Genomic DNA, 110842 nt, shown 5'->3' on the forward strand with positions numbered 1-110842 from the left:
AGCTTCATTTTGCGTGCTCTAAATTAGCGAAAAATTTGCCGCCATCCGCCATGGTGAAACCCGATGCGGCGCTGTTCGAGCGTCGCCAGGGAGCAATGGCCAGGGCATGCAGACGGAGACGGGCGCGAAAGGGCGGTTGAACTGGCTGCTGCGCATGGCCCCCGAGGTGGAACGGGCCGAGGAACGGGATTTCGGCGCCGAACGCATCCGGCATCTGCGCCATGCGATCATCGTCGGCCTGATCGTCTACAACATCTACAATCTCACCAGCCTGCACCTGATGGCAGACATCCAGCCCTTCACGGTCGCCATGCGCCTCTTCGTGCTGGTGCCGGGCTCGCTGGCGATCTTCTACCTCGTGCCGCGCGTGCCGCCGGCACTGCGCGAACTGCTCCTGCTCGGCGGCATGTTCGTCGCAAGCCTTCTGCCGCTCTATCTGCTCTATATCTCCCAATCGGCCTATGCGACCTATACGCTTGGCGAACTGCCGCTCGTGCTGCTCTTCGGCAACATGTTGCTGGTGCTGCGTTTTCGCTTGGCCCTGATCTTCACCGCCGTCACCTGCCTGACGGCGCTTTTCGTCATTCACGCCAAGCCGGGGCTGGACGAGAACCTGATCTTTCCGCTGACCGTGCAGGTGGTGACCGGCCTCTTCTTCACGCTATACGGCAACTGGCATGTCGAGAGACAGCGCTGTCTCACCTATCTCGCCCGCTACGATGCGCAGAACCGTGCCGACATTGCAGAGCGCCGCGGCGACCAGTTGCGCGATCTGACGCTCACCGACATGCTGACCGGGATTGCCAACCGCCGGCATCTCGACGAAACGCTGCATGCCTGGCTCGAGAGCCGCAGCGACGTGCTCTTGCTGATGGTCGATGTCGATCACTTCAAGGCCTTCAACGACTGTTTCGGTCATGTCGCTGGCGACGACTGCCTGCGCCGTATCGCGTCTACACTCTCGACCTTCGCCTCCCGCCATGAGGGGTTTGCCGCGCGTTACGGCGGCGAGGAATTCACCCTGCTGTTTGCCGTGGACAGCGATACCGGTGGCGCCTTTCTGGCCGACCGGCTGGTGCGCGCCGTGCGCGAGCTTTCGATCCCGCATCCGGCCCGCGCCGACGGGCTTTCGCATGTCACAGTCTCGGTCGGCTATGCCGGGACCGGCGAGGGCGGCGTTCGGGGAGCGCGCGATCTGGTGACCCGGGCGGATCTGGCGCTTTACGAGGCGAAGAGTGCTGGGCGCAACAGGTCGAAGGCGGGATGAGGGGGCTCGGTGAGGCAGATGCAACGGAACTGCGCCCCTCTCCTGGAAAATCTGAAGTTTAGGCGGCTTGCGCTCGCCTAAGCCTTCGATTTTCCGTCCTCCCCCGCAAGGGGGGAGGTGGGGCTGTTACCAAAATAGGAAAATAATCCTTGACGCCGTGACGGTCATTCGCTAGGGTTTTGACATGATCGGAAAGCTGTGGCCGCGGGGCCAAGGTGATCCGGAGAGGTTTGGAAAGGGTCCGCTGGCGGGCCCTTCTTTCATTTCGGAGGCGGCCATGCTGGGCGAGGACCGACGCGGGGATCTCGAGGCGCTGCCTGACGTGATCGAGGTGAAGGCGGCAGGCGCTGGCGATCTCGAGCGATTGCTCCAGGAATTCACCATCGAAATGCGTGCCCAGTTCGACCTGTTTCGACGCTTAAGGGCAGGCGCCGAGAGCCTGATCGACGGGGCCGACGAGGCACTGGCGAAACAGGCGCGCGCCGACATCAAGGCGGCGACCGATGCGATTGCGCTGATCGTGCGCACGCTGGAAAAGATCGATGCACTGTTGCGCCAGCTGGAGCGCGACCGGCTGGATGCGGAGGAACGTCTGCTCGAGGCGCGCGATCCGGAGGTCTTGCGCGGCGAGGTGGAGGCGCTGATTGCGGCCAGGGTCGAGGCAGCGGTGGCGGCACGGCTGGAGAGCGCGGTGGCGGCGCGGATGGCGGAGGTTTCGGAATCGGCCGAGGGCAGGGGGCCGCCGTGAGTGGGATTGACCGAAGCTTTCGAGGCCTAATGATGAACAAGGCTTGCCAACGGAACTGATCCCCTCACTTGCGAAATCTGAAGTTTAGGCGGCTTGCGCTCGCCTAAGCCTTCGATTTCGCTTTCTCCCCCACAGAGGGGGGAGAGGGAGCTCGGGGCTGGCGGCGGCGACCCCTCTCCCATCTGTGGGAGAGGTTACAAAATCGAGGGCTTGGCCCGGTCAGGGCTAAACCTCAGATTTTGTTGGTGAGGGGATCGGTTCTGTTGGCACCGGATCAAACGGATGCTTCGAGACCCGCCAAACGCGGGCACCTCAGCATGAGGGCCGCCGAGAAGGCTCAAGCTGTTTTACATGATCGCCCAAGGAGACTGCCGATGACGCCGAAATCCCCGAGGCGGCGGACGAGGGACCGGGCGGAGAAGAATGTGCGGGCTGTATCCGGGGTGATCGGGCAGGTCGCGGTGGAAGCCGAGGCACTGGCCGGGATTGGCAAGAGGACCACGGCCGCTCTTGAGACGCTTTCCACGACGGTGACGCCCGAGACCTGGGCGGCGGCGGGGCTTGGTGCTCCGGAGGCTTTGGCAAGGCAGCGGATGCTGGACATGCGGGTGGCGGCAGGGGCGGTGAGGGATGGCGCAGGCCGCGCGGCTCGCCCTGAGGAACCGCTCGACCTTGGGCGCCTGACGCCCTCCGATCTTGCCTTTCTCGCCCGCGACTGGCCGCTTCTGGCGCGGGCCGAACAATTGCCGCCGGAGGGAGATTGGCGCAGCTGGCTGATCCTCGGCGGACGGGGATCCGGCAAGACGCGGGCAGGCGCCGAATGGGTGCAGGCCGAGGTGATCGCCGCGGGCAAGCGAACGGATTTGCGCATTGCACTGGTGGCGGAAACGCTGGGCGACGCCCGAGAGGTGATGATCGACGGGGCTTCGGGGCTGGCAAAGATCGTAAGGCGTATGCGGCCGGAGGTGGAGATTTCCAGGCGACGGCTGGTCTGGCCGAACGGGGCGATTGCGCAGATCTTTTCCTCCGAAGACCCCGAAAGCCTGCGCGGGCCGCAGTTTCATCTCGCCTGGTGCGACGAGCTGGCCAAATGGAAACATGCCGACGAGACCTTCGACATGCTGCAGTTTGCGCTGAGGTTGGGGCATCAACCGCGCCAGGTGGTGACGACGACGCCAAGGCCGGTGCCGCTGTTGAAGCGGCTGATGGCGGATGAGGGAACGGCGCTGACCCGGATGGCGACGGCTGCCAATGCGAGGCATCTGGCGCCGGGGTTCCTGAGCGCGCTCAGCGCCCGCTATGGCGGTACAAGGCTCGGGCGCCAGGAGCTCGATGGCGAGCTGATCGAGGACCGGCCGGATGCGCTCTGGAAGCGGGCGCGGCTCGACGAAATCGTGGTGAAGCTGGCGGAACCCTTGCGTCGCATTGTGGTGGCGGTCGATCCGCCGGCCGGCGGGGTCTCTGCCTGCTGCGGCATCGTGGTGGCGGGTCTGAAGGAAAACGGCCAGGCGGTGGTGCTCTCGGATTGCTCGGTGGAGGGGCAGGGCCCGGCCGGCTGGGCGCGGGCGGTGGTGTCGGCTTATCGGCGCTTCGAGGCCGACCGGGTGGTGGCCGAGGTCAACCAAGGCGGCGACATGGTGCGCGCCGTGCTGGAGGGCATCGAGGCGCGGCTGCCGGTGACGACGGTCCGGGCCACGCGCGGCAAGTTCCTGCGCGCCGAGCCGGTGGCGGCGCTCTATGAGCAGGGGCGGGTTTTGCATGCGGGACGGTTTGTCGAACTCGAGGATCAGATGTGTGATTTCGGGCCGGAGGGATTGTCGAATGGGCGCTCGCCGGACCGGCTGGATGCGCTGGTCTGGGCGCTGACGGCGCTGATGCTCGAGGGTGGCGGCGAGCCTCGGATACGGGGGGTTTGAGGTCCCTCATGCTGAGGTGTTGTTACAATGCAGGGACCGCGAAAATTGCTTCGAGTTGTGCCGACTGAACTGATCCCCTCACTTGCGAAATCTGAAGTTTAGGCGGCTTACGCTCGCCTAAGCCTTCGATTTCGCTTTCTCCCCCACAGCTGGGGGAGAGGGAGCTCAGGGCTGGCGGCTGCGACACCTCTCCCCTTTGTGGGAGAGGTTACAAAATCGAGGGCTTAGCCCGATCAGGGCTAAACCTCAGATTTTGTTGGTGAGGGGATCGGTTCAACTGCCACCCTCACCCACCTGCATTTTGCAGCTCCGAAAGGATATGCCGGCAGACATCATCGAGATGCAGCCGGACCTCATCATTCCAGAAGCGCAGGATGCGGAAACCTTCGGCGCGGAAGAGGGCGTCGCGACGGACGTCGTGGGCGCTGTCGCCGTGCTGCCCGCCGTCTACTTCGACGATGAGTTTCGCTTCGAAGCATACGAAATCGAGGATGTAGCCGCGGAGCGGCACCTGGCGGCGGAACTTTGCGCCGCCGAGCTGGCGGTCGCGGAGTGCCCGCCAGAGTATGGCTTCGGGTGTGGTAGGGTCGGCGCGCATCTGTCGTGCGCGGGCTCGGGCGAGGGGTTTCGGTTCGTAGCGCATGAACTGACCCTTTGGATGGGGGCAGTATGCGCTTTTGGGTTGTGGGGGGCAAGGGTGTGGTGCCGACTGAACGGGTCCCCTCACCAACAAAATCTGAGGTTTAGCCCTTACCGGGCTAAGCCCTCGATTTTGTAACCTCTCCCACAGAGGGGAGAGGGGACGGTGCCGCTGGCCTCGCGCTCCCTCTCCCCCCCACTGTGGGGGAGAAAGCGAAATCGAAGGCTTAGCCCGATCGAGGGCTAAACTTCAGATTTCGCAAGTGAGGGGATTGGTTTCGTTGGCACCAGAAACGAAAAACCGGCACCCTTTCGAGCGCCGGTTTCACATTGCAATGCGGTGGATCGGTTTACTTCGCAGCCGTTGCGGGGCCGGCCGGCTGGCGGACCTGGCGCCATTCGTTTTCGAGGCGCTGCAGGACATGGGCCGGGATGGTTGCCGGCGCGGCGGTCTTGGTCGAAGTGTTCGTCTGCATCTCTTCCCTCCTCGGGTTTGGAAGTCTGGCCTCCAAACGTGTCTGTGGGGCGAAAGTTCCACAGCGTTAAACCTTTGTAAATATGAACGGAACGAGCTCTAAACGATTGAAATTTCTTCAATCGTTTTAATTCTGAACTTTTTTTCATCGGCGCTGCCCCCACAGAGGCGAGGCGTTGTGCCGCTTTCCCCGACATCGAGGATTTCATCATGCGGATCGACCGGCGAATCGTCTTCGCGGGGCTGCGCAATGCCGTGTTCGGCGGGCGGCTGTCTCAGGGGCAGGTGGACGGCGTGGAGGCCGTGCTGACGCGCTTTTCGGCGCGCGGCTGGGGCGATCCGCGCTGGCTCGCCTATATGCTGGCAACCGCGCATCACGAGACCGGCGGCACCATGCAGGCGGTGCGCGAGACCTTTGCGCCCGACGATGAGGAGGCCGTCAACCGGCTGGAACGGGCCTGGCGCGGCGGAAAGCTGCCGACGGTTCAGACGCCCTATTGGCGGCGGGATCCGGAGGGGCGGAGCTACTACGGCCGTGGGTTGGTGCAGATCACCCATCGCGAGAATTACGCGAAGATGAGCCGGGTGACGGGCCTCGACCTCGTCGCGGAGCCGGATCTGGCGCTGAGGCTCGACGTCTCCGCCACCATCCTGGTGGTCGGCATGACCGAGGGGCTGTTTTCGGGGGCAAGGCTCTCCGATTACTTTTCGGGCACGAAAGCCGACTGGACGGGCGCGCGAAAGATCGTCAACGGCACCGACCGGGCGAAGAAGATCGCGGTGACGGCGCGGACCTTCGATGCGGCGATCAGGGCGGGGCTTATGGTGTGAGTGGCACGGGCGAGGTGGCGCATTGAGCGGGAGGTCCGGCGATGCTATCGGCTGGTGCGTTGCAACAGGTTGAGGGTGCCCCATGATCCGCCACATCGTCTTCTTCACCGTGAAGCCGGAGAATATCGAGGCTGTGCGGGCGGGGCTGTCGATCCTGACGGAAATCCCGAGTGCGGCACGGCTGGAGATCGGCACGAATGTGAAGACCGACGGCTTTCACCGCAGCATCGACCTGGTCGTCTATGGCGAATTCGAGGATGAGGCAGCACTCGCCGCCTACAAGGCGCATCCGCTTTATGAAGAGAGCATCCGGCGTGTGAAGCCGCTGCGCGAGGAGCGGTTTGCGGCGGATTATGTGGTAGGGGATGCGGTGCGGGGGCGGGTGTGAGCGGCCTCTTAGGCCGGGCTTAGCAGGGGCTCCAACCGGTCCGCGAGCAGAGAGGGTCGTCGTTCCCGATGATCAGGTCCTCGATCCCGTATTTCAGGCGCTCCTGCTGTTCTGCATCGAGAGACAAACGGTAGCCGTTGACTGCAATGAAATAGCGGCCGGAAAGCCAGGCTGTCCGCTTGTTGCCCTGTTCGAAGGCATGTGCCTTGCCGATCGACTGGATGATGCAGCAGGCGAGCCAGGAGACAGATGATATCTGGCGATACTCTGCCTGGAACCGCGGACGGTGAAGGGCGCCTTCGAGGGCGAATCGGTCCCGCAGAAAGTGGTTTTCCGAAGAGCCGAGAAGCAACCGTCTGTTGATCGCAATCACATCCTCGATTGCAATCCAGAGGGGCTCGCTTATGCGCTCACTTGGCCAGATGATCCAGGATGATCTTGTCGGTGACGAGCAGATCTTCGACGAAATCGTCGAGATCCGGCTTGGCTGCAATCGGCTTTGTGGTCTTCCGGGTTGAACTTTCAGAAGAGACGACCGCTGTGTTGCGGCTATCTCGGCTCCTCCTCTCGTCGACCTGGCTAATTTCTCTCTTTGAACTCATACAGTGAAGATAGCGCAGGATTGGTGTTTTGACGAGCACTGCCGCGTTGCCTGTGTTTCTACCTCCATTCCAGAGGACATCCCCATGAAACTCCCCTTCCGTCTGCCCTGGGCGCAAGCCCGGGATCGAACCTCCGTGCCTGAAGAAAAGGCGCTCATTCCGCGACCCGGGACGGCGCTGGCGCTGATTGCGGGCGAGGGCGAGGCGCGCTGGACAGGGCGAAATTACGCGGCGCTTGCGCGGGAAGGCTTCATGAAAAACCCGGTCGCGCATCGCTGTGTGCGGATGGTGTCTGAGGCCGCTGCCAGCATTGGGTTCCTTGCCTATCAGGCGGCGGTCGAGCGGGAGGGGCATCCGGCGCTTCAGCTGCTGGCGCGTCCGAACGGGGCGATGACAGGGGCGGATTTTCTCGAGACGCTCTATGGCCAGCTGCTGCTCTCGGGCAATGCCTATGTCGAGGCGGTGGCAGCGGGCGGGCGGGCCTCTGATCGGGCGGCGGAGTTGCATCTGCTTCGGCCGGACCGGGTGAGCGTGGTGACCGGAGCCGACGGCTGGCCGTCTGCCTATGACTATCGCGCCGGCACCAGGGCCAGGCGGATCGCGCTCGATGGTCTCCTGCATCTGAAGCTGTTTCATCCGCTCGACGACCACGAGGGATTTGCGCCGCTCGCGGCAGCGCAAGTGGCACTTGATTTGCACAATGCGGCGGGGCGCTGGAATAAGGCGCTCTTGGACAATTCGGCAAGGCCATCAGGCGCGCTGGTCTATCAGCCGAAGGAAGGCGGCAATCTCTCCGCCGACCAGTATCAGCGGCTGAAGGTGGAACTGGACGAGGGCTATTCCGGCCCGATGCGCGCCGGGCGGCCGCTGCTGCTGGAGGGCGGGCTCGACTGGAAATCCATGGGGCTCTCGCCCAAGGACATGGATTTCGTCGAGGCGAAGAATGGTGCGGCGCGCGATATCGCGCTTGCCTTCGGCGTGCCGCCCATGCTGCTCGGCATTCCCGGTGACAATACCTATGCCAATTACCAGGAGGCCAACCGCGCCTTTTATCGCCTGACCGTGCTGCCGCTGGTGACTCGCACGGGGGCCTCGCTTTCGGTGTTTCTGGGCGACTTGACGGGCGAGGCGCTGAGGCTGGTGCCGGATCTCGATACGGTGGCGGGCTTGGCGGCGGAGCGCGATGCGCTCTGGGCGCGGGTGGGGGCGGCGGCGTTTTTGACGGATGAGGAGAAGCGCGAGGCGGTGGGGTATTAAGGGGTTTGTTGTGCCACAAGCACGGATCCCCTCACCAACAAAATCTGAGGTTTAGCCCTGATCGGGCTAAGCCCTCGATTTTGTAACCTCTCCCACAAGGGGGAGAGGTGTCGATGCGGCTGGCGGCGCGCTCCCTCTCCTTCTCTGTGTGGGAGACAGCGAAATCGAAGGCTTAGGCGAGCGCAAGCCGCCTAAACTTCAGATTTCGCAAGTGAGGGGATCGGTTCTCTTGGCAATACCCTAGCATCACTCGGATGCGGGGTATGTATTTCCCACTAAGATGCCCACTCGACCGACAAGGACACCCGCCCATGGAGACCCAGCCCTAGCTGCCACCCGGTGCCAGTCTCACCGCCGACTGGATCGCCCCTCAGCAGGAAGCCGCGCTGATGCGGTTTTGACGCAAGGCCCGGCCAGGCAGGACCGGCCGCAACTTCATGCATCAATTCAACCGGCGGAATCAGACTGTGAACTTTCGCCGCCAAGCGATTCCAGGGACTCGACAATCTGCACCCACTTCGCATGACGGGTGAAGCGCTCGACGAGTGCGGACAAGGAAGAGGAAGCGCCGGCCGCAGCCTGTCGGCGGGATCGTTCCGGCCGGCGCTCATTGCAAAGCTAACCGCGAAAGATGAACAAATGACTGACTTCGGCCATGACGGCGGGGTGACCTCCGCGCGCGTGATCGGTGCTATCGCCGGCTCCGCGATTTCGCTGGTCTATCTGCTTCCCAAACATCGCCGCGAGGCGGCCGTGCGCTTTCTGACCGGCGTCGCCTGCGGGCTGATCTTCGGCGGGCCGACGGGTCTCTGGGGCGCCGGACAGCTGGGGCTCGAAGGGCGGTTGTCGACCGCGGAGATCATGCTGGCGGGGGCGACACTCGCGTCGTTTACCGCCTGGTGGGGGCTTGGTGTTCTGGTGCGGCTGACGGGCCGGGCGGGGGACAAGGTGGGTGGGTGAACGCCCTTATCCTGAGGTGCCCCTGCGCAGGCAGGGGCCTCGAAGGATCGCGCTTCGTTGTAATCGGTGGCCCTGACCCTTCGAGGCCCGCGCGGTGCGCGGGCACCTCAGGGTGAGGGGTTAAGGGCGGAGCGGCTATCCACCCTCCCCTTGAGGGGGAGGGTCGGAGCGCAGCTCCGGGGTGGGGTGACGGGTTCGGCGCTTCACTCTGAGTTCAGCATTCCACTCGCGGCCAGGATCACCCCCACCCGCCGCGTTGCGGCGACCTCCCCCCTCAAGGGGGAGGTGGGTGGGCACCGCCTTTGCGTCGCAAGGAGACCAAACCAAATCAACATCACGAGGAGACGAGCCATGCAGGCTTTGGAAACGGAGGGCAGGCCGCGCTTTTGTTATGCCGGGCTGACGCTGAAGGGTGTGGCGGGGGACGGGCGGTTTTCAGGCTATGCGAGCCTGTTCGGCGAGGTCGATCTCGGGCGCGACGCGATCGAGCCCGGGGCCTTTGCAGCCTCGCTGACCAAGCGCGGGGCGGGTGGCGTGCGCATGCTCTTTCAGCATGATCCGGCCGAGGTGATTGGCCGCTGGACAGAGATCCGCGAGGATGAGCGGGGGCTTTATGTCGAGGGCAGGCTCGCCACCGATGTGAGCCGTGCCCGCGAGGTGCATGCGCTGATGAAGGCGGGGGCTCTCGATGGTCTGTCGATCGGCTTTCGCGCGGTCAAGACGAGGGCGGACCGCAAGACGGGCGTGCGGCGCATTCTCGAGGCAGATCTCTGGGAGATCTCGGTGGTGACCTTTCCCATGCTGCCGACGGCGAGAGTGTCCAATGTCAAGCACAGGCGGTTCTACCGAGACAGGGAAACCGAGCTTGTCCGGCTGATGCGCCGGGCGGCTCGGTCGATGGCGAACAATCACTTCACGAAAGGATGAGCGACATGGAAGACGCGATGATGGCAGGTGAGAACAGGATGGTTGAGGCGGGGCTTGCAGCCTCCGCTGCAGGCGGGCGAGGCGGCAAGCGGGCCAAGGGGGTGCCCGCCAGGTTGGCACCGGAGGTGAAGGCGGCACCCGATACGGTGACCTCGGCCTTTGCTGAATTCATGAGTGCCTTCGAGGCCTTCAAGGAGGCGAATGACGAGCGGCTGGGCGAGATCGAGGAGAAGCTTTCGAGCGATGTCGTGACCCGCGACAAGGTCGAGCGGATCAACAAGGCGATCGACGAGCAGAGCCGGCTTTTGGACGAACTCGTGCTGAAGAAGCGCCGTCCGGCGCTCGACCGGCCCGGTCGTGAGGAGGCGGGGCTGGCCGAACACAAGGCGGCTTTCGAGGCCTATGTGCGGCGTGGCGACGACCAGGCGCTGCGCGATCTCGACCAGAAAGCGCTGTCGGCAGGTGTTTCCGGCGACGGCGGTTATCTGGTGCCTCAGCAGGTGGACGAGGAGATCGGCCGCAGGCTGCGGGTCATCTCGCCGATCCGGTCGCTGGCAACCGTGCGGCAGGTCTCGGGCTCGGTGCTGAAGAAGCCGTTTGCTGCGGCAGGCTTTGCCAGCGGCTGGGTGGCGGAAACGGCGGCGCGCACGCAGACCGGCACGCCGGAACTCTCCGAACTCGCCTTCCCGACCATGGAGCTCTATGCGATGCCGGCGGCGACCCAAGGCCTGCTTGATGATGCCGCCGTCGACATCGAGGCCTGGATTGCGGCGGAAGTCGACATCGCCTTTGCCGAACAGGAGGGCGAGGCGTTTGTGTCGGGTGATGGCGTGCTGAAGCCGAAGGGGTTTCTGGCCTATGACCAGGTGGATGACGGCGCCTGGGAATGGGGCAAGATCGGCACGATTGCCACCGGGGCGGCGGGTGCCTTTGCGGCAAGCGGCGCCTCGGACGTGCTGATCAACGTGGTCTATGCGCTGAAGGCGGGCCACCGGCAGAACGGCACATTCGTCATGAGCCGCCGCAGCCAGGGCGCGGTGCGCAAGCTGAAGGATGCCGACGGCAACTATCTCTGGGCGCCACCGGCCCGCGCCGGCGATCCGGCCTCGCTGATGGGCTTCCCGGTTGCCGAATCCGAGGACATGCCCGAGATTGCGGCCAATGCCACGGCGATCGCCTTCGGCGATTTCCGCGCGGGGTATCTGGTCGTCGATCGGGTTGGAGTGCGGGTGCTGCGCGATCCCTATTCGGCCAAGCCGTATGTGCTGTTCTATACCACCAAGCGCGTCGGCGGTGGCGTGCAGGACTTCGAGGCGATCAAGCTGGTGAAGTTTGGGGTGTGAGTTTTTGACCCTCCCCTTGAGGGGGAGGGGCGGAAGCTCGGTTACCTGCACCCGCCGCTTCGCGGGACCTCCCCCTCTCCCCTTTGTGGGAGAGGATACAAAATCGAGGGCTTAGCCCGATCAGGGCTAAACCTCAGATTTTGTTGGTGAGGGGATCGGTGATGGCAGCACTGAGAACCGACCCGTCGGTGGAACGGCGCCAAGGTGTTGTTATCTCGTGCTAACGGAACCGATCCCCTCACCTGGAAAATCTGAAGTTTAGGCGGCTTGCGCTCGCCTAAGCCTTCGATTTTCCGTCCTCCCCCACATGGGGGGAGGTGGGCCCGCCCCAGCACTTCGGCTCCCTCATGTTGAGGTGAGCGGGGAGCGCCCCTCGAACCATCCCATGTCCCAAATGATCAGGTGGCCTCGCCCTTCGAGGCCGGGCGTGGCCCGGCGCATCAGGGTGAGGGGTGCGCCTGCAATCCGCTTTCAAGGAAACTCCCATGACCATCATTGAACTCACTCCGCCCGCCGTGGAGCCGCTGACGCTTGTCGAGATCAGGGCGCATCTGAGGCTCGATACGGAGGACGAGGATGCGCTGCTCCTAGCGCTTGCCACCGTTGCCCGCGAGCATCTGGAGCGGGAGACGGGGCTGGTGCTGGCATCCAGGGATTTCAGGCTGTGCCTCGACGACTGGCCGGCGGATGGGATTGTGACCATTCCGCGTGGGCCGGTCCGGGCGATCACTTCGGTGATCGTCTATGACGGGGATGGCGAGCCGCAGGCGGTGGATCTCGCAGGGCATCTGCTGGATGGCGAGGCGCGGCCGGCAAGGCTCTGGTTGCGCGCGGTGCCGGAGCCGGGGCGGGCGTTGAACGGGATCGAGGTGGAATTGTCAGCCGGCTTTGGCGAGAGCGGTCCGGATGTGCCCGAGACGCTGAAGCGGGCGATGCTTTTGCATGTGGCGGCGATGTTTGCCTGCAGGGGCGTGGTCGCGGTCGAGGCCCAGCCGGCTGTGGTGCCGCCGGGTTACGACCGGCTGATCGCGCCCTTCTGCCGGCGGGGGCTTTGACCATGGCGCTGCTCGATATCGATGCCGGGCGGCTGACGGCGCGGCTGGTGCTGGAGCAGCCGGAGGCCGTGGAAGACGGGCAGGGCGGGGCTGCAGCGGGCTTCGTCGAACTGGCCCGTGTCTGGGCGCTGGTCGAGCCGCGCAGCTTTGCCGAGGAACAGAAGGGGCCGGGGCTTGTCGCGACCATCACGCATCATGTGACGGTTCGGGCCCGTGGCGATCTCGTGGCCGGGCAGCGTTTTCGAAAAGGAGCGCGGCTCTTCGAGATCCTGGCGGTGCGCGATCCCGACGAGACGGGCCGGTTTCAGCTGGCGCTGTGCCGCGAGGTGACGGGATGAGTAGCGGCGCCAGACAAGGGCGAGGGTCAGGACGAGGGCGCGGATCCGGGCCACGGGGCGTGGCGCTGGAGGAGACGGGCAGGCAACTCGCCGTGATCTTGCGGCGGGCACTGGCGGTCCGTGTGGCGAAGCGCAGCGATCGGGCCTCGGCGGAGGGAGCCTGGATGGACACGGATGGGCCGGCGACCGAAGGCCCGGGTGCCGACGGACGCGATCACCGGCTGACGGCTGAGGCGCGGACGGGCCGCTAGGCAAACGGAATCTTCGCGGACACCGGCTGTGCGGGGAGGGGCTCGAAAGCGCCGGCAGTTTTCGTATGGCACAGCATTGGGAGAGTGTAAGATGACGAATGCGGTCAATGCCTTGCTGGCGGGCCTTCAACAGGCGGTGAAGGCCGATGTGGACCTGACGGCCGCGCTCGGACCCAAGGGCCTGTCTGATCGGACGGTCCGACCGCAACGCTTTCCGGCGCTTGTCGTCGGCATGGTCGAAGCGCGGGATTTCTCGACCGGCGAGGCTGAAGGCGCGGAGATCCTGTTGACGCTGGAGGCCTGGAGTGCGGTCTCCCGACGTGAGGCGGAAGCGCTGGTGGCGGAACTGAGGCGGCTGGCCGATGGCTTGCCGGAGGGGCTCGATGGCTTTCGGCTGGTCAACTTCCGGCATCGCCGGACGACGAGCCGGCGCGAGGTGAAGACGGGGCTGTTCGTGGCTGAGGCGGGGTTTCGGGCGGTGGTGGAGTGATGTGTCCAATTGCTGCGACCCCATCCTGAGGTGCCCCTGCACCGCGCGGGCCTCGGAGGATCCGGTAGCAGTTTTTCTGTGGCCTCGATCCTTCGAGGCCGGGCTTTGCCCGGCGCCTCAGGATGAGGGGCGGACGGTCGCCGTGTGGGTGCCCAAGTCCGCCTCCCGCGACAAAGCACGCCCTCTGGAAACTGCCCGGGTAATCGAGTATCTTTCGATAAGACCTTCATGAGTGGATCGATGAGCGTGATTGCGCAAAGCCTGGGTGGCAGGGCGGCGGATCCGGAAGAGTTTCCGGAGCTGCAGACCCTGCTTGCTCGCATCGAAGCGGCCTGCGATCCGATTGATGTCATCCTGTATGGCAGTCGTGCACGTGGCGCGGCAACGGCACAAAGCGACTGGGATCTGAAGGTGATCGTTTCGGACGACGCGCCGGAGACGCTGATGTCGCCGCTGTTTGGCTGGCGCCTGCAGGAAGGCTCAGGGGTGCATGCAGACGTTTCGGTTGCGCGCCTTTCGGATTTCCAGGCGGACCTTCAGGTCGCGAATTCTGCGGCCAGTCACATCGTAGACGACGGTATTTTGCTTGTCCGCTGAACTGACATCGCCAACGCACTGCGATTGGCGCGTGAGGATCTGGAGGCGGCGACCTTGCTTGCGGCTGCCGATAACCGCAATGACGCCTATCACGCACAACAGGCTGCGGAGAAAATGCTTCTGGCCCTTCTGACGGCGGAGGGTATCCGGGCCGAGCGCCGGGATAGCCACCGCATCGACGTGTTGCGGGATCTGCTGCCCGACACGAATCCATTTAAGGCGCGGTTTGCACCGCTGACTTTCCTGACGGTGTTCGCGACCACCTATCGCTATCCCAAGGACGCCGGTCGAATTCCGGTGCGGACCGAGCGCGTTGAACTGGAAGCAGCACTTGCAAAGCTGAAGCAAATCCTGACCGATCTCGCAGGGCATTTTGGCGTCGAGCTTCACGCCTCGGATCGTTTGCCAGCGACGACGTCGAGCCCACCGCGCGCCTAGATCTTGACCTGTCCCCGCTTCGCAATCACCGCCAGCGCCAGGATGGCCGCAAAGCCGGTGGCGGCGAAGAGGGTGGCGAGCACGAGGCCAGCGTCGATGCCGGCGCGGTCGATGACGGCTGTCATCAGGACGGGGGCCGTCGCATTGGCGAGGTTTTGCGGCAGAGCGAGGCGCGCCGACTGGCGGGCGAAGCGGCTGGCGGAGAAGAAGGCGAGCGGCAGCGTGGCGCGCGCAAGCGTCGTGACGCCGGAGCCGAAGCCGTAGAGCGCGGTGAACATCAGCAGGCTCGACGGCGTGCCGGATGAGAAGATCAAAAGCAGGGTGGAACCCGTCAGCATGGCCATGCCGGCAAGCCCGGTGGTCACCGGCGAGGAGCGCTTGCCGAGCACCAGATCGAAGGCGCGGGCAGCAATGCCGAAGACGGCGCGCAGCGATCCGAGCTGGAGCGCCAGAGCCGGCGTGGCGCCGGAGAGTTCGAGAATATGCAGGAGCTGCGGCGACAGTCCGAAGGTCATCAGGCTGGCGAGCGAGGTCGAGAGCGCAATCAGCAGGAAGGCAATCGTCGCCATGCGACGGCTCAACTCCAGCGGCTCCCGGGCATCCGCGGCGAGGTCCTCGGCCGAGCGGGCGATCGCGATGCGGCCGAGGGACAGATGGATCGGCAGCGCCAGAAATAGCTGTGCTGCGGCTGCTGCCAGCAGCGCGCCGCGCCAGCCGAAGGCCTCGCCGGCCAGCGTCAGCAGCGGCCAGCAGACCGCCGAGGACAGCCCGGTGAAAATCATCAGGATGCCGATGGCGCGGCGGGCGCCGTGACCCTCGCGCTCGACGACGGCGGCAAACGCCGGCACGGTGAGCGCGAACGAGCCGCCAGCTCCGAGGATCAGCCAGGCGGCGGCATAGGTGACGATGCCGGTGGACAGCGCCAGCATGGCAAGGCCTGATGCCATCAGCACCGAGCCCATGGCGAGCACCTTCGAGGCGCCGTGGCGGGCGATCAGTCGGCCGGTCCAGGGGCCGAGAAAGGCCATTGTCAGCATCATCACGGTGAGCCCGGCAAAGGCCATTTCATTGGCGAGCCCGAGATCGGCGGCCATGGCGCGGCCGAAGACCGCCGGCATTTCATAGGTCGTGCCCCAGCCGAGGATCTGCGAGACCGCAAGCGCGGCGACGAGGAGGGTGCGGGGCATGTTCATGGGAGACTCAGGCGGATAGTTCGGGGCGGGGGTTTTCTTCTAGGCCGGTTGTAGGGTGGGCGATAGGGTAAAATCTTAGGGTGTGCGCGTGTTAGGGCGTGCCCAGTACGAGGTCCTCATGCTGAGCTGCCCGAGCCAGGCGAGGGCCTCGAAGCATCCGTCTTGTTGGTGGCCTCGGCCCTTCGAGGCCCGGCATTGCCGGGCACCTCAGGGTGAGGGGACGCATGGGTGTGCCGCTGCCACTCTCCCCTTGAGGGGGGTGACGCCGCTTCTGGCCGTGCCCATTCTGGCGAAGATCACCCCCACCCGCCGCTTTGCGGCGACCTCCCCCCTCAAGGTAAAGGTGGGAGCGCCACCGGCGCCTCGCCCGAAAACAATCACGGACATCATCAAAGGAGAGACGCCATGGGCGCGCAGAAGGGCAAGGATCTGTTGCTGAAGGTCGAGGACGGGGCGGGGTTTGTGACGGTGGCGGGCTTGCGGGCGAGGCGGCTCGCCTTCAATGCGCAAACGGTTGACGTGACCGACAGTGAAAGTGCCGGGCGCTGGCGCGAGCTGCTGGAAGGGGCGGGTGTCAGGCGGGCTGGGCTCACCGGCTCCGGCCTGTTCAAGGATGCAGCGTCCGATGCGCTGATCAGGGCGGCTTTCTTTGCCGGCTCCATCCTCAACTATCAGGTGGTGATCCCGGATTTCGGCACGGTGACGGCGCCGTTTCAGGTGACGGCGCTGGATTATGCCGGCAATCACGACGGCGAGGTGACCTTCGAGATCGCGCTGGAATCGGCCGGTGCCGTTTCCTTCGCGGCACTGTGAGGTGGTCATGCGGGGCTATGATCGCGACATGCGCGAACCGGTGACGGTGGGCCGCGCCAACCGCCATCGCGGCGAGGTCGAAGGCGTCATTGACGGCGAGCGGCGCATTCTGTGTCTGACGCTTGGCGCGCTTGGCGCGCTTGCCGAGCTGGAGACCGCTTTCGGGGCTGACAGCCTGACGGATCTCGCGGCACGTTTTGCCGGCGGCCGGCTGAAGAGCGCCGATCTGACCCGCATACTCGCCTGCGGCTTGCGCGGCGGGGGCAACCGGGTTTCGGATGCCGATGTCGCCGATATGGTGGTCGAGGGCGGCGTGGCGGGTGCAGCGAAACTGGTGGGCGAGTTGCTGGCGTTGACCTTCGGTGTGTCGGCAGATGAGCGCCGGGTTCGCGATGAACAGGGCGAGGGCGGCACCTCCCCTTGAGGGCCGCAGGCGGGCGAGAGGCGCGGCCGTTTCCCTGGGGAACGGTGATGACGCTCGGTCTCTTCCGCCTGCGGCTTTCTCCTGAAGTTTTCTGGGGCCTGAGCCTAACGGAATTGGCGGCAATGGCGGGGGCCTTCGGTGAGCCCGCCGGCCTGTCGCGTGGCGAGGTGGAGGCTTTGATGCGGCAGTTTCCGGATTGAGCGGCGGCGACCGGTAAGCGGACTTCACGCCCTCACTCGTCGACAGTTCTTCAGAGTGAGGAGCTGCCACTTGCGAGCAGATCGTGCAGTGCTATCAGTCTCTGCGAGAAGGACGGGTACACGCGCTGCAGGCGCTCGACATTGTCGACGACTTTCTCGGGTTGGAGATCGAAACCATACTTGTGCCGAACGAGGTGGCGAAAGCCCTTGAGCTCTGTGAGCTGTATGTGAAGGTCAGGCGACAGCAGGGGAGGTCTGCGCCCCGCCAGTTCTTAGGCCATCTGGTCGAGGACATCCTGATGAAGGGTCGTCCCCTTTGGGGCTGATCCATCGAGATCGCGCGCGAGGCTCATGAGAATGTCTTCGATTCCGTTGTAGACGTTGTGGACGCCGAGAGACACAGCGGAGACGGCGCCCCAATCTCCTGCCAGAACATCCCTTCTGTGGCGATCGAAGAAATCGCTCAGCTGTCCAAGCTCCCGTTCGCAACGGTCGAGCCTTGGAGAAAGTCTGGAGAATTCAGCGAGCGTGAACGGCATCATGCAGGAGCTCTTCCACCCTGGCAGGATCAAGATCAGCTTCGAAAAGCAAATCATAGGCGATATCGGTTCCGCGCAAGTGCGAGACGACGATTTGTTCGACCCGCAGGCGACGCGTGGGTGATAACGGACCGCGCACCAAAAGATCCACATCAGAGTGGATGCGAAAATCGCCTCGGGCCAGCGAGCCGACGGGCGTTACAACGATGCCGCCTGAACCGGCCTCCCGCACGATTGCTGCCACAACTCGCTCGGCCAAGGCGTGTCGAGGTTCAAGCCTTTCGGCGATCAGCGATTGCATACGGTTCATTTTCGTTCTCCCTGCCGCAGTCTAACGCAAGCGCGGTGCAGTCGGAAGTGGCCTCGCCCTTGAGCGTTTATGCTTCGCGGGTTCTTCAGCGGGAGGGGAAAGTGCGATGCGCGGCCGGGTCGCTGATGCTTGTGATGAAAGGACGTTTCCATGACCGATGACGACACACTTTCGGTCGCAGTCGACCTCGATGCGGCGGCAGCGCTTTCCGTGCTCGACGATCTCGAAAGCCGCTCGACGAGTTTCGGCCGGGCGCTGACCTCGGCGCTCAAGGGCGCGACGACAGGCGGCAAGGGGCTGGAGGAGGTGTTGCGCGGGGTCGGATTGCGATTGACCGATATTGCGCTGTCTTCAGGCCTAAAGCCGCTCGAGACAATGCTCGGCAATGCGGCGGGCAGCCTGATCGGCAGCCTGTCTTCCGGGTTTGGATCGGCGCTGTCCGGAGGCGGGGTAAACGCCTTTGCCCAAGGCGGTGTGCCGGGACGGGTCACGCCCTTTGCCGAGGGCGGCGTCGTGGCGGCGCCCACCTACTTTCCGATGGCCGGTGGGACCGGGCTGATGGGCGAGGCCGGGGCGGAGGCGATCCTGCCGCTGAAACGCGGTGCGGACGGCGCGCTCGGCGTCGCAGCTGAGGGCGGCGGTGGCACGACGGTCATCCATTTCCAGGTGACGGCCAGCGATGCGGCGAGTTTCGCCAGAAGCGAGGGGCAGATCACGGCCATGCTGGCGCGCTCCGTGGGGCGCGGACGGCGTGGGATGTGAGTGGGGAGCGAGTAGGCAGTAGGCAGTAGGCAGTAGGGAATGGCTTGCCCCTCATCCGACCCTGCGGGCCACCTTCTCCCCGCAGGCGGGGAGAAGGAAAGGGCGGCCGGCGTCGGAAGCTGCAATCAAGCAAACGCGGTCTGCAGACCGACCTGCACTCAGGCGACGACCTCCAGATCCGTGTACCGCAGCCGAAGACAGATGTGGTCAGCCCTGCGGGTCACCGGACAGACGCTTGTGAATTCTCATCGCCACAATTTTGCAGAACGGAGCCTTCCATGGCCTTTCACGAACAGCGTTTTCCGTTACGCCTGTCGCTGACGACGAGCGGCGGGCCGGGGCGGCAGACGGATATTGTTTCGCTTTCCAATGGCCGCGAGGCGCGCAATCGGCGCTGGCGGTTTTCGAGGCGCCGCTATGATGGCGGCACCGCGGTGCGCTCGGTCGCCGATCTCTATGCGGTGCTGGAATTCTTCGAGGCCCGCGGCGGACAGCTGCATGGGTTTCGCTTTCGCGATCCCGTCGATGGCAATTCGGCGCGACCCGGTGAGGCTGTGACGCCGCTCGACCAGTGGATTGGGGCGGGCGATGGTGAGACCTCGGCTTTTCAGCTGGTGAAGGCATATGGCGATGGCGCGGCGGTGGAGCGGCGGCCGGTGGTGAAGCCGGTGGCGGGATCGGTTCGGGTTGCGATTGACGGGGTGGAGCAAACGGGTGGGTTTTCGGTCGATGCGACGACCGGGATGGTTACGTTTGCGGCGGGACATATGCCGGGAGAGGGCACGGAGATCCGGGCGGGTTTCGACTATGACGTGCCCGTGCGTTTCGACACCGACAGGATCGAGATCGATCTCGAAGCCTTCCGGGCCGGGCGCATTCCCTCCATTCCGTTGATCGAGGTGATCCCATGAGACGGCTTCCCGCAGCGCTTTCTGCCCATGTCGCGACCGGCGAGACGACGCTCTGCCGCGCCTGGCGCGTCACATGCCGCGACGGCTTCCAACTGGGGTTTACCGAACACGACCAGCGGCTGGTCTTCGCCGGCACGGTGTTCGAACCGGGCACCGGATTTGCGGCGACCGAGGCAAGCAGTGCGAGCGGGCTTGCGGCGCCTGGTGCCGAGGTGCGCGGTGGCTTTTCGAGCGAGGCGATCACCGAAGCCGATCTCGCTGCCGGGCGTTTCGACGGTGCGCGGGTCGAGTGTTTCCTGGTGAATTGGCACGAACCGATGGAGCAGCACGCGCTTTTTACGGTGCAGGAAATCGGCGAGGTGAGCCGCGCAGGACCGGGCTTTTCGGCAGAGCTCCGCAGCTTTGCCCATCGCCTGCAGCAGGCCGAGGGGCGGATCTATAACAGGCGCTGCGACGCCGATCTCGGCGATGACAGGTGCCGGGTCAACATGGACGTGGCGAACCGCAGGGTGGCGGGCGTCGTCGCGGAGGTCCTCGCGGCCGACCGGCTGACGGTGTCTGGCCTGCCGGGCGTGGGCGAGGGGCATTTCCGGCTCGGGCATGTGAGGTTCGACGACGGGCCTCTTGCCGGCAAGCGGCTGGCGATCGAGGAGAGCAGCGCTGCTGTGGGTGGGCTGATGACGCTGAGGCTGTGGCTGCCGCTCGAGGCGCGTCCGGGGGAGGGCGATGCCGTTACGCTGACGGTCGGCTGTGACAAGAGTTTTGCTACCTGTCGAGCCATCTTTGGCAACCCGCTGAATTTCCGCGGTTTTCCGCATATGCCGGGCAGCGACTTCGCCTATTCCTATGTCACCGGAGACAGCACCCATGACGGCGGGGTGTTGTATCGGTGAGGGCTGCTTTTACCCTGCCCTCATCCTGAGGTGCCCCTGCGTGAGCAGGGGCCTCGAAGGATACAGTTCTTTGCCTCGACCCTTCGAGGCCCGACGAGGTCGGGCACCTCAGGGTGAGGGGAAGAGTTAGGGGCCGCCAGACGATAAGGTTCCGCGCCTCAATCCTCAAAGTCGGCGTCTACTGGCAGATCCGGAGGTCGCATGCGTCCGTGACGGATCGTGACGATGACGATGCGGTCGGCTTCGATAACGTAGTCGAGCAGATAGTCGCCGATGACCAAGGTTCTGGCGCCTGGAACGGGCAGGCTTCTGGCAACCGGGCCGGCTTCAGGATGCGCGCCAAGCACGAGCCTCGCGTCCGAGATCCGTGCGATGAAGGTTTTCGCCGCCGCCGGGCTTCTCTGCTGGAGATACCGGATTTCCTTTCGAAGCCAGCTTGCTGCCGATTTCGAAAGGACGACGCGCATCAGGCGACCTTGTCGGATGCGATGCGTTCAAGGTCTTTGAGGACCTGGTCGATGTCCTCCACGTGGCCGGCGGCCACCTCTTCGAGGCCCTGTCGATACGCAAGGATCTCCGCCCCCTCCTGCTGGAGGTAGGTTCTGAGCGCACGCACGATAACCCAGCTGCGCGAGCGCTCGGTCGCCTGCGCGATCGTGTCGATATCGGCGAGGACATCCTCGGGGATACGGAGCGCAATCGGATCAGATAGAGGTGGCTTGGTCATCGTGATCCTCCGGTACAAGCGTAATACACTGTAATACGGATTTGGTGATGGTTGAAGGGGCCTCTCGCGAGGAGGCGGGCTTCATCCTGAGGAGCTCGGCAGAGCGGGAGCCTCGCAGGATTCTGCAGCAGATCTGACCTCGACCCTTCGAGGCCCTCGCTGGGCGAGGGCACCTCAGGGTGAGGGGAAATGCTGTTGCGCGCTCATCGCAGCCATGGCGGTGATGCTCTTCGCAGATCTCTTCGTCCATTCCAAACCTACCTTCCATCCGGAGCCTCCCCATGTCCGTCAATACATCCGTCCTGGCGATTGCCGGGACCTGGGTCGGCACGCCCTATCGGCATCAGGGATCGGTAAAGGGGGTGGGCTGCGATTGTCTCGGGCTTGTTCGCGGGATCTGGCGGGAGCTTTATGGCAAAGAGCCCGAGGCTGTGCCGGCGTATCAGCCCGACTGGGCGGAGCGGGCGGGCGAGGAGCGGTTGATCCAGGCGGCCGGGCGGCATTTTCTGGCGGTTGCGTCCTTTGCGGAGAGCCGGGCGGGGGATCTCGTGCTGTTTCGTTTTCGGCCGCATCTGGCGGCGAAGCATGCGGGCATTCTGGCCTACTTGTCGCCGGAAGGCGGTGGCGGTGCGATGGACGCCAACGGGGCACGGTTGTCGGAGACGTGCGCGTGCGATCAACGGCCGCCCGATGCCTTCATCCATGCCTATGAACAATCGGCGGTGACGCTCTCGGCGCTCGTGCCGGCCTGGCGGCGCAGGATTGCCGGCATCTATCGCTTCCCCGAAAGGATCTGAAGATGGCGACCATTCTTCTGCAGGCGGCGGGTGCTGCCCTCGGTTCTGTCTTCGGGCCGGTCGGAGCGGCGATCGGCCAGGCGGCGGGTGCACTTGCCGGCAGCATGATCGACCGGAGCCTGTTGTCGGGCACGCGTGAGGTGAACGGCGCCCGGCTGTCCTCGGCGCGCATTTCCGGCGCCAGCGAAGGCACTGTCATTCCGAGGCTCTATGGCACCGCGCGGCTGGGCGGCACGCTGATCTGGGCGACGCGTTTCGAGGAAGAGACGGTGACCGAGCGCACCGGGGGCAAATCCTCCGGCGGCACGCGCACCACGACCTATCGTTACTATGCTAATCTGGCACTTGGGCTCTGCGAGGGGCCGATCGCGGGCGTGCGGCGGGTCTGGGCGGACGGGCGAGAACTCGACACGACCGAAGTCGAGATGCGCGTCTATCGCGGAACTGAAAATCAGCCGGCCGACCCGCTGATTGCGGCGAAGCAAGGGGCAGGCAATGCGCCGGCCTATCGCGGGCTTGCCTATGCCGTCTTCGAGCGGCTGCCGCTCGATGACTTCGGCAATCGCATTCCACTCATCCAGTTCGAGGTCATCCGACCCGTCGGGTCGCTGGAGGAGAAAATCCGGGCGGTGACGATGATCCCCGGCGCGACGGAACACGGTTATGCGACGGTCAGGATCTCGGATGCGCCGAGCGAGGGCGCGAAACGCTGGCTGAACCGCAACACGCTTGTTGCGGCGACGGATTGGCAGGCCTCACTGGACGAATTGCAGGCGCTTTGCCCTAATCTCGAAAGCGTGGCGCTGGTGGTGGCCTGGTTCGGCACGGATTTGCGCGCTGGCGACTGCCGCGTGTTGCCGGGGGTCGAGGTCGGCTACCGTAACGAGGAGAGCCGACCCTGGAGTGTTGCGGGCATCGGTAGAGGTGATGCCTATGTGGTGTCGCGCCACAGCGGTGGTCCGGCCTATGGCGGCTCGCCGAGCGACGAAAGCGTGATCGAGGCGATCCGCGATTTGAAGGCGCGCGGGTTGAAGGTGACGCTCTACCCCTTCGTGCTGATGGATATTCCCTCAGGCAACGGCTTGCCCGACCCCTATGGCGGGGCCGAGCAGGCGTCCTATCCCTGGCGCGGGCGGATCACGGCCTATCCGCCCGGAAGCGACAAGACGGCCTCGGCGCGGGCGCAGGTCTCGAGCTTCGTCTATCGCGGTGACGGCTATCGCCGTCTCGTGCTGCATTATGCGGCGCTCGCCGCTGCTGTCGGCGGGGTCGATGCCTTTCTGCTGGGCTCGGAACTACGCGGACTGACTGCTCTGCGCGACGAGGCCAATGCCTTTCCTTTCGTTGAGGCGCTGGTGGCGCTCGCCGGTGAAGTGCGGGGTCTGCTCGGCGGCGGGACGGCGATTTCCTATGGGGCGGACTGGACCGAGTATTTCGGCCATCAGCCAGCGGATGGCTCGGGCGACGTCTTCTTTCACCTCGATCCGCTCTGGGCGAGCCCTCATGTTACGGCCGTCGGCATCGACAATTACATGCCGCTCGCCGACTGGCGCGACGAGGATCTCGAGGCGGAAAGCCCCGATGGTTTCACCGGCATCGACGATGCCGAGGGATTTTCCCGGGCGCTGACATCGGGCGAGGGCTTCGACTGGTTTTATGCGAGCGAAGCGGACCGCCGGACGCGGGTAAGAACGCCGATTACCGATGGCGCCTATGGCAAGCCCTGGGTCTTCAGGTTCAAGGATCTCAAATCCTGGTGGGAGAACCCGCATTTCAACCGGATCGGCGGCGTCGAGCAGGCGAGCCCGACGGCCTGGATACCAGGCATGAAACCCTTCTGGATGACCGAAGTCGGTTGTGGCGCGGTCGACAAGGGGGCGAACCAGCCGAACATCTTCGTCGATGCCAAGTCGGCCGAGAGCGGAAGGCCTTACTTCTCTGCGGGTGCGCGCAGCGACAGCCAGCAGCGCCGCTTTCTGGAGGCTCATCTTGCTCACTGGACCGGCAGTTTCCTCCCATCAGGCATGGTTGATCCTTCGCATGTCTATGCCTGGACCTGGGACGCGCGGCCCTATCCGGCCTTTCCGCAGAACATGGCGCTCTGGGCGGACGGATCAAACTGGCGCACGGGGCATTGGTTGAATGGCCGGCTGGGTACGGCGACACTGGCCGACACGATTGCGGCGATCCTCAGGGATCATGGCTTTTCCGATTTCGACGTATCGGAAGTGGCGGGCGATCTCGGCGGCTATGTGAAGGGGGATCTGACCTCGGCGCGCGACCTGATCGAGCCCTTGCTCGACCTTTTCCAGATCGACGTGATCGAGGACGCCGGACGGCTGAAATTCCGCACCCGGCCGACGGCGAGCCTGGCTGCATGCGAGATCTCGGTGCTTGCCGACATCGCCGATCGCCCGCTCTGGAGCGAGACGCGCGGCCATGACAGTGACTTCGCCTCCGAGGCACTGGTGACCTTCTACGACCCGGCGGCGGATTATGTCGAGGCGAGCGTGCGCTCGCGCAAGGTGGAAGCGGCGACCGATCGGCAGCTGGCCCGCGACCTGCCTGCGGCGATGCCCGAGGAGACGGCGCTCGCCGCCGCCGAGGGCTGGCTGCGTGACAACCGGCTGGCGCGGCGCACGGTTCAGCTGGCGCTCGGTCCGCAGGAGATCGCGATCGAGCCGGGAGACGTGTTGCGCTTTCCGGAAGGACCAGAGGGGCGGTTTCTGGTGCAGGGCATCGACGAGGGCTTCGAGCGGCGTCTGACGCTGAGGGCCTTTGCCGGCAAGGTCTCCGCACCCGTGCCGGTGGTTGAACCCGGACGGGTGGTCGACGGTGGCGGTGCGGCCGGCTTTGCGCCGATCGTGCAGTTTCTCGATCTGCCGAGGCTGGAGGGTGCAAGCCATGCCGGTGACGCAAGTGTGACGGCCTTTGGCCGTCCCTGGCGGCGGCTTGCGGTATCGAGCTCTCCGGAACAGGAGGGCTATCGGCTGCGGCTGACGCTGGATCGGCCGGCGACCCTTGGGCGGCTTGTGGAGCCGCTCCTCCCGGGCCCTGTCGGGCGCTTCGATGGGGCGAATGCCCTGGTGGTCGAGGTGCTCGGCGGAGCCTTTGCCTCGGCGAGCCGCATGGCGGTTCTCTCCGGCGCGAACCGGATCGCGGTCCGGGCAAATACCGGCGGCTGGGAGGTCATCGGCTTTGTCGAAGCCGCGGAGATCGTGGTCGGACGCTTCAGGCTGACGGGCCTCTTGCGCGGGCTGGGCGGCACTGAGGACGCCATGGCGGCCGGTGCCGCAGCCGGGGCCGAGATCGTGGCTCTCGACGAAGCGGTCCGGCCGCTGGGGCTCATAAATGCCGAACGCGGGGCGGCGCAGAACTGGATCCTCGAGCCGATGGGGCTCGTGACCGAGCTTTCGGGGCCACATGTCTTTGCCGGCGGATTGCGGGCTGAGACGCCGCTTTCGCCGGTGCATGCGAAGGTGCTGCGGCAGGCCGCAGGCGATCTCGCAATCAGCTGGATTAGGCGCAGCCGCATCGAGGCCGATGGCTGGACGGAGGGCGAAGTGCCGCTTGACGAGGCGGAGGAGCGCTACCGTCTGGAGATCCTTGATGGTGCCACCGTGCTTCGGGTGGTCGAGGTGGCCAAGCCCGCCTGGACCTATGCCGGTGCCGATGAACTGACAGATTTCGGCGTGCCGCAGACGGCGCTTGACCTTCGCATCCGCCAACTCGGCCGCTTGGCAGCGGGCATGCCGCTCGAGGCGCTGGTTCCCGTCGATTGAAAACCATTCAACAGGAGGATGACATGCTGGAGATGAAACCCTGGTACCAGTCGAAGACCGTCTGGGGCGCCCTGATCGCCATTGCCGCCCCGCTTCTCGGCCGGGCCGGACTGGAACTCGGCGGCGCCGAGCAGGCGGAAATCGCCGAGGCCTTGACGGCGCTTGCCGGCACGGTCGGAGGATTGCTCGCGCTCTACGGCCGGCTGACGGCGACGAAGGGTGTGGGTGGGTGAGGGCATCCTGTGCCGATCTTTACCAAGTAAGGAATTTGCATTACTTTGTGTCGCCAAATAGGGCCGGCACGATGAACAAGATTTTACGCAAGGTGAGCACGATCACCGATAAGGGACAGACCACGATCCCGAAGCCAATTCGAGAGGCGCTTGGGGTCGGTTACGGCGGGCGCATCGCGTTCAGCCTGGACGAAAAGAACAGGGTCTATGTCGAGCGGGACGATGACGAGCAGGACGATCCGGCCTTGGAGGGTTTTCTTGATCTCCTTGCTAAGGATATGACCGCTCGTCCGGGGGATGCTTTTGTCGAGCTTCCTGCCGGGCTTCGTGATCGCATCGCCGCACTCACGCACGGCGCCGATGTCGACCTCGACGCTCCCATCGACGGCGATGTCGAGCTTTGAGACATGGACACGGTCAAGGGCTGGATCATTCGGGCGCATCCCTTGTTTCTCGACCAGCTCGAACGACTGACCCTGGCTGTAGAGAATGAGGCGCTGAAGAAGCCTGACACGTTCAAAAGTGGTGCCAATTTCAAGCTTTTGGCCGCCTTGGAAAAACTCGTGTTCGAGAGCATTCCGGCTGATCCAACCTTGCCTGTCTTTCGGCAGGGCGGGACCCTGGGATCCGAGCGCAAACACTGGTTTCGGGCGAAATTCGGCAATGGGCGCTTTCGGTTGTTTTTCCGATACAATTCGACCGCGCGCGTACTGGTGTTTGCCTGGGTCAACGATGCAAACACGTTGCGCAGCTATGGATCGCGCAGCGATGCCTACGCAGTGTTTCGAGCGATGCTCGACGTTGGCAATCCGCCTGACAACTGGCCGCAACTCCTCGAAGCTGCATCCAGCGCCAGGGCTGAGAAGCGTCTGGGCGAACTGACCGGTCGATCACAGACACTGATACATGGGGAGAAATGACGGTAGGACGGGCATGATCTCTACCCTCTCGCCACGCATTCATTTGCCATTCAGACGCCTTGCGGTACATAATTTGCCAAAGTGGACGTCATCCAAGAAGAAGCAGCAATGGCATCTTTCATGAAATACACGGGCCTGGCATTGGCCGTGACCGTGGCGGCTTTGCCGGCGACGGGAGGCGATGCCGTGGCGGCGGATTGCAGGCAAGCCGCGGAACGCGTGGTCGCCGAAGTCGGCGGGCAGTTGCTTTCCGTGCACGAATCGGGCGGTGAATGCGTGATCGTCGTGCTCGTGCCGGGCAATGGCAACGAGCGGCCGCGCAAGGTCACGATGCGGGTCGCCGAGTGACCTGCCTCCGGGATTGAAGAGCTTTCCGCACCGAGGGGTAATCGCATGCGCATTCTCGTCGTCGAAGACGATGTCAATCTGAACCGCCAGCTCGTCGAGGCCCTGCAGGAAGCGGGCTATGTCGTCGACAAGGCTTTCGATGGCGAGGAAGGCCATTTCCTCGGCGAAACCGAACCCTATGACGCTGTTATCCTCGACATCGGCCTTCCCGAGATGGACGGTATAACCGTGCTGGAGAAATGGCGCGCGGCAAGCCGTGTCATGCCGGTGCTGATCCTGACGGCCCGCGACCGCTGGTCGGACAAGGTGGCCGGCATCGACGCAGGCGCCGACGACTATGTCACCAAGCCTTTTCATGTCGAGGAAGTGCTTGCCCGCATCCGCGCCCTGATCCGCCGGGCGGCAGGCCATGCATCCTCAGAGATCGTCTGCGGACCCGTGCGGCTTGACACAAAGAGCTCCAAGGCGACCGTTGAAGGCGTGACGCTGAAGCTCACCTCGCACGAATACCGGCTTCTGTCCTATCTGATGCATCACATGGGCGAAGTCGTATCGCGCACCGAACTGGTCGAGCATCTCTACGACCAAGATTTCGACCGCGATTCCAACACGATCGAGGTTTTTGTCGGTCGTCTGCGCAAGAAGCTCGGTATCGACATGATCGAAACCGTGCGCGGCCTCGGCTATCGCATCCAAGCCCCGGCGAAATGAGGATCCGCTCGCTCACTGCGCGCGTCCTGATCCTTGCCACGCTCTGGTCGGCGCTGGCCTTGGTGACGATTGCGGTAGCGATTTCAGCCCTTTATCGTCAGGGCGTCGAACGCGGCTTCAACAATCTCCTGCGTGCCCAGCTCTATAACGTCGTCAACTCCGTTTCGATCGGCGACAGCGACAGCCTGACCGGTTCGCCGGCGCTGGGTGACCTCAGGTTCTCCCAGCCCGCGACGGGCTGGTACTGGCTGGTCGAGCCGCTCGGCAACTATGCCACGGCACCGCTCGCCTCCGCCTCGCTCGGGGTCGCGAACCTTGCCGTTCCCGACGTGGAAGCGACGCCTTTCGACCAGAACTACGAACGCTATTACGAAATGACCGATGATGTCGGCAACCACATCCGTGTTGCCGAAACCGAAGTGGTGCTCGACGACCAGGGACGGGCGGCACGCTTCCGGGTCTCGGGCAACCTGCAGGTGGTCGAGGACGAGATCGCCTTTTTCACCAGCCGTCTCTACGCCGCGCTCGCCGTGGTCGGCATTGGCGGGCTGATCGTCAACGGTCTTGCCATCCTCTATGGCCTGAAGCCGCTCGACCGCGCGCGCCGGGCGCTGGAGCGCATCCGGCGAGGCGAGGCCGAGCGGATCGAAGGTGATTTCCCGAGCGAGGTTCAGCCGCTTGCCAACGAGATCAACGCGCTGATCGACAGCAACCGCCGCATTGTCGAGCGGGCCCGCATGCAGGTCGGCAATCTCGCCCATTCCCTGAAAACGCCGATCGCCGTGCTTTTGAACGAGGCGCGCACCCTGGAGAAAAATCAGGCCGAAGTCATCGCGACCCAGGCCGAGGCCATGCAGGCGCAGGTAAGCTCCTATCTGAACAGGGCGCGGATTGCCGCCCAGCGCGACAGTGTGCTGGCCCGCACCGAGGCGCAGCCGGTCATGGAGCGGCTGGCGCGGGTGATGCGCAAGCTGAACGCCGATATACTCTTCGAACTCGATGTCGCGCCGGACCTCACCTTTGCGATGGAGCAGCAGGATGTCGAGGAGGTCATCGGCAACCTTCTGGAAAACGCCTCCCGCTTTGCCCGCACCAAGGTGGTCACCAAGGCCGTGATGACAACCCGTGACGACGACGTGACCGACGGCCGGCGCGGCTGGATCGAGATCGTGGTCGAGGATGACGGGCCGGGGCTTGCTCCCGACCAGATAGGCGAGGCGCTGAAGCGCGGCCGAAGGCTCGACGAGAGCAAGCCCGGTACGGGGCTCGGACTGTCGATCGTCAAGGAGATTTCGGGGGAATATCAGGGGTCTTTCGGCCTGTCGCGCGCCGGCATTGGGGGGCTTCGCGCACAGTTGATCCTACCAGCTGTGACCAAGGACACTGCGTGATTGATTTTCCTGTGAAATTACATAGGTGTATAAGACGGCCTTGAGCCGGTCGAAGGCCGTCATCCGCTTCGCGCGAACAGGTTGGCCTCGACGACAGAAATCGACGGGACTTGGAACGGTCTGATGGGTGTGAAGCACTTCGGGATACTTGCAGCCACTGGCCTCGTGTCGCTCGCGCTTGCGGGCTGCACCACTTCGGGCGGCGGCCGCACGGCGACAGCCAATTCCGCCGTCTATATTGCGGCGCTTCAGGGCGGCATTGTCTCGCGCACGGGCGTCGAACTCTCGCGCAGCGAAACGCAGCGCGCGCTCGAAGCGGAATACCGCGCGCTCGAGGCGGCCCCCGGTGGCCAGCCCGTGACCTGGGCAGGCGGTGAGGTGCGTGGTGAGGTTGTTGCAGCCGCCCCTTACCAGGTCGGCCAGCAGAACTGCAGGCAGTTCACCCACAAGGTATATCGCAGCGGCCGCGAACTGCAGGCTCGCGGCGCGGCCTGCCGCAACTCGAACGGCACCTGGACGCCGCTGAGCTGAGGCGCAGGCGGACCCGCATCCCTTGCCGCTTGCCTTCTAGCGAAGTCATCCGAATCGTCTTCCTAAAGTGTATGCTTTGGCGTACACTGCGAAAATGACGCGCTTTGAGATCGAGGTGTATCTGACCGAGGATGGCGAGGCGCCTTTCCAGGCGTGGCTCGATGCGATTGCCAGTTCCGAAATCAGAACCCAAATTTTGGCCCGCATCCGCCGCGCATCATTGGGTAATTTCGGCGATTGGAAACCGTTGGCAGGTGCGCACGGCATCTTTGAAATGCGGATCCATGCCGGAGCCGGTTACCGCGTGTTCTACACGGTCCTTGGAAATACGGTGGTTCTGTTGTTGGCAGGCGCGACGAAGAAAGATCAGAGGCGGACGCTCGAAAGGGCCAAGGTCTATCTGGAGGACTATCGCAAGAGGATGAAGCCGTGAACAAGCCGAGCAGACCGTTCGATTTCGACCGCTATGAAGAGCTGCTGCGGGACCCGGAGAATGCAGCCATTTATCTGGCGGAGTTCCTTGAAAGTGGTGACATGGAGCTCTTCCAGGAGGCCCTGCGTCACGTTGCCAAGGCGCAGGCTGGCGGGCTGGCGGGTGTGGCGGAACAGGCGCAGCTGAACAGGGGCAGCCTTTACAAATCCCTGTCGAAGAACGGCAAACCACAGTTTGAAACATTGGCCAAGATACTGGCCACGATGGGGCTGCAGTTCACGATCACGCCCACACAGCAGCAGTCTTGAGCTCTTTCCACTTGACTTGGGTCAAGGCTGGGCGGGTTATGCAGGCTTAGAGAATTCTTGCGGCCAAACGCCTCAACTTTGCGTCAGGGGAGGTTTGGCTGTTGGAAAGCACCTGTCCTTGCCGTAATTGAGTTTCATGTTGTTCTGGATCATCTCCGCGCTGCTGACGGTCTTTGTTGCCGTCGTCCTGTTGTCCCCCTTGCTGCGGGCCTCGGCCCGGGCGACGCGTTATGACGAAGGCGAGGCGGCGGTCTATCGCGACCAGTTGCGCGAGCTGGAACGGGACAAGGCGCAAGGCCTGATCTCGGCGGAAGATGCCGACTATGCGCGCGCCGAAATCGGCCGTCGGCTGCTCGCGATCGCCGCCCGCGAAAAGGTGGGCGAAGCGGGAGAGGGGAGCGAGCCGTCCGATGGCGCGGCAAACTCGTCCGCCCGCCGTCGCTACACCTGGTCGCAGGCCTTCATCCTGCTCTGTCTTCCCGTGATCGGGCTTGCCGGCTATCTGGAAATCGGAAGCCCGGGCACACCCGATGCGCCGCTTGCCGCACGCATGGAAAATCCCGGCGACGATGTCGATCTGCTCGTCGCCAAGGTCGAGCAGCATCTGGCGAGCAATCCTTCCGACGGCAATGGCTGGAACGTTCTGGCGCCCGTTTATTTCCGCATCGGTCGCCTGCCGGATGCCGAACTCGCCTATCGCAACGCGATCCGCATTCTCGGCCCCGATGCCGACCGGATGAACGGGTTGGGCGAAACGCTGGTGCTGCGCAATGACGGGATCGTCACCGATGACGCCCAGATGGCCTTCCAGGCATCGCTGAAGCTCGAACCCAATAATCCGCGCGCAGACTTTTATCTGGCGCTCGCGCTCGAGCAGTCCGGCCGTCGCGCCGAGGCGCTGACCGCGTTCCAGAACATCGCCAAGGCCTCGCCGCCCACGGCCCCCTGGATGCCATTGGTCAACCAGCATATTGCGGCCAACAGCGCCGGCGTGCCGCTTGCCAATCAGCCGGCGCAGACGGGGCCGGACGGTGAGGCACAGGCTCAGAACCCCGCAGCCCCGGGCAACCCGACGGCCGAGGACGTTGCCAATGCCGGAACCATGTCGGAAGCTGATCGCGGCGAGATGATCCGCGGCATGGTGGCGAGCCTCGATGCGCGCCTGAAGGAAGATCCAAACAATTTCGAAGGTTGGATGCGGCTTGTCCGCTCCTATGCGATGCTGAAGGACAAGGAACGGGCGGAAGCCGCGCTGCAGGAAGGGCTGAAGACCTTCCCGGCCGCAGGCGCCGAGGGCCAGCAACTGCTCGCCATGGCGAGGGAACTCGGCCTTGATGTTGAGGAGGTGAGCCAATGACCCGCAAACAGAAACGCCTGGCCGTGATCGGCGGTGGCATGGGTTTCATTCTGACCGCCGTGCTCTTGGTGATGTTCGCCTTCGGCCAGTCGATCGCCTATTTCTACGTTCCGGCGGATCTGGCCCAATCCGACGTGCAGCCGGGCACCCGCATCCGCCTGGGCGGGCTGGTGGAAGCGGGCTCGGTGGTGCGTGGTGAAGGCTCGACGATCACCTTTACCGTGACCGACACGCTGAGCCAGCTGCCCGTGACCTATACCGGTATCCTGCCCGATCTTTTCCGGGAGGGGCAGGGCGTGGTCGCCGAGGGACGTTTCGAAGGCATGGACAAGGTCTTCGTCGCCGATACGGTTCTCGCCAAGCATGACGAGACCTACATGCCGAAGGACGTCGCGGATCGTCTGGAAGCGCAAGGGGTTGAACTGAGCGGCAAGGAAAAGATCCAATGATCATCGAGCTCGGCCATTATGCTCTCGTCCTGGCGCTCGCCACCTGTCTCGTCGTCTCCGTCCTGCCGGTGATCGGCGCACGGCGCGGCGATGCGGCGATGATGGCGGTGGGGACCACCGGCACCTACGCGATGTTTCTGCTGGTCGCCTTCTCCTTTGCCGTCCTCACTTACGGTTATGTCGTTTCCGACTTCTCGGTGCAGAACGTCTATGAGAACTCCCACTCCCTGAAGCCAATGATCTACAAGGTCTCCGGCGTCTGGGGGAACCATGAAGGCTCGATGCTCCTCTGGGTGCTGATCCTCGCCTTCTTCAGCGCCATGGTCGCCTTCTTCGGTACCAATCTGCCGGATCGGCTGAAAGCAAATGTGCTGGGGGTTCAGGCTTGGATCACGACGGCCTTCACGCTCTTCATTCTCCTGACGTCGAACCCCTTCATCCGACTGTCGCCAATCCCGGCGGAGGGTCAGGATCTCAACCCGGTCCTGCAGGACATCGGCCTCGCGATCCATCCGCCGCTGCTCTATCTCGGTTATGTCGGCTTCTCGGTCTGTTTCTCCTTCGCGATTGCAGCGCTGATGGACGGCCGCATCGATGCCGCCTGGGCGCGTTGGGTGCGGCCCTGGACGCTGGCGGCCTGGGTGTTCCTGACCGCCGGCATCTCGATGGGTTCTTACTGGGCCTATTACGAACTCGGCTGGGGCGGCTGGTGGTTCTGGGATCCCGTCGAAAACGCTTCCTTCATGCCCTGGCTCGCGGGCACTGCTCTTCTGCATTCGGCGCTCGTCATGGAGAAGCGTGATGCGCTGAAGATCTGGACGGTGCTGCTTGCCATCATCGCCTTCTCGCTGTCGCTGCTCGGCACCTTCCTGGTGCGTTCGGGCGTGCTCACCTCGGTGCATGCGTTCGCAACCGACCCGACACGCGGGGTCTTCATCCTCGGCATTCTCGTCATTTTCATTGGTGGCGCCTTCACGCTCTTTGCGCTGCGCGCACCGATGCTCAAGGCCGGTGGCCTGTTCCAGCCGATCTCGCGCGAAGGTGCGCTTGTCCTCAACAACCTGATCCTGACGGTATCGACCGCGTCGGTGCTGATCGGCACGCTCTATCCGCTGTTGCTTGAGACGCTGACAGGCGAGAAGATTTCGGTCGGTCCGCCCTTCTTCAACATCACCTTCGGGCTTCTTATGATCCCGCTTCTGCTGGCGGTGCCTTTTGGGCCGTTCCTCGCCTGGAAGCGTGGCGATCTTCTCGGCGCCTTGCAGCGGCTTTACGTGGCGGCGGCCCTTTCGCTCGTTCTCGGGCTTGGCCTCTGGTACGCCCAGAACGGCGGACCTGTCATGGCGGTGGGTGGCCTCGCGCTCGCCTTCTTCGTCATGGGCGGGGCGATTGCAGACCTCTGGTATCGTGCAGGCTTCGGCAAGCATCCGCTCTCGACCGCCTGGAGCCGCTTCAAGGGGTTGCCGCGCTCAGCCTTCGGCACGGCGCTGGCCCATTTCGGTATCGGCGTCACCGTGCTCGGCGTCGTGGCCGTCACTACCTTCGAGACGGAGACCGTGGTCGAGATGAAGCCCGGCATGACGGCGGAAGCCGGAGGCTATGTCGTGACCTTTGACGGTATCCGCGCGGCGACCGGACCGAACTATACCGAGGACCAGGGGCATTTCACCATCCGCGACGGTGGCGTTGAAGTGGCCGATGTCTGGTCGTCGAAGCGGCTCTATACGGCCCGCCAGATGCCGACGACGGAAGCCGGCATCGTCACATTCGGCTTCAGCCAGCTCTACGTGTCGCTGGGTGACCCGATGGCGGATGGCGGTATCGTCGTGCGCATCTGGTGGAAGCCGTGGATCCTTTGCATCTGGTACGGCACGATCGTGATGATGGCAGGCGGTATTGTCTCGCTCTCCGATCGCAGACTGCGCGTCGGCGCGCCGAAGCGGGCCAAGGTTGCGGCCAAGCCGACGCTGGAGGCTGCGGAGTGATGGCGTGGATCAAAGAAATTGCCCCTCACCCTGGCCCTCTCCCCGCAAGCGGGGAGAGGGGACGGCAGGCGCTTGTGGCTTCGGCCTTCTCCCCGCTTGCGGGGAGAAGGTGGCGGCAGCCGGATGAGGGGCGGGCAAGTCTGACGGTGCGGCGCCTTTTGCTGGTTCTCACACTGCTGTTCACCCCCATGCACGCCTTTGCCGTCAATCCGGACGAGGTTCTCGCCGATCCCGCGCTCGAACAGCGGGCGCGTGCGCTCTCCGCCGAGCTGCGCTGCATGGTCTGCCAGAACCAGTCGATTGACGACAGCAACGCCGAACTCGCCCGCGACCTGCGTGTCGTGGTGCGTGAGCGGCTGGTCGGCGGGGATACGGACGAGCAGGTGCTCGACTATGTCGTCTCGCGTTACGGGGAGTTCGTGCTTCTGAAGCCACGGCTCAGCATCCGCACGATCGGTCTCTGGGGGGCGCCGGCGGCACTCGCGATTATCGGTCTGATCGTCGCCGTCGTCTATACGCGCAGGAGGTCGGTGCAGCCGGTGGCGAAGCTTTCGGCGGAAGAGGAAGCGCGGCTGGGCAAGTTGCTTGAGCGGGAGTGATCAACGCTCTTCGAAGTCTTCATCGTCGTCCAGAGGCAATTCCGGGGGGCGCTCACGTCCGTTGCGGATTGTCAGGATAACGATCGCCTCAGCGCCAACCTCGTAGTGAATGAGATAGTCTCCCAGCACGAACCGGCGCAAACCTCGAAGGGGGAGATCGGTCGCTTCCTGCCCCATGGAGGGGAACTGCCTGAGTGCAGTAACAAACTGCTTCACGTCGTGGAGAAATCGCTCACCACCGGCCCGGTGGCGCTCTCTAAGATAGGCCGCTTCCCGCGCCACATACGCTCTGGCATCGGGAGAGAAGATGACTTTCACGCCGCGGCACCCTTGGTGATGGTGGCGAGTTCGATGAGCACCTCTTCAGCGTCCGTTCCTTCACCACTGGCAACGGCCTTTCGTGCCTCGGCAAGCTCCCGGATTTCACGACCTTCCTGCGCCATATAGGCTTTCAAAGCTCGCACCATGACCCAGCTGCGGCTGCGCTCGCAGGCACCGGCCACGGCTTCTATCTCGGCAATAAGATCAAGCGGCAACCGAAGTGTGATCGGATCTGACAATGGCTGTTTCGACATCGCTTTTTGCTCCGTTTGTAATACGGAAGATAGCAATGGTCTCAAGCCGGGTCAAATGGAGCCAAAGATTACCAAGAATTCATCTGCCGTACAGTTCGCCGTAACGTGACGGCTCCTATATCTCTCTTCATCCACCGCTTCCCACCGCCGGGTTGTCCGGCGGCTCCAGTCAGAAGAACAGATGAAGGTAGATCCCATGTCTGAATTTAAAGGTCGCTCCGTCAAGACGATCCTCAAGACCTCCACCGCCGCCGGCCTTGCCGCCATGATGCTGGTGACGGCTGCTCCCTTCGCCGCCGTTCCGGCGCTTGCTGCTCCCGTCGAAGTCAACGCGCCCCAGGTGCCGAGCTTCGGCGATGTCGTTGAAGCCGTGCTGCCGGCCGTTGTCTCCGTACGCGTCCAGTCGAACGTCCAGCCGGCGTCGAGCGACGAGAGCAACTTCTCCTTCAATTTTGGTGGCCGCAGCTTCGACGACCTGCCTGACGATCACCCGCTGAAACGCTTCTTCCGCGAATTTGGTGGCCCCGGCATGGAAGGTCCTCGTGATCGCGGCCCGCGCGCCGAGCGTGGTCCGCAACGCCTGCGCCCGACCGCTCAGGGCTCCGGCTTCTTCATCTCCGAAGACGGCTATATCGTCACCAACAACCACGTCATCAACGACGGCTCCGCCTTCACCATCGTGATGACCGACGGCAAGGAGTACGACGCCAAGCTCGTCGGCAAGGACAGCCGTACTGATCTGGCCCTGCTCAAGGTCGACTCGCCGAACACCAAGTTCACCTACGTGAAGTTTGCGGACGACGAGAAGGTCCGCGTCGGTGACTGGGTCGTCGCTGTCGGCAATCCCTTCGGTCTCGGTGGCACGGTCACCGCCGGCATCATTTCTGCCCGTGGCCGCAACATCGGATCCGGTCCCTATGACGACTACCTGCAGATCGACGCGGCTGTAAACCGTGGCAACTCGGGCGGCCCCGGCTTCAACCTGAACGGTGAAGTCGTCGGTATCAACACCGCGATCTTCTCGCCCTCCGGCGGCAATGTCGGCATCGCCTTCGCCATTCCGGCCTCGGTTGCGACCGATGTCATCGCCAAGCTGAAGGAGACCGGTACGGTGTCGCGCGGCTGGCTCGGTGTGCAGATCCAGCCGGTGACGCAGGATATTGCAGACAGCCTCGGTCTTGCCGAAGATTCTGGTGCGCTTGTCGTCGCGCCCCAGGCCGGCTCTCCGGGGGAAGCCGCCGGCATCAAGCAGGGCGACGTCGTGACGGCAGTCAATGGCGACCCGGTCAAGGATCCCCGTGATCTGGCCCGCCGCATCGCCGCCTTTGCACCGGATACCACGGTTGATGTGACACTGTGGCGTGACGGCAAGGCGACCGAAGTCAAGGTCAAGCTCGGCGAACTGCCGGCCGACCAGGCTGCGAGCGCCGGCACGGAGAACGATGCAGCACCTGCGCCGGAAGCAGAGCAGGAACTGTCGGGCCTCGGCCTCTCGGTTCGTCCTGCCGATGGCGGCAAGGGGCTTGCCATCCTCGACGTCGATCCGTCGAGCGATGCCGCCGACAAGGGCCTGAAGGCCGGCGAGACGATCACCTCGGTCAACAACCAGGAGGTTTCTTCGGCCGCCGACGTCCAGAAGGTTCTGGAGCAGGCGAAGAAGGACGGCCGGACCCGGGCGCTCTTCCAGGTCGAATCGGATAGCGGCAGCCGCTTCGTGGCTCTACCGATCAACCAGGGCTGATTGCGATGTGACGAAGGGCGCCGGCGGTCGAGGACCGGTGGCGCCCTTTGTCGTTTCCGGCGGTTGCGACCGCTGCGTGTCAGGAAAGGACAAAGCATGGGGATCGCGGAACACGGACAGCCGAAGTCCGGCGAAACCGTCTATACGGTGACGGATGCCGAGGCTAATGTCGCGCACATGAAGATACTTGTCATCGAAGACGACCTGGAAGCTGCAGCCTATATGACCAAGGCCTTTCGCGAGGCCGGCATCGTCGCCGATCATGCGAGCGACGGCGAAAGCGGGCTCTTCATGGGCACCGAAAATGCTTATGACGTGATGGTCGTTGACCGCATGCTGCCGCGCCGCGACGGTCTCTCCGTCATCAGCGAGCTGCGCAAGCGCGGCATCGATACGCCTGTCCTGATCCTCTCGGCACTCGGCCAGGTCGATGACCGCGTCACCGGGTTGCGGGCCGGTGGAGACGACTATCTTCCGAAGCCCTATGCCTTTTCCGAACTGCTGGCGCGCGTCGAGGTGCTTGGCCGCCGCAAGGGCAAGCCGGAGCAGGACATGGTTTACCGCGTCGGCGATCTCGAGCTCGACCGTCTCTCCCACGAGGTGAAACGCGCGGGCAAGGAGATCCTGCTGCAGCCGCGTGAATTCCGCCTGCTGGAATACTTGATGAAGAATGCCGGGCAGGTGGTGACCCGCACCATGCTGCTCGAAAACGTCTGGGACTATCACTTCGACCCGCAGACCAATGTCATCGACGTGCATGTCTCGCGGTTGCGTTCGAAGATCGAGAAGGATTTCGATCGGCCGCTCTTAAAGACGGTGCGTGGCGCCGGTTACATGATCAAGGACGAAGGCTGACATGCAGCTGAAGTCCCGTCTCGGGGTGCTGGCCAAGTCCACGGCAGTCCGGCTGTCTGCGCTCTACATCATTCTTTTCGCGCTCTGCGCCGCTTTCCTCGTCTTTTACGTGACGGGGCTTGCCGAGCGCATCCTCAACAACCAGACACGCGATGCGCTGCGCCAGGAGGTGACCGAGATCCAGGGCGCGTTCGAGCGCGGCGGCATCAACCAGTTGCTTCGGACCATGGAGCGCCGCGCCCGGCAGCCGGGCGCCAACCTCTATGTGATCGCGAGCCCCAACGGCGAGATCCTCGCCGGCAACGTCGCCTCGCTGCAGCCCGGCGTCTTCGACGAGGAGGGCTGGACCAACTTCCCCTTCCGCTACCAGCGTTATACCGACAGTGGCGCCGTGAAGCGTCACCTGGCGACGGGCCATGTCTTCGTGCTCGAAAACGGGATCCGGGTGCTTGTCGGTCGCGATCTCGGCGAACCGGGCAAGCTCAGGCTGCTCGTCCGCCAGGCGCTGATGGTGGCGCTTCTCATCATGGGCGTCGGCGCGGTCGTCATCTGGTTTGCGATCGGCCGCAATGCGCTCAAACGCATCGATCGAGTTTCGGCGGCAAGCCAGAAGATCATGGCGGGTGACCTCTCGCAACGCCTTCCCGTGTCAGGATCGGGCGACGAGTTCGACCGGCTGTCGTCCTCGCTGAACGGCATGCTGGGGCGGATCGAACAGCTGAACGAGGGATTGCGCCAGGTCTCCGACAACATCGCCCACGACCTGAAGACGCCCTTGACGCGATTGCGCAACAAGGCGGCCGATGCGCTGAACGAGGATGATGCGAATGCCCGCAAGGCAGCGCTCGAGACAATCATCGGCGAATCCGATCAGCTCATCCGTACCTTCAATGCGCTTTTGATGATTTCGCGGGTGGAAGCAGGCTCGATAGCGGCAGAACTGTCCGACATCGACATCTCGGCAATTGCCGCCGACAGTGCCGAACTCTACGAGCCGGTGGCGGAGGAGGCGGGCCAGGCCATGATTTGCGAGATGTCGCCGGGCCTTTCCGTGCGCGGCAATCGCGAACTGGTGGGGCAGGCGATCTCCAACCTGATCGACAATGCCATCAAATATGGCAGCCAGGGTGCCGAGGGCTCGGAGATCCGCGTGCGTGTGTCGCGCGGGGCCGATGGCGTGGAGATTGCCGTCTCGGATCAGGGGCCGGGCGTGCCCGAAGACAAGCGCGCCGAAGTGGTGAAGCGCTTCGTGCGCCTCGACAAGAGCCGGTCGAAGCCAGGCACCGGACTGGGCTTGTCGCTTGTGGAGGCGATCATGGCGCTGCATGGTGGGCGACTTGTGCTGTCCGACACGCGCAGTGATCCCGATCATCCCGGCCTGACGGCGACCATGGTTTTTCCCGGACTGAAGCCGTAACCTGACCCGGTTTGAGATTCGCTAGAAATCTCGACCGGGAGAGGAGACGCTGATGGGGAACGGCAGGACGAGCAGATTGTCCGATGTGGCAGAGGGCGTGATCCGTCCGCTGAACCAGACGGAGCTCAAGGCGGCCAATGCGCTGCTGAAAGACCTGACGAAACAGGAGCCGGCGCTTGCCGAGCATCTTGCGGCCGATGGCCCCGTGCGGAGCTTCGTGCTCTCCGCCTTCACGCTTTCCCCCTATCTGCGCGATCTCGCCAACCTGAAACCGTCGCTGCTGCTCGATGCTGTCTCGGCGCCGATCGAGCCGCAGATCCTCGACGCGATCGAAGAAGCGCGCACGGCCTGGAGGCCCGATGCATCCGGTGCTGTACCGGGCGAAGGCGAGGTCATGGCAAGGCTGCGGCGCGCCAAGCGCAAGGTGGCGTTCCTGACGGCGCTGGCCGATCTCGCCCGGGTCTTTACCGCCCGCGATACCACGGCCTGGCTGAGTGCGGTGGCAGACGCAGCCGTGGCCGCGACCATCGATCATCTGCTGCTTGCGGGCCATGAGGGCGGCAAGCTCACCCTCAAGAACCGCGATAACCCGGCTGAAGGCAGCGGGCTGATCGTGCTCGGCATGGGCAAACACGGCGCCCGCGAACTGAATTATTCGTCCGACATCGACCTCGTGATCTTCTACGACCCGGACTCCGGGATCCTTGGGGATCCAGATGATGCCATGGAGACCTATGGCCGGATGATGCGTCGTCTGGTGCGCATCCTACAGGAGCGCACGGCGGATGGTTATGTCTTCCGCACAGATCTTCGCCTGCGGCCCGATCCGGGCTCGACGCCGCTTGCCGTACCCGTCGAGGCAGCGCTCATCTACTACGAGGGCCGGGGACAGAACTGGGAGCGGGCTGCCTTCATCAAGGCGCGGCCGGTGGCCGGCGACCTGAAGGCAGGCGAGGGCTTCCTGAGGGAGCTTGTGCCCTTCGTCTTCCGCAAATATCTCGACTATGCGGCGATCGCCGACATCCACTCGATCAAGCGCCAGATCCATGTGCATAAGGGCCATGGCGCGATTGCGGTGAAGGGCCACAACGTCAAGCTCGGCCGCGGCGGCATTCGCGAGATTGAATTCTTTGCCCAGACCCAGCAGTTGATCGCCGGTGGTCGCATGCCGGACCTGCGCTGCCGCTCCACGGAGGAGGCGCTGAAGGCGCTGGCCGCGGCGCGCTGGATCGACGAGCAGACGGCCGAAGAACTGACCGACTGCTACTGGTTCCTGCGCGATGTCGAGCACCGCATCCAGATGGTGCATGACGAGCAGACGCATGTCTTGCCCGAAACCGAGGCGGAGCTGAAGCGCATTGCCTTCATGCTGGGCTTCATCGACACGACCGCCTTTTCGCGGGCGCTGGAAACGACGCTGAAGACCGTCGAGAAGCGCTATGCCCGTCTCTTCGAAAAGGAGGAGGGCCTGTCGAGCGCGACGGGCAATCTCGTCTTCACCGGCCAGCAGGATGACCCGGACACTCTGAAGACGCTGAAGGGGCTCGGCTTCGAAAGGCCGGAAGCCATCTCCGGTGTGATCCGCACCTGGCACTATGGCCGTTACCGCGCGACGCAATCGGTGGAAGCGCGTGAGCGGTTGACCGAGATGACGCCGGATCTCTTGAAGGCCTTCGGCGAGAGCCGGCGGGCCGACGAGGCGCTGCTGCGCTTCGACAACTTCCTCTCAGGGCTTCCCGCCGGCATCCAGCTCTTCTCGCTGCTCGGCAACAATCCCGCCCTTCTCGACCTGATGGTCAACATCATGGCGGCCGCCCCGCGGCTTGCCGAGATCATCGCAGAGCGGCCGCATGTCTTCGACGGCATGCTGGATCCGGGTCTTCTGGTCGAGCTTCCCACCCGCGACTATCTCGCAAAACGGCTGAAGAGTTTCCTCTCCAGCGCCCGCCATTACGAGGAAATCCTCGACCGGCTGCGCATCTTTGCCGCCGAGCAGCGATTCCTGATCGGCATCCGCTTGCTGACCGGCTCGATCGGCGGCGTCCAGGCAGGCCACGCTTTCACCGACCTCGCCGACCTCGTCATCGACGAGGCGCTGAAGGCCGTCATCGCGGAGATGGAGGCGGCGCATGGCAAGATCCCCGGTGGCCGCGTGGCGCTGGCCGGCATGGGCAAGCTCGGCTCCTTCGAACTGACGGCAGGATCCGATGTCGATCTGATCCTGCTCTATGAGCGTGACGACGATGCCTCTGAATCCGATGGTGCAAAGCCGCTTGATCCGGTGCGTTACTTTACCCGGCTAACCCAAAGGCTGATCGCGGCATTGTCTGCGCCCACGGCCGAAGGTGTGCTCTACGAGGTCGACATGCGGCTTCGCCCCTCAGGCAACAAGGGGCCGGTGGCAACGAGGCTTCGCGCCTTTGCCCGCTACCAGCGCGAAGAGGCCTGGACCTGGGAACACATGGCACTCTCGCGCGCTCGCATGATGTCCGGCGATGCGGGCCTCGTCGCCGAGGCCGAGCGGATCATCGAAGAGGTGCTGGCCGCTCCGCGCGATGGCGGAAAAACGGTCAAGGACGTGTTGGAAATGCGCGCCCTGATCGAACAGGAGAAGCCGGCCAAGGACATCTGGGACCTGAAGCTCATACCCGGCGGACTTGTCGATATCGAGTTCATTGCGCAATACCTGGCGCTGGTGGCTCCCGCGAAGGGTCACCGCGTGCGCACCAACGAATTGTCGACGGCGGACGCACTGAAGGCGCTCGGCGCGCTCATCGACCCCAACGATCTCGATATCTGCCTATCGGCGCTCAAGCTCTACACGGACCTGTCGCAGGTCATTCGCCTCTGCATCGACGGCCCCTTCGATCCCGCCAATGTGCCGGCTGGCCTCACCGACCGCGTCGCACGCGCAGCGGAAAGCCCCGATATGAAAACGGCCGAGGCGGAGGTGAAACGGCTCTCGAAGGCGGTGAGGAAGGTGTTTTCGCGGGTGGTAGCGTAGCGATCAGCCTCGTGATCGCAAGGCCTCGCGCAAAACAGATCCGGCCCATGGGAGGGCCGGAAACCAGGTCTCGTATTCAGATTACGTCGCGTTCACGCGCGCCGCTTCAAGCCTTGGGCGAAGCTCACATCCGGAATGCGCATCGACACGACCGTTCCCTGACCCTCGCGGGAGCGGATCTTCAGCGAGCCGCCATGCAGCGCGACCAGTGAACGGGAGATGGCAAGGCCGAGGCCCGAGCCGCCCTTTGATTTGGCATACTGGCTCTGCACCTGTTCGAAGGGATTGCCGATCTTGCTGAGCGCGCTTTTCGGAATGCCGATGCCGGTATCGGCGATGGAGACGATCACGGCACCCTGAACCTTGCGGGCCCGAAGAGCGATCTTGCCGCCTTCATCGGTGAATTTCACGGCATTGGACAGGATGTTGAGCAGGATCTGCTTGATGGCGCGACGGTCGGCGACGAGTGAGAGGCTGGCTTCGACACGCTGCTCGACGGTGATGTTCTTTTCTTCCGCCGGGATCGCGGTGAGGCGCATGCTCTCTTCGATCAGCGGGCAGAGATCGATGGTTTCGCAGCGGATCTTCATCTGTCCCGCCTCGATCTTCGACATGTCGAGGATGTCGTTGATGACGTTGAGCAGATGCTTGCCGCTTTCGTGAATGTCCTTGGCATATTCCTCGTATTTCGGCGAACCGACCGGGCCGAACATGCGGGCGAGCAGGATTTCCGAGAAGCCAAGGATGGCGTTGAGTGGCGTCCTGAGCTCGTGGCTCATATTGGCGAGGAATTCCGACTTCGCCTTGTTGGCGGCCTCGGCGCGCTGCTTCTCGGCGATATACTTTTCGTTGGCGTCGGAGAGTTCGGTCTTCTGACGCTCGAGGATCTTCTGCGAGGCGGAGAGATCGCCGATCGTGGCCATCAGGCGGCGTTCCTGTTCGCGCAGGCGCTCCTGGTGCCGCTTCAAAAGCGTGATGTCTGTGCCGACCGAGACGAGGCCACCATCACGGGTGCGGCGCTCGTTGATCTGCAGCCAGCGCTCGTCGGCGAGCTGTACTTCCGAGGTGCGCGAATTGGTGCCGTCGTCGGCGTCGGCGATGCGGCGCTGGATGATCGGCTTGCCGGCGGCAGCCAGCACCAGCGAGCGTTCCTTGCCGGGCACCAGCACGTCGTCAGGCAAGCCGTAGACCTTCTGGAAATGGCCGTTCCAGGCGACCAGCTTGTCATTCTTGTCCCAGAGCACGAAGGCTTCCGAGGTGCATTCGATCGCGTCGGCGAGGCGCTGGTCGGCTTCGGCATAACGCTGGGCGAGGCGATGCTGCTCGGTCACGTCCATTGCAATGCCAATGACATGCAGGTCGCCGGTGTTGGACGAGATGATCTGAGCGCGGGCACGCATCCAGACATAGTGGCCCTGGGCGTGGCGCATGCGGAAGATCTGGTCGATGTGGCGCGAGCTGCCGCGACCGACCGAGCGGGCGAGGGCATAAAGATTTCCATCGTCGGGATGCATCAGGCGGGCGGCATCGGCGAAGGCCAATGGCTGGGTGGAAGGCGTGAGGCCGAGCATGTCGTACATCGAGCGCGACCAGACCAGCTTGCGGCTTTCCAGATCGAAGTCCCAGAGGCCGCAGCGACCGCGGGCGAGCGCCGTTTCCACCCGCAAGTTGGATTCGAGGAAGGTATCGTCCGCCTCGCGGGCCCGCTTCACCTGGTAGAAATAGGCATACAGGATGACGAAGAGGATGACGGTGATGCAGATGAAGAGCGTGACGTTGAGCGACAGCTCGCGGCGCCAGAACTCTTCGACCGACTGCAGCGAATGGGCCGCGACGATGACAGCGCCATCGGCGCCAACAGGCGTGAAGATGGCGTGATGCGGCACGCCATTGATATCCGTTTCGATCGCGCCGGTACGGCTGCCCGATTTGCGGATGGTCATCATTTCCGGCAGCAGGCTAACCATCGTCGAGCCGACCTGACCGGCAGCTTCTGGCGACGAGGCGAAGACGCGGCCGCTGGGATCAACGAGCAGCACGAAGGCGCCGTTGGCAAAATGCTCGCGGTCGAGATAGGTGGCGAGGCGCTTCTCGGCCTCGGTGCGATTGCGGGTTTCGAAGAGTGTCGCCTGCTCGGCGAGCGCGGCATTGACCGTTGCTGCGATCAGCGCGGTCGACTGCCGGGCGGCTGTGGCCATGCGCTGGTGCTCGTTGACGATGCCGATGGTGCGGGCGAGCGCGACCACGGCCAGAAAGGCAAGAATGAGGATCGGGATTGCCCGGCGCAGGATCGTCTCGATCCGCCTCGAGCGGACAGAGACTTCGGCCTGACCCGCAATCGGCGAGGACGAACCGAAAGACCGTCGTCCGAGCCGCGCGAGAAATCCAACCATGTCCGAAAATTTGATGCGCAGCCGCTCATCGGCTGCGGTGACCCGCCGCGCGTCCAACATCGTCCCTGCCTCTGTCCCTCGTGTGATTCGAGCGCCGCTTGCCCGAATCTGACGCCAAGGAATCATGGTCGATTCGGCTTGTCCAGAGCCGGTGCGTAAAGAAAATATTAACCCATTGCTCCGACTCCGCTTTTTTATCGGCGTCAGTGCAAGAGGCTGAATCTCATGGAAAATTAGCCGACGTTCGGCGGCCGGAAAACGATCGAGGACGAAAAAAGGCGCCGGTTTTCGGGGCGCCTTTTCCCTCGAATGGGATGTGTCGATCAGCCCTTCAAGATGCGGTCGACGATATCGCGCACGTCGGTGGACAGCGTCGCCGACGCTTCGATGGTCGCAAGCGCCGCGCGCGCCTTGTCGGCACGCCCGGCTTCCAGCAGCCGCCAGGAACGCAGGGCGGTCAGCAGGCGTGCCGCAAGCTGCGGGTTACGAGGGTCGATCGCAAGGATCTGCTCGGCAAAGAATGCATAGGCCGCGCCGTCGGCACGGTTGAAGCCGGTCGCATTGCCGAAGGCGAAGGTGCCGACGAGAGAGCGCACGCGGTTCGGATTGGTCGGCTGGAAATGCGGGCTTGTCATCAAGACCTTGACCCGGTCGAGGCTCGCCGCACCCGGGATCGTCGCCTGGATGGTGAACCACTTGTCGAGCACGAGCGCGTTCGACGCGAAGCGGGTCTCGAAAGCGGTGAGCGCCTGCTTCGTCTCTTCCGCATCGGGGAAGCGATGGGCGAGGATGGTGAGGGCCTGCGACAGGTCCGTCATGTTGTCGGCCTTGGCAAATGCCTCGGCGGCCAGCGCCGGGGTGTTTTCCGCCAGTGACAGGAAGGAAAGCGCAAGGTTCTTCAGCGCCCGCTTGCCTGCACCTGCGGCATCTGGCGAGAAGGGGCCGGAAGCCGAATGGGTGGCGTGCAGCTTGCGGAAGACATCGGCGCCTGCCGTGGCGATGGCGCTGAGCACGGCCTGGCGGCCGGCATGGATAGCGTCGGGATCGTTGTTGCCGCCCAGTTCACGGGCGATGTCGGCTTCGCTCGGAAGCGAGAGCGCCTGGGCGCGGAAGGCAGGCTCCAGCGCCTCGTCCGCTGCCACTGCAAGCAGGACGTCGACGAAAGCGGGGTCGGCCGCCACGGTACCACCGTCACGGGCGGTCTTCGCAGCATCGATCAGGGCCGGCAGAGCGAGGTCGGTGATCGCCTGCCAGCGGGCGAAGAGGTCGCTGTCGTGGCGGGCGATATGGCCGCGATCCTCAGCGCTCTGCGAGAAATGCAGGGTGACCGGAGCGGAGAAGCCGCGGTTCAGCGAGACAACAGGGCGGCTGCCGATGCCGGAGAAGGTGAAGCTCTGGGCGCGCTCGGTCAGATGCAGCACATCGCCGGTGACGTCGCCGCCTGATATCGCAGAGGCCGAGGCTTCCGAGCCGTTTTCCGAGATCAGCGTAAAGCGGAGCGGAATATGCATCGGCTCCTTGGCGCTCTGGCCAGGAGTTGCCGGGATCATCTGCTCGAGCGACAGCGTGAGCGTCTTGGCACCGGCGTCATAAGACGAGGAAACGGTGATTTGCGGCGTGCCGGCCTGATGATACCAGAGCGAGAACTGTGTGAGGTCGCGGCCGCTCGCATCTTCGAAGCATTTGACGAAGTCTTCGACGGTCGCGGCATCGCCGTCATGGCGCTCGAAGTAGAGGTCCATGCCCTTTTTGAAGTCGTCACGGCCGAGAATGGTCGCGATCATCCGGGTGACTTCGGAGCCCTTTTCGTAGACGGTCGTCGTGTAGAAGTTGTTGATCTCGCGATACTTGCTGGGCCGCACCGGATGAGCTAGCGGACCTGCATCTTCCGGGAACTGCTCCGAGCGCAGGTAGCGGACTTCGGCGATCCGCTTGACCGAACGCGAGCGCATGTCGGCGGAGAATTCGTGGTCGCGATAGACGGTCAGGCCTTCCTTCAGGCACAGCTGGAACCAGTCGCGGCAGGTGATGCGGTTACCGGTCCAGTTATGGAAATATTCATGCGCGATGATCGCCTCGATATTCGCATAGTCCTGGTCGGTCGCGGTCTCGGGGTCGGCGAGCACATACTTGTCGTTGAAGATGTTGAGGCCCTTGTTCTCCATGGCCCCCATGTTGAAGTCGGAGACGGCAACGATCATGAAGATATCCAGATCGTATTCGCGGCCGAAGACCTCTTCGTCCCACTTCATCGAACGCTTCAAGGCATCCATGGCATAGGCCGCGCGCGGCTCCTTGCCGTGCTCGACATAGATCTTCAGGGCCACTTCACGGCCAGACATGGTGGTGAACGTGTCTTCGACAATGCCGAGGTCGCCGGCAACCAGCGCGAAGAGATAGGACGGCTTCGGATGCGGGTCGAACCAGGCGGCGAAATGTTTGTCGGGGCCGAAGCCGGCGCCACCGAGGAAATTGCCGTTGGAGAGCAGAAGCGGATTGGCCGCCTTGTCGGCGATGATGTTGATCGTATAGACGGCGAGCACATCCGGCCGATCGGGGAAATAGGTGATGCGGCGGAAGCCTTCGGCCTCGCACTGCGTGCAATAGATGCCGTTCGAGCGATAGAGGCCCATCAGCTGGGTGTTCGCCTCCGGATTGATCATCGTGACCACGGTGATCTCGAAGGGAGTGGATTCCGGCAGGTCGCGGATCGTGAGGCTCTCCGGCGTCGCGGTGTAGCGCGCGGGATCCAGCTCGATCTGATCGAAGAGCAGGCTCGTCATGGTGAGGTCGTCACCGTCGAGCACCAGAGGGGCTGCCGCATCGACGCCTTCGCGCCGATGGAAGATCAACCGGGCTTCCACCTTGGTTTCCGTCGGGTCCAGTTCGAAGGTCAGATCAACCCGTTCCAGAACGAAGTCGGTGGGGCGGTAGTCTGCCAGATGAACGATCCGGCCCGTGTCTGTGCGCATAATGTGTCCTGGTCGCTGCGGGGTTGGCCACCATGGCACGGCACGAGCGCTGGGGCTCGCGACCGCCTGGGGTCAAGTTGTCGCGATGATTGCAGCAATTTCTGAACGATTGTTAAAACACGAGTTATTTTTACGATGCTCTTGATCCTGGAGCCGATTTTCTTGGGTTTCACGGCCGCAATGGCGCTTCAAATCCAAGAATAGTTACCAGAATATCTTGAGCATACCGGCCGAATTGCGGGCGGTCTCATCGCAACCGGAGTTGCTGGCGTAGCGTTTCGTCGCTGTCCATCGTCTGGATGATCACCCCGGACCAGCCGAGGCCATCATAGTCCTCGTAGCCGAGTGTCTTTGCGAAGGCGACGATCGCGCCGCTCTGGTCATAATAGCTGCCCTTGGCGAGCTGAGCGGGATTGCTGAGTGCGAAATGGGTGTAGATCCGCTCCGGACGGGAGGAGGCGATCACCATATTGCTGCCGTCGAGCAACAGGACTTCCGTCTTCTCGGCGACCTGCGGCGGCAGGTTCGCCTCCTTCTCGACGATGGCCTGGCCCTGGGCCTTCCAGTCGAAATAGACGCCGAGCGTGCCGAGAAGCGCGCCGTCGCTGCGGCCGCCCTCCCGGATGCCGGTGGCGTAAACCAGCACATCCCTATTGTCGTGCACGAGGCTGCGCTTGACGGTGTCGACGATATAGTCGTCACCGCTCTGGCAGGTGCGGGCGGCCTGGAACCAGGCTTCGCTGGACAGATTCCGGTCCTTGAGGCTCCGATGATATCGGGGATTGGCCGATGCGATGACCTTGCCGGCGGCGTCGGTCAAGACGAGATCGAGATAGACCGTGTAGAATCGGTTGATGACGCCGAGCCGTGCGGATGCGTGCTGGGCCCGCTCGGGCGAGGGCTGTTCCAGCGCCTCCCAAAGCGCGCTGTCGGTTGCCCACCAGCGCACGTCTGCCGTGCGCTCGAAGAGATTGCGGACGATGAACTGCACGAGCGTCTGGGCAAGGTCGATCAGTCTCACGCCTTCCATCTGGTCGACGAGATCATCCGCCATGGTCCGGCTCTGCCGGATGCGTCCGAGTACGTTCTCCTGAAACCGCTCTGCGGTTTCTCCCGCACCCTGAGCGAGACGCTGGACCTCGTTGGCAACGACAGCGAAACCCTTGCCGGCCTCACCGGCACGCGCCGCCTCGATCAGGGCATTGATGGCGAGAAGGCGGATCTGGCGGACGATATGGGCATTGTCGGCGCTGAACTGCTCGAGATCGGTGCCGATACTCTCGGTGACAAGGCGCATGGACCGGGGTGTGGCGCGGATCTCTGAAATGGAATTGGTCTGGTATTCGGTCTGCGGCATGGCACCAAACCCCGGTTTGAAAAGAGCGAGCAACAAAGACGGCGCAAGGCCGCATTAATATGACTTATTGACAGGAAAGATAATTTCCTCGTTTGAACGGGTGGTTAACGGAAGATGGCCAGAAACCCGGTGTTTTCGGCCATTTCTGGGGAGAACCTCGCGGCATCGACACCGGTTCGGCACTTGCGCGGGACCGGCGGGCATGCATGCTAGGCCACAGCCCGAGTCCCCGGCGGCATCGCTGCCGGCTCAAAATCCCTGTGCGATTGCGCATAGCCTGCCCGCAAGAATCTGATCACCATGGCCTTTGCCGATCCCAATCCTCTCCGCGGCATCGTGCTGAAAGTCTGTTCGGTGACCGTTTTCGTCGCTATGCAGACCTGCATCAAGCTGGCAGGCAGTGGCATTCCGCCCGGCCAGATCAGCTTCCACCGCTCGGCTTTCGCCATCGTGCCGATCCTCGTCTATCTCGCCTGGCGCGGCGAATTGCGGCAGGCGTTCCAGACGGACAACCCCGTCGGCCATGTGAAGCGCGGTTTGCTCGGCGTCTGTGCCATGGGGGCAGGCTTCTATGGACTCGTGCATCTGCCGCTGCCGGATGCCATTGCGATCGGCTATGCGATGCCGCTAATTGCCGTCGTGTTCGCGGCGGTCTTCCTCAAGGAGACAGTTAGGCTCTATCGCTGGACGGCGGTCGTGATCGGGCTTGTCGGAGTTCTGATCATTTCCCTGCCGAAGCTTTCGCTGTTCGGTGAAGAAGGCTTTGGCTCCGAAGCCGCCGTCGGCGCGCTGGCCGTGCTGGTTTCGGCCATTCTCGGGGCAGGGGCCATGCTGCAGGTCCGCCAGCTGGTGCGCGAGGAAAAGACCTCGACCATCGTCCTCTTCTTTTCCCTGACAGCAGCACTTCTTTCCGCGCTCACCTGGTTCTTCGGCTGGGCCGATCTCTCCTGGCAGGGGCTCGGGCTCCTCGCCCTTGCCGGCTTCTTCGGCGGGCTGGGTCAGATCTTTCTGACCGAAAGCTATCGTTTTGCCGATGTCTCGACGATCGCACCCTTCGAATATTGTTCGATCATCCTCGGCTCGATCGCCGCCTATCTGCTGTTTTCAGAGGTGCCCACGATGACGACCCTGACCGGCGCGGCGATCGTGGTGGCCGCCGGCATCTTCATCATCTACCGCGAACACCAGCTTGGTCTTGAACGGCGGGCGGCCCGCAAGGCATCGACTCCACAGGGTTGAGCTTAGCGCCCGGGCTCGATCCCGAGCTCCAGCTGCTCCTCCAATTCAGGCTCAGGCAGCGGAGAGGCGTTGTCTGCGCCCTGCATCGGCAGGATCGTCGCCTGGAAATCGGTCTTCTCTTCCGGCGTCACGTCATCAGGGCGCCGGGTGATGCGGTAGGCCGCATAGCCGGCATAAAGCGCAAAGGCCATCCCGAGGAAAACGATGAGCGCGCTCGGCCCCGACCATTGCATAAGCGTGCCTGCCATGATCGGACCGGTGACCGTACCCATGCCGTAGAGGATCATGATGGCGCTTGAGAGCGTCACATATTCATGCGGCTCGGCGAGGTCATTGGCATGGGCGACGTTGAGCGAATAGACCGGATAGAGCACGGTGCCGACGAAGAAGCCGGCGACATAGAGCGCGGTTGGGTCATCCGCGCCGAAAGCGATCATCATTCCGCAGGCGCCGACGCCGAAGAGTCCGGAGGCGATCATCACGAAGCGGCGATCCATGCGGTCCGATATACGGCCGATCGGCACCTGCGATATGGCGCCACCGGCCAGGAAGGCGGCCAGAAGCGTCGCCCCTTGCGCCGTGGTCATGCCGATCGTCTGGGAATAGACGCCGCCGAGACTGCCCCAGGTGCCCGAAAGGGCCCCGGAAAGCAGGGAGCCGAAGAAGGCAATCGGTGATCGGCGATAGAGCCGCTTCAAATCGAAGCGCGCCTCGGCAATCGGGCTCGGCGACTTGGCCGTCGACAGGGCGACGGGAAACAGTGCCAGCGAGAAGATCAGCGCGCAGATGATGAAGAGGTTCGGCCCGTTCACGTCGCCGAGCGGCACGATGTATTGGCCGCCGATCGAGCCGACGAGGCAGGTCACCATGTAGACGGAAAACAGAGCGCCGCGATTGTCGTTCGTCACCCGCTCATTGAGCCAGCTTTCGATCAGGAGATAGGCACCGGCAATGGCAAAGCCGGAAAGGCCGCGGAAAATCATCCAGGCCCACCATTCGACGACGAGCGCGCAAAGCAGGATGGAGACGGTCAGGAGCGTGATCAAAGCGCCGAAGACTCGCACATGCCCGACGCGGCGCACGAAGATCGGCGTGACGATGCAGGACACCGTGAAGCCGAAGGTGTAGCCGGTAGCGATCACGGAGATGATGAAGGTCGACCACCCCTCGTTGAGCGATCGGATCGGTAGCATATAGCCCATCAATCCGAAGCCTGCCATCATCAGCAGCGTCGACAGCATCAGGGTGGCGATGGACGCGAGACTGGACAGCATTGGGCCTCCGTGGGGCGCATTCGGAACGGGAATAGTGCCAGCATCGCCGGGCATGTGAAATGTCGAATACGACGCAAGGCGGCGCATTCGCGGACGCCATATCATTCTTCCCTCACGCTTTGGCAATAAGGGATTGAAACGTCGTCAGGAATTCGTTTACCTTCATATTATCAGAGACAGAGAGACGTCGGGCCGAGTGTCCACGTCCGCCAAAGGGATCGAATGGAGACGACGGCGGCGAACAGAGGAATGGACCGGCACGCAATGCGGTGTCTGACTGCGTCGATTTCCTCCCTTGCCGGACAGCGCGGATCGAGGAGACGGTCATGACGCTCTCCCCCAGCGATATCGCCAGTCATCCTCAATTCGCCGCTGCATTGGGGGCCTATGCCGGAAAGTTGCGCGGCCAGTTCGATCAGAGCCCTCGGCTTTCGCGCATGCTGGCCTCGCATCAGCGCTGGCTGCTCAGCCAGGCGGCCTTTGCGCTGCAGCTTGAATATGATCCGACCCAGCCGGGAAGCGGACTGACGACGACCAATCTCCGCGAAATCATCACCTCGAACAATGCGGCGAGCCGCAACACGGTTCTGAATTTCCTCGACCAGCTGTTGAGCTACAAGTTCGTCCGGATCGTCGGCGATCCGAACCGTCGGCCGAAGCGCTACGAGGCGACGGAATTGCCGACCCACGCGATGTATCAATGGCTGGTGACCAATCTCGAACTCCTTGACCACCTCGATGGTGGCAACCGCGCCGAGACCCTTGCGGCCCAGCCGGATCTCTTCCGTCTCATCCAGCCGCAGATCGCCCGCCACGCCTGTCTCAATCCGAGCTGGCTTGAGCCGCCGCCGCGCGTGGCGCTGTTCCTGTGGACAGAGGCGGGTGGTCTCGTCATGGATGAGCTGGTGCGCCGGGCGATGGAGCATGCCCCCGATGGCGACGGATACAATATCGGTCGCATCGATGCTCGGGTCATGGCCGAGCACTTCATGATCTCCCGCACCCACCTCCAACGGCTTTTCCGCCGCGCGGTGGAAACGGGCTGCCTTTATTGGCCCAATGGCGATCGCAACCACTGCATCCTCAAGCGCGATTTTCTCGAGGAGTATTGCGGCTGGCAGGCGATCAAGTTTGCGATCGTCGACTTTGCCTATGAGCGGATCTGCGGACCTGTTCGCCTGGGAAAGTCTGATCCCCGCCTCGGGGCTGTCGGTGGCTTCTAAACGGTTCCAATCCGTAAACGCGAAAAGGCCCGCGCAAGGCGGGCCCGACGAAACCGCGTATCGTGCAGACGGGATCAGAAGCCGAGCGGCTGCAAGGCGCGCTCGACGCCACGATCCTGGGCCTGCTGACGCTTGCGGGCGGCGGTGGACAACTCTTCCGAAGCGCTGACGGCATGGCCGATGTGATGCATGGCCTGGCGCAGGCTGCGGACGGGGTGGAACGAGATGTTCATGGTCTTATCCTCTGCTCTACATGCATATCGATGTTTGCGGGTATATCTGTTCATGGATGAACCGATGCCGCAATGCACAATGCGGAAGCCCTGATATGCGTTCCCCGCAAGCCGCCGGTTTTTGACCGGCGCGATTGTCCAGGTTTCAGGTGCGGAACTCGGAAAAGACGCTCGCGGGGCGCGCAATGCGACCGGCATGACCGGTGAAGCGCGCGCTCAGCTGTTCGGCGGAAACTGCGGCGCTGCTGCGGTTGTAGGGGCTTGCGCTGCGGCCGTGCTCGCCGGCGAGGCGCAAGGTCTCGAACTTGCAGTGAATAGGGCGGGTGCGAAGGCTCACGATGGTCTTCCTTTAAAAGTGTCCCTCCCACTTTCAGACTCAAATATCGCAGTGCAGCATGGATTCGGCAATAAACATGGCCGCGATCCTGCCTTGCATCAAATGCATGGCTGTCTTCATAATTTGTTCATGCTGATGATAATTTAGCCGTTTTGCTCGGGATTCACGCGCTCGGAGAAGGCGAGCAGGTCTATCCAGGCGAGCGCCTTGCTTGCAGGCGCGGCGAGCAGCTCCTGCGGATGCAACGTGGCCATGGCCGGGACGGCATGGCCGCCGGCGCCGATATCACGCCACTTGCCACGCAGGGCGTGGATCGTCCCGGTTTCGCCGAAGAAGAAGCGGGCGGCAAAATTTCCGAGCACAAGGACAAGGCGGGGTTCGGCAAGCGCGATCTGGCGTTCGATGAAAGGGCGGCAGATGGCGGTTTCCGGGCCGGACGGCATACGGTCGCCGGGCGGCCGCCAGGGGATGATGGTGGTGATGGTGGCGCTTTCGCGGCTCTGGCCGATGGCAGACAGCATGCGGTCGAGCAGCAGGCCTGCGCGCCCTGAAAAGGCCTGACCCTCGCGGTCGTCATCCGCGTTCGGCATGGGGCCGATCACCATGATGCCGGCGGTGCCGGTCCCTTCGGCCGTGATGGTCGACCGTGCCGAGGTCTTCAGATTGCAGCTGGTGAAGGCTTCGATGGCAGTTTTCAATTCGGCAAGCGAACGTGCGCCTTCGGCGGCAAAGCGCGCCTCGGCAATGGCATTCTCATCCGGGATCGCCGGCAGCGCCGAGCCTTGGGCGGGTTGCGCCCGCGCCGGCTGGCGTTCGGAGGGGGGAGCTGCGCCGCGTCCCGGCAGGCTGCGCGGCTGTGCGTTGGTGGCTGGTGTATCCGCTGCCGGGCGTGCCACCTGCCGCGCCGCCTTTTCGGCTGCAAAAGCCGCGATGCGGTCGATCGGATCGTCTTCCACCAGCCACTCGACACCGGCCTCTGCATGAAATGCGAGAAGCGCGGCGAGCTCTGCGGAGGACATGTCGCGGGCCTGGATCATGAGGCTGTTCTAGTGCGTTTGGCCGACGGAAGGCAAACGGAAAGCGTAGGACAAACTTTGGCGACCAGCCCTCATCCTGAGGCGGGAGCGTATGCGACCCTCGAAGGACGAGGGCGGGTGGTTTTCTGTATGGCTTTGATCCTTCGAGGCCTGCTTCGCAGGCTCCTCAGGATGAGGGGAGATCCAGCAGGCGCCCGCAAGGGAAGCTAGCCAGACCGGTTCACGCTACCCACTGTTCGATATCGTCCCGCTCGCCGATTAAAGCCAGGCCATGGGCGATCGACACCAGTTCGCCGCCGGTTTCGATGCGGGAGGCGTCGAAGCGGCGGTGGAATATGTCGCGCACGGCGGGCACGAAGGATGTGCCGCCGGTGAGGAATATCTTGTCGATCGTGCCGGCCTCGGTGTTACTCTTGGCCAGCACTTCGTCGAGCGCCTCTTCCATGCGGGTGAGGTCGTCGGCGATCCAGCTTTCGAAATCGCGGCGGGTCACGCGTTTCTCGCCGGCCTTACCGAGCGGCGCGAAGCGGAAGTCCGCTTCCTCCGCTGAAGACAGCGCCATCTTGGTGGCCGAGACGGCCTGATAGAGCGGGTAACCTTCGTCGTGATCGATGAGGTCGATGAAGAGTTCGAGCTTCTCCGGCTCTTCCGCCTGGCGCACCAGCGACTTGAGGTCGGTGAATTCCTTCAAGGTCTTGAAGACCGAAAGCTGGTTCCAGCGCGAAAAGGCGAGATAGTAGTTGCTGGGAACGTCGAGCAGCTTGCCGAAGCTCTTGAACTGGCTGCCCTTGCCGATTTCCGGCGCTACCAGCTGGTCGATGATGCGGGCATCGAACTGGTCGCCGGCAATGCCGACGCCGGACTGGCCGATCGGCGTGGCGCTGAGCTTGCCGGCTTCGGTCGAGAAGCGGATCAGTGAGAAGTCGGTCGTACCGCCGCCGAAGTCGGCGACGAGAACCGTCGCGTCACGCTTCAGCGTGCGGGCAAAATAGAAGGCAGCCGCGACCGGCTCGTACACATAGTGGATCTCGGGAAAGCCGAGCCGCGTCAGCGCCTCGTTGTAGCGGGTGACGGCAAGCGCCGGATCGGGGCTGGCGCCGGCGAAATGGACGGGACGTCCGGCGACGAGACGCTTGGCCCCGCCCGGCCAGCCATCGCCCGCATAGGCCTGCAGACGCTTCAGGAATACCTCCATCAGGTCTTCGAACTGGAAGCGCCTTGCATGCACCAGCGTCCCCTGGAAGAGGGCGGACGCTGCAAAGGTCTTGATCGACTGCAGGAAACGACAGTCGCCGGGATTGTCGATGAAGGCACGGATCGCGGCCTGACCAGCCTCGACCTTCAGCGCCCCTGCGCCGAGCTGTCGATCCTTGAGGAAGGAGAGCGCGGTGCGCATGCTGTCGGATGTGCCGGCCGGCGAAGTGTAGGCGACCGAATGCGTCGCGTCGCTGCTTTCCGCGACGGCGATAACGGTATTGGTCGTGCCGAAATCGAGCCCAAGCGCTTCAGCCATGGCCATCGCTCCCTTGTTTCGTGTGTCGGATGTCTGTGAGAGCCGGCGGGCCGACTGTTGTCGGCAATGCCGAGGCATGAAAGAGGGCGCCTGATGCCACAGGGGGGCGGCGAGGGCAAGCGACCTTTTTGTGACGTCCGCGATCGGAGCGGAGGTCGGCGCGTGAAGATGATCTACCGAATCGAGGGCCTGCCTTGAAACGGATGCCTCTGGCCGTCCTGGGCGGCTGGGTCTATGGTCGGCTCCACTCAGGAGATCGACAGATGCCACCCATGCGCATTGCCCTGCACTGCCTCGCGGCCCTCGCCATCCTGATGGGCTTCGTGTGGATCGGGCAGGGCTCGGGTCACTTTCCCTATCCAGCGTCGAGCTTCATGATCGATCAGAGCCCCTGGATCATTTATGGCGCCATCCTTGCACTTGCGGGCGTCGCAGGTCTGATACTGTTGCGTCGGCGCTGAGGACCGGCAGAAACAGTGAGGGCCCAACCGGCGGGTGGGCCCTCAAGATCTTCCTGTGGTCGCACTCAGGCCTGGCGATAGGCCCGGATCGCTGCGGCGACGTCGACAGGCTGGCGTTCCGCACCTGCGGCAAGAGCAGAGGTCGCCGGCGATTCCGAGGTCTCTGCACCCGAAAGCAGCCCGGCGATGATGCGGGCCTGCGAGACTTCCAATGCCCGCTCGCGCGCCCTGTTCAGGCTCTGGTCGATCAGGGTGGTCACCTGCTGAGCGAAGTCGCTTGCCGCGCCTTCAGGGCTGACCCGCTTCCCGCGATATTCGGCCAGTGCTGCGGCCTCGATCGCGTCTTCTGCCGACACACGCTCGCTCGCCGGTGCCGCCGTGACCGGGCGGTCGCTCGCAACGGGTGAAGGCGTGGTCGCCGTGGGGCTTGCTTCGGGTGCTGTGTCTGCTTCGGGGCCGGTCGCTGCGTCTTCTGCGACTGCCTCATCGGCGACGGCCGTGTCGTTGGAAACGGAAGTGTCTTCAGGAGCGGCCTGAGGTTCGGTCTCAGAAGAGGCCGGCTCCTCGCCAACCGGTGTAGGTTCCGCGTCGGCTTCCGTCTGGGCTGGTGGCGTCTCGGCGGTCACCTCTTCAGGAGCGCCACTGCCCTCATCGACCGCAGGTGATGGTTCGCCCGTTTCTTCTGACGGAGCCGGTTGATAGGTGCCGTCGTCGATATCACCGGGCGCTGCCGCTTCCGGCTCCTGATAGGATGGCTGAGTGGATTCGGAGGGTGGCGGTGAAGAGGTCGAGCCCGATGTCGTGCCAGACGACGGACTGGTCGTGGTTCCGGACGAGCCGGAACCGAAAAGTATGGGGGCGAGCATGATGGTCCATGAGGTTGGAGTGTATCGTCGGCACCCCTAATACAAGCAGTCTCTTGACCGACCGTCGCTTTCGTTCATGCAGTTTATGTCAAATACCCCGGATATTAAGGGGGATGTCAGACGTCCTGATAGAGGCGCGCTGCCATCGGCGCGGCCTCCAGATCGAGCTCATCGTTGAAGCCCTCGAGCTTTGTCAGGAAGTGGTCGATGATCCGGCCGTAACTGGCATTGCGAGAGCGCGGCACGCGCGCGCGCTCTTCGGCGATCGGTTCGGGTTCGGTCACGAAAGCTGCAGGATCAAGCGCCAGCAGCATCCGGTCTTCATGTCCGGCATCTGTCATCACGGGAACTCTCATCTCCCAGGTTTCTCACGTTTGAGTAAACCCAAGAGATTTCCAACCCGTTCAGTCGATCGCTCTCATTTTAGCGAATTCGAATTTGATGCCGGTCATAGATGTGCTCAGATCGATTTCGCCGCCCCGCCATCGACCCGCAACATGGTGCCGGTAATGTAGCTCGCTGGACCGGAGCAGAGGAAGGCAGCGGCGGCGGCAAACTCCTCGACGCGGCCGAGCCTCTGGGCGGGGATGGACTTGACCGATGCCGCGCGCACTTCGTCCAGCGACTTGCCCTGCTTCTTGGCATTGGCGCCATCAAGCTCGTCGATACGGTCCGTGTGGATGCGGCCGGGCAGGATCATGTTGGCGGTGACGCCGTAAGAGGCGAGCTCTGCCGAGAGTGTCTTATTCCAGCCGACGAGGGCACCGCGCAGCGTGTTGGAGAGGGCAAGGTTCGGGATCGGCTCGAAGACGCCCGACGAGGCGACGGTGAGGATGCGACCGAAGCCTTGCGTCTTCATCAAGGGTGCGAGCGCATTGGTGAGCGTGATGACGCGGACCACCATGGACTGGAAGAAGTTGTAGAGCTTTTCGGCATCCATGTCCTCAACGGTGCCAGGCGTCGGCCCACCGGTATTGTTGACGAGAATGTCGATACCGCCGAGCGTGTGGTGAACCGCGTGCAGCATCTGGTCGACGAAATGCGCATCGGCGAGGTCAGCCACCACATAATCCGCCTTGCCGCCAGCAGCCCTGATCGCCTCGACATTGGCTTTCAGCTTTTCTTCCGTGCGTCCGCAGATAAGGACATGGCATCCCTCCGCCGCAAGCGCCTTCGCGATGCCGAGGCCAAGACCGCGCGAAGCGGCGAGCACGAGGGCGCGTTTGCCGGAAATACCGAGATCCATTGTGTATCCTCCCATGGATGCGATGTGTTTGTTGACAGTCTATCGGTGCCTGACCGCGATCGAAACCCCTGCGATCTGCGGATCAACCGGTTTCAGAACGGCACCTTGCCCGGATTGAACAGGGCGTCGGGGTCGAGCATGGTCTTGATCTGACGCGCAAGCGCCTGTTTCACCGGATCGACATGGGCGAGATAGGCGGCGCGCTTTTCGAGGCCAACACCGTGTTCGGCGGAGAAGCTGCCGCCCGAGGTGCGGATGCCATCATAGACCGCCGCCTCGACGGCCGTCTTCAGCTCAGAGGGCAGGGGCCCGGTAGCGGCGATCGCGATATGCAGGTTGCCGTCGGCAATATGGCCGTAGACATAGGCTTCGAGGCCATCGCCGATCGCGTTGAGACGATCCGTCAGTCCGGCGACATAGCCGTCCAATGCGGAGGGCGGCATCGAAACGTCGAAGGATGGCGCATTCGGAAACGCGGCGAAGTAGAAGCCCGAATCCTCGCGAATATCCCAGAAGCGGCGCGCCTGATCGGAGGACTGGGCGACGATCCCGCCCTGAAGTTCTGCCTCCTCCCAGATCTCGGCGAGTTCTGCCTCGAGAAGCGTGGTTGCAGCCTCTGCAGTCTCGCCTGAGACCTCCAGCAGCAGCACCGGCGCATCCTTCTCCAGCCAGGACAGGTCGAAGCGCTTCAGCGCTGCGTGATCGCGCACATAACGCGGCCACATCATTTCGGCGGCTTCCAGCTGGAGTGCCCCATGGCGCCGCAGCCGCGCAGCGACCCGCAACCCGCGGCTCGCATCGGGCACGCCGAGGAGCGCCACGGCACGATGCGGGCGGATCGGCTCGACCTTCAGCACGAGCCGCGTGACGAAACCGAAGGCACCTTCGCTGCCGATCAGCAACTGTTTCAGATCCGGCCCCGCCGACACCTTCACCACCCTGGTCATGTCGGAGAAGACTTCGCCCGAGGGAAGGACGGCTTCCACACCGAGGATCTGATGGCGCATCACGCCATTGCGGAAGGCGAGAATGCCGCCGGCATTGGTCGCAGCCATTCCCCCGATCGTTGCTGAACCACGCGAGCCGAGATCGATGCCAGTGGTCAGCCCATGCGGTTCCAGTGCCGCTTGCAGGGCTTCAAGCGTGACGCCGGCCTCCACTTCCACCGTTTCCTCGTCCGGATGAATGGCGAGCACCCGGTTGAGCCGGGCGCCGGACAGGATGATTTCACCCGCATGGGAAACGCTGCCGCCGACAAGTCCGCTGACCCCGCCTTGCGGCACGATCGCAACGCGGTTTGCCCTGCACCAGGATACGAGTGCCGCTGCCGCTTCCGTCGAGCCGGGCTGTGCCATCACGCCGGCATCAAGGTTCGCCGGATCTTCTCCGGGATGGCGACCGACAAGTGCCTCGGGGCTGAGGATCCGGAGGTCCGGATGCAGGCCGTCAAGTGCTGAGGTGATGTCGAGCGGCGAGAGGGTCCGGTGCGAAGACATGGTGCAAGCCTGTACTGTTCGCGGCTTCTTCGCTTGAAAATCCGGTGACCGCAAGTCGTTAAGCTGCCAATCCAGACCTCTCCAGCCGCTCAAAGCTCGGCCGGGAAGCCGGATGCCCGAAGATCGCTGCCGACAGCGTCTTCCAGGAGCTTCACCACTTGCGACGACCAGGCGTCGCCGCCATAGGCCGAACGGGCACGGATGAAGGTCTGCATCGCATGGGAAGCGAGGTCGAGCGGAACGCCGAATTCGCGGCCGAAGCCGAGCGCAAAGCCGAGATCCTTCACCGCGAGATCCATGGTGAAATTGATGTTGTAGCTGCCGTTCAGGATCACCTGGCCCTCGGTCTCGTGCACGAAACTGTTGCCCGAGGAGGCCTTGATGATGTTGAAGGCATCGGTGAGATCGATGCCGCCCTTTTTCGCCAGCATCAGCGCCTCGCCTGTGGCGATCAGGTGGATGAAGGCGAGCATGTTGGTGATCACCTTGATCACGGCTGCCTTGCCGAGCGGACCGGCGCGGAAAATCCGCTTGCCCATCGCCTGGAAGGCCGGCAGGTGCTGATCGTAAAGGTCTTCGTCGCCGCCAATGATGACGGTGATCTCTCCGGAGGCTGCCAGATGCACGCCGCCGGTGACGGGGGCTTCGAGCATTCTCACGCCGGCATCGGCCGCGATCTTGCCGAGACGCAGGACCTCCTGCTCGTCGAGGGTGCTCATTTCGATCCAGGTGGCGCCGGACTTCAGACCTTTCAGAATGCCGCGCTCGCCTGTCAGAACGCGTTCGCTGACCTTGGGCGAGGGCAGGCAGGTGATGACGGCATCCGCGATTTCGGCCACAGCTTGAGGATCGGCTGCAAACCGGGCGCCGGCTGCCACCAGCTCCTTGGCATTGTCGGGATCGAGGTCGTTGACCACCACGGTGAAGCCGGCCCTGACGAGACTGCCGGCGAGATGACGGCCAAGATGCCCGAGCCCGATGAAACCATATGTGAGTGCCATGTCGTCTTGTCCCCCGCTGGCGTTTGTCGCCAGACTGCGACAAAGCGCGGAAGCGTTCAAAGGCAGATTTTGGCCTGCGACGAGATTTGACGCAGGCGGAACACGCTGCTGCACTTTTCGTTGGTGACAAGCGAGGCGCGGCCAACGAGGAGCAGCGTGACCGCGGCGAAACCGTCGCATTGACCCTTACGTTCACGTAAGATATTCTTCTGCTTCACACCGCCCTGCCGGAATTTGCGCCTCGGCGCGTCGCGCTTCGGCTCGACAATCCGGTTGGGTTTTGTCAAGGAGGAGGGCGGAACGCACCGCCTGGCGAGGAATGACCGATGAGCACCGAGATGGAACTGCCTGAACGCGAAAGCATGGAATTCGACGTCGTGATCGTGGGCGCAGGCCCCGCAGGTCTGTCGGCTGCGATCCGTCTGAAACAGGTCAATCCGGATCTGACCGTTGTCGTGCTCGAAAAGGGTGCGGAAGTCGGCGCACATATTCTCTCCGGTGCCGTGGTCGATCCTGTAGGCATCGACCGGCTGATCCCCGGCTGGCGCGAGGAAGCCGATCACCCATTCAAGACGGAAGTCACCGACGACCAGTTCCTCTTCCTCGGTCCGGCCGGTTCAATTCGCCTTCCCAACATGCTGATGCCGCCGCTGATGAACAATCACGGCAATTACATCGTCTCGCTCGGCAATGTCTGTCGTTGGCTGGGCGCTCATGCAGAAGCGCTCGGCGTCGAGATCTATCCGGGCTTTGCCGCAGCCGAAGTGCTCTATAACGACGAGGGCGCGGTCATCGGCGTTGCGACCGGCGACATGGGCATCGAGAAAAACGGCGAGCCAGGCCCGGCCTATACCCGCGGCATGGAGCTGCTTGGCAAATATGTGCTGATCTCGGAAGGTGTACGCGGTTCGCTCGCCAAGCAGCTGATCGCCAAGTATGATCTCTCGCGCGAAAGCGACGTGCAGAAGTTCGGCATCGGCCTGAAGGAACTCTGGCAGGTCAAGCCCGAGCACCACAAGCCGGGTCTGGTCCAGCATTCCTTCGGCTGGCCGCTCGGCATGAAGACCGGTGGCGGCTCCTTCCTCTATCACCTCGAAGACAACATGGTCGCCGTCGGCTTCGTCGTGCACCTGAACTACAAGAACCCCTATCTCTACCCCTTCGAGGAGTTCCAGCGTTTCAAGACCCATCCCGCCATCGCCAAGACCTTCGAAGGCGGCAAGCGCCTGTCCTACGGCGCCCGTGCGATCACCGAAGGCGGTTACCAGTCGGTGCCAAAGCTCTCCTTCCCCGGCGGCGCGCTGATCGGCTGTTCCGCCGGTCTCGTCAACGTTCCCCGCATCAAGGGCAGCCACAATGCCGTGCTCTCGGGCATGCTGGCGGCCGAGAAGATCGCGGACGCAATTGCCGCGGGTCGCGCCAATGACGAGCCGATCGAGATTGAGAACGAATGGCGCTCGACCGACATCGGCAAGGATCTGAAGCGCGTGCGCAACGTCAAGCCGCTCTGGTCGAAGCTCGGCACCGCGCTCGGCGTCGGCCTCGGTGGCATCGACATGTGGATGAACCAGCTCCTCGGCTTCTCCTTCTTCGGCACGCTGAAGCACGGCAAGACCGATGCGGAATCCCTGGAGCCGGCGGCAAACCACAAGCCGATCGCCTATCCGAAGCCGGATGGTGTGTTGACCTTCGATCGCCTCTCTTCGGTGTTCCTCTCCAACACCAATCACGAGGAAGACCAGCCGGTCCACCTCAAGGTTAGGGATATGGACCTGCAGAAGCGCTCCGAGCTCGGCGTCTATGCCGGTCCGTCGACCCGTTACTGTCCGGCGGGCGTCTATGAATGGGTGGAAAAGGACGGCGAGGAAACCTTCGTCATCAACGCCCAGAACTGCGTCCACTGCAAGACCTGCGACATCAAGGACCCGAACCAGAACATCAACTGGGTGCCGCCACAAGGCGGCGAAGGGCCGGTCTATCCGAACATGTAAATGTTCGGGAGGCAAGCCCGCACGGACCGCCGCTGACAAATTGGCGGCGAAGGGCCGGTCTATCCGAACATGTGAGGATTGAAAGGGCGGTCGAGAGGCCGCCCTTTTTTTGCGTTGCGGAGCCGTGTCGCCACCAACCTCCGCCCCATCTTCGCCATCGATCTTAACGAGCCCCTTCAGATTTAACCCGGCATTAACCATAAATTCCTAGGCTCCTCGGCAACGAATCGTAATCCCGAGGACGCCTGAAACATGACCATTTCCCGCCGCGGTCTCCTGTTTGGCCTGCCGCTCTTCATCGCCGGCTGCCAGTCCGTTCCCAACCAGCAGGCCCTTTATGGCGACGTGCCGAACGAGCCGTATCCGCTGAAGAAGGTGCCGATCGAGAAGATCAAGCCCGAGCTCCGTCGTCAGGAAGTGGCTTACGAGACGCCGCACGCTCCAGGAACAATCGTGGTCAATACGCCCGAGCGCAGGCTCTATCACGTGATGGGCAATGGTCGGGCCATGCGCTACGGCATCGGCGTCGGTCGCGCGGGCCTTGCTCTTTCCGGCAACGCCTATGTCGGTCGCAAGGCTGAATGGCCGAGCTGGACGCCGACCCCCAACATGATCCGCCGTGATCCCGAGCGGAACCTGAAATATGCAGGCGGCGTGCCCGGCGGCCCGAACAATCCCCTCGGCGCCCGGGCCATGTATCTCTATCGTGGCGGCAACGACACCATGTTCCGCATTCATGGCACCAACCAGCCCTGGTCGATCGGCCAGGCCATGTCTTCTGGCTGCGTCCGCATGATGAACCACGACGTAATCGATCTCTATGCCCGCGTCGATGTCGGCAGCAAGGTCGTGGTGATTCAGGCCTGATCGGCGCTTAGAACTTCCCGTCTTTATTGTGGCGCTGGTTCTTCGATCAGCGCCACTTTGCTGTGATCAATTTGCCCTGTCTTGTCACACGCAGTCACGAGTCTGCCATCGCACTTGAGGCTCCAAGCCTTCGCCCCAATCTCCCCGCAGTGAAACTTTTCGGCGCGCGGATGCGTCGAATGTCCTGTTGACGCTGTGTCGACCAATTCCGGTCGGCCGGAGGCTTTTTTCGCCGACCGATCAGGACTAAGTGGGAACAGACGTGCCGGGTACCGCTGCGTCGAAGATTTGAGAAGGGATTTTGAATGGCTCGCGATACGAACGCCGGCTTGTCGGACCTGGGTGGTTGCCAGATCGAGGCGACCCTGCAGCTGCTCGACGGCAAATGGAAGGGCGTGATCCTCCACCATCTCCTCAAGGACGAAGTGCTGCGCTTCAACGAACTGGTGAAGCGCCTGCCATCGATTACTCATCGCATGTTGTCGAAGCAGTTGCGCGACATGGAGGTCGCCGGTCTCGTCGCCCGCACCGTCTATCCGGTCGTGCCGCCGCGCGTGGATTATTCCCTGACCCCGCTCGGGCGCAGCCTTGAGCCGGTGCTTCAGGCGATTGGGCGCTGGGGCCAGGAGAACCTCGTGGCGGTCGAGGATGCGGCGCTGAAGCCGAGTGAGAGCCCGACCGGTAGTGCCGCCATCATGCGCTCCGCTGCCTGATCCCGGCCGTCAGCCTGTGGGTGGGCGTCGGGACAAGAGGCCGGTCGATAGCAGCACGCCGAGCCCGGTGACGACAGCCGCAACCAGGACCGAGATGCCGAGCGGCTCCGCAAGCAGCACGGCACCGCCAGTGGCCGCAGCCACCGGCGTAATCGCCGTATAGGCGGCAGCCTGGGTTCCGCCAAGCGCGCGAACCGCCGTTCCATAGAGCAACGTCGCGACCAAGCCCGACAGCAGGCCCTGTGTGACGGATTGCAGCGCGATTTCCCCCAAAGGTGCCGTCAGGAACTGCGTGCCGACGAAGGGCAGTGCGGCAAGATTGAGGATGGTCGACCAGATGCAGATCAGCGCGGCGCCCTCGAAGGCATCGAGTCCGCTGCGGCGGAAGGAATGGGTATAGACGGCCCAGAGCGTCGCGCCGATGGGAAGGATGGTGAAGCTGATCCAGCCGAGCCCGTCGCTCCCCAGATTGCCCGCGAGCAGAATGCCGCCGCCTGCGAGGATCGCAACCATGCCTGCCTTGCGCCATCTGTCGGGTCGTTCGCCGAGGAATGCCATCCCGATGACTGCGACCGCAAGCGGCATCAGCCCCGGCAGCAAAACGCCGGCGGCCGAGGCCGGTGTATGGCGCATGCCGAAGGCAACGATCTGAAAGAAGGGCGCGCCGGAGCCGAGAATCATCAGGCCGAGTGGTCCCATGGCGCCCTTGGGAAACAACCCGGTACGCCACCAGACCGGGGCCAGCACGAGCGCCGGAATACCATAACGCAGAAGACTGAGGTCGAGGGGGCCAAGCCCGGCGCCGACGCTATGGCGTGTGGAAACCAGCCACGACGCCCAGATGAGTACGACGGACAGCGCCGACAATGCACCCAGCGCTGAGCGGCCGGAGCCGGGAAGGGGAGTGGTGCCGACGGCGGACATGGGTGCTCCAGAAGATGATGCTTGCGTCCAATCTTATGCCGTTCGCTCTGACGTGTCCTTGCGCAATGCACGCCCCACGGTTAGCAATTTGGCAGAATATGCCAAAAAGATGCGCTGGAGTTTCAATTGCTGCCAAAGCTCGACAAGTTCGATCACGCCATCCTCAAGCTTCTGCAGGATGACGCACGCACCACCAATGTCGAGATTGCCGACAAGGTCGGCCTCTCGCAATCGCCTTGCCTCAGACGTATCAGGCTCATGGAAGAAAGCGGGATCATCCGCGGCTATCGTGCCGATCTCGACCGTCGGATGCTCGGGCTTGAACTCACGGTCTTCGTCGCCTTCAAGGTGGCGCGCCACACGCGCGAGAATGCCGATGCACTGCACGAGGCCTTGCTCGACATTCCCGAAGTCGTTGCCTGCTACATGATCTCGGGCGAGTCCGATTTCCTGGCAGAAGTCGTCGTTGAAAATCTCTCGGCTTACGAGGCCTTGCTCACGGAGAAGCTGCTCGTCTTGCCCAACGTGACCGACATCCGGTCAAATTTTGCCATCAGGAGCGTCAAGACAGGCGCGCCGCTGAAGCTCCCGGTTCTCACCTGATCGCGGAAGAGGTGGCCGCCGCAGTGACGGCGGCCGACAAGAACTGGCTCAGGCCGGAAAACCCTCCAGCACGATCTTGCCGCGCGTACGGTTGCTCTCGATTAGCCTGTGCGCCTCGCGCAGGTTTTCTGCCGTGATCGGCCCGAGCACGGTATCGAGCGTCGTTCGGATTTTTCCCGCGTCGATGAGTTCGGCAACATGCGTCAACAGCTTGTGCTGCTCGATCATGTCAGGCGTCTGGAAGACCGGCCGGGAGAACATGAACTCCCAGTGCAGGGACACGACCTTCTGCTTGAAGGCCAGGATGTCGAAGCCTTCGGGAAAGTCGTCGATCAGGCAGATGCGGCCCATCGGCGCGATGATCTCGGCCATCGCCAGCCGATGCTGGCCACTATGGGTCACCGAGAAGATGAGACCCGGCGGGTCGATGCCGAGCGAGACAAATTCCTGGGCGAGCGGCTTGCTGTGGTCGATGACGTGATCGGCACCGAGAGACTTCGCCCAGTCCGCCGTCTCCGGACGCGAGGCGGTGGCGATGACGGTAAGGTCGGTCAGTTCCTTGGCAAGCTGGATGGCAATCGAGCCGACGCCGCCGGCACCGCCCGTGATCAGGATCGACCGTCCGGCGCCAAGGACGGGATCGCTCACCTTCAGTCTGTCGAACAGCGCCTCGTAAGCGGTGATGGCCGTCAGCGGCAGGGCGGCGGCTTGCGCGAAGGAGAGCGTCTTTGGTTTCAGGCCCACGATCCGCTCATCAACGAGATGATATTCGGCATTGGTTCCCGGACGATTGATCGCGCCGGCGTAGTAGACTTCGTCTCCTGGCTTGAAGAGGCTGACATCCGGACCGACGGCCTTGACCACACCCGCCGCATCATAGCCCAGGATCCGGGCTTCGCCGGCCGGCGGCGTCTGGTTGCGGCGAACCTTGGTATCGACGGGATTGACCGAGACGGCCTTGATTTCGACGAGGAGATCGTGACCTGCCGCCTCCGGCACGGGTTGCTCGAGATCGACAAGTGCCGTCTCCGAGGTGATGGGCTGGGGCGTGTGGAATCCGATGGCGCGCATGGAGAAATCCTGTCTGGCGTTAGAACGCTACCCATTAAGGGCATAGATTGGAGTTCTGCAAGAATGCACATTTTCTGTCTGTAGGCACAGACATCAACCTCGGTTCACTTGAGGATGCCGTCCATGTCACGCCCTCGTGCCTGGATGGCCAGCAATTTCCCGGCTGCCCCCTCGAGTGGACCCTGCAGACCGCCTCAACTGCGCGACGGCCTCTTTTCCAAAGCAACGGAAATCAGGAAGATGATCAGGCCGAAGGCCGAGAGCACCGATCCGACATAGCCGGTGGCGGCGTAGCCATAGCCGGCGGCAATCACCATTCCGCCGAGCCAGGCGCCCAGCGCATTGGCAATGTTGAAGGCGGAATGATTGGTGGCGGCGGCGAGCGTCTGCGCGTCGGCTGCCACATCCATGAGACGGGTCTGCACGGCCGGGCAGGCGGCAAAGCCGCAGCCGGTGAGGAAGACGCAGATGCACAGCATGATCGGATTGTGTGCGGTGAGCGAAAAGACCGCCATCAGCACGATATTGAAGGCGAGCATGCCGCCGATCGTCCCCTTCAGTGAATAGTCGGCCATCCGGCTGCCGACGATATTGCCGACATTCATGCCGATACCGAAGAGGGCAAGAACCACGGCCACCATGCTGGCCGGGAGGCCGGCAGTGTCGGTCACGGTCTTGGCGATATAGCTGAAGATCGCAAACATGCCGCCGAAGCCGACGGCAGCGACTCCGAAGGACAGCCAGACCTGGAGGCGCCCAAAGGCCGAGAGTTCGCGGCGGATGCTGGCACCTTCCGCGACTTCGTCCTTCGGCAGATAGAGCGCGATCAGGGCAACGGTGAGCGCCGCAATCGCTGCCACCAGGAAGAAGGCGGCCCGCCAGCTCATCAACTGGCCGAGGAAGGTCGCGATCGGCGTGCCGATGAGTGTGGCGATGGTGAGGCCCAGCATGACGCGGCCCACGGCGCGCACACGACGGTTCGGCGGCGCCATGGAGGCCGCCACCAGCGCCGCCACACCGAAATAGGCGCCATGCGGCAGGCCTGTGACGAAGCGCAGCAGGGTGAAGGTCGAGAATTCGGTGGCGAGCGCACTGGCGAAGTTGCCGACAGCGAAGAGGCCCATCAGCATGAGAAGCAGCGTTTTGCGCGGAAGCTTGGCGGCAAGTGCTGCAATGATCGGTGCGCCGATGACGACGCCCAGCGCATAGGCGCTGATTACATGGCCTGCCTGCGGCACCGTTACCCCATAGCTCTCTGCGACCTCGGGCAGAAGGCCCATGATGACGAATTCCCCCGTGCCGATTCCGAAGCCGCCGGCGGCGAGCGCCAGTTCGATCAGCAGGATGGTGCTGGCTGTCAGCGTTTGCGGCGCACGCCCATCTGAATCGAGCGGGCGGGCCAGGGTCGAACAATCGGTCATGCAAACACCTTGCGCGCCGGCGCGGGATGCGTGGCGCAAAAGCTTCTTCAGGAAGCGGCGATGGAAGAAAGGCCCTGAGGCCGGCTGAAATGGGAATTGTTATTTATCATATCGGTGTGCGCTGCGGCAAAGGCTTTCCGCGCCCACCTTGAAAATGGCTCAAACGCTGTCGATCTGTGCTCCAAGGAAACTTTTCACAGGTCGGAGCGTTTTGCGCTTCGGGCTTTTCTAGGCCGCGAAAGGGCGACATGAAAATCAAGGCGGTACTCAATCGCGACGGCGGCACCTTCAAGACCACCGACATGCAGACCTATTGCGAAAGCGCGAACCGCGCCTTTGCCGCGAAGGGGCATGAGCTGGACTGCACTATTGTCGGTGGCGACGAGATCGTCGAAGCGCTGGAAAAAGCTGCCGAAGCGCCCGGGATCGACGCCGTCATCGCCGGCGGCGGTGATGGTACCATCTCGACGGCAGCTGGCATCGCGTGGAAGTCGGGACTGCCTCTCGGCGTCATCCCCGCCGGCACGATGAACCTTTTCGCGCGCTCGCTGAAATTGCCGCTCGACATCTGGAAGGTCCTGGATGTGCTCGCCAATGCCGAGATTGCCGATGTTGACATCGCAACGGCCAATGGCCGGCCCTTCGTCCACCAGTTTTCCGCAGGCCTGCACGCCCGCATGGTGCGTATGCGCAACCAGATGAACTTCGCCTCGCGCCTCGGCAAGATGCGGGCAAGCACCAGTGCCGCTTTCGGCGTCATGCTCGACCCGCCGCGTTTCGATGTCGTCTTTGATATGAACGGCGATGGCAAGAGCGACGAACGACCGGTCTCGGCGATCTCCGTTTCCAACAATCCGCTGGGCGACAACTCGTTGTTCTTCGCCGATCGGGTCGATACCGGCAAGCTGGGTGTCTATCTCGCAGCACCTCTCGAGCCGACCGGCGTCGGGCTCCTCGCCTTCGACATCATCAGGGGCAAGTTCAAGGACAATGACGCGGTGACGGCGTCGACCGCCGACATGGTGCGGCTGCATTTCCCAAAACATCGCAAAGGCGCGGCCTGCGTTCTGGACGGCGAACTGCTGCGCATGCCGGCCGACGTCGAAATCAAGATCCATGCCGGCGAGTTGAAGGTCCTCGTCCCCCAACCGCAGCCGGTAGCGTAAGGGAAGGGCGCCCGGAATAGCCCGGGCGCCGTCGTCTCAGTGGCTGAAGGCAGCCGCGATCAGATCACGGGTATAGTCTTCCTGCGGATGATCGAAGATCGTCTCGGTCGCCCCCTGCTCGACGATTTTGCCGTTCTTCATCACGATGACATGGTCCGACATCGCGCGGATGACCGACAGGTCGTGGCTGATGAAGACGTAGGACAGGCCGTGTTTATCCTGCAGGTCACGCAAGAGTTCGATCACCTGACGCTGCACCGAGCGATCGAGTGCCGATGTCGGCTCGTCGAGGATGACAACCTTCGGCTTCAGGATCATCGAGCGCGCGATTGCGATACGCTGCCGCTGGCCGCCCGAGAATTCGTGCGGATAACGATTGCGCGCCGCCGGATCGAGGCCGACTTCCTTCAGTGCGGCGATGGCGCGTGCGTCCCGCTCGGCCCGGCTGAGCTGCGGCTCGTGCACGTAGAGGCCCTCGGTGATGATCTCGCCAACCGTCTGGCGCGGCGAGAGGGAGCCATAGGGGTCCTGAAACACCAGCTGCAGCTGCTTGCGGAAGGGGCGCATGCCAGCCCGGTCGAGGTTCGAGATATCCGCCGTCTCGAAGCGGAAGGCGCCATCGGCTGCGAGCAGCTTCAAAAGCGCCCGTCCGAGCGTCGACTTGCCAGATCCTGACTCCCCGACGATGCCGATGGTCTGGCCCTGGCGGAGCCGGACGCTGACCTGGTCGACGGCCCGGAAGGTACGGTTCGGGCGCAGGAAACCACCGCTGCCGATGTCAAAATCGACAGTGACATCACGGCCTTCCAGAACCACTGGGGCATCATCCGCCGGCGGCGGCTTTGTGCCGGTCGGTTCTGCAGCCAGCAGCATCTTCGTATAGTCATGCTGGGCGTTGCCGAAGATCGCATCGCGGCTGCCCGTCTCGACGATTTCGCCCTTGCGCATAACGGCGACACGGTCGGCCACATGTTTGACCACGCCAAGGTCATGGGTGATCAGCACGATCGCCATGCCGAAGCGCTTCTGCAGGTCGGCGAGCAGATCGAGGATCTGCGCCTGGATGGTGACGTCGAGCGCAGTGGTCGGCTCGTCGGCAATCAGGACATCAGGCTCGTTGGCCAAGGCCATCGCGATCATCACGCGCTGGCGCTGGCCGCCGGACATCTCGTGCGGATAGCTGTCGATGCGGCGCTCCGGGTCGGGAATGCCGACGAGCTTCAAGAGTTCCAGCACGCGAGCGCGCGCTTCCGTCTTGCTCATGCCGCGATGATGGATCAGCGGTTCGGCGATCTGCTTGCCGATCCGGTAGAGCGGGTCGAGCGAGGTCATCGGCTCCTGGAAGATCATGGTGATCTTCGCGCCGCGCACCTTGTTCAGCTCGCCGATCGGCAGGCCGACGATGTTGCGTCCGCCATAGACGGCCTCGCCTGTGACATCGCCGTTCTTTGCGAGCAGTCCCATGATACCCATCATGGTCTGGCTCTTGCCGGAGCCGCTTTCGCCGACGATGGCAAGCGTTTCGCCCTTCTTCACCGAAAAGCTGATGCCCTTGACCGCTTCCACGGTGCCATCGGGTGTCGCGAAGGTCACCTTGAGGTTGGAAACGTCGAGCACGGTTTCATTGTTTGTCTTGTCGTCCATGCTCATCGGTCCTTCGGATCCAGCGCATCCCGCAGGCCGTCGCCCACAAAATTCAGCGAAAACAGCGTCACCACGAAGAAGATCGCCGGGAAGATCAAAAGCCAGGGTGCATTCTGCATGCTGGCAGCCCCTTCCGAGATCAGCGTGCCCCAGCTGGCAAGCGGCGCCTGGACGCCGAGACCCAGGAAGGAGAGGAAGCTCTCAAGCAAGATGACCTTCGGCACGATGACCGTGACGAAGACGATGACCGGGCCGATCGTGTTCGGGATGATATGCCGGCGGATGATCTGCCAGTCGGTCAGGCCCAGCGCTTCGGCCGCACCGACGAATTCGCGGCGTTTGAGCGACAGCGTTTGGCCGCGCACGATGCGGGCCATTTCAAGCCATTCCACGGCCCCGATCACCAGGAAGATCAGGATCACCGATCGCCCGAAGAAGACGACGAGCACCACGACGAGGAAGACGAAGGGCAGCGAGTAGAGGATCTCGACGATACGCATCATGACATTGTCGACACGCCCACCGAGATAGCCCGAGGTCGCGCCGTAGACGACACCGATGCCGAGCGAGACGAGGCTGGCGGCAAGACCCACGGCGAGCGAGATCTGCCCGCCCAGCATGACGCGAACGAGCAGATCGCGGCCGTTGGAATCCGTGCCGAAGGGGAACGTGATCTGGTCCACGTTGCCGGAGACCGTCAGGCTGCGCCCGTCTTCCGACTGCGCAACGACTTCCGAATTCTTGAACTCGTTGTTGCGGTCGAAATAGCGGATCGTGCGCGGATCGATCTGCGTCTCGGAACTGATCACGGCGGTAAAGCGACCGCTCTCGACGGTGAAATCGTTGAGCGTTACGCGTGCCCGATTGGCCACGCTTTCAGCCACTTGCTGCAGCGTCTCGGGATCGGGCCGCGGGGTCAGGCTCGGCGGCACGTTGACGTAGGACGAGAAGACCTGGTCGTAGCTGTGCGGCACGAACAGGGGGCCGGCGAAAGAGAACAGCGTGACGAACACCAGAAGCACGCAGCCCGTAATTGCCGCCTTGTTGCGCCGAAAACGCATCATGGCGAGCTGGGCGAGGCTGCGCCCGGTGATCTCCGCCTGAGGGGAAACGGTGATATCAGTCATTGCGAACCCTCGGATCGAGCAGGCCATAGGCAATATCGACCAACAGGTTGAAGACGATCACGAACACGGCGACGAGGATGACGGTGCCCATGACGAGAGGATAGTCGCGGTTGAGCGCGCCGAGCACGAAGTAGCGGCCGACACCGGGAATAGTGAAGATCGTCTCCACCACGGCGGAGCCGGTCAGAAGTGCGGCGGCACAAGGTGCGAGATAGGAAACGATCGGCAGCATCGCGCCACGCATTGCATGGGTCACGACGACAACACGCGAGGGCAGGCCGTAAGCTTTGGCCGTGCGGATATGGTCGGTATGAAGCGCCTCGATCATCGCGCCACGGGTGAGGCGGGCGAAAACGGCAAGCTGCGGCAGAGCAAGCGCTGTGACCGGCAGGATGAGGTAACGCAGCGATCCATCGCCCCAGCTGCCTGCGGGTAGCCAGTTGAGGATGACGGCAAACAACAGCGTCAGCACCGGACCGACGACGAAATTGGGGATGGTCACGCCGACTGTCGCAAACGACATGACGGCGAAATCAAGCGTGCTGTTTTGCCGGAGTGCAGCAACGGTTCCAAGCAGCACACCGCCGATCAAGGCAACGAGGATCGCGATACCGCCGAGCTGGATCGAATAGGGCAGGGCCTTGCCGATCAGTTCGGAGACGGTGTTGTCCTTGTAGATGAAGCTCGGGCCGAGATCGCCGGTGACAGCATTTCCGATATAGCTCAGATACTGGGTGATCAGCGGCTGATCGAGTTTGTAGGTGGCCATGATGTTGGCCATGGTCTGAGGCGGAAGCGGGCGCTCGAGATTGAAGGGGCCGCCGGGCGCAAAGCGCATCAGAAAGAATGAGATGGTGACGACAATGAAGATCGTCGGGACGGCGCTCATCAGCCGCCGCAGCACGAAGGATGTCATGTCCTGCTCCTGAATGGACGACGCGCGGCTTGAACCGTGCGTCGTCCGGTCACGTGACGAGATTATTCAGCGACGCGAAGGAAGCGGCTGAGATGCTCGTTGGCAGCATTGTCCTGCCAGCCGGTGACGCGGTCGGAGACCAGCCACAGGTTCGCAGTGCTCATCAGCGGAGCGATCGGCTGATCACGCATCAGTATGACTTCGGCATCATGCAGGATCTTCTTGCGGGCGTCGGCATCGCCTTCGATGTAGGACTTTGCCATCAGCGCGTCGAACTCCGGATTGTTGTACTTGCCGTAGTTGAACGAGGTGTTGGTGGATACGTTGAGGCCGAGGAAGTTTTCAGCATCCGCGTAGTCTGCGACCCAGCCGGCGCGAGCGACGTTGAACGCGCCACCTTCCTGCAGATAAGCATAGTGCGAGGCCACGTCGAGGTTGGTCATGGTGACCGTTGCGCCGAAGGTGTTCTTCCACATGTCGGCAACGGCGGTTGCGACGCGCTCGTGGTTCGGGTTGGTGTTGTAGCGGATCTCGATGTTAAGCGGCTTGCCGCCTTCACCGTAACCGGCTTCCTTCATCAGTTCGATCGCCTTGTCTTCGCGGTCGAGCTGCGACATCTCGGCGAAGTCCGCCTTGGCTGCCTCGTAACCGCCGAGACCGTCCGGAACCAGCGAATAGGTCGGCAGCTGGGCGCCGGAATAGATTTCGTTGGCAAGGAAGTCGCGGTCGACGGCCATCGAGAGCGCCTGACGGACGCGGACGTCGCTGTAAGGCTCCTGGCGGGTGTCGAACACATAGTAGTAGGTCGAGGCCGACGGCGAAACGCGGACCTGCTCGCCATAGCTGTCCTTCAGGCGATTAATCTGGTCGGCCGAGAAGTTGTAGACGAGGTCCATTTCCTTGGCTTCGAAACGGCGAACCGAAGCGGCCTGGTCGTCGATCGGGTAGAAGATAACCTTGTCGATCTGGGTGTTGGCGGCATCCCAGTGGTTCTCGTTCTTCACGACGACGAGGTTGTCGTTCGGGACGTGGCTTTCGAGCTTGTAGGCGCCGTTGGACACCATGACGCCCGGCTTGACGAAATCCTTGCCGTTCTTTTCGACGCTTGCCTTGGAGACGGGCAGGGCAGTCTGGTGGGCAAGCAGTTCGAGGAAGAACGGCGTTGCGCGCTCGAGGGTCACTTCGAGGGTCTTCTCGTCGACGGCCTTGACGCCGATTTCTTCCAGCTTCGCTTCACCCTTGTTGGCCTTTTCGGCATTCTTGATCGGGTAGAGGATGTTGGCGTATTTCGCGGCGGTTTCCGGGTTCTGGACGCGCTGGATCGAGTAGACGAAGTCTTCAGCCGTTACCGGCGAGCCATCCGACCACTTGGCGTTTTCACGGATCTTGAAGGTGTAGACGGTGCCATCGTCGGAGATGGTCCAGCTTTCGGCAGCGCCGGGCACGATTTCGCCCTTGGCGTCGTAGATCGTCAGGCCCTCGTAGAGATCCTTGAGGATGAAGGCTTCGATGTCGATCGAGGTATTGGCCTGGTCGAGCGTTTGCGGCTCGCCGGAATTGCCGCGATGAAGCACGACTTCGGCCAGCGCCTGGCTTGCGCCAAACATCAAGGAGGTGAGGAGAAGAGAGGTGCCGAGCAGCCGGCGCGTCTGGATAGACATCGTTTTTGAACTCCCAGTTCACGTTAACGGAAACGGACAGAAGAATATTCGTGCGGAGGTGGCAAGCCGCATTTTTTGTGGCCACCCTAATTTTAGGGAGGAAATTGGAGGGGTAGCCTGTGACTTGGCACGAAGATTTCGTGTGACCGTTTTATGACGAAATAAAATTATAGCGCCAAATCCTGCCCGAAATGCGACAACGCGGCCGTAAGGCCGCGTCTGCGAGGTTTTCGGTGGCTGGGGGAGGGGTCAGATCCGTGGCAGGTAGGTCTGATAATCGAAGCTCGAGACGGTGCGCAGAAAGGCCATAGCTTCCTTGCGTTTGGTGTCGCCGTAGATGCGCTGATATTCGGCGCCGAAGATGTCGGCGATGAAGGTAGACGCACGGAAGCGTTCGACGGCGGTCAGGAAATCATAGGTCAGCATGTCGGGGTTCTCGGGCGCGCTGTCCGGCGTCGTGACCGGGCCGGGATCGAGGTCCTCGTCGAGGCCAAGCAGGATGCCGCCGAGGATGGCGGCGAGCAGCAGATGCGGATTGGCGTCCGCTCCCGCAACACGGTGCTCGATGCGGGCGGCCGGGCCGTCCTTGTCGGGAATGCGGATTGCTGTGCCGCGATTGCCGAAACCCCAGTCGATCTTGTCGGGCGCAAAGGAGCCCGGCTGAAAGCGGCGATAGGAATTGGCAAAGGGCGCGAAGATCAGCTGCGCGTCCTGCATCGACCTCAGCATGCCCGCCGTGATCGACTTCAGCTTCACCGGATCGCCGCCCTTGGCGTCGAGGATATTGCGGCCGTCCTTGTCGATGATCGAGGCATGCACATGCAGGCCAGAGCCGGCGTGATCGCCGTAAGGCTTGGCCATGCAGGTGGCCTTGAAGCCGTGGCGGCGGGCGGCGAAATCGACGACGCGCTTCAGATAAATGCAGTCGTCGGCAGCGGCCATGGCGTCCGGCTTGTGCAGGAGGTTGACCTCGAACTGGCCGGGGCCGAATTCGGCGGTCGTCGCGTCCGCCGGCAGGCCCATGTCATCGCAATAGCCGCGCACGGTGGCGAGGAAGTCTTCCATCGCAGCGGTCGCGCGCATGTCATAGAGCTGATAGCCCTCGACCTCGCCGTTCATGACGAGTGCTTTTGGCGGCATCGGCACGCCGGTTTCCCGGAAATCGGGCTCCATCACGTAGAATTCGAGCTCGGTGGCAACAACCGGCGTCAGGCCCTTCTCCTCGAAGCGCTTCAGCACGTTGGCGAGGATGGCGCGTGGGCAGACATAATGCGGCTCACCGGAGAGCGTGTGCATGGTAGCGAGCACCTGCTTGGAGCCTGCGGGTCCCCAGGGCAGCGTTGTCAGCGAGTTCTTGTCCGGCATGCAGATGCCGTCGGGATCGCCGAGCGTCAGCGAGATCTTGGTGATGTCGTCATTGTCGTCGCCCCAGATGTCGAGCGACTGGGTGGAGGCCGGCAGACGGACCGTGTTCTTCCAGACCTTGTCCTCGGCTTTCAGCGGGATCATCTTGCCGCGCAGGTCGCCATTCATCCCGACAAGCAGCACCTCGATGCGCGCGGAAGGGTCGGCTGCGGTCTGATCGGCGGCCTCGGTCGGTGCTGTCATGGGGAAACTCTCGCTGGCTTTCTGGGCGGATTTGGCCGGAGGGACGCGGCAATCGGTGCCTTGCCAAACGCGTTTTGGACGGTCATGTTCGTAGCCGATAATGTTCCGCCTTTCAATGCGAGGCAAGGCAGCCGCACGGACCATGTTTGGCCGTGAAAGCAAGAGCTTCCGCCCCGGCCGAGGATCCGACCCATGAACAAGCCAGTAACCGCCGTCTCCAATCTCGGTGCCATTGATGCCGCGCATCATCTTCACCCCTTCTCGGACATGAAGAAGCTGAACGCATCCGGCACAAAGATCATCACCCGGGCAGAAGGCGTGCATATCTGGGACTCGACCGGTAAGCAGTATCTCGACGCGTTCGCAGGCCTCTGGTGCGTCAATGTCGGCTATGGCCGCAAGTCGATCGCCGATGTCGTGCATGCGCAGATGCTGGAGCTGCCCTATTACAACACCTTCTTCGGCACCACGACGCCGCCGACCACGCTGCTCGCCCAGAAGATCGCCGAAAAGACCGGCCCGAAGATCAACCGCGTCTTCTTCTCCAATTCCGGCTCGGAAGCCTCCGACACCTGGTTCCGCATGGCGCGCGTCTACTGGAAGGCCCTCGGCCACGAGACGAAGACGCAGGTGATCGCCCGCAAGAACGCCTATCACGGCTCGACCGTTGCGGGCGCCTCGCTCGGTGGCATGAAGTGGATGCACGAGCAGGGCAACCTGCCGATCGAGGGTATCCACCACATCAACCAGCCCTACTGGTATGCCGAGGGCGGCGATCTCACGCCCGAGGACTTTGGCCTGAAGGTCGCCCGCGAGCTTGAAGAGAAGATCATCGAGCTCGGCGAGGAAAATGTCGCGGCCTTCGTCGCCGAGCCGATCCAGGGGGCCGGCGGCGTCATCGTGCCGCCCTCGACCTACTGGCCGGAAATCAAGCGCATTTGCGCGAAGTACCAGATCCTGCTCGTCGCCGATGAAGTCATCTCGGGCTTCGGCCGTCTGGGGTCGTGGTTCGGCCACCAGCATTATGATTTCGAGCCGGATCTCGCGCCGATCGCCAAGGGCCTATCCTCTGGCTACCTTCCGATCGGCGGCGTGCTGGTCTCCGACCGCGTGGCGGAAGTCATGGTCAACGAACTCGGCGATTTCTATCACGGCTACACCTATTCCGGTCACCCGGTGGCAGCCGCCGCCGCGCTTGAAAACATCCGCATCATTGAGGAAGAAGGCCTGGTCGAGCGCGTCCGCGACGACACCGGCCCCTATCTCGCCGCAGCACTCGCCTCGCTCACCGACCACGAACTCGTCGGCGAAGCCGTCAGCGTCGGCCTGATGGGCGCCGTTCAGATCACCGCCGACAAGGCCACCCGCCGCCGCTTCAAGAAGCCAGACGATACGGGCACCGCCGTCCGCAATCAGTGCGTCAACGCCGGCGTCGTGCTGCGTGCCACCGGTGACCGCATGCTCTTCTCCCCGCCGCTGATCATCGAGCGGTCGCAGATCGACCAGGCGGTGGACACGCTGCGCAATGGTTTGGACTGGCTGAAGGACAATCGCGGCGAGGGGTGAGGGGACACGGCGCATCTCTGGCGCCGTCCGTCGCCCGGTGATATACATTCGATATCACTCGGAGGGCACGATGCGTACGCTGGTCGACATTCCGGAAGAGGATATTGAGGCGCTGGACAGGCTCGCGGCTCAACGGAATGTGTCGCGTGCATCTCTGATCAGAGAAGCGGTCGGTGAACTTCTGGATCGACAGAAGGACGATATTGTTCTGGACGGTTTCGGGCTATGGGCTGGTTCGGAGACTGAAGATGGCCTGATCATTCAGCGGAAACTTCGCGCCGAATGGTGAAGGTCCTCTTCGACACCAACATCGTGATCGATGTGCTTAGGGGAGTTCCTCCTGCTCAGGACGTGATGATCAGTTATCCGGAGCGCGCAGTCAGTATCATCAGCTGGATGGAGGTCATGGTTGGCGCGCCCGCGACGCTCAGTGATGCAACACGAGCATTTTTGCGAGGGTTCGAACTGATTGGCCTTACGGAAAGCATCGCCAATCAGGCCGTTGTCGTAAGGCAGGTTCACAAACTCAAATTGCCGGACGCAGTCATCTGGGCGACAGCAAAGGTGCATGGTCTGAAATTGCTGACGCGCGACACCAAAGGTTTTCCGCGTCAGCACCCCGATATCATCGTACCTTACGAACTCTGACATGCAGGCTCATCCGTCTCACGGCATGAACTGCCCGCCATTGATGTCGATCGTCTGCCCGGTGATGTAGCCGGAGAGCATCGGCGAGGCGAGGAAGAGATAGGCGCCGACGCAATCCTCCGGTGTGCCGGTGCGCTTTAGTGGCACGCTGCCGGCGACCTGATCGAGCTGGCCGGGCAGGGCGTATTTGTCCTGGAAGGCCGTGGTGATGACGCCGGGCGCCACCGCATTGACGCGGATATTGTACTTGCCGAATTCCAGCGCCATGCCCTTGGTGACGGCGCCGACAAAGGCTTTCGATGAGCCATAGACGCCGGAGCCTGCGGTGCCGCCCGTGCGAGCGGCCACCGATGTCGTGTTGATCACGAACCCGCCCTCACGCTTGAGATACGGCACGGCGGCCTGTGTCGTGGCGATCACCGAGCGGGCATTGACGTCCATCACCTTGTCGTAATGGGCGTCCGTCATCTCTTCATAAAGCACGCGGGCGATCATGCTGCCGGCATTGTTGATGACACCATCCAGTCGGCCGAAGGTCTCGGCCACATGCGCGACCGCCGCCGCCATGGCCTCCGATGACGCCGCATCGGCTTTCACGAGCACAACGCTGCCTCCGGCGGCTTCTATGTCGCGGGCGATGGCATGGGCCGCTTCCGCATTGGAATTGTAGTGCAGACCGACCAATGCGCCCTGTGCGGCAAATGCCCGGGCCAGGGCCTCGCCGATGCCGCTCGATGCGCCGGTGATCAGCACGGCCTTGCCGGCGAGATCGGGAATGGTGAGTGCGGTCATGGACTTGTCCTCCTGTTGTCGGACAAGTTAGAGCGGCCTCGGCGTGATTTGGCAAGGCCGCTCTCGTCGTCAGCTTATGGCTTTACGCAGGCTTCCAATCGAAGGGCAGCGGTGCCTCGCGGAAGGCGAAGCGGTCGAGGTGGCTGGCCACCACGCCCTGATAGGTTTCGAGCTTTTCGGGGTCATCGGTCTCGATCAGCACTGTGAGCGTCCCGGCATCGGACTGCATCGATGCCGTGGCTTCCGGAAACTTGACGATCGCCTTGTGGTTCTCGTCGTCAAGTTCAACCTCGAGCTTGTGCGCCCAGTGCTTGCAGAGCTGTTGCAGATATTTCCAGCCGTTTTCTGTCGCGACTGTGGTGGTGGATCTTGCCATGGTCAGAGCCTTTCGATCTTGCCGACCGCTTCGTCGAGGATGCGGGCGACCTCCAATTGCGTCTCGCGCGTGGTTGTCTCGCGCGACAGACAGTCATGCAGGGCCTGTTTCAGGTTGTGCATGGCGCGACGCACCGGGGCTGCATCGGTTCTTTCGCTGACTTTTGCAAGCGCGGTCAGGCGCCCTATGGCAGTTGCAACCTCGTCGGCTCGCTCTGCGAGATGTGTCCGGCCGGCTTCGGTGATGGTCATCAGCTTGCGTGGTCCATCGCTTTCATGCTCTTCCGCGAGCCCCATGTCGAGAAGCAGCGTCATGGTCGGATAGACGACGCCGGGCGAAGGGGCATAGGCACCGCCCGACAGGCTCTCGATCTCCCGGATCAGGTCATAGCCGTGGCGCGGTTGGTCCTCGACCAGTTTCAAGAGGACAAGGCGCAGCTCCCCGCCGTCGAACATGCGGCGGCGTTCGCCACGTCCTCTGGGGCCACCGAACGGCCCGCCTTGGGGGCCGCCATGGCGCATGGCATGCATCGCCAGGCGAAAGGCATGGAAGGGATTGCCGCATTCGCCGCGGCCGCTCTGGGAATGTCTCATGATCATCTCTCGTTCTGTTTTAATTGCATCTAAGATATATCTTAGACTGGGCGATGCAAAGCCTGACCGTAAAAATCTCTCTGGGGTCATGCTGGCCCGGCTTGGGCGCGAGGACTAAGATCGGATGAGGAATCGCTGAGGAGGGCGTCGATGAGCGAGAAGCGGCACGAATACCAAGTCACGGTCACCTGGCAGGGCAATGCCGGCACAGGCACCTCCGGCTACCGCGACTATGGTCGCGACCACCTGATTTCGGCCGAAGGCAAGCCGGACATTCTGGCCTCCGCCGACCCGGCCTTTCGTGGCGATCCGGCCCGGTGGAACCCGGAGGATCTCTTCCTTGCCTCGCTCTCGGCCTGCCACAAGCTCTGGTACCTGCATTTCTGCGCCGTCTCCGGCGTCATCGTCACGGCCTATGAGGATCAGGCCGAGGGCGTGATGGAGATGGATGCCAATGGCACAGGACGGTTTGTCGACGTCTTGCTGAAGCCGCGCGTTACCATCAAGCGCGGTACCTTTCCGGAGCTCGCATTGGACCTTCATGGCGACGCGCATGAGAAATGCTTCATCGCCAATTCGGTCAATTTCCCTGTCCGCTGCGAGGCGAAGATCGTCGAGGCTTGAAGGCGCACCCGACAAGATAGACGCATTCAGAGGCGAAGCGCCGCGATCAGGGCACGAAGTGCCGGCGGTTGCTGGCGGCGGCTCGGGTGATAGAGATGCAGGCCGGGAAAGGGCACGCACCAGGCGTCGAGAACCTGGATCAGCCTTCCGTCGGCGATGTCCTCGACCACTTCCTCCTCCATCATGTAGCCGAGTGCTGCGCCGGCCCGGACCGCGGCGGCCATCAGCGGGCCGTCATTGGCGATGAACTGGCCTGACGGGCGGAAGCGAAACTCTCGGCCATCTTCCTCGAAATCCCAGGCCATCACCGCGCCGGACTTCAGTCGGAAACCGACGCAGACGTGATCCTTCAGATCCGCGGGCGTCTGCGGCGGTGGATGCCTTTCGAAATAAGCGGGCGTGCCCACGACGACCGTGCGCAGCATCGGTCCGACAGGGACTGCGATCATGTCCTTGTCGACCGACATATGAAACCGGATACCGGCGTCGAAGCCTTCTGACACAATGTCTGTCAGCTGATCCTCGACATTGATCTCCACTTTGATGTCGGGGTGGTCGAGCAGGAAGCCCGGCAATTTCTGCATGAGAACCGTCTGCGCGGCATAGGTCGATGCCGTTACGCGAACGGTGCCGGACACGCGGTCGCGCCAATGCGCCAGCCCCGCCAACCCTTCCTCGATGCTGGCGAGCGCAGGCGATACCGTTTCCAGGAGCCGCTCGCCGGCTTCGGTCGGGGCGACGCTGCGGGTGGTCCGTGACAGGAGGCGCACATCGACCCGCGCTTCGAGATTGCGCATGGCATGGCTGAGCGCCGAGGCCGAAATGCCGAGCTTCGCCGCAGCCCGGGTAAAGCTGCGCTCACGGGCGACAGTGGCGAAGGCTAGCAGATCATTGAGCTCGTTGCGTTCCATTCATGCAAACTGCTCACAAGCGCATGCCGGGCGCAAGCGCTAATCGGGGCATTGAGGCCGGGCTATCTCCATGGAGTGACAGAGACCTTCCCACGGAGATAATCAGATGAGCCTCGAAAACTATCGCACTCTTGGCCGCTCCGGCCTCGCCGTGAGCCCTTTGGCGCTCGGCACAATGACATTCGGTGCCGCCGGCTGGGGCGCGGCAGAAAGCATCTCCCGCACGCTCTTCGACACCTATGTCGAGGCGGGGGGCAATTTTGTCGACACCGCCGACATCTATTCGGGCGGCCAGAGTGAAGAGATGCTCGGCCGCTTCATGGCCGAGCGCAAGCTGCGCGATCGCCTCGTGGTCGCAACGAAATCCGGCTTCGCGCGGGGAACCGGCAGTCCGCATGGCGGCGGCAACGGTAAGAAGAACATCCGTCAGTCGCTGGATGCCTCGCTGAAGCGCCTGAAGACGGACTATATCGACATGTACTGGATACATGTCTGGGACCGGACGACACCGGTCGAGGAAGTCCTGGAGACGCTTGCAAGCGCGGTCCGTGACGGCAAAATCCTGCACTACGGCTTCTCCAACACCCCCGCCTGGTACGTCACGCGTCTGGCGACGCTGGCGGAGGCGCACGGCCTGCCGAGGCCGATCGGGCTGCAATATGCCTATTCCCTGATCGATCGCGCCGCGGAGCTGGAGCTTCTGCCGGCCGGACAGCAGCTGGGCCTCGGCATGGTCCCCTGGAGCCCGCTTGCCGCGGGGCTGCTCACCGGCAAATACGACCGCAGCATGTTGTCAGAAGCGGACCGGATGCCGGCATTGCCGGCCGATGCGGACAACGGCGAGGGGGCACGCGAAGGGGGGCGCCTCTCCGGCGACAATCCGTTCGGCGGCATGTTATTCACCGAGCGCAATTTTGCGATCGTCGATGCGCTGCGGGATGTCGCAGCAGACCTCGGACGACCGATGGCGGAGGTCGCTCTCGCCTGGGTCTCGACCCGACCGGGCGTGTCGTCGGTCCTGGTCGGTGCAAGCCGCCCAGAGCAATTGCTGCAGAACTTCGCCTCGCTCTCAATCACATTGGACGGCCAGCATCGGGATCGACTGGAGGCGGCAAGTGCCTTGCCCACCCTCAACCCCTATTTCATCTTCCAGCTTCCGCCCGAGATGCGGTTTGGGGTGAAGACGCTCGACGCCTGGCGGGCGTAAACGAAACCGGGCGGCCAGTGGGCCGCCCGGGATTGTCTTTATTATTGAAACGCCGTCTCGAAGAAGCTTCTGAGCTTGCGGGAATGCAGGGCTTCGGTCGGCATGGCGCCGAGCTTTTCCAGTGCCCGGATGCCGATCTGCAGGTGCTGGCTGACCTGCGTCTTATAGAAGGCGGTCGCCATGCCGGGTAGCTTCAGCTCGCCATGCAGCGGCTTGTCGGAGACGCAAAGCAGCGTCCCGTAGGGCACACGGAAGCGGAAGCCGTTAGCGGCGATGGTGGCCGATTCCATGTCGAGTGCGATGGCGCGCGCCTGGGAAAGCCGCTTGACCGGTCCGCGCTGGTCGCGCAGTTCCCAGTTGCGGTTGTCGATCGTGGCGACGGTGCCGGTGCGCATGATGCGCTTGAGCTCGAAGCCCTCATAGCCGGTAATTTCCTCGACCGCGTCTTCCAGCGCCAGCTGCACTTCCGACAGCGCTGGGATCGGCACCCAGACGGGCAGATCGTCGTCGAGCACGTGGTCTTCGCGCATATAGGCATGCGCCAGGACATAATCGCCGAGGCGCTGGCTGTTGCGAAGCCCGGCGCAATGGCCGAGCATCAGCCAGGCATGCGGTCTGAGCACGGCGATATGGTCGGTGATCGTCTTGGCATTGGAAGGGCCGACGCCGATATTGACCACGGTGATGCCGCCATGCCCCTTTTTCTTCAGATGATAGGCCGGCATCTGCGGCAAGCGTCCGAGGGCAACGCCCTCCGTGGGCTCAGCATGACCGGATGGCGTCACGATGTTGCCGGGCTCGACGAAGGCCGTGTAGTCGCTGTTTCCGTCCGCCATCAGCTTGCGGGCATAAGCGCAGAACTCGTCCACATAGAACTGGTAGTTCGTGAAAAGCACGAAGTTCTGGAAGTGATTGGCGCCGGTTGCCGTGTAATGCGACAGCCGCGCCAGCGAATAATCGATGCGCTGTGCCGTGAACGGCGCCAGCGGATGCGGTTCGCCGGGCAGAGGCTCGTATTCGCCATTGGCGATCTCATCATCGGTGACAGTGAGATCAGGCGTATCGAAGATGTCGCGCAGCTGCATGTCGACGAGGCCGCCGGCAGACGCCTCGACATGCGCGCCTTCCGCAAAGGCAAAATGCAGCGGAATGGGGGTTGCCGATTCAGACACCGTGATCGGCACTTGATGATTGCGCATCAGAAGCGCCAGCTGCTCTTTCAGATAATGCCGGAAGAGCTGCGGCCGGGTGATCGTCGTGGTGTAGATGCCGGGCGAGGTCACGTGGCCGTAGGAGAGACGGCTGTCGACATGGCCGAAGCTCGTCGTCTCTATGCTGACCTGCGGATAGAAGGCGCGGTATCGACCCTCGATCGGACCGCCCTTGGCCAGAGACGAAAAGGCCTCGATCAGGAAATTCGTATTGCGCTCGTAAAGCGCCGTCAGCGCGTCGACCGCGGCCGTCGCATCTGTGAAGGCCTGAGGCGCAAAGGGCTCGGGGCTGATGGAGTTCTGGGGTGCTGGGGACAGGATTCGTGTGTTCATGGCGCATTATAGGAGACGAAATCTGACAAGCAAACGACGTCATGGGGGATGCGTCAAGATTTCTTGGCGTCGGTCTGCGACCAAGCCTGCGCCCTGGTTTCAATCAGAGGCTCGGGCGGCAGCTGTTGAGGCCTGTCGGCGCGCAGCTCGCGACCAGTCCCGATGACGTGTGTCGCAGGCCCGGCTGGTTGTTGACCACGAGCTGCGCGAACATGAAGGCGAAAAGCGCCATGGTCACAGAGATGATGGTGAAGCGTCGTGCCAGCGTGCCCATGTCGTGAACTCCTTTGCAAACCGTTGGAGAGGTTCTAGCAAAGCCGGGCTGAATGCGGCCTGAGATCCCAATTCATCTGGCATTCAGAAGCGTTAACCGGCAGCCCGAGTTTGTTAACAAAGTCATTTTGCCAGAAGTGCAAAACGGCGTCGGTCTTGGACGGTGTTCTTGAAAACGAAAAAGGGCGCCGGTTGTAGCCGGCGCCCCTTCGCTGTTTTCAAACGTCGATCGCCTCAGAGACGCGACCAGGTCTGCGTCTTGCAGAGCACGGCCATGACACAGCCCCGCATCTTCAGCGAATTGCCGGAGACGGAGCCGGAGCCCGCATAGGTCTTGTCGGTTTCCGGATCGGTGATCTCGCCCTTGTAGCTGTCGCCGCTGCCGGACATCTTGCCGATCTGCTTGCCGTTGTGCTTGCCGCTCTTCAGCGTCACGCAGTAAGCGCCGCCGCAGGGTGCGATCTGGGCCGTGGCGCCGGATGCCGTTTTCCAGTTGCCTTCGATTGGCTCGGCGGCCTGGGCGGTGAAGGCCGAAAGCGCAAGGGCTGCCGCAATGATGATGGAACGCATGGTCTGATCTCTCCTCCCGAGATGATGGTCCTCTCCCGTGGTCGGAGACGGTCCTCTCCGCAGCCGTCCAACGGTTAAGAATTAACTTACGCACACGTAAAGGTAAAATGCAATCCGCCGCGAAAAGCGAGCGGTGGAAAGCCTCGGATCGCAGCAAATCCTGCATTTCTGCGAATTGCCTTCCGAAATCATGGTGAAAAATCGGTTGATTTCACAGCGTGAAGCTTTCGTAAATTTTGAGCGGAAATCCTTGGGTTGTAGGGGAAGCGATGCTTAACGGAATCCGAAGTTTACGAAGCTTTTGTACTTTGTTTTCAGCAAATTAAGGATGCATTTTAAGCGAGTTTTGAAGACCGTTTGGCATAGTGAACCCATCAAACGAGCAGGGAAAAACCCCGCCAAACCCGACCAAAGCGAGAATGACCGGACAAAGATCCGGCGCCGTTTCGGAAGGGCCCGCAAGGGAAAACAGGGACGACCGAGAAACTAGGCAAACAGGGACAAAACCAATGGCACGCTTTGAAATGCACAATTCCGAAAATGCCACGATGGGTGGCGAAACCCGGGCTGATGTCTTCCGCGACATGGGTCTGATGTATGCAACCGGCCGCGGTTGCCCTGTTGACCTGGTGTCGGCACACAAGTGGCTGAACATCGCCGCGATCAAGGGCTGCGACCGCGCTGCCGAGCTGCGCGCCGATCTCGCCCAGACCATGAGCAAGATCCAGCTCGCCGAGGCGCTTCGTGCAGCCCGCGAATGGATGACCATGCACTGACGAATTCCGGCCGCGACCGCGGCAGGAGAATGACAAGAATAACCCTGAGTGGGGAACGTGGCGGGGACCTTTGGACGGGGCCAGGGCCAACACTTTTCAAAGACCGCGACCGGCAGGAACAAGGCCGGCGCGGTCTTTTTCATTGTGTAAAGGTCAGACGAGAGCCTTCAAGACCTTCGGCAGCGCTTCTTCGAACAGGTCGAGATCTTCGGGCAGGCCGGCCGAGACCCGGATGCAGCGGTTGAGCGGGGCAACACCGGGCATGCGGATGAAAACGCCTTGCTCCATCAGCCCGTCGACGATCGCGCGGGCATAGACCCCATCGCGCCCGCAATCGATCGCCACGAAGTTGGTGGCAGAGGGCAGCGGGTTAAGCCCATTGGCCTTCGCGATGGTCGAGATCCGGTCGCGTGCCGCCTTGATCCGCCCCACGACGTCCGCGAGATAGGTCTGATCGGCGAGCGCCGCGAGTGCCGCCTCGGTCGAAAGCCTCGGCATCCCGAAATGATTGCGGATCTTGTCGAAGGCAGAGACGGTGCCAAGCGTGCCGATCCCATAGCCGACGCGGGCACCCGCCAGGCCGTAAGCTTTTGAAAATGTGCGGGTTCGGATCACGTTCGGAAGATCGATCAGCACATCGGCGGACGGGATCGAACCCTCGGGGGCGGTCTCGCTATAGGCTTCATCAAGGATGAGTAGGGTGGTCGAGGGCAGAGCGCGGGCGAAGCTGACGATGCTGTCTTTATCCCACCAACTGCCCATCGGATTGTCGGGGTTTGCGAAATAGACGAGCGGCGCATCCTCTTGCTTCACCAATGTGAGCAACGCATCGAGATCTTCCCGGTCGTCCCGGTAGGGAGCCGTGACCAGGCGCCCGCCAAACCCGTTCACATGAAAATTGAAGGTCGGATAGGCACCGAGCGAGGTGATGACAGGCATGCCGGGCTCGATCACCAGCCGGACGATCAGCCCGAGCAGGTCATCGATGCCTTCGCCGATCACGAAGTTCTCCGGCTTCAGTCCGAGATGTGCGGCGAGCGCCGCCTTGAGGGCATGGTTTTCCGGGTCATTGTATTTCCAGATCTCGCCTGACTTCTCGGCGATCCTGGCAAGTACGGAAGGTGCCGGGCCGAAGCCGCTTTCGTTTGCGCCGATGCGGGCGCGAACCGCAAGTCCCCGTTGCCGTTCGATGGCTTCGGGACCGACAAAGGGTACGGTTGCGGGGAGCGAGGCGGCGAGGGGTGTGAAGCGTGAAAATGCGGTCATTGCGAAGCGGCATCCGGCGGTCGAGAGCGATCCGCTCACCATAAGAGCCGCCGCGGCCGAAGCAAGCCGGATCCGCCGGGATCAGTCCTGTTCAGCGAGAAGAGACTCTTTCAGCGCCCGAGCCGTGCGCCATTGCCGTTCTGGAAAGGCTTGACCGGGGCGTTGACCGTTTCACCGAGCATGAAGTCGGCGCGGACGATCCGGTGCAACATGTGCTCGGAGATCGGCGCGATGAACTTCACGCCGACCCTGTTGCCGTTGCGATAGGCCTCAGCACATCCAATCCTGTCGGCAAGGCCGACGATCTGCAGATAATAATGAGAGGAGAGGCCAATTGCGGTCGTGAGTTCGATCGCTGCACCGCCTTGCGAAATGTCGACCACTTCGCAGCTGCGGATCGTGATGCCGGTGAGGCCGGGGCGAACCGACATCACCTTGGCCGGCCGGCGGACGTAAAAGCGCTCCCATTTGCGCTCGTACATTTCGGAGCGTACCCCAGCCAGATGCGTCGCATTTTCCATCGCCATGACCGGCTCCCCAAACTTTTCTGTCTCACACTGTGCGCACTAATATTTGCAGTAGCATCAATAAGATCGCTCAAATTTTACCAATACGGAATATTCGGTTTCAACGGACGTCCCGGCAAGCGCAGGCCGCGCTTCCGCCCGCAGGATAGCGCAAACGGTGATCAGCTGGCGCGAGATCTCAGTGGCTTGTTTCGAAGGAAAGCCTGACGACACGGTGCAGGAATTCGGGGTCGATCAACATGTTGAAGCCGACCGTGAGCTTTTCGGCTTCGCGGCGGATCAGAGTGCAGCCGATGTCATCGTGAATGCCGAGGATCTCCAGAAAGAAGTTCGGCGGCACCTGGACATGCGGCGAGACGTCGAGATCGGCACCATAGAGCGAAATCGTCCGGATGAGGCAGCGCTGCGACCGCGCCATGCTGAGATGGTGGCCGACAAACACGATCTTGCCGGGGCGATCGATCTTGAATTTCTCGAAGATCTGATCCCGAGGGATGTCCGATTTTGCGTCCGGTATCCTCTGCAAGGGCATATTACCCTCCCACGGTGTCAAGTTAGAATGACATGCTAGCCGATGTCCGTTACCAGATTCTGCATGCAAACCGTAAAATCCAGACGAGCTTTCAAATTGGCAAGATTTGCCAGCCACTTCGTCGGTTGGCTGTTTGTGCCGTTTTTGGTCGGGAATGCCGTAGGTAGCAATCGGCGAGGACGTACACGCCGGTGACAATGGACGGTTTCGACCGGCGAGCCCCAGGCCAACTTGACCGCAAACCGCCACAAAGCTAGGCCTTGCTGCATCGCATCGTGGCCGGTTCTCCGGCAGCGATTCTGATTTGGACGGCATAAGGCAGGGAGTGCATCACGTGGCGGAGCGACTGGTGATTATCGGGGCGGGGCAGGCGGGTTTCGCTCTGGCCGCAAAGCTGAGGGCGCTGAAGGACGAACGCCCGATCACCCTTGTCGGCAACGAGCCGGTGCTTCCCTATCAGCGGCCTCCACTTTCCAAAAAGTATCTGCTCGGCGACATGGACTTCGATCGGCTGCTGTTCCGGCCTGAAGCCTGGTATGGCGAGAACGGGGTCGAGATCCGCCTGTCGACGCCGGTCGAAGCGATCGATCGTGACAAGCGCGTGGTCAAGCTGTTTGACGGCAGCGAGATCTCTTATGAGACCCTCGCCATTGCGACCGGGGCGACGCCGCGCCGTCTGCCGGCCGCCATCGGCGGTGATCTCGATGGCGTCTACACGATGCGTGACAAGGCCGATGCCGATCGTCTGGCCGACGAGATGAAACCGGGCCATCGGCTCCTGATCATCGGTGGCGGTTACATCGGTCTCGAGGCTGCTGCTGTCGCCCGCAAACTGGGGCTCGACGTCACACTGATCGAAATGGCAGACCGCATCCTTGCCCGCGTGGCCGCCCGCGAGACGGCGGATGCGATCCGCGCGATCCATGAAGCCGAGGGCGTGAAGATCCACGAAAGGACGGGCCTGACCCGTTTGATCGGCGATGAGGGCAGAGTGAAAGCCGCCGAGCTCTCGGACGGCCGCGTCATCGACGTCGACCTGGTCATCGTGGGGATCGGTGTGATCCCAAACGATCGTCTGGCGGGTGATGCTGGGCTCGAGGTTCAGAACGGCATCGTCGTCGACGATTTTGGCCGCACGAGTGATCCTGCCATCTTCGCCATGGGCGACTGCGCCGTTCAGGATTGGGACGGGGAGCAGGTCCGGCTCGAATCCGTGCAGAACGCGGTGGATCAGGCAGAAGCCATCGCCGCCGTGATCGCAGGCGGTTCCGAGCCATATCGCCCGAAGCCCTGGTTCTGGTCGGACCAGTATGATGTCAAACTGCAGATCGCGGGCTTCAATCTGGGCTATGATCAGACCGTACTGCGCCCCGGTAGCCGCGAGGGCAGCCTTTCGATCTGGTATTTCCGCAAGGGCGTCTTCATTGCCGTGGATGCGATCAACGATGCCAAGGCCTATGTGACCGGCAAGAAGCTCCTGGAACTCGGCCGGCCGCTCGATCCTGTCTCGATTGCCGATCCCGCGCTCGACCTGAAGAGCCTGATGGCGTGAGGCCGCCGTTCGAGGTCGGGCAGGGGACAAGAGAGTATAAAGAGCAAGGGCCGGACAAAGCCGGCCCTTCTGCAATTTAAATTACGAAATGACTCACGAAGCTGCTGCCCGTTCTAGGATGGGAACGCACATGTCGAGATCATGCGAAGCCAGGTGAGCATAGCGCATGGTCATGGTGAGCGTCTGGTGGCCGAGCCACATCTGCACACGACGGATATCGATCCCGCCCTGAACCAGACGGGACGCACAGGTATGGCGCAGCACGTGCGGCACCACGTCCTTGTCGTCGGCAAACCCCACCGCATCCTTGGCATTGTGCCAGGCGATGCGGAAGCGCTGCTGATCGATCTCGGCAAACGGACCGGAATACCGGCGATCCGACGCTTCAATGGCAGCCAGCGCGCGCTGGGTGAGTGGAACCGAGCGCGAACGCCCCGATTTCGTGACCCAAAAGGTAACGCGGTCCTTATGTATGTCGCCCCAGCGAAGGTTGAGACCCTCGCTCAGGCGGGCGCCGGTATCGACCAGGAAGAGGCAGAACCGGTAATAGAGTTCGGAATGCGCCCGGATTTCGGAAAACAGCAGGTTTTCTTCATCTGTGTCGAGAAAGCGAATACGGCCCGCTTTCTCCTTCTGGCGCTTGAATTCAGGCAGACTGTGAACGTCTCCCATTTTGTTCGCCTTTCGCAGCAGTTTGCTTAAGGCCGCCATCTTTCGGTTGATGGTGGCATTGCTATTACCGCGTTTGCGCAACTTGCCGATCAATTGGTCGAGCATTTCGTCCGAAAAGGCTGAAAAACTCGGAAAATCAAGGAGATCATGAAGCTCTCCGATAAAATTGGTTACGTTATATTTGTGGCTGCCATTCATCCACAACAGGTCGCCATATTTGCCGAACAGTTCGCGCAGATTGGTTTCGCGCACCTCGTGCAGGATCGTTCCCTGTCTGTATTGATAGTTGACCGAATAATCGGGCACGCCCACGAAGACGTCAAAACCCTTGCCGGTTGGCATTTCCACCTGCATGTATCCCCCAAATTTCCCTTTGGCGAGCACGCGAACGGGCTCACCGCCCGTCCCCACGGGCTCAGATATCGTTATAACTTATAAAAAGTATAGTGCAAAACGGCACAAACTTTTCCGGAGCAGCTCGACTCGAGCCTGTCAATTGGTGTCGAAAGCATTTCCTCTCATTGAGCTGCGAACCATCGGCCGCAGGGCTAACTCACTGTAATTGCGTGGTATGTGAAGCTGTGAGCCAGATGGCCGAAAGGGGTCCGGCTCTTGCGAAGCCGGACCCCAAACTTTTTCGCTAATCCGTTGTGGATTAGAACGAACGGGTCAGGCGAACGAAGCCACCCCAGGTGTCGTCGCTACCGTCAGCGTCGGCGTAGATGACGTTGGCGGAAGCCTTCAGGCCGGCTGCCATCTGGTATTCGATGAGCAGGTCGGCAGCCCAGGCATCAGCCGAGACGAAGTCACCACGCGAACCAGCCGATGCGAAGAGACCGCCCGAGTTGATGTCGCCGTAGTACATGACCTGCGGCGTGATCGAGAGCTTCTCGGTAGCCTTGACGGTGTAAGCAGCGCCAATGGTCCACTCGGAGTTGAAGCGGTAACCAGCAGACTGGCCAGATGCCCATGCACCGGCGATGCCCAAGGTGCCCGGGCCGAGGTCAGCAGAGATGACGCCAGCGATTGCGCCTTCTTCAGAGCCGAAGTCGTAAACGCCGTTTACGACAACCGAAGCCGGACCGAATGCAGCCGAAACCACACCTTCTACACCAACTTCTTCACCGCCAACGTAGCCAGCAGAAAGGTCGTCTACGCCGAGGCCGACCGTGAAGGCGTCCGTCGTGTAGGTGTAAGAGATGGTGTTGAAGCGAGCGCGACCGAAGAAATCATCCGATTCACCAGCGAGACCCCAGTCATCAGCCCAGGTCAGAGCGCGACCGACCTTGAGGCCGCCAACGGTGATGTACGCCTGATCAAGCAAGACGGCTTCACGAGCGAAGCCATCGCCCTGCTCGGCCTGGATGCGGATGTAGGAGCCGATCGTGCCGATTTCAGAGTCGTTCTTAGCTTCGAAAGCGAGACGAGCGCGAACGTCCGTACCCCAGTCCAGACCGGAGTCAACGCCATCGGACAGGCCGAGGGTTGCGCGGACTTCACCCGAGATCTTGAGGCAGGTTTCGGTGCCGGGGATGTAGAAGTAGCCGGTGCCGAAGGCGTCGCAAACGCGAACGTATTCCATGGGCTCGGGCTCAGCAGCGATGATTGCGTCAGCAGCCTGAGCGCCGGAAACTGCAACGAGGGCTGCAGCGGAGCCGAGAAGAAGGCTCTTGATGTTCATTATTGACCTCCAGTCAAGTTTCGTATGGGTCTGGGTTATTTGGCTGAAGGACAGCATTCCCTGCCCCATCCCCTTCGGTTTCAGAAGACGGACGATCCACCGCCTCGCTTCCGAGATTGAAAATACAAAACCCGGTCAGTCATGCAATCACCAAAGAGTGGAATGGACAGAATGTGGTCACCCTTCCACCCGGTCTGTTGCTGAAAGGCCACAAACTCCCTGGCACGGCCCCATATCCATTTAGGTTTTGTTAAGAAAAGCCAAAAAAAACCGCCGCTTACACGGGCTCTTGGGTACGCCGGGCAGGTGTTCGCACGCGGGTGTTCTTCTCATTTTGGCACAGGATTCCGCAAAAAGTTGCATTTAGAACCATGTCGGCTCGCCTCGAAGCTGCATCTTCGACAATGGCAGTTTCAGAGCTTAAGCCTGAAAATCGGCAGCAGAAGGCCGCCCGAGTGACAGAATCATGTCGTCGGCCAGCATCGATTCGGCTTTTCATATGAGTGGAGCCGATCAACGCCTTGCATTGGTTGCCGCTCGCTAAAATGTTGAGAGCGGAGAAAAGGCCTTGCAATCACTGATTCAAGCAAATAATCAGGCGTCACCGGAGAGGTGGCCGAGTGGTCGAAGGCGCTCCCCTGCTAAGGGAGTATACGTCAAAAGCGTATCGAGGGTTCGAATCCCTTCCTCTCCGCCATAGATACCTTCCCCAATAGATCATCCCCATCGCTTTCAAACAGTCGTCGTGTCGCTGCGCCGTCGTCGCATTGTTCGCGCCTGGCGCTTGCGCAGCTCGAGAGAGAATCGTGCCTATTGAGGCCCGAGAATGAATCGGCGCGCTGCCCAGCATCTGCCCCATGATCCACTAACCAACTGAAAAAACAAAACAAAGTCAGTATTCGTCTGCCTCGACCTCTATAATTGACTGGAGGTCAATAATGAACATCAAGAGCCTTCTTCTCGGCTCCGCTGCAGCTCTCGTTGCAGTTTCCGGCGCTCAGGCTGCTGACGCAATCGTCGCTGCCGAGCCCGAGCCCATGGAATACGTTCGCGTTTGCGACGCTTTCGGCACCGGCTTCTTCTACATCCCCGGCACCGAAACCTGCCTCAAGATCGGCGGCGAAGTTCGTTTCGCTTACGACTGGAACAGCAACGACACGACCCTCATCAACCGTGACGACTTCCAGACCCGCGCTCGCGTCGTCTTCCAGACCGCAAATGACTCGGAAGTTGGCACCATCGGTTCCTACATCCGCCTCGAAGGTTCTTCGGACAACACCGGCGTCATCCTTGACCAGGCCTACATCACTGTTGGCGGCTTCAAGGCTGGTTACTTCCTGACCTGGGCTGACGACATCGGCATCTCCGGCGAAAACGACACGTTCATCGACGCTGCGAAGTTCGACTCGGTCAGCTACACCTACGCAGCTGACGCCTTCACCATTGGTCTCGGCGTTGACGAACTCCGTCAGGCTGACGGCGCATTCGGCGTGCAGGGTTACGCTTCCACCACGCTCGGCGTTGCAACCATCAGCCTCTGGGGCGGTTACGACACCAAGGCTGACGAAGGCTACATCTCTGCCAAGGCAGCTGCAGCTGTTGGCCCGGGCACCTTCGAACTCTACGGCGCATGGGCTTCTGATCCGTCGGCTTACGTAGCCACCGTTGAGTGGACCGTTGGCGCTGCTTACGGCTTCAAGGCAACCGAAAAGCTGACGATCACCCCGTCGGTCAACTTTGTTGAGCAGTTCAACGGCGTTGACTACACCACCGGTGGCGTTCTGGCTTCCTACGCTGTTGCTTCGGGCCTCAAGGTCGACGCAACCGTCGACTACAACAAGTCCGACTCGAAGGACTGGACCGGCTTCGTTCGCCTGATCCGTTCGTTCTAATTCGATCTCCAGATCGAATAAGGGAAGCCCGGCCTCGTGCCGGGCTTTTCGTTTGTATAGAGGTGTTCTGACGATCGCCGCTGCGATCAACAGCTGGGTTCAGCTGCCGAGAAACGCGCCGATCGCCTCCGCGAGGCCACCGAGATGCAACAGCGGCGCATGCCCCTGGCCCTTCGCCTCCACAATCGTGCATCCGGAATGTCGCCGCGCCATCTCATCCGTCGTCGCGCGGGACAGAAGCCTTGAGTGTTCCCCCCGGATCACCATCACCTTCTTGTCCGCAAACAGCGCAAACTGTGCCCAGAGGTCGGGGAAGGGCTGGCTCAGATCTGCGGCACGAAACTGTGCGGCGATATCAGGGTCAAAATCTGCCGTGAGCTTTCCATCGATTTCGCGGTAAAGCGCCTTAGCCATGTCGGCCCAGTTGTCCTGCTTCAGCGCCGGAAACTCCGCGCCATGGGTGGCCTTGAGAATGTCAGCCGCTTCGGCGTAACTGGAAGGCGCAGGCCGATTGCCGAGATATCCCTGGATCTGCCGCAGCCCCTCCGTTTCCAGCACCGGCCCGATATCGTTCAAAACCAGCCGTTCGATACGATTGAGATGCGTCATGGCCAGGACATGCAGGATCAAGCCGCCGCGCGAGGTGCCGATGAAGGCGGCGCTGTCGATCCCCAATTGGTCGAGCACGCTGATCACGTCGCCCGCTTCGATCGGGATGGTGTAACGCTCCGGGCTCGGATCTCGATCCGACAGGCCGCGGCCGCGCGAGGAAATCGCAATCATTCGCCGGTCATAAGGCGGAGCCGCCAGCACCCGCGCGAGATCTTCGAAGTCGAGCACATTGCGTGTCAGCCCCGGCAGGCAGACGATTGGCGTACCGCCATTGTCTGCGCCATAAATGCGCACATGCAGGTTCAGTCCATCGGGAACTTTGATGAAGCGGTCGTTGCTCTCGGCCATGCGGCTCTCCTTCGCTGTATCGAAAGAGAGCCTAGCGGAGCCTTCGCCAACGGTCATCAGGCAAAGGATGGGGCAGGGCGCCTACCGGCCGAAGCGCAGGTCGTGCACGATATCGGTCTTCTGCCCGAGCCGGCTCTTGTAGACTTGGTAGTTCTCCATCACCCGCATGACGTAGTTGCGCGTCTCGGGGAAGGGGATGCGCTCGATCCAGTCGACGACCTCGTCGATCGACTTGCCGCGCGGATCGCCGTAGCGCTCGATCCATTCAGGGACTTTGCGCGGGCCGGCATTATAGGCGATGAAGGTCATGATATAGGAGCCGCCGAAGGCGTCGATCTGCTCGCCGAGATAATGGGCACCAAGGGTCGCGTTGAAACCTGGATCGCGCGTCAGCTTCTCCGGTTGATAGGCAATGCCGTGGCGTGCGGCGACCCCTCGGGCCGTCGAGGGTAGGAGCTGCAGGAGGCCGCGCGCATCCGCCGGCGAGATGGCGGCCGGGTTGAAGGCGCTTTCCTGCCGCGCGATCGCGTAAGCCAGCGCCTTGCCGGAGCCGGCGATATTTGCGCTTGCGGGAATGACACCGACGGGGAAGGCGAGCGCCGGCACGTCGATGCCGCGCGCGTACGCCGTCTTGCCGATCTGCAGCGACAATTGATGCCCGCCAGACGAGTTTTCTGCCCGCGCACTCAGCAGCGCCAGCTCACCCGGACTGTCGAGCTGGTCTGCCAGCGCCCTGTAAAGGCTCTGCGCCCTCCAGCCATGACCGGCCGCCTCGTAGCGGGCGATCGCCTGGACGGATTCGCGCTGGCCGAACCGGCTGCGGTCGGCCTCGCTCGGACGCGGATAGGGGATCTGGATGCCGGGCCGATCGATGCGGGCGGCCGCGAGCTGGCCGTAGAAGGTGCTGGAATGCTGGGCGGCGCGGGCGAAGTGCTCGCGCGCCTTGCCGTCCTTGGCTGCTTCCGCCGCACGGCCGAGCCAGTACCAGGCACGGCTTGCCGAAAGCGGCCGGTTCGAGACTTCGAGAATGCGGTTGAAGTGGCGGCTTGCGGTGCCGGGGTCGTTCAGCGCCCTCAGCGCATACCAGCCGGCATGGAACTCGGCGTCGGCAATATCGGTCGCTTCGGTCGCCACATGGCGGGAGACGATGCGATAGGCCTCGCGATACTGGCCGAGATCGGCAAGTCCGCGCGCGATGATCCGCTGCTCGTTCCACCAGGCGCGGCCGCTGACGAGCTTGTCCCGCTCGCGCGGCATCTGTTCGAGAAGCTTTGCCGCTTCTTCGTAGCGCTGTTGCCGGCGCAGGTTTTCGATGCGGATATAGAGGAGCGCCGGATCCTTGGCCCAGGACTTGTCGACGGCCGCAATCAGCGCATCGACATTCTTGGCGCGCGCATTGAGCCCCGCCCAGGCGCGGTAGAGAGACTGCGCTTCACCGAGCGAAGAAAACCGCTTCGCCTGCGAGGCCCGGTTGCGATACATCAGATAATCCATGCGCGCCCGGTGATCGGCAGTGCGCAAAAGGGCAGGGAATTCCTTGAGGATCCGGTTTTCCGCTGCCTCATCCAGCGCCTCGCTGCGCCAGAGATTGCGGATCAGGCTTGCCGCTTTCGCCGTGTCGCCCGAGCCGAGATGCGCGCGCGCCAGGAGGATCGTGCCTTCCGTCGTCTCCGGCGCCGTGTTGCCGAAGGCGGCGAGAACGGCGGATGGCGCCGGGTTTTCGCGGAAAAGCGCCTTTTCCGAATTGGCCCGGAAGGACTTGAGCCCCGGCCAGCCTTGAAGCTGTCGCTGGGCGGCGGCAATTTCGGCCGCCGGCACGTCGCTCAAGCCGGACATCGCGATCGACCAGGTCAGCATCTGCCGGTCAAGCCCGGCGGGCATGCGATCGCGGATCGCGATTGCCTGGGCGCCCTTGCGATCAGACAGGGCATCAAGCCCGGATTTCAGCTGCGGATTGGCCGCAGCCAGCCGATCGCCACGCGGAATGGCGCCGGTGGTCTCGAGCGACGGCGGCAAAGCCTTGCTCGGCGCAAAGCCGAGCGGCTTCATTGCCGGAACGGGCACATCGGAAAGCGCATGCGCACTTGTCGACGACAAGATCAGCGCAAGACCGAGACCAAGGACAGAACCGTAAGAGAGCGACATCTTCATCCACACACCAGAACCCATGGCATCACACGAGAGATTAGGCCGAGCACGCGGTTAACAAAAGCCTAAAGCCAGCGATCACATTCTCTCGAACGAAGCCTCGGAAAACTGTCACAAATCTCCTGCAGATGCGCTTGTCGCACCTGATGGTGCGAAGTAATGTGCCCCCGATTTAAAGTCAGAATGCGGCCGAAGCGTGGATGTCGGCCCCCGAGGAGTTCATTGCATGTATCAGGGATCCATTCCCGCGCTTGTCACGCCCTTCACCGATCAGGGCGCCGTCGATGAGCAAGCCTTCGCCGCCCATGTCGAATGGCAGATTTCCGAAGGCTCCTCCGGTCTCGTGCCTGTTGGCACCACAGGTGAATCGCCGACCCTCTCCCACGCCGAGCACAAGCGCGTGGTCGAGCTCTGCGTCGAAGTGGCAAACAAGCGCGTGCCCGTGATTGCCGGCGCCGGCTCCAACAACACGCTTGAGGCCATCGAGCTTGCCGAGCATGCGCAAGCCGTCGGCGCCGATGCGCTGCTCGTCGTCACGCCTTATTATAACAAGCCGACCCAGAAGGGCCTGATCGCCCATTACGCAGCCATCGCAGACGCCGTCTCGCTGCCGATCATCATCTACAACATCCCCGGCCGCTCGGTGATCGACATGTCGCCGGAAACCATGGGGGCGCTCGCCAAGGCCCACAAGAACATCGTCGGCGTCAAGGATGCGACCGGCAAGATCGAGCGCGTTTCCGAACAGCGCATCACCTGCGGCGCAGATTTCGTCCAGCTCTCGGGCGAGGATGCAACGGCGCTCGGCTTCAACGCCCATGGCGGCACCGGCTGCATCTCCGTCACCGCCAATGTCGCTCCGCGCCTCTGTGCCGAATTCCAGGCGGCGACACTGGCCGGCGACTACGCCAAGGCGCTGGAGTATCAGGACCGCCTCATGCCGCTGCACAAGGCGATCTTCCTGGAGCCCGGCCTTTGCGGCGCGAAATACGCGCTGAACCGCACCCGCGGCATGAACCGCACCGTCCGCCTGCCGCTGATGGCAACGCTGGAGGCTTCGACGGAAGCCGCGATCGACGCGGCGCTGAAGCATGCGGGACTGTTGAACTGAGGGAATGAGGAGGGGCCGGCGGTGACGCCGGCCTTGCTGCAGGAAGGGCGCTTACGCGCATCTGGTTTCTGTGGATTCCATAAAGTCTAACTCGCCCGTCGAAGTTGCCCGGTTTTGGCGATGAAATAATTATTACCGCACCCATTCGACCTATTTAGCAACTTAACGCAAGGCGTTAAGTTTCATTGACAGGACCGATCGACTCGACTAGTCTTTGTGTATGGATATCGAGTTTCCTGATCGGCATTTGGCCCTTATCGAGACAGAGAGTGCTGCGCAGACTAGGCTGCCTGTTGCGGTAATTCAGTCCGCGCGACTGCGCCTTAGTATGATACGCGCCGCACCTGATGTTCGAACTTTAAAGAATTGGCGAAGCTTAGGCTTGAGTCAGGGTGCCCCTGGTTCGTCAGAATACTTCGTTTCAGTGTCCCCGGAATGGGTCCTGAGTCTACGGATTGAGGAAGTCGATAACGCTATGGCTGTGATTGTGAATTCCATTGAAGAGAAAGCTAGGGGGGCTGCTTGATGGCCAACCTCAATATGGTCGCGGTCGAGCCTCCTGGAGTGTTCATCAAGCTTGAGTTGGAAGCTCGGGGTTGGTCCCAGCGTGACCTTGCATTCATCCTTGGACAGACCGAGCAGCAACTGAATCCCCTTCTGTCCGGAAAGCGAGCCGTTACGCCCGATATGGCGCGTTTACTGGGCGACGCCTTTGGTGCGTCTCCACAGTTCTTCCTCAACCTTCAGAGTCAGTATGATCTCCAGAGTGCGAAGCAACCTGACCCGGCGGTGAGGACACGGGCTGAGCTGCAGGCGGTCTACCCTGTGCGCGAAATGATACGCCGAGGCTGGATTCATGATGGGGAAGCATCGCTGCTTCAACTTCAGATGGAGAGGTTCTTCGAAGTCGCGAATGATCAAGAAGCCAGTCGGGTCGCATTCGCCGCGAAGCGGACGCACTACGGTGAAACTCCGCCGCATCAACTTGCCTGGGTGTATCGGGTTCGGCAGCTTGCAAGTTTTCAGTCTGTTTCGCCTTTCTCTTCGGAAAGACTCCGGACTGCTTTGGCTAAACTCAGAGGACTGATGGTTGATCCCGAAGCGGTTAAGCACGTTCCTGAAATTCTATCGGATTGCGGTGTGCGGTTTGTTGTCGTTGAGGTTCTGCCTAACGCTAAGATCGATGGAGTGTGTACCTGGCTTGATGAAAATTCGCCCGTTATTGGGATGTCTACTTTGTACGATCGCCTCGATAACTTCTGGTTTGTGTTGCGCCATGAGATTGAGCACGTTCTAGAGGGACACGGAAAATCGTCGATTGGTATTGTTGATCACTTATCGGGTGAAAACGCCTCTGATAGTCTGTCGGACAGCGAAGAAGAACGTGCAGCCAACTTAGCTGCTGCTGATTTTTGTGTTCCGACGCAGAAGATGGAATCTTTCTATGCGAGAAAACATCCTTACTTCTCGGAGCGGGACGTAATTGGGTTCGCATCTTTGATGGGTGTCCATCCGGCTATTGTGGTTGGCCAGTTGCAAAAGCGCATGAAGCGATATGATTACCTTCGCAAGTATCAAGTGGCGGTAAGGAAGCATCTACCTGCCACAGCCGTGTGTGACGGATGGGGCCATGTGGCCGAAGCGCAACTCTGATTTCTAATGGTGGTTATGAATGGCAAAGTTCTCTGAACAGATGCAGTCAATATTTGACCGCTATACGGAAGAGGTTGATTCTGGCCCAGTTTCACTGGACGACGTCGCCACTTGGGCTATCTCGGAAGGTCTGTTCAAGCCTCAGCCGCGAGACGTAGTGAAAATCTGCCGTGAAGCGCTGGCTGAGAGTTTGCGACAAGAAAAGCGTGTAGACTCCAACGGTAGGCGATATCGCGCCAAGCATTCAGTACGGACGAACATTGGAGGCGTTCAATTAAGTTTGTGGGCGGACATAGACACGGCCCCGCGCTCCTTTATGGAGAAATCTTTCAGCCAGCGTCGCAAGGCGATTGCTGACGATTGTTTCCAAATCAAACAAGACGTTGATCATTTTAATGAAGTGAATCCAACCGAGCTACCTCTTTTGGTAGTTCTGGATTTCACGGATGATGTTGCAGAGATGGAAGCTGCTGGTCGCGTCGGTCGAGACGAGGACGATGAGGCTGCGTGAGCAAATTTCGGATATCGCTGCAGCCTGGCGGATTGGTCAAAGGCGCCGTTGGACCTTGACGTGCTATCCGCATGTGGGTTTGTACCAATCCTGCTCGTTCACAAAGCTTGCGTTTGCCATGCTAGCCCTCAGCCGCTCGCACCTTTATTCCCCCCATCCTCCATTGCATATCTATGGCAACCGCCACACGTCGCCCGCGTATAGCTAAGACCACGACAAAATCCCGGGCGAAACGGAAGATCAGACCATGGCCCCCACGGTCCCACCGCGCACCGTCACCCCGCAAAACAAAACGGCAGGTCACCAAAGGTAACCTGCCGCTTCAAAACGCACTGACGAGAAACTGCTCAGAACTCATGACCTGAGACCCGACTTCCCTCCAAATTTCGGGAGAGTCTTGGGTTTTCAATCTGGCCTCATGCGGCCTGTTTTTCCATAGCCATTTTCATTGCGAACTCGCTGGGGGTGATATTGCCCAGCGACGAGTGGGGTCTGTTCCTGTTGTAATCCTCCTTCCATGCAGTGATGGCGGTGCGGGCCTGGGTGAGCGACGAGAACAGCGTCTCGTTCAGGCATTCGTCACGGAAGCTGCCGTTGAAGCTTTCGACGAAGCCGTTCTGCATCGGCTTGCCTGGGGCGATGTAGTGCCATTCGACCTTTGTCTCCTGGCACCATTTAAGGATGGCCATGCTGGTCATCTCCGTGCCGTTGTCCGAGACAATCGTCTTCGGCTTTCCCCGTCTGGCGATGAGGCTATCCAGTTCGCGGGCAAGCCTTGCGCCTGACAGGGATGTATCGGCGACCAGGCACAGGCATTCACGGGTGAAGTCGTCGACGACGGCCAGTACCCGAAAGCGGCGGCCGTCGGTGAAGGCATCGCTGACGAAGTCCAGGCTCCAGCGCTCATTGGGGCGTGAGGGCAGAGCCAGAGGACGCCTTGTCCCCAAGGCCCGCTTTCTGCCACCACGCTTGCGCACCGTCAGCTTCTCCTCCCGATAGAGACGCCGAAGCTTCTTCAGGTTCATGACGATCCCCTGCCGGTCGAGCATGACGTGGATGCGGCGATATCCGAAGCGTCGGCGCTCAGATGCCACCTTCTTCATCGCCTCACGGATGGATGCATCGTCTGGCCGCACACTGCGATATCGCATGCTCGACCGATCCACCGACAAAACCTCGCACGCCCGACGCTGGCTCACTCCATGCTGCGCACAGACGTGAGCCACCGCATTCCGCTTCACATCGGGCGTCACCATTAATGGGATGGTCCGCCTCGTCCTCCTGCCGCATCATGAGGCGGTCAAACCAAAGGAGGTTGTTGCTATGCCTAAACGCAATGTACCGCGTCCCGCGGCGGTCTACGGGATTGATATTGGGAAGAACATCTTCCACGTCGTCGCATTGGAGAGCGACGGTACGGTCGTCCAACGCGTTCGGTTCCGACGGGACACGTTGCTTCAGTTCTTCCAGAGGGCAGCACCGGCGATCGTCGGGATGGAATCTTGCGCAGGGTCTCAGTGGATCGCGAGGAAGATCCAGGCACTCGGTCACAAGGTACGGCTGATCCCAGCCCAGTTTGTGAAGCCATACGTCAAGTCGAATAAGAGTGACATCATCGACGCGGAGGCGATCGCTGAGGCCGCCACGCGACCAACGATGCGATTTGCTGCACTCAAGACTGAGGAACAGGCCGACCTTCAAGCCCTGCACCGGGTGCGTGACCAGATGATCGGCACGCGGACGCGCCTGATAAACCAGATGCGGGCGTTCTGCCTCGAATATGGTGTGGCGCTACGGCAGGGTGCTGGTCTGTTCAAGCTCGACCTGCCCGAAGCTCTCAAAGATCCAGCAAACGATCTTTCGCCGGCAATGCGCAAACTGCTCGGCGAGCTGTTTGACGATCTGCGTCAGTTGGAAAAGCGGATTGCTGATGTCACGCGCGAGATCGAAGCAGTCGCTGATCGAGAGGATGCTGCACGTCGGCTCATGACAATCCCCGGGATCGGAGCTCTCGGTGCGACAGCACTGCTTGCTGCTATTGGAAACGGCAGACAGTTCCAGAAAGCGCGTGATCTGGCCGCATGGCTGGGCCTTGTGCCGCGAGAATATTCGACCGGAGGAAAGCAGAAGCTCCTCGGGATCAGCAAGCGAGGCAACCGGTATGTCCGTAAACTGCTGGTCCATGGTGCCCGATCCTGCTTCCGACACCTCGACCGAACAAAGGATCGACTGGGAAGCTGGCTGGATGGTCTTCAAGCCCGAATGCATCCAAACAAAGCTGTTGTCGCACTTGCCGCCAAAATGGCCCGGATAGTCTGGGTCGTCCTGACCAAACCTGGAGCGCTCTACGAACGCAGAGACCCTGCCTTCACCTGACGCTTTTGGTTCGATTGCAAGGCTCGGGAACAGTGATGACGAAACAGTGGATCAACATGCCGTAAGCCCTGTGCAAAAAAGCGGGCTTTCGTGCCCGAACCATTTATTGGGAACGGCGTGTGCGGATCTCATCATGGCCTGGCTGCAACCGCAGCCCACTCGCGAGAGGCCGGATACATTTATGCAACTGGAATCGTCATTTACGATGTCGCGAACCCTTGCACGGACGAGGCGGACCATACATTTTTTGCAGCGACATCCTTCAGGATCGCATTGTCCAGCATGGCTTCGGCGAGAAGCTTCTTCAGTTTGGCATTCTCGTCCTCAAGCGCCTTCAGCTTGCGAGCATCTGACACGTCCATGCCGCCATACTTCGCCTTGTATTTGTAGAAGGTTGCATCCGAGATGCCGTGCTTGCGGCAGACATCAACCGTCTTCGCGCCCGCCTCCTGCTCCTTCAATATCCCGATGATCTGTTCTTCTGTGAACCGTGAACGCTTCATTCGTCCGTCTCCCTCATGTGACGGACTCTACCAAATTCCGGAGGAAGTTCAGGGGCTCAGGTCACTCAAGCTCAAGCCCGTTTTCGCAGAAGTCGAACTGAGCAGGTTCCGATTCACTGCCGTCTGCATACGTGGCCTTGACCCACTGCGCGCAGCTTTCGCCATTTGTGCTCTGATCCCAGACGAGATCTGCAGTCGATCCCGGCTTGAGGCCGCTTCCAATGTCGAAAGTACCCCAGGTGCTCTTGTCTTCGGACACCAGGATCCCGGTGATGGCCGAACTGGTCGTGTTCGTCGCCTTGAAAGAGAACTCATCGGCATGGGCTGCAATAACGGTCATCCCGCTTGCCGCCGCCCCGAGGGCGATTGCCAGTAGACCGTTGCGAACGTGTTGGAGATTCATGGTCTGTCCTCAGATCGGTGGGAATGTAACATCAGACTTTCTGGCACTGTCAGCCCTGAAAGTCGACGGAATAAACGCGGCTTCCAGGCGCCATCTGCCGGGCGGTTCTTATGCTCGATCCACCCCCACCTTTATTTCCTCCCCATCCTCCATTACATACCTGTCATACCCGCCACGCCCCGCCCGGGCGCAGGCGACCCACGACAAAATCCCGGGCGAAACGGAAGATTTGACCATGGCCCCCAGAGGCTCGCAGCGCACCGTCAACAAGATCGTCGCGGAAAACCGCAAGGCGCGCTTCAATTATGAGATCGTCGACACCTACGAGGCCGGTCTGGTTCTGACCGGCACGGAGGTCAAGTCGCTGCGCGAGGGCAAGGCCAATATTGCCGAATCCTATGCCTCCGATGAGGGCGAGGAGATCTGGCTGATCAATTCGCATCTGCCGGAATATCTGCAGGCGAACCGGTTCAATCACGAGCCCCGCCGTCGTCGCAAGCTTTTGCTCTCCAAGCGCGAGATCAACCGTCTGCGCGCCTCGATCAATCGCGAGGGCATGACGCTCGTGCCCTTGAAGATCTATTTCAACGAGAAGGGCAGGGCGAAGCTGGAACTGGCGCTCGCCAAGGGCAAGAAGCTGCATGACAAGCGCGAGACCGAGAAGGAACGCGACTGGAACCGCCAGAAGCAGCGCCTGATGAAAACGGGTTGATCATGGCGCTCTCGCATCTGAAGGTCACCGTCGGCCCCTTCGTCTTCGAGGCGAGGCTCGAGCGCGAAAAGGCGCCCGAGACCTGCCACATCTTCGAAAGCTTTCTGCCCTTCCGCAACCAGGCGATCCATTCGCGCTGGTCGGGAGAGGCGGTCTGGGTGCCCTTGGGTGATTTCCAGTTCGGGGCAGGCTTTGAAAACCACACGGCGCATCCGTCGCGTGGCGACATCCTGCTTTATCCCGGCGGCTTCAGCGAAACGGAATTGCTCTTTGCCTACGGCTCTTCGCAATTCGCGAGCAAGATGGGTGTGCTATCAGGCAATCACTTTCTGACGGTGACGAAGGCTGGGGAGCAGCTGGAGGCCATGGGCAAGATGGTGCTCTGGCAGGGCGCGCAGGATATCGCCTTCGAGGCGATGTAGGAAAGCTACCCTGCTTAGGTCCTTCCGCGATGGCGGAGCAAGAACACCCCCCTCTGTCACTGCGTGACATCTCCCCCACACGGGGGGAGAGTGGGGCGTCGCGTTTGCCGCACTGTTCAAGACATCAGTGGAGGGCGACGGGGCAGCGGTTCAGCCGCTCTCCCCCTTGTGGGGGAGATGCCCGGCAGGGCAGAGGGGGGTGCTTTCAACCGCAATCATTGTCGCGGCCGCCCCAAGGCCCTCAGTGGTCGTCTTCGCTCGATGTCGCCGGTTCCGGGGCGCGCGGCATGCCGCGTTCGCTCGGGTCGCGGCCGATTTCGGCCTTCAGCGACATCAGGTCGATGAAGTGGTCCGACTGGCGGCGCAGGTCGTCGGCGATCATCGGCGGCTGCGTCGCCATGGTCGAGACGACCGAGACCTTGCGGCCCCGGCGCTGCAGCGCTTCGACCAGCGTGGTGAAATCGCCGTCGCCGGAGAAGAGCACGAGATGGTCGACCGTCTCGGACTGTTCCATCGCGTCGATGGCAAGCTCGATATCCATGTTACCCTTGACCTTGCGGCGGCCCATGGAGTCGGTGAATTCCTTCGCCGGCTTGGTGATCACCTTGTAGCCGTTATAGTCCAGCCAGTCGATCAGCGGGCGGATCGAGGAATATTCCTGATCCTCGATCAGGGCAGTGTAATAATAGGCGCGCAGGAGATAGCCGCGCTTCTGGAAGGCTTTCAAGAGCTTGCGGTAATCGATGTCGAAGCCGAGGCTCTTGGATGCGGCATAGAGATTGGCGCCATCGATGAAGAGTGCAATTTTTTCGCGGGGGTCGAACATTTCGATATCCTTACGTCAAATATGAACAGTCTCGGCAATCGGCAATCAAAACAATACCTTGCCCCTCCAGATATGATCATAGATTTACATTATGAAATGATCATATAAAAATCTATCTAGGGCATCGTCAGGGGCAATCCAAGCAGCCTGTGGTTGAAATGTGGTGTATTGAGGGCCTTTTCCGGCCTTCATTTTTGGGCTTGGCGGTGTGTCAGCACGAAAAACTTGAATTTGCCTGCCATTGCCTGTATCGCAGCCGTCAATCCCACGCATTCAAGATCGCAAAGGACAGGCAATGGCCCGTGTCACCGTTGAAGATTGCATCGACAAAGTCGAGAACCGCTTCGAGCTCGTTCTGCTCGCAAGCCACCGTGCCCGCCAGATCTCCCAGGGCGCGCCGATCACCATCGATCGCGACAAGGACAAGAACCCGGTCGTCGCTCTGCGCGAAATCGCCGACGAGACCCTCTCGCCCGACGACCTGAAGGAAGATCTGATCCATTCGCTGCAGAAGCACGTCGAAGTCGACGAGCCGGAGCAGGAGCCGAGCTCGATGCTGGCCAATACCGGCACCGTCGGCAAGGGCGAGGAAGAGGACGAACTGCCGGAAACGCTGACCTTCGACCAGATGTCGGAAGAAGAGCTGCTGGCCGGTATCGAAGGCCTCGTTCCGCCGGAAAAGAGCGACGATTACTAATCGTCAACAGATCAGACTTAAGTCTTGATCTGACTGTAGGATGAATGTGCGCCAGTCGTCTCGACTGGCGCGCTTTTTCGTTTGTGGAGACGATCGGAATGATGCGGCAATACGAGCTCGTGGAGCGGGTGCAGAAATACAAGCCCGATGCCAACGAAGCTCTGCTGAACAAGGCCTATGTCTATGCCATGCAGAAGCACGGCAAGCAGACACGCGCCAGCGGGGACCCCTATATCTCCCACCCGCTCGAAGTCGCCGCCATTCTGACGGACATGCATCTCGACGAATCGACGATCGCGGTTGCCCTGTTGCACGACACGATCGAGGACACGTCCGCGACCCGTGCCGAGATCGACGAACTCTTCGGCGAGGATATCGGCCGTCTGGTCGAGGGCCTCACCAAGATCAAGAAGCTCGACCTCGTCACCAAGAAGGCCAAGCAGGCGGAAAACCTGCGCAAGCTGCTGCTTGCCATTTCCGACGATGTCCGTGTTCTCCTGGTAAAGCTCGCCGACCGCCTGCACAACATGCGCACGCTCGAGCACATGCGTGACGACAAGCGCGCCCGAATTTCCGAAGAGACGATGGAAATCTATGCGCCGCTCGCCGGCCGCATGGGTATGCAGGACATGCGCGACGAGCTGGAGGACCTGTCCTTCCGCTACATGAACCCGGAAGCCTATGAGACGGTGACCAACCGCCTTGCGGAGCTTTCCACCCGCAACGAGGGCCTGATTACCAAGATCGAGGACGAGTTGCGCGAGCTCCTAGTGGCAAACGGCCTGCTCAACACTTCGGTCAAGGGCCGTCAGAAGAAGCCTTACTCCGTCTTCCGCAAGATGCAGTCGAAATCGCTCTCCTTCGAGCAGCTCTCGGATGTCTATGGTTTCCGCCTGCTGGTCGACGACATCCCCGGCTGCTACCGGGCGCTCGGCATCGTGCACACCCGCTGGCGCGTCGTGCCCGGCCGCTTCAAGGACTATATCTCGACGCCAAAGCAGAACGACTACCGCTCGATCCACACCACCATTGTCGGCCCGTCGCGCCAGCGTATCGAGCTGCAAATCCGCACGCGTCGCATGCACGACATCGCCGAATACGGCATTGCCGCCCACAGCCTGTATAAGGACGGCGAAAACGGCGAGGCGAACGAGCCGCTGCAGCGCGAGAGCAATGCCTATTCCTGGCTGCGCCACACGATCGAGGCGCTGGCGGAAGGGGACAACCCGGAAGAGTTCCTCGAGCATACCAAGCTTGAGCTCTTCCAGGATCAGGTCTTCTGCTTCACGCCCAAGGGCAAGCTGATTGCGTTGCCGCGCGGGGCGACCCCGATCGATTTCGCCTATGCCGTACACACCAATGTCGGCGATACCTGCGTCGGCGCCAAGATCAACGGCTCGATCATGCCGCTGGTCACGCGCCTGTCGAATGGCGATGAAGTCGAGATCATTCGCTCCGGCGTCCAGGTGCCGCCTGCCGCCTGGGAAGAGATCGTCGTCACCGGAAAGGCCCGCGCCGCCATCCGCCGGGCCACCCGCATGGCGATCCGCAAGCAATATGCAGGCCTTGGCCAGCGCATTCTGGAGCGCACCTTCGAGCGCGCCGGCAAGGTCTTCTCCAAGGATACGCTGAGACCCGCACTGCATCGTCTCGGCCAGCGCGACGTGGAAGACGCGATCGCCTCCGTTGGTCGCGGCGAGACCTCCTCGCTCGACGTTCTCAGGGCCGTCTTCCCCGACTACCAGGACGAACGCGTCACCGTGAAGCCGTCCTCGGACGAGGGCTGGTTTGCGATGAACAGCGCCAATGGCATGGTCTTCAAGATCCCCGGTCCGGCTCATCCGAAAGGGGATGCACCGACGGCGGGCGATGGTCCGGATCCGCTGCCGATCCGCGGCCTTTCCGGCAATGCCGAGGTGCATTTTGCGCCTGCAGGTGCCGTGCCCGGCGACCGAATCGTCGGCATCATGGAAGACGGCAAGGGCATCACCATCTATCCGATCCAGGCTTCCGCCCTGCAGCGCTTCGAAAACGAGCCGGAGCGCTGGATTGACGTGCGCTGGGATCTCGATGAGGCGAACAAGTCGCGCTTCGTCGCCCGCATCCTGATCAATGCGCTGAACGAGCCGGGTACGTTGGCGACTGTTGCGCAATCCGTCGCGCGTCTGGATATCAATATTCGGGTGCTCAACATGATTCGGATCGCCACCGACTTCACGGAAATGGGGATCGATCTGGAGGTCTGGGATCTGCGCCAGCTGAGCCAGCTCCTCGGCGAGTTGAAGGAGTTGGACTGCATCTCGACGGTGAAGCGGGTCTACGACTGAGGCGCCGATCCGGGCGGCTGGTGGAGGTCAGGGCGCGGACTTCGCGATCTCAGGCCTCGATTGGGTCAAACTGCCTTCGTTTTGATCACGATCTTGCCCAAATCGTAAACCTCGGCCCCCTCGTCATGCGTTTGGCGCATGGCTGGCTTCAGTTCTTGTCTCTGGTGCCTTGTGCGCCGCAGCATTATCTTCAGTCCAACAGATGAAGAGAAAGAACCGAGGACAAAACGATGTTTACTCCGATCCGCAAAATCGCCCGCGCCCTTCGCGTCCCGACCGTTGCAGAGCGTGAAATGAACTACCTGAACGGCGCTCGCGACCTGGTCGACCTGGAATACCGTCAGCGCGAAATCGACCGTGGCATGTTCCGCCGCGCCTGAACTGCCCACCGACCAGATACGGTCTCTGCTGCGACGCCGGTTCCTGCCGGCGTCTTTGCTTTTTGACCACTTTGTCAGCCGCTTTTGCTTGCCGAAGCCGTCCAGGATCAACTACATATCCCGCATGCTGTTTCGACGCCGGCAACCGATATCCAGACTGACCAAGCTGCGTGAGCTTTTCTGGCCGCGTCGTGGCTTTATCAGATCGTTTCAATATCTGAGCAAACGTGTCCTGCGCCTGTCCGCCACTCCCCATGCGATTGCAGCCGGCGTGGTCGCGGGAGTCGTTTCTTCGTGGACCCCGTTCATCGGACTTCATTTTCTGCTCGCCTTCGCGATCGCCTATATCATCGCGGGCAACATGGTTGCGGCAGCTATCGGAACAGCCTTCGGAAACCCGCTGACCTTTCCGTTCATCTGGGCTTCGACCTGGGAGGTCGGCCATCGCCTGATCGGCAAGGGTGATCCGGTCACGGATAGCGTCGATCTTGAGAAGAAGTTCTCCCTGTCGGCATTCGAGAGCATGTGGCATCCGATCTTGAAGCCGATGCTGGTGGGAGCGATCCCGCTTGCCGCCGTCAGTGGCGTTGTCATCTACTGTGTCATCTATTTCACCGTGTCGAAATTTCAGGCCCGTCGCCGCGAACGGCTCGCCGCGCGCGCCCGTACCCGCCTCGCCGAAGCCCTCCAGGGATCGAGCATCTGAGATGATCATCGGCAT

Annotated in this window: 114 protein-coding genes, 1 tRNA gene and 3 pseudogenes (1 of these 118 only partly in view); 68 read left to right on the forward strand and 50 right to left on the reverse strand. The window is 62.2% G+C overall.

All coding sequences use genetic code 11. The annotated features are described in order from the left end of the window. Positions 1-106: 106 nt before the first annotated feature. From D4A92_RS13580 to D4A92_RS13590, 3 genes are all read left to right on the forward strand, one after another. The gene (locus D4A92_RS13580; RefSeq protein WP_203014045.1) at positions 107-1267 is read left to right on the forward strand and encodes a GGDEF domain-containing protein; all 1161 of its coding nucleotides are present in this window, start codon (positions 107-109) and stop codon (positions 1265-1267) included. 277 nt (positions 1268-1544) lie between these two features. Then, positions 1545-2015, forward strand: a complete 471-nt coding sequence (locus D4A92_RS13585) for a hypothetical protein (RefSeq protein ID WP_203014048.1) — start codon at positions 1545-1547, stop codon at positions 2013-2015. 374 nt (positions 2016-2389) lie between these two features. Next, positions 2390-3931 (forward strand): DNA-packaging protein, encoded by a 1542-nt coding sequence (locus D4A92_RS13590; protein WP_246753946.1) that lies wholly within the window; start codon positions 2390-2392, stop codon positions 3929-3931. Positions 3932-4217: 286 nt separating this feature from the next. On the opposite strand, the gene D4A92_RS13595 is transcribed toward D4A92_RS13590, so the two are convergent. Beyond that, a complete protein-coding gene (locus D4A92_RS13595) occupies positions 4218-4574 on the reverse strand; it encodes an endonuclease domain-containing protein (RefSeq protein ID WP_203014051.1) in 357 nt (118 codons plus the stop codon). Between the two features lie 346 nt (positions 4575-4920). Then, positions 4921-5046: a hypothetical protein gene (locus D4A92_RS25240; RefSeq protein WP_281435251.1), complete on the reverse strand. Its 126-nt coding sequence runs from the start codon at positions 5044-5046 to the stop codon at positions 4921-4923. A 209-nt stretch (positions 5047-5255) separates the two neighbouring features. Here D4A92_RS25240 and D4A92_RS13600 point away from each other — a divergent pair, with 209 nt between their 5' ends. Together D4A92_RS13600 and D4A92_RS13605 are read left to right on the forward strand one after the other, a co-directional pair. Next, positions 5256-5876 carry a glycoside hydrolase family 19 protein gene (locus D4A92_RS13600; RefSeq protein WP_203014053.1) on the forward strand — a complete coding sequence of 207 codons (621 nt, stop codon included), beginning with the start codon at positions 5256-5258 and terminating at the stop codon, positions 5874-5876. Positions 5877-5958: 82 nt separating this feature from the next. Next, positions 5959-6264, forward strand: a complete 306-nt coding sequence (locus D4A92_RS13605; protein WP_203014056.1) for a Dabb family protein — start codon at positions 5959-5961, stop codon at positions 6262-6264. A 19-nt stretch (positions 6265-6283) separates the two neighbouring features. On the opposite strand, the gene D4A92_RS13610 is transcribed toward D4A92_RS13605, so the two are convergent. Beyond that, positions 6284-6637: a Fic family protein gene (locus D4A92_RS13610; protein ID WP_203014057.1), complete on the reverse strand. Its 354-nt coding sequence runs from the start codon at positions 6635-6637 to the stop codon at positions 6284-6286. 313 nt (positions 6638-6950) lie between these two features. Here D4A92_RS13610 and D4A92_RS13615 point away from each other — a divergent pair, with 313 nt between their 5' ends. From D4A92_RS13615 to D4A92_RS13660, 10 genes are all read left to right on the forward strand, one after another. After that, positions 6951-8123 carry a phage portal protein gene (locus D4A92_RS13615; protein ID WP_203014059.1) on the forward strand — a complete coding sequence of 391 codons (1173 nt, stop codon included), beginning with the start codon at positions 6951-6953 and terminating at the stop codon, positions 8121-8123. 639 nt (positions 8124-8762) lie between these two features. Further along, complete coding sequence (locus D4A92_RS13620; RefSeq protein ID WP_203014061.1) at positions 8763-9083, forward strand: DUF6107 family protein; 321 nt, start codon at positions 8763-8765, stop codon at positions 9081-9083. 351 nt (positions 9084-9434) lie between these two features. Further along, positions 9435-10010 (forward strand): HK97 family phage prohead protease, encoded by a 576-nt coding sequence (locus D4A92_RS13625; protein ID WP_203014063.1) that lies wholly within the window; start codon positions 9435-9437, stop codon positions 10008-10010. 5 nt (positions 10011-10015) lie between these two features. Then, on the forward strand, positions 10016-11353 hold the full coding sequence (locus tag D4A92_RS13630) for a phage major capsid protein (protein WP_246753947.1): 1338 nt from the start codon (positions 10016-10018) through the stop codon (positions 11351-11353). 485 nt (positions 11354-11838) lie between these two features. Continuing rightward, a complete protein-coding gene (locus D4A92_RS13635; protein ID WP_203014065.1) occupies positions 11839-12408 on the forward strand; it encodes a head-tail connector protein in 570 nt (189 codons plus the stop codon). A 2-nt stretch (positions 12409-12410) separates the two neighbouring features. Beyond that, complete coding sequence (locus tag D4A92_RS13640) at positions 12411-12746, forward strand: phage head closure protein (RefSeq protein ID WP_203014067.1); 336 nt, start codon at positions 12411-12413, stop codon at positions 12744-12746. A 92-nt stretch (positions 12747-12838) separates the two neighbouring features. Further along, positions 12839-12997 carry a hypothetical protein gene (locus tag D4A92_RS13645; RefSeq protein ID WP_203014070.1) on the forward strand — a complete coding sequence of 53 codons (159 nt, stop codon included), beginning with the start codon at positions 12839-12841 and terminating at the stop codon, positions 12995-12997. 91 nt (positions 12998-13088) lie between these two features. Continuing rightward, positions 13089-13487 (forward strand): DUF3168 domain-containing protein, encoded by a 399-nt coding sequence (locus D4A92_RS13650; protein ID WP_203014072.1) that lies wholly within the window; start codon positions 13089-13091, stop codon positions 13485-13487. 228 nt (positions 13488-13715) lie between these two features. Beyond that, positions 13716-14084, forward strand: a complete 369-nt coding sequence (locus D4A92_RS13655; RefSeq protein ID WP_203014075.1) for a nucleotidyltransferase domain-containing protein — start codon at positions 13716-13718, stop codon at positions 14082-14084. A gap of 24 nt (positions 14085-14108) precedes the next feature. Beyond that, positions 14109-14522, forward strand: a complete 414-nt coding sequence (locus tag D4A92_RS13660) for a HEPN domain-containing protein (protein ID WP_203014077.1) — start codon at positions 14109-14111, stop codon at positions 14520-14522. On the opposite strand, the gene D4A92_RS13665 is transcribed toward D4A92_RS13660, so the two are convergent. Continuing rightward, a complete protein-coding gene (locus D4A92_RS13665; protein ID WP_203014080.1) occupies positions 14519-15715 on the reverse strand; it encodes an MFS transporter in 1197 nt (398 codons plus the stop codon). The two genes, D4A92_RS13660 and D4A92_RS13665, sit on opposite strands and share 4 nt — an antisense overlap. 405 nt (positions 15716-16120) lie before the next feature. Here D4A92_RS13665 and D4A92_RS13670 point away from each other — a divergent pair, with 405 nt between their 5' ends. From D4A92_RS13670 to D4A92_RS13680, 3 genes are read left to right on the forward strand one after another with little or no spacing between them, the layout of a single operon-like run. Next, positions 16121-16528, forward strand: a complete 408-nt coding sequence (locus D4A92_RS13670) for a phage major tail protein, TP901-1 family (RefSeq protein ID WP_203014083.1) — start codon at positions 16121-16123, stop codon at positions 16526-16528. Between the two features lie 7 nt (positions 16529-16535). After that, entirely contained in the window at positions 16536-16952 is a 417-nt protein-coding gene (locus tag D4A92_RS13675) for a gene transfer agent family protein (RefSeq protein ID WP_246753948.1), read from the forward strand. A 47-nt stretch (positions 16953-16999) separates the two neighbouring features. After that, the gene (locus tag D4A92_RS13680; protein WP_246753949.1) at positions 17000-17152 is read left to right on the forward strand and encodes a phage tail assembly chaperone; all 153 of its coding nucleotides are present in this window, start codon (positions 17000-17002) and stop codon (positions 17150-17152) included. A gap of 50 nt (positions 17153-17202) precedes the next feature. Here D4A92_RS13680 and D4A92_RS25290 read toward each other — a convergent pair. After that, positions 17203-17748: pseudogene (locus D4A92_RS25290) on the reverse strand (hypothetical protein). Further along, on the reverse strand, positions 17672-18001 hold the full coding sequence (locus D4A92_RS13690; RefSeq protein ID WP_203014088.1) for a nucleotidyltransferase domain-containing protein: 330 nt from the start codon (positions 17999-18001) through the stop codon (positions 17672-17674). Before D4A92_RS13690 ends, D4A92_RS25290 begins: the two are co-directional and overlap by 77 nt. Positions 18002-18151: 150 nt before the next feature. Between D4A92_RS13690 and D4A92_RS13695 the strand changes: the two genes are divergently transcribed. The 3 genes from D4A92_RS13695 (at position 18152) to D4A92_RS13705 (ending at position 20567) form a co-directional block, all read left to right on the forward strand. Further along, entirely contained in the window at positions 18152-18763 is a 612-nt protein-coding gene (locus D4A92_RS13695) for a phage tail tape measure protein (RefSeq protein WP_203014091.1), read from the forward strand. A 278-nt stretch (positions 18764-19041) separates the two neighbouring features. After that, positions 19042-19674: a DUF2460 domain-containing protein gene (locus D4A92_RS13700; protein ID WP_203014094.1), complete on the forward strand. Its 633-nt coding sequence runs from the start codon at positions 19042-19044 to the stop codon at positions 19672-19674. Further along, a complete protein-coding gene (locus tag D4A92_RS13705) occupies positions 19671-20567 on the forward strand; it encodes a DUF2163 domain-containing protein (protein ID WP_203014096.1) in 897 nt (298 codons plus the stop codon). Before D4A92_RS13700 ends, D4A92_RS13705 begins: the two co-directional genes overlap by 4 nt. A 158-nt stretch (positions 20568-20725) precedes the next feature. Here the strand turns inward: D4A92_RS13705 and D4A92_RS13710 are convergent, their stop codons facing one another. Both D4A92_RS13710 and D4A92_RS13715 read right to left on the reverse strand, forming a co-directional pair. After that, a complete protein-coding gene (locus D4A92_RS13710; protein WP_203014098.1) occupies positions 20726-21034 on the reverse strand; it encodes a type II toxin-antitoxin system RelE/ParE family toxin in 309 nt (102 codons plus the stop codon). After that, positions 21034-21294, reverse strand: coding sequence for a CopG family ribbon-helix-helix protein (locus D4A92_RS13715; protein WP_203014100.1), 261 nt, complete (start codon positions 21292-21294; stop codon positions 21034-21036). Before D4A92_RS13715 ends, D4A92_RS13710 begins: the two co-directional genes overlap by 1 nt. Positions 21295-21575: 281 nt before the next feature. On the opposite strand from D4A92_RS13715, the gene D4A92_RS13720 reads away from it, so the two are divergent. The 15 genes from D4A92_RS13720 (at position 21576) to D4A92_RS13790 (ending at position 35138) form a co-directional block, all read left to right on the forward strand. Then, complete coding sequence (locus tag D4A92_RS13720) at positions 21576-22091, forward strand: NlpC/P60 family protein (protein ID WP_203014102.1); 516 nt, start codon at positions 21576-21578, stop codon at positions 22089-22091. A 2-nt stretch (positions 22092-22093) separates the two neighbouring features. After that, the gene (locus D4A92_RS13725) at positions 22094-25873 is read left to right on the forward strand and encodes a baseplate multidomain protein megatron (RefSeq protein ID WP_203014105.1); all 3780 of its coding nucleotides are present in this window, start codon (positions 22094-22096) and stop codon (positions 25871-25873) included. A gap of 23 nt (positions 25874-25896) precedes the next feature. Then, positions 25897-26106: a hypothetical protein gene (locus D4A92_RS13730; protein WP_203014108.1), complete on the forward strand. Its 210-nt coding sequence runs from the start codon at positions 25897-25899 to the stop codon at positions 26104-26106. Between the two features lie 92 nt (positions 26107-26198). Beyond that, the gene (locus D4A92_RS13735; protein ID WP_246753951.1) at positions 26199-26510 is read left to right on the forward strand and encodes a type II toxin-antitoxin system PrlF family antitoxin; all 312 of its coding nucleotides are present in this window, start codon (positions 26199-26201) and stop codon (positions 26508-26510) included. Positions 26511-26513: 3 nt separating this feature from the next. Further along, a complete protein-coding gene (locus D4A92_RS13740) occupies positions 26514-27026 on the forward strand; it encodes a type II toxin-antitoxin system YhaV family toxin (RefSeq protein WP_203014113.1) in 513 nt (170 codons plus the stop codon). A 108-nt stretch (positions 27027-27134) separates the two neighbouring features. Further along, entirely contained in the window at positions 27135-27374 is a 240-nt protein-coding gene (locus D4A92_RS13745; RefSeq protein WP_203014115.1) for a hypothetical protein, read from the forward strand. A gap of 45 nt (positions 27375-27419) precedes the next feature. Then, a complete protein-coding gene (locus tag D4A92_RS13750; protein WP_203014117.1) occupies positions 27420-28085 on the forward strand; it encodes a response regulator transcription factor in 666 nt (221 codons plus the stop codon). Beyond that, the gene (locus tag D4A92_RS13755) at positions 28082-29476 is read left to right on the forward strand and encodes an ATP-binding protein (RefSeq protein ID WP_203014119.1); all 1395 of its coding nucleotides are present in this window, start codon (positions 28082-28084) and stop codon (positions 29474-29476) included. Before D4A92_RS13750 ends, D4A92_RS13755 begins: the two co-directional genes overlap by 4 nt. A gap of 123 nt (positions 29477-29599) precedes the next feature. Next, a complete protein-coding gene (locus D4A92_RS13760; RefSeq protein WP_203014121.1) occupies positions 29600-30007 on the forward strand; it encodes a hypothetical protein in 408 nt (135 codons plus the stop codon). Positions 30008-30101: 94 nt separating this feature from the next. Further along, positions 30102-30440: a type II toxin-antitoxin system RelE/ParE family toxin gene (locus D4A92_RS13765; RefSeq protein ID WP_203014123.1), complete on the forward strand. Its 339-nt coding sequence runs from the start codon at positions 30102-30104 to the stop codon at positions 30438-30440. Next, positions 30437-30748: an addiction module antidote protein gene (locus tag D4A92_RS13770; protein WP_203014125.1), complete on the forward strand. Its 312-nt coding sequence runs from the start codon at positions 30437-30439 to the stop codon at positions 30746-30748. The genes D4A92_RS13765 and D4A92_RS13770 overlap by 4 nt, the downstream gene beginning before the upstream one ends. Before the next feature lie 136 nt (positions 30749-30884). Further along, positions 30885-32105: a c-type cytochrome biogenesis protein CcmI gene (ccmI, locus tag D4A92_RS13775; RefSeq protein WP_203014127.1), complete on the forward strand. Its 1221-nt coding sequence runs from the start codon at positions 30885-30887 to the stop codon at positions 32103-32105. Beyond that, positions 32102-32554 carry a cytochrome c maturation protein CcmE gene (ccmE, locus tag D4A92_RS13780; protein WP_006727301.1) on the forward strand — a complete coding sequence of 151 codons (453 nt, stop codon included), beginning with the start codon at positions 32102-32104 and terminating at the stop codon, positions 32552-32554. Before ccmI ends, ccmE begins: the two co-directional genes overlap by 4 nt. Further along, positions 32551-34539 (forward strand): heme lyase CcmF/NrfE family subunit, encoded by a 1989-nt coding sequence (locus D4A92_RS13785; RefSeq protein ID WP_203014130.1) that lies wholly within the window; start codon positions 32551-32553, stop codon positions 34537-34539. Before ccmE ends, D4A92_RS13785 begins: the two co-directional genes overlap by 4 nt. 188 nt (positions 34540-34727) lie before the next feature. After that, on the forward strand, positions 34728-35138 hold the full coding sequence (locus tag D4A92_RS13790) for a cytochrome c-type biogenesis protein (protein WP_246754112.1): 411 nt from the start codon (positions 34728-34730) through the stop codon (positions 35136-35138). On the opposite strand, the gene D4A92_RS13795 is transcribed toward D4A92_RS13790, so the two are convergent. Together D4A92_RS13795 and D4A92_RS13800 are read right to left on the reverse strand one after the other, a co-directional pair. After that, entirely contained in the window at positions 35139-35456 is a 318-nt protein-coding gene (locus tag D4A92_RS13795; protein ID WP_203014133.1) for a type II toxin-antitoxin system RelE/ParE family toxin, read from the reverse strand. Next, positions 35453-35713: a CopG family ribbon-helix-helix protein gene (locus tag D4A92_RS13800; protein ID WP_203014136.1), complete on the reverse strand. Its 261-nt coding sequence runs from the start codon at positions 35711-35713 to the stop codon at positions 35453-35455. The genes D4A92_RS13795 and D4A92_RS13800 overlap by 4 nt, the downstream gene beginning before the upstream one ends. A gap of 196 nt (positions 35714-35909) precedes the next feature. On the opposite strand from D4A92_RS13800, the gene D4A92_RS13805 reads away from it, so the two are divergent. The 4 genes from D4A92_RS13805 (at position 35910) to D4A92_RS13820 (ending at position 42730) form a co-directional block, all read left to right on the forward strand. Then, positions 35910-37454 carry a Do family serine endopeptidase gene (locus tag D4A92_RS13805; protein WP_203014139.1) on the forward strand — a complete coding sequence of 515 codons (1545 nt, stop codon included), beginning with the start codon at positions 35910-35912 and terminating at the stop codon, positions 37452-37454. 96 nt (positions 37455-37550) lie between these two features. Then, a complete protein-coding gene (locus D4A92_RS13810) occupies positions 37551-38309 on the forward strand; it encodes a response regulator transcription factor (RefSeq protein ID WP_348649882.1) in 759 nt (252 codons plus the stop codon). A gap of 1 nt (position 38310) precedes the next feature. Next, complete coding sequence (locus D4A92_RS13815; RefSeq protein ID WP_203014141.1) at positions 38311-39726, forward strand: sensor histidine kinase; 1416 nt, start codon at positions 38311-38313, stop codon at positions 39724-39726. Positions 39727-39778: 52 nt separating this feature from the next. Continuing rightward, on the forward strand, positions 39779-42730 hold the full coding sequence (locus tag D4A92_RS13820) for a bifunctional [glutamine synthetase] adenylyltransferase/[glutamine synthetase]-adenylyl-L-tyrosine phosphorylase (protein WP_203014144.1): 2952 nt from the start codon (positions 39779-39781) through the stop codon (positions 42728-42730). A gap of 92 nt (positions 42731-42822) precedes the next feature. Here D4A92_RS13820 and D4A92_RS13825 read toward each other — a convergent pair whose 3' ends face one another. The 3 genes from D4A92_RS13825 to D4A92_RS13835 all read right to left on the reverse strand — a co-directional run bounded on the left by D4A92_RS13825 (position 42823) and on the right by D4A92_RS13835 (position 49452). Further along, on the reverse strand, positions 42823-45183 hold the full coding sequence (locus D4A92_RS13825; RefSeq protein WP_203014147.1) for a PAS domain-containing sensor histidine kinase: 2361 nt from the start codon (positions 45181-45183) through the stop codon (positions 42823-42825). Between the two features lie 263 nt (positions 45184-45446). After that, positions 45447-48095: an aminopeptidase N gene (gene pepN / locus D4A92_RS13830; protein ID WP_203014150.1), complete on the reverse strand. Its 2649-nt coding sequence runs from the start codon at positions 48093-48095 to the stop codon at positions 45447-45449. A gap of 247 nt (positions 48096-48342) precedes the next feature. Continuing rightward, the gene (locus D4A92_RS13835; RefSeq protein WP_203014152.1) at positions 48343-49452 is read right to left on the reverse strand and encodes a methyl-accepting chemotaxis protein; all 1110 of its coding nucleotides are present in this window, start codon (positions 49450-49452) and stop codon (positions 48343-48345) included. A gap of 300 nt (positions 49453-49752) precedes the next feature. Between D4A92_RS13835 and D4A92_RS13840 the strand changes: the two genes are divergently transcribed. Further along, the gene (locus D4A92_RS13840) at positions 49753-50691 is read left to right on the forward strand and encodes a DMT family transporter (protein WP_203014154.1); all 939 of its coding nucleotides are present in this window, start codon (positions 49753-49755) and stop codon (positions 50689-50691) included. A gap of 2 nt (positions 50692-50693) precedes the next feature. Here D4A92_RS13840 and D4A92_RS13845 read toward each other — a convergent pair whose 3' ends face one another. Next, a complete protein-coding gene (locus D4A92_RS13845) occupies positions 50694-51965 on the reverse strand; it encodes an MFS transporter (RefSeq protein WP_203014156.1) in 1272 nt (423 codons plus the stop codon). Positions 51966-52291: 326 nt separating this feature from the next. Between D4A92_RS13845 and D4A92_RS13850 the strand changes: the two genes are divergently transcribed. Further along, positions 52292-53188, forward strand: a complete 897-nt coding sequence (locus D4A92_RS13850; protein WP_203014158.1) for a hypothetical protein — start codon at positions 52292-52294, stop codon at positions 53186-53188. A 74-nt stretch (positions 53189-53262) separates the two neighbouring features. Here D4A92_RS13850 and D4A92_RS13855 read toward each other — a convergent pair whose 3' ends face one another. The 4 genes from D4A92_RS13855 to D4A92_RS13870 all read right to left on the reverse strand — a co-directional run bounded on the left by D4A92_RS13855 (position 53263) and on the right by D4A92_RS13870 (position 56308). Beyond that, positions 53263-53421 carry a hypothetical protein gene (locus D4A92_RS13855; protein ID WP_153761840.1) on the reverse strand — a complete coding sequence of 53 codons (159 nt, stop codon included), beginning with the start codon at positions 53419-53421 and terminating at the stop codon, positions 53263-53265. 145 nt (positions 53422-53566) lie between these two features. Beyond that, positions 53567-53758 (reverse strand): hypothetical protein, encoded by a 192-nt coding sequence (locus D4A92_RS13860; protein WP_203014160.1) that lies wholly within the window; start codon positions 53756-53758, stop codon positions 53567-53569. 143 nt (positions 53759-53901) lie between these two features. Further along, complete coding sequence (locus D4A92_RS13865; RefSeq protein ID WP_203014161.1) at positions 53902-54795, reverse strand: uracil-DNA glycosylase; 894 nt, start codon at positions 54793-54795, stop codon at positions 53902-53904. Positions 54796-55015: 220 nt separating this feature from the next. Then, on the reverse strand, positions 55016-56308 hold the full coding sequence (locus D4A92_RS13870; protein WP_203014163.1) for an Hsp70 family protein: 1293 nt from the start codon (positions 56306-56308) through the stop codon (positions 55016-55018). 272 nt (positions 56309-56580) lie between these two features. Here D4A92_RS13870 and D4A92_RS13875 point away from each other — a divergent pair, with 272 nt between their 5' ends. Next, entirely contained in the window at positions 56581-56769 is a 189-nt protein-coding gene (locus tag D4A92_RS13875; protein WP_203019970.1) for a hypothetical protein, read from the forward strand. A 65-nt stretch (positions 56770-56834) separates the two neighbouring features. On the opposite strand, the gene D4A92_RS13880 is transcribed toward D4A92_RS13875, so the two are convergent. The 6 genes from D4A92_RS13880 to D4A92_RS13905 all read right to left on the reverse strand — a co-directional run bounded on the left by D4A92_RS13880 (position 56835) and on the right by D4A92_RS13905 (position 61665). Continuing rightward, a complete protein-coding gene (locus D4A92_RS13880) occupies positions 56835-57635 on the reverse strand; it encodes a hypothetical protein (RefSeq protein ID WP_203014166.1) in 801 nt (266 codons plus the stop codon). Positions 57636-57751: 116 nt separating this feature from the next. Next, positions 57752-57976: a hypothetical protein gene (locus tag D4A92_RS13885; RefSeq protein WP_203014169.1), complete on the reverse strand. Its 225-nt coding sequence runs from the start codon at positions 57974-57976 to the stop codon at positions 57752-57754. A gap of 119 nt (positions 57977-58095) precedes the next feature. Continuing rightward, positions 58096-58881, reverse strand: a complete 786-nt coding sequence (locus D4A92_RS13890) for an SDR family oxidoreductase (RefSeq protein WP_203014172.1) — start codon at positions 58879-58881, stop codon at positions 58096-58098. Between the two features lie 92 nt (positions 58882-58973). Then, positions 58974-60377 (reverse strand): FAD-binding oxidoreductase, encoded by a 1404-nt coding sequence (locus D4A92_RS13895; protein ID WP_203014175.1) that lies wholly within the window; start codon positions 60375-60377, stop codon positions 58974-58976. Between the two features lie 89 nt (positions 60378-60466). Continuing rightward, positions 60467-61378: an NAD(P)-dependent oxidoreductase gene (locus D4A92_RS13900; protein ID WP_203014178.1), complete on the reverse strand. Its 912-nt coding sequence runs from the start codon at positions 61376-61378 to the stop codon at positions 60467-60469. Positions 61379-61434: 56 nt separating this feature from the next. Then, complete coding sequence (locus tag D4A92_RS13905) at positions 61435-61665, reverse strand: hypothetical protein (RefSeq protein ID WP_203014180.1); 231 nt, start codon at positions 61663-61665, stop codon at positions 61435-61437. Positions 61666-61704: 39 nt separating this feature from the next. Here D4A92_RS13905 and D4A92_RS13910 point away from each other — a divergent pair, with 39 nt between their 5' ends. The 3 genes from D4A92_RS13910 to D4A92_RS13920 all read left to right on the forward strand — a co-directional run bounded on the left by D4A92_RS13910 (position 61705) and on the right by D4A92_RS13920 (position 64949). Continuing rightward, positions 61705-63369 carry an electron transfer flavoprotein-ubiquinone oxidoreductase gene (locus tag D4A92_RS13910; protein ID WP_203014183.1) on the forward strand — a complete coding sequence of 555 codons (1665 nt, stop codon included), beginning with the start codon at positions 61705-61707 and terminating at the stop codon, positions 63367-63369. Between the two features lie 252 nt (positions 63370-63621). Next, positions 63622-64236, forward strand: a complete 615-nt coding sequence (locus D4A92_RS13915; RefSeq protein WP_203014186.1) for a L,D-transpeptidase — start codon at positions 63622-63624, stop codon at positions 64234-64236. A 305-nt stretch (positions 64237-64541) separates the two neighbouring features. Then, positions 64542-64949 carry a winged helix-turn-helix transcriptional regulator gene (locus D4A92_RS13920; protein ID WP_203014189.1) on the forward strand — a complete coding sequence of 136 codons (408 nt, stop codon included), beginning with the start codon at positions 64542-64544 and terminating at the stop codon, positions 64947-64949. A gap of 9 nt (positions 64950-64958) precedes the next feature. On the opposite strand, the gene D4A92_RS13925 is transcribed toward D4A92_RS13920, so the two are convergent. Further along, positions 64959-65873 carry a DMT family transporter gene (locus tag D4A92_RS13925; RefSeq protein WP_203014192.1) on the reverse strand — a complete coding sequence of 305 codons (915 nt, stop codon included), beginning with the start codon at positions 65871-65873 and terminating at the stop codon, positions 64959-64961. 129 nt (positions 65874-66002) lie between these two features. On the opposite strand from D4A92_RS13925, the gene D4A92_RS13930 reads away from it, so the two are divergent. Beyond that, complete coding sequence (locus D4A92_RS13930) at positions 66003-66476, forward strand: Lrp/AsnC family transcriptional regulator (protein ID WP_203019972.1); 474 nt, start codon at positions 66003-66005, stop codon at positions 66474-66476. A 48-nt stretch (positions 66477-66524) separates the two neighbouring features. On the opposite strand, the gene D4A92_RS13935 is transcribed toward D4A92_RS13930, so the two are convergent. Both D4A92_RS13935 and D4A92_RS13940 read right to left on the reverse strand, forming a co-directional pair. Then, a complete protein-coding gene (locus tag D4A92_RS13935; RefSeq protein ID WP_203014195.1) occupies positions 66525-67547 on the reverse strand; it encodes a zinc-binding alcohol dehydrogenase family protein in 1023 nt (340 codons plus the stop codon). Positions 67548-67741: 194 nt separating this feature from the next. Further along, a complete protein-coding gene (locus D4A92_RS13940) occupies positions 67742-68968 on the reverse strand; it encodes an MFS transporter (RefSeq protein WP_203014198.1) in 1227 nt (408 codons plus the stop codon). Positions 68969-69216: 248 nt separating this feature from the next. Between D4A92_RS13940 and D4A92_RS13945 the strand changes: the two genes are divergently transcribed. Further along, positions 69217-70134, forward strand: coding sequence for a diacylglycerol/lipid kinase family protein (locus tag D4A92_RS13945; RefSeq protein ID WP_203014200.1), 918 nt, complete (start codon positions 69217-69219; stop codon positions 70132-70134). A gap of 36 nt (positions 70135-70170) precedes the next feature. On the opposite strand, the gene D4A92_RS13950 is transcribed toward D4A92_RS13945, so the two are convergent. From D4A92_RS13950 to D4A92_RS13970, 5 genes are all read right to left on the reverse strand, one after another. Next, positions 70171-71778, reverse strand: a complete 1608-nt coding sequence (locus D4A92_RS13950; protein ID WP_203014203.1) for an ABC transporter ATP-binding protein — start codon at positions 71776-71778, stop codon at positions 70171-70173. 2 nt (positions 71779-71780) lie between these two features. After that, positions 71781-72905 (reverse strand): ABC transporter permease, encoded by a 1125-nt coding sequence (locus D4A92_RS13955; protein WP_203014206.1) that lies wholly within the window; start codon positions 72903-72905, stop codon positions 71781-71783. Further along, positions 72898-73821 (reverse strand): oligopeptide ABC transporter permease OppB, encoded by a 924-nt coding sequence (gene oppB, locus D4A92_RS13960; RefSeq protein ID WP_203014209.1) that lies wholly within the window; start codon positions 73819-73821, stop codon positions 72898-72900. The genes D4A92_RS13955 and oppB overlap by 8 nt, the downstream gene beginning before the upstream one ends. Before the next feature lie 62 nt (positions 73822-73883). Next, on the reverse strand, positions 73884-75482 hold the full coding sequence (locus D4A92_RS13965; RefSeq protein WP_203014212.1) for a peptide ABC transporter substrate-binding protein: 1599 nt from the start codon (positions 75480-75482) through the stop codon (positions 73884-73886). Positions 75483-75731: 249 nt separating this feature from the next. Continuing rightward, the gene (locus tag D4A92_RS13970; protein WP_203014214.1) at positions 75732-77090 is read right to left on the reverse strand and encodes a glutamine synthetase family protein; all 1359 of its coding nucleotides are present in this window, start codon (positions 77088-77090) and stop codon (positions 75732-75734) included. A 192-nt stretch (positions 77091-77282) separates the two neighbouring features. Here D4A92_RS13970 and D4A92_RS13975 point away from each other — a divergent pair, with 192 nt between their 5' ends. The 3 genes from D4A92_RS13975 to D4A92_RS13985 all read left to right on the forward strand — a co-directional run bounded on the left by D4A92_RS13975 (position 77283) and on the right by D4A92_RS13985 (position 79304). Further along, positions 77283-78656: an aspartate aminotransferase family protein gene (locus D4A92_RS13975; protein WP_203014217.1), complete on the forward strand. Its 1374-nt coding sequence runs from the start codon at positions 77283-77285 to the stop codon at positions 78654-78656. A gap of 70 nt (positions 78657-78726) precedes the next feature. Then, the gene (locus tag D4A92_RS13980; protein ID WP_185810907.1) at positions 78727-78945 is read left to right on the forward strand and encodes a CopG family transcriptional regulator; all 219 of its coding nucleotides are present in this window, start codon (positions 78727-78729) and stop codon (positions 78943-78945) included. Further along, positions 78939-79304, forward strand: a complete 366-nt coding sequence (locus D4A92_RS13985) for a type II toxin-antitoxin system VapC family toxin (protein ID WP_203014220.1) — start codon at positions 78939-78941, stop codon at positions 79302-79304. The genes D4A92_RS13980 and D4A92_RS13985 overlap by 7 nt, the downstream gene beginning before the upstream one ends. A gap of 18 nt (positions 79305-79322) precedes the next feature. On the opposite strand, the gene D4A92_RS13990 is transcribed toward D4A92_RS13985, so the two are convergent. The 3 genes from D4A92_RS13990 to D4A92_RS14000 all read right to left on the reverse strand — a co-directional run bounded on the left by D4A92_RS13990 (position 79323) and on the right by D4A92_RS14000 (position 81065). Continuing rightward, positions 79323-80096 carry an SDR family NAD(P)-dependent oxidoreductase gene (locus D4A92_RS13990; RefSeq protein WP_203014223.1) on the reverse strand — a complete coding sequence of 258 codons (774 nt, stop codon included), beginning with the start codon at positions 80094-80096 and terminating at the stop codon, positions 79323-79325. Between the two features lie 82 nt (positions 80097-80178). Beyond that, positions 80179-80472 carry a DUF2218 domain-containing protein gene (locus D4A92_RS13995; protein ID WP_203014226.1) on the reverse strand — a complete coding sequence of 98 codons (294 nt, stop codon included), beginning with the start codon at positions 80470-80472 and terminating at the stop codon, positions 80179-80181. Between the two features lie 2 nt (positions 80473-80474). Next, positions 80475-81065: a PadR family transcriptional regulator gene (locus tag D4A92_RS14000; protein WP_203014229.1), complete on the reverse strand. Its 591-nt coding sequence runs from the start codon at positions 81063-81065 to the stop codon at positions 80475-80477. Positions 81066-81215: 150 nt separating this feature from the next. On the opposite strand from D4A92_RS14000, the gene D4A92_RS14005 reads away from it, so the two are divergent. Continuing rightward, the gene (locus D4A92_RS14005) at positions 81216-81689 is read left to right on the forward strand and encodes an OsmC family protein (protein WP_203014231.1); all 474 of its coding nucleotides are present in this window, start codon (positions 81216-81218) and stop codon (positions 81687-81689) included. Between the two features lie 26 nt (positions 81690-81715). Here D4A92_RS14005 and D4A92_RS14010 read toward each other — a convergent pair whose 3' ends face one another. After that, a complete protein-coding gene (locus D4A92_RS14010; RefSeq protein WP_203014234.1) occupies positions 81716-82600 on the reverse strand; it encodes a LysR family transcriptional regulator in 885 nt (294 codons plus the stop codon). Between the two features lie 106 nt (positions 82601-82706). On the opposite strand from D4A92_RS14010, the gene D4A92_RS14015 reads away from it, so the two are divergent. Beyond that, positions 82707-83807, forward strand: a complete 1101-nt coding sequence (locus tag D4A92_RS14015) for an aldo/keto reductase (RefSeq protein WP_203014237.1) — start codon at positions 82707-82709, stop codon at positions 83805-83807. Positions 83808-83848: 41 nt separating this feature from the next. On the opposite strand, the gene D4A92_RS14020 is transcribed toward D4A92_RS14015, so the two are convergent. The 3 genes from D4A92_RS14020 to D4A92_RS14030 all read right to left on the reverse strand — a co-directional run bounded on the left by D4A92_RS14020 (position 83849) and on the right by D4A92_RS14030 (position 86194). Next, positions 83849-85351 (reverse strand): AMP nucleosidase, encoded by a 1503-nt coding sequence (locus D4A92_RS14020; RefSeq protein WP_203014239.1) that lies wholly within the window; start codon positions 85349-85351, stop codon positions 83849-83851. Between the two features lie 103 nt (positions 85352-85454). Beyond that, positions 85455-85625 (reverse strand): hypothetical protein, encoded by a 171-nt coding sequence (locus D4A92_RS14025; RefSeq protein WP_203014242.1) that lies wholly within the window; start codon positions 85623-85625, stop codon positions 85455-85457. A 233-nt stretch (positions 85626-85858) separates the two neighbouring features. Then, positions 85859-86194, reverse strand: coding sequence for a DUF2147 domain-containing protein (locus D4A92_RS14030; RefSeq protein WP_076395390.1), 336 nt, complete (start codon positions 86192-86194; stop codon positions 85859-85861). Between the two features lie 509 nt (positions 86195-86703). On the opposite strand from D4A92_RS14030, the gene D4A92_RS14035 reads away from it, so the two are divergent. After that, a complete protein-coding gene (locus tag D4A92_RS14035; protein ID WP_006727350.1) occupies positions 86704-86970 on the forward strand; it encodes an SEL1-like repeat protein in 267 nt (88 codons plus the stop codon). Positions 86971-87123: 153 nt separating this feature from the next. On the opposite strand, the gene D4A92_RS14040 is transcribed toward D4A92_RS14035, so the two are convergent. The 3 genes from D4A92_RS14040 to D4A92_RS14050 all read right to left on the reverse strand — a co-directional run bounded on the left by D4A92_RS14040 (position 87124) and on the right by D4A92_RS14050 (position 89295). Next, positions 87124-88236, reverse strand: coding sequence for a pyridoxal phosphate-dependent aminotransferase (locus tag D4A92_RS14040; protein WP_203014245.1), 1113 nt, complete (start codon positions 88234-88236; stop codon positions 87124-87126). Positions 88237-88346: 110 nt separating this feature from the next. After that, the gene (locus D4A92_RS14045; protein ID WP_203014248.1) at positions 88347-88763 is read right to left on the reverse strand and encodes a PilZ domain-containing protein; all 417 of its coding nucleotides are present in this window, start codon (positions 88761-88763) and stop codon (positions 88347-88349) included. Between the two features lie 178 nt (positions 88764-88941). Further along, positions 88942-89295: a hypothetical protein gene (locus D4A92_RS14050; protein WP_006727353.1), complete on the reverse strand. Its 354-nt coding sequence runs from the start codon at positions 89293-89295 to the stop codon at positions 88942-88944. Positions 89296-89629: 334 nt separating this feature from the next. Here D4A92_RS14050 and D4A92_RS14055 point away from each other — a divergent pair, with 334 nt between their 5' ends. Beyond that, the gene (locus D4A92_RS14055; RefSeq protein ID WP_203014251.1) at positions 89630-90847 is read left to right on the forward strand and encodes an NAD(P)/FAD-dependent oxidoreductase; all 1218 of its coding nucleotides are present in this window, start codon (positions 89630-89632) and stop codon (positions 90845-90847) included. 93 nt (positions 90848-90940) lie between these two features. On the opposite strand, the gene D4A92_RS14060 is transcribed toward D4A92_RS14055, so the two are convergent. Further along, on the reverse strand, positions 90941-91873 hold the full coding sequence (locus tag D4A92_RS14060; RefSeq protein WP_203014254.1) for a tyrosine-type recombinase/integrase: 933 nt from the start codon (positions 91871-91873) through the stop codon (positions 90941-90943). A 301-nt stretch (positions 91874-92174) separates the two neighbouring features. Further along, positions 92175-93200, reverse strand: a complete 1026-nt coding sequence (locus tag D4A92_RS14065) for a porin (RefSeq protein ID WP_203014257.1) — start codon at positions 93198-93200, stop codon at positions 92175-92177. 606 nt (positions 93201-93806) lie between these two features. Between D4A92_RS14065 and D4A92_RS14070 the strand changes: the two genes are divergently transcribed. Both D4A92_RS14070 and D4A92_RS14075 read left to right on the forward strand, forming a co-directional pair. Beyond that, positions 93807-93897 (forward strand) — tRNA-Ser (locus D4A92_RS14070). 241 nt (positions 93898-94138) lie between these two features. Continuing rightward, a complete protein-coding gene (locus D4A92_RS14075; protein WP_203014260.1) occupies positions 94139-95092 on the forward strand; it encodes a porin in 954 nt (317 codons plus the stop codon). A gap of 99 nt (positions 95093-95191) precedes the next feature. Here the strand turns inward: D4A92_RS14075 and D4A92_RS14080 are convergent, their stop codons facing one another. Both D4A92_RS14080 and D4A92_RS14085 read right to left on the reverse strand, forming a co-directional pair. Continuing rightward, positions 95192-96052, reverse strand: coding sequence for an alpha/beta fold hydrolase (locus D4A92_RS14080; RefSeq protein WP_203014263.1), 861 nt, complete (start codon positions 96050-96052; stop codon positions 95192-95194). An 81-nt stretch (positions 96053-96133) separates the two neighbouring features. Next, a complete protein-coding gene (locus D4A92_RS14085; RefSeq protein WP_425959197.1) occupies positions 96134-98203 on the reverse strand; it encodes a transglycosylase SLT domain-containing protein in 2070 nt (689 codons plus the stop codon). Positions 98204-98426: 223 nt separating this feature from the next. On the opposite strand from D4A92_RS14085, the gene dapA reads away from it, so the two are divergent. The 3 genes from dapA (at position 98427) to D4A92_RS14100 (ending at position 101475) form a co-directional block, all read left to right on the forward strand. Continuing rightward, on the forward strand, positions 98427-99311 hold the full coding sequence (gene dapA, locus D4A92_RS14090; protein ID WP_203014266.1) for a 4-hydroxy-tetrahydrodipicolinate synthase: 885 nt from the start codon (positions 98427-98429) through the stop codon (positions 99309-99311). Between the two features lie 525 nt (positions 99312-99836). Further along, on the forward strand, positions 99837-100964 hold the full coding sequence (locus D4A92_RS14095; RefSeq protein ID WP_203014268.1) for a HigA family addiction module antitoxin: 1128 nt from the start codon (positions 99837-99839) through the stop codon (positions 100962-100964). Positions 100965-100983: 19 nt separating this feature from the next. Beyond that, a complete protein-coding gene (locus D4A92_RS14100) occupies positions 100984-101475 on the forward strand; it encodes a hypothetical protein (protein WP_203014271.1) in 492 nt (163 codons plus the stop codon). A 416-nt stretch (positions 101476-101891) separates the two neighbouring features. On the opposite strand, the pseudogene D4A92_RS14105 reads toward D4A92_RS14100, so the two are convergent. Then, positions 101892-102731 (reverse strand): annotated as a pseudogene (locus D4A92_RS14105) (IS3 family transposase); the annotation flags it as partial. A 67-nt stretch (positions 102732-102798) separates the two neighbouring features. Here D4A92_RS14105 and D4A92_RS14110 point away from each other — a divergent pair. After that, positions 102799-103851 carry an IS110 family transposase gene (locus tag D4A92_RS14110; RefSeq protein WP_203019825.1) on the forward strand — a complete coding sequence of 351 codons (1053 nt, stop codon included), beginning with the start codon at positions 102799-102801 and terminating at the stop codon, positions 103849-103851. A 239-nt stretch (positions 103852-104090) separates the two neighbouring features. On the opposite strand, the pseudogene D4A92_RS14115 reads toward D4A92_RS14110, so the two are convergent. Beyond that, positions 104091-104354: pseudogene (locus D4A92_RS14115) on the reverse strand (transposase); the annotation flags it as partial. A gap of 61 nt (positions 104355-104415) precedes the next feature. Further along, positions 104416-104757 (reverse strand): hypothetical protein, encoded by a 342-nt coding sequence (locus D4A92_RS14120; RefSeq protein WP_203014276.1) that lies wholly within the window; start codon positions 104755-104757, stop codon positions 104416-104418. 235 nt (positions 104758-104992) lie between these two features. On the opposite strand from D4A92_RS14120, the gene smpB reads away from it, so the two are divergent. Next, positions 104993-105469 (forward strand): SsrA-binding protein SmpB, encoded by a 477-nt coding sequence (gene smpB, locus D4A92_RS14125; protein WP_166601299.1) that lies wholly within the window; start codon positions 104993-104995, stop codon positions 105467-105469. Positions 105470-105471: 2 nt separating this feature from the next. After that, positions 105472-105891 (forward strand): DUF3830 family protein, encoded by a 420-nt coding sequence (locus D4A92_RS14130; protein ID WP_203014279.1) that lies wholly within the window; start codon positions 105472-105474, stop codon positions 105889-105891. 241 nt (positions 105892-106132) lie between these two features. Here the strand turns inward: D4A92_RS14130 and D4A92_RS14135 are convergent, their stop codons facing one another. After that, complete coding sequence (locus tag D4A92_RS14135; RefSeq protein ID WP_203014282.1) at positions 106133-106717, reverse strand: NYN domain-containing protein; 585 nt, start codon at positions 106715-106717, stop codon at positions 106133-106135. A gap of 295 nt (positions 106718-107012) precedes the next feature. Between D4A92_RS14135 and rpoZ the strand changes: the two genes are divergently transcribed. The 5 genes from rpoZ to acpS form a co-directional block, all read left to right on the forward strand. Next, complete coding sequence (rpoZ, locus tag D4A92_RS14140; RefSeq protein ID WP_203014284.1) at positions 107013-107414, forward strand: DNA-directed RNA polymerase subunit omega; 402 nt, start codon at positions 107013-107015, stop codon at positions 107412-107414. Positions 107415-107512: 98 nt separating this feature from the next. Next, positions 107513-109741, forward strand: coding sequence for a RelA/SpoT family protein (locus D4A92_RS14145; protein ID WP_203014287.1), 2229 nt, complete (start codon positions 107513-107515; stop codon positions 109739-109741). Positions 109742-109971: 230 nt separating this feature from the next. Beyond that, complete coding sequence (locus tag D4A92_RS14150; RefSeq protein ID WP_006727368.1) at positions 109972-110121, forward strand: DUF3563 family protein; 150 nt, start codon at positions 109972-109974, stop codon at positions 110119-110121. A 124-nt stretch (positions 110122-110245) separates the two neighbouring features. Continuing rightward, positions 110246-110827 carry a DUF2062 domain-containing protein gene (locus D4A92_RS14155; protein WP_203014290.1) on the forward strand — a complete coding sequence of 194 codons (582 nt, stop codon included), beginning with the start codon at positions 110246-110248 and terminating at the stop codon, positions 110825-110827. Between the two features lies 1 nt (position 110828). Further along, positions 110829-110842: the 5' end (the start) of a holo-ACP synthase gene (gene acpS / locus D4A92_RS14160; protein WP_203014293.1), read on the forward strand. 391 nt of this gene lie beyond the right edge of the window; the window shows 14 of its 405 coding nt (coding positions 1-14); its start codon is at positions 110829-110831; its stop codon lies off the right edge, out of view.

The organism is Rhizobium rosettiformans (genome assembly GCF_016806065.1).
Taxonomy (GTDB): Bacteria; Pseudomonadota; Alphaproteobacteria; order Rhizobiales; family Rhizobiaceae; genus Allorhizobium.

Coding starts and splice junctions, on each gene's coding strand:
- D4A92_RS13580 (WP_203014045.1), top strand. CDS start 107: ATGCAGACGGAGACGGGCGCGAAAGGGCGGTTGAACTGGCTGCTGCGC.
- D4A92_RS13585 (WP_203014048.1), top strand. CDS start 1,545: ATGCTGGGCGAGGACCGACGCGGGGATCTCGAGGCGCTGCCTGACGTG.
- D4A92_RS13590 (WP_246753946.1), top strand. CDS start 2,390: ATGACGCCGAAATCCCCGAGGCGGCGGACGAGGGACCGGGCGGAGAAG.
- D4A92_RS13595 (WP_203014051.1), bottom strand. CDS start 4,574: ATGCGCTACGAACCGAAACCCCTCGCCCGAGCCCGCGCACGACAGATG.
- D4A92_RS25240 (WP_281435251.1), bottom strand. CDS start 5,046: ATGCAGACGAACACTTCGACCAAGACCGCCGCGCCGGCAACCATCCCG.
- D4A92_RS13600 (WP_203014053.1), top strand. CDS start 5,256: ATGCGGATCGACCGGCGAATCGTCTTCGCGGGGCTGCGCAATGCCGTG.
- D4A92_RS13605 (WP_203014056.1), top strand. CDS start 5,959: ATGATCCGCCACATCGTCTTCTTCACCGTGAAGCCGGAGAATATCGAG.
- D4A92_RS13615 (WP_203014059.1), top strand. CDS start 6,951: ATGAAACTCCCCTTCCGTCTGCCCTGGGCGCAAGCCCGGGATCGAACC.
- D4A92_RS13620 (WP_203014061.1), top strand. CDS start 8,763: ATGACTGACTTCGGCCATGACGGCGGGGTGACCTCCGCGCGCGTGATC.
- D4A92_RS13625 (WP_203014063.1), top strand. CDS start 9,435: ATGCAGGCTTTGGAAACGGAGGGCAGGCCGCGCTTTTGTTATGCCGGG.
- D4A92_RS13630 (WP_246753947.1), top strand. CDS start 10,016: ATGGAAGACGCGATGATGGCAGGTGAGAACAGGATGGTTGAGGCGGGG.
- D4A92_RS13635 (WP_203014065.1), top strand. CDS start 11,839: ATGACCATCATTGAACTCACTCCGCCCGCCGTGGAGCCGCTGACGCTT.
- D4A92_RS13640 (WP_203014067.1), top strand. CDS start 12,411: ATGGCGCTGCTCGATATCGATGCCGGGCGGCTGACGGCGCGGCTGGTG.
- D4A92_RS13650 (WP_203014072.1), top strand. CDS start 13,089: ATGACGAATGCGGTCAATGCCTTGCTGGCGGGCCTTCAACAGGCGGTG.
- D4A92_RS13655 (WP_203014075.1), top strand. CDS start 13,716: ATGAGTGGATCGATGAGCGTGATTGCGCAAAGCCTGGGTGGCAGGGCG.
- D4A92_RS13665 (WP_203014080.1), bottom strand. CDS start 15,715: ATGAACATGCCCCGCACCCTCCTCGTCGCCGCGCTTGCGGTCTCGCAG.
- D4A92_RS13670 (WP_203014083.1), top strand. CDS start 16,121: ATGGGCGCGCAGAAGGGCAAGGATCTGTTGCTGAAGGTCGAGGACGGG.
- D4A92_RS13675 (WP_246753948.1), top strand. CDS start 16,536: ATGCGGGGCTATGATCGCGACATGCGCGAACCGGTGACGGTGGGCCGC.
- D4A92_RS13680 (WP_246753949.1), top strand. CDS start 17,000: ATGACGCTCGGTCTCTTCCGCCTGCGGCTTTCTCCTGAAGTTTTCTGG.
- D4A92_RS13690 (WP_203014088.1), bottom strand. CDS start 18,001: ATGAACCGTATGCAATCGCTGATCGCCGAAAGGCTTGAACCTCGACAC.
- D4A92_RS13695 (WP_203014091.1), top strand. CDS start 18,152: ATGACCGATGACGACACACTTTCGGTCGCAGTCGACCTCGATGCGGCG.
- D4A92_RS13700 (WP_203014094.1), top strand. CDS start 19,042: ATGGCCTTTCACGAACAGCGTTTTCCGTTACGCCTGTCGCTGACGACG.
- D4A92_RS13705 (WP_203014096.1), top strand. CDS start 19,671: ATGAGACGGCTTCCCGCAGCGCTTTCTGCCCATGTCGCGACCGGCGAG.
- D4A92_RS13710 (WP_203014098.1), bottom strand. CDS start 21,034: ATGCGCGTCGTCCTTTCGAAATCGGCAGCAAGCTGGCTTCGAAAGGAA.
- D4A92_RS13715 (WP_203014100.1), bottom strand. CDS start 21,294: ATGACCAAGCCACCTCTATCTGATCCGATTGCGCTCCGTATCCCCGAG.
- D4A92_RS13720 (WP_203014102.1), top strand. CDS start 21,576: ATGTCCGTCAATACATCCGTCCTGGCGATTGCCGGGACCTGGGTCGGC.
- D4A92_RS13725 (WP_203014105.1), top strand. CDS start 22,094: ATGGCGACCATTCTTCTGCAGGCGGCGGGTGCTGCCCTCGGTTCTGTC.
- D4A92_RS13730 (WP_203014108.1), top strand. CDS start 25,897: ATGCTGGAGATGAAACCCTGGTACCAGTCGAAGACCGTCTGGGGCGCC.
- D4A92_RS13740 (WP_203014113.1), top strand. CDS start 26,514: ATGGACACGGTCAAGGGCTGGATCATTCGGGCGCATCCCTTGTTTCTC.
- D4A92_RS13745 (WP_203014115.1), top strand. CDS start 27,135: ATGGCATCTTTCATGAAATACACGGGCCTGGCATTGGCCGTGACCGTG.
- D4A92_RS13750 (WP_203014117.1), top strand. CDS start 27,420: ATGCGCATTCTCGTCGTCGAAGACGATGTCAATCTGAACCGCCAGCTC.
- D4A92_RS13755 (WP_203014119.1), top strand. CDS start 28,082: ATGAGGATCCGCTCGCTCACTGCGCGCGTCCTGATCCTTGCCACGCTC.
- D4A92_RS13760 (WP_203014121.1), top strand. CDS start 29,600: ATGGGTGTGAAGCACTTCGGGATACTTGCAGCCACTGGCCTCGTGTCG.
- D4A92_RS13765 (WP_203014123.1), top strand. CDS start 30,102: ATGACGCGCTTTGAGATCGAGGTGTATCTGACCGAGGATGGCGAGGCG.
- ccmI (WP_203014127.1), top strand. CDS start 30,885: ATGTTGTTCTGGATCATCTCCGCGCTGCTGACGGTCTTTGTTGCCGTC.
- ccmE (WP_006727301.1), top strand. CDS start 32,102: ATGACCCGCAAACAGAAACGCCTGGCCGTGATCGGCGGTGGCATGGGT.
- D4A92_RS13785 (WP_203014130.1), top strand. CDS start 32,551: ATGATCATCGAGCTCGGCCATTATGCTCTCGTCCTGGCGCTCGCCACC.
- D4A92_RS13790 (WP_246754112.1), top strand. CDS start 34,728: ATGCACGCCTTTGCCGTCAATCCGGACGAGGTTCTCGCCGATCCCGCG.
- D4A92_RS13800 (WP_203014136.1), bottom strand. CDS start 35,713: ATGTCGAAACAGCCATTGTCAGATCCGATCACACTTCGGTTGCCGCTT.
- D4A92_RS13805 (WP_203014139.1), top strand. CDS start 35,910: ATGTCTGAATTTAAAGGTCGCTCCGTCAAGACGATCCTCAAGACCTCC.
- D4A92_RS13810 (WP_348649882.1), top strand. CDS start 37,551: ATGGGGATCGCGGAACACGGACAGCCGAAGTCCGGCGAAACCGTCTAT.
- D4A92_RS13815 (WP_203014141.1), top strand. CDS start 38,311: ATGCAGCTGAAGTCCCGTCTCGGGGTGCTGGCCAAGTCCACGGCAGTC.
- D4A92_RS13820 (WP_203014144.1), top strand. CDS start 39,779: ATGGGGAACGGCAGGACGAGCAGATTGTCCGATGTGGCAGAGGGCGTG.
- D4A92_RS13825 (WP_203014147.1), bottom strand. CDS start 45,183: ATGTTGGACGCGCGGCGGGTCACCGCAGCCGATGAGCGGCTGCGCATC.
- pepN (WP_203014150.1), bottom strand. CDS start 48,095: ATGCGCACAGACACGGGCCGGATCGTTCATCTGGCAGACTACCGCCCC.
- D4A92_RS13835 (WP_203014152.1), bottom strand. CDS start 49,452: ATGCCGCAGACCGAATACCAGACCAATTCCATTTCAGAGATCCGCGCC.
- D4A92_RS13840 (WP_203014154.1), top strand. CDS start 49,753: ATGGCCTTTGCCGATCCCAATCCTCTCCGCGGCATCGTGCTGAAAGTC.
- D4A92_RS13845 (WP_203014156.1), bottom strand. CDS start 51,965: ATGCTGTCCAGTCTCGCGTCCATCGCCACCCTGATGCTGTCGACGCTG.
- D4A92_RS13850 (WP_203014158.1), top strand. CDS start 52,292: ATGACGCTCTCCCCCAGCGATATCGCCAGTCATCCTCAATTCGCCGCT.
- D4A92_RS13855 (WP_153761840.1), bottom strand. CDS start 53,421: ATGAACATCTCGTTCCACCCCGTCCGCAGCCTGCGCCAGGCCATGCAT.
- D4A92_RS13865 (WP_203014161.1), bottom strand. CDS start 54,795: ATGATCCAGGCCCGCGACATGTCCTCCGCAGAGCTCGCCGCGCTTCTC.
- D4A92_RS13870 (WP_203014163.1), bottom strand. CDS start 56,308: ATGGCTGAAGCGCTTGGGCTCGATTTCGGCACGACCAATACCGTTATC.
- D4A92_RS13875 (WP_203019970.1), top strand. CDS start 56,581: ATGCGCATTGCCCTGCACTGCCTCGCGGCCCTCGCCATCCTGATGGGC.
- D4A92_RS13880 (WP_203014166.1), bottom strand. CDS start 57,635: ATGCTCGCCCCCATACTTTTCGGTTCCGGCTCGTCCGGAACCACGACC.
- D4A92_RS13885 (WP_203014169.1), bottom strand. CDS start 57,976: ATGACAGATGCCGGACATGAAGACCGGATGCTGCTGGCGCTTGATCCT.
- D4A92_RS13890 (WP_203014172.1), bottom strand. CDS start 58,881: ATGGATCTCGGTATTTCCGGCAAACGCGCCCTCGTGCTCGCCGCTTCG.
- D4A92_RS13895 (WP_203014175.1), bottom strand. CDS start 60,377: ATGTCTTCGCACCGGACCCTCTCGCCGCTCGACATCACCTCAGCACTT.
- D4A92_RS13900 (WP_203014178.1), bottom strand. CDS start 61,378: ATGGCACTCACATATGGTTTCATCGGGCTCGGGCATCTTGGCCGTCAT.
- D4A92_RS13910 (WP_203014183.1), top strand. CDS start 61,705: ATGAGCACCGAGATGGAACTGCCTGAACGCGAAAGCATGGAATTCGAC.
- D4A92_RS13915 (WP_203014186.1), top strand. CDS start 63,622: ATGACCATTTCCCGCCGCGGTCTCCTGTTTGGCCTGCCGCTCTTCATC.
- D4A92_RS13920 (WP_203014189.1), top strand. CDS start 64,542: ATGGCTCGCGATACGAACGCCGGCTTGTCGGACCTGGGTGGTTGCCAG.
- D4A92_RS13925 (WP_203014192.1), bottom strand. CDS start 65,873: ATGTCCGCCGTCGGCACCACTCCCCTTCCCGGCTCCGGCCGCTCAGCG.
- D4A92_RS13935 (WP_203014195.1), bottom strand. CDS start 67,547: ATGCGCGCCATCGGATTCCACACGCCCCAGCCCATCACCTCGGAGACG.
- D4A92_RS13940 (WP_203014198.1), bottom strand. CDS start 68,968: ATGACCGATTGTTCGACCCTGGCCCGCCCGCTCGATTCAGATGGGCGT.
- D4A92_RS13945 (WP_203014200.1), top strand. CDS start 69,217: ATGAAAATCAAGGCGGTACTCAATCGCGACGGCGGCACCTTCAAGACC.
- D4A92_RS13950 (WP_203014203.1), bottom strand. CDS start 71,778: ATGGACGACAAGACAAACAATGAAACCGTGCTCGACGTTTCCAACCTC.
- D4A92_RS13955 (WP_203014206.1), bottom strand. CDS start 72,905: ATGACTGATATCACCGTTTCCCCTCAGGCGGAGATCACCGGGCGCAGC.
- oppB (WP_203014209.1), bottom strand. CDS start 73,821: ATGACATCCTTCGTGCTGCGGCGGCTGATGAGCGCCGTCCCGACGATC.
- D4A92_RS13965 (WP_203014212.1), bottom strand. CDS start 75,482: ATGTCTATCCAGACGCGCCGGCTGCTCGGCACCTCTCTTCTCCTCACC.
- D4A92_RS13970 (WP_203014214.1), bottom strand. CDS start 77,090: ATGACAGCACCGACCGAGGCCGCCGATCAGACCGCAGCCGACCCTTCC.
- D4A92_RS13975 (WP_203014217.1), top strand. CDS start 77,283: ATGAACAAGCCAGTAACCGCCGTCTCCAATCTCGGTGCCATTGATGCC.
- D4A92_RS13980 (WP_185810907.1), top strand. CDS start 78,727: ATGCGTACGCTGGTCGACATTCCGGAAGAGGATATTGAGGCGCTGGAC.
- D4A92_RS13985 (WP_203014220.1), top strand. CDS start 78,939: ATGGTGAAGGTCCTCTTCGACACCAACATCGTGATCGATGTGCTTAGG.
- D4A92_RS13990 (WP_203014223.1), bottom strand. CDS start 80,096: ATGACCGCACTCACCATTCCCGATCTCGCCGGCAAGGCCGTGCTGATC.
- D4A92_RS13995 (WP_203014226.1), bottom strand. CDS start 80,472: ATGGCAAGATCCACCACCACAGTCGCGACAGAAAACGGCTGGAAATAT.
- D4A92_RS14000 (WP_203014229.1), bottom strand. CDS start 81,065: ATGAGACATTCCCAGAGCGGCCGCGGCGAATGCGGCAATCCCTTCCAT.
- D4A92_RS14005 (WP_203014231.1), top strand. CDS start 81,216: ATGAGCGAGAAGCGGCACGAATACCAAGTCACGGTCACCTGGCAGGGC.
- D4A92_RS14010 (WP_203014234.1), bottom strand. CDS start 82,600: ATGGAACGCAACGAGCTCAATGATCTGCTAGCCTTCGCCACTGTCGCC.
- D4A92_RS14015 (WP_203014237.1), top strand. CDS start 82,707: ATGAGCCTCGAAAACTATCGCACTCTTGGCCGCTCCGGCCTCGCCGTG.
- D4A92_RS14020 (WP_203014239.1), bottom strand. CDS start 85,351: ATGAACACACGAATCCTGTCCCCAGCACCCCAGAACTCCATCAGCCCC.
- D4A92_RS14025 (WP_203014242.1), bottom strand. CDS start 85,625: ATGGGCACGCTGGCACGACGCTTCACCATCATCTCTGTGACCATGGCG.
- D4A92_RS14030 (WP_076395390.1), bottom strand. CDS start 86,194: ATGCGTTCCATCATCATTGCGGCAGCCCTTGCGCTTTCGGCCTTCACC.
- D4A92_RS14035 (WP_006727350.1), top strand. CDS start 86,704: ATGGCACGCTTTGAAATGCACAATTCCGAAAATGCCACGATGGGTGGC.
- D4A92_RS14040 (WP_203014245.1), bottom strand. CDS start 88,236: ATGACCGCATTTTCACGCTTCACACCCCTCGCCGCCTCGCTCCCCGCA.
- D4A92_RS14045 (WP_203014248.1), bottom strand. CDS start 88,763: ATGGCGATGGAAAATGCGACGCATCTGGCTGGGGTACGCTCCGAAATG.
- D4A92_RS14050 (WP_006727353.1), bottom strand. CDS start 89,295: ATGCCCTTGCAGAGGATACCGGACGCAAAATCGGACATCCCTCGGGAT.
- D4A92_RS14060 (WP_203014254.1), bottom strand. CDS start 91,873: ATGCAGGTGGAAATGCCAACCGGCAAGGGTTTTGACGTCTTCGTGGGC.
- D4A92_RS14065 (WP_203014257.1), bottom strand. CDS start 93,200: ATGAACATCAAGAGCCTTCTTCTCGGCTCCGCTGCAGCCCTCGTTGCA.
- D4A92_RS14075 (WP_203014260.1), top strand. CDS start 94,139: ATGAACATCAAGAGCCTTCTTCTCGGCTCCGCTGCAGCTCTCGTTGCA.
- D4A92_RS14080 (WP_203014263.1), bottom strand. CDS start 96,052: ATGGCCGAGAGCAACGACCGCTTCATCAAAGTTCCCGATGGACTGAAC.
- D4A92_RS14085 (WP_425959197.1), bottom strand. CDS start 98,203: ATGAAGATGTCGCTCTCTTACGGTTCTGTCCTTGGTCTCGGTCTTGCG.
- dapA (WP_203014266.1), top strand. CDS start 98,427: ATGTATCAGGGATCCATTCCCGCGCTTGTCACGCCCTTCACCGATCAG.
- D4A92_RS14095 (WP_203014268.1), top strand. CDS start 99,837: ATGGCCAACCTCAATATGGTCGCGGTCGAGCCTCCTGGAGTGTTCATC.
- D4A92_RS14100 (WP_203014271.1), top strand. CDS start 100,984: ATGGCAAAGTTCTCTGAACAGATGCAGTCAATATTTGACCGCTATACG.
- D4A92_RS14110 (WP_203019825.1), top strand. CDS start 102,799: ATGCCTAAACGCAATGTACCGCGTCCCGCGGCGGTCTACGGGATTGAT.
- D4A92_RS14120 (WP_203014276.1), bottom strand. CDS start 104,757: ATGAATCTCCAACACGTTCGCAACGGTCTACTGGCAATCGCCCTCGGG.
- smpB (WP_166601299.1), top strand. CDS start 104,993: ATGGCCCCCAGAGGCTCGCAGCGCACCGTCAACAAGATCGTCGCGGAA.
- D4A92_RS14130 (WP_203014279.1), top strand. CDS start 105,472: ATGGCGCTCTCGCATCTGAAGGTCACCGTCGGCCCCTTCGTCTTCGAG.
- D4A92_RS14135 (WP_203014282.1), bottom strand. CDS start 106,717: ATGTTCGACCCCCGCGAAAAAATTGCACTCTTCATCGATGGCGCCAAT.
- rpoZ (WP_203014284.1), top strand. CDS start 107,013: ATGGCCCGTGTCACCGTTGAAGATTGCATCGACAAAGTCGAGAACCGC.
- D4A92_RS14145 (WP_203014287.1), top strand. CDS start 107,513: ATGATGCGGCAATACGAGCTCGTGGAGCGGGTGCAGAAATACAAGCCC.
- D4A92_RS14150 (WP_006727368.1), top strand. CDS start 109,972: ATGTTTACTCCGATCCGCAAAATCGCCCGCGCCCTTCGCGTCCCGACC.
- D4A92_RS14155 (WP_203014290.1), top strand. CDS start 110,246: ATGCTGTTTCGACGCCGGCAACCGATATCCAGACTGACCAAGCTGCGT.